General features: G+C 36.2%; 93 protein-coding genes, 5 tRNA genes and 2 pseudogenes (1 of these 100 running past the window's edge). 63 read left to right on the forward strand and 37 right to left on the reverse strand.

Annotated features, from left to right (window positions below; genetic code table 11):
* Nucleotides 1–15 precede the first annotated feature (15 nt).
* From WCP78_RS03490 to WCP78_RS03545, 12 genes are all read left to right on the forward strand, one after another.
* Nucleotides 16–91 (forward strand) — tRNA-Trp (locus WCP78_RS03490).
* A 205-nt stretch (nucleotides 92–296) separates the two neighbouring features.
* Nucleotides 297–509 carry a preprotein translocase subunit SecE gene (gene secE, locus WCP78_RS03495; protein ID WP_336279136.1) on the forward strand — a complete coding sequence of 71 codons (213 nt, stop codon included), beginning with the start codon at nucleotides 297–299 and terminating at the stop codon, nucleotides 507–509.
* 20 nt (nucleotides 510–529) lie between these two features.
* On the forward strand, nucleotides 530–1,060 hold the full coding sequence (gene nusG / locus WCP78_RS03500; protein WP_336279137.1) for a transcription termination/antitermination protein NusG: 531 nt from the start codon (nucleotides 530–532) through the stop codon (nucleotides 1,058–1,060).
* A 148-nt stretch (nucleotides 1,061–1,208) separates the two neighbouring features.
* On the forward strand, nucleotides 1,209–1,637 hold the full coding sequence (gene rplK, locus WCP78_RS03505) for a 50S ribosomal protein L11 (RefSeq protein ID WP_336279138.1): 429 nt from the start codon (nucleotides 1,209–1,211) through the stop codon (nucleotides 1,635–1,637).
* A 4-nt stretch (nucleotides 1,638–1,641) separates the two neighbouring features.
* Nucleotides 1,642–2,340, forward strand: a complete 699-nt coding sequence (gene rplA, locus WCP78_RS03510) for a 50S ribosomal protein L1 (protein ID WP_336279139.1) — start codon at nucleotides 1,642–1,644, stop codon at nucleotides 2,338–2,340.
* Between the two features lie 357 nt (nucleotides 2,341–2,697).
* Nucleotides 2,698–3,216: a 50S ribosomal protein L10 gene (gene rplJ, locus WCP78_RS03515; RefSeq protein WP_336279140.1), complete on the forward strand. Its 519-nt coding sequence runs from the start codon at nucleotides 2,698–2,700 to the stop codon at nucleotides 3,214–3,216.
* Between the two features lie 102 nt (nucleotides 3,217–3,318).
* The gene (gene rplL / locus WCP78_RS03520; RefSeq protein WP_336279141.1) at nucleotides 3,319–3,690 is read left to right on the forward strand and encodes a 50S ribosomal protein L7/L12; all 372 of its coding nucleotides are present in this window, start codon (nucleotides 3,319–3,321) and stop codon (nucleotides 3,688–3,690) included.
* A 282-nt stretch (nucleotides 3,691–3,972) separates the two neighbouring features.
* Nucleotides 3,973–8,124 (forward strand): DNA-directed RNA polymerase subunit beta, encoded by a 4,152-nt coding sequence (gene rpoB / locus WCP78_RS03525; protein WP_336279142.1) that lies wholly within the window; start codon nucleotides 3,973–3,975, stop codon nucleotides 8,122–8,124.
* 170 nt (nucleotides 8,125–8,294) lie between these two features.
* The gene (gene rpoC / locus WCP78_RS03530; protein WP_336279143.1) at nucleotides 8,295–12,509 is read left to right on the forward strand and encodes a DNA-directed RNA polymerase subunit beta'; all 4,215 of its coding nucleotides are present in this window, start codon (nucleotides 8,295–8,297) and stop codon (nucleotides 12,507–12,509) included.
* 383 nt (nucleotides 12,510–12,892) lie between these two features.
* Nucleotides 12,893–13,279 (forward strand): MerR family transcriptional regulator, encoded by a 387-nt coding sequence (locus tag WCP78_RS03535; protein WP_336279144.1) that lies wholly within the window; start codon nucleotides 12,893–12,895, stop codon nucleotides 13,277–13,279.
* 194 nt (nucleotides 13,280–13,473) lie between these two features.
* Nucleotides 13,474–14,163, forward strand: a complete 690-nt coding sequence (locus tag WCP78_RS03540) for a nitroreductase (protein ID WP_336279145.1) — start codon at nucleotides 13,474–13,476, stop codon at nucleotides 14,161–14,163.
* A 343-nt stretch (nucleotides 14,164–14,506) separates the two neighbouring features.
* Complete coding sequence (locus WCP78_RS03545; RefSeq protein WP_336279146.1) at nucleotides 14,507–15,904, forward strand: L-serine ammonia-lyase; 1,398 nt, start codon at nucleotides 14,507–14,509, stop codon at nucleotides 15,902–15,904.
* A gap of 445 nt (nucleotides 15,905–16,349) precedes the next feature.
* Here WCP78_RS03545 and WCP78_RS03550 read toward each other — a convergent pair whose 3' ends face one another.
* Nucleotides 16,350–16,628 carry a hypothetical protein gene (locus WCP78_RS03550; protein WP_336279147.1) on the reverse strand — a complete coding sequence of 93 codons (279 nt, stop codon included), beginning with the start codon at nucleotides 16,626–16,628 and terminating at the stop codon, nucleotides 16,350–16,352.
* A gap of 33 nt (nucleotides 16,629–16,661) precedes the next feature.
* Complete coding sequence (locus tag WCP78_RS03555) at nucleotides 16,662–18,002, reverse strand: SPOR domain-containing protein (protein WP_336279148.1); 1,341 nt, start codon at nucleotides 18,000–18,002, stop codon at nucleotides 16,662–16,664.
* 487 nt (nucleotides 18,003–18,489) lie between these two features.
* Between WCP78_RS03555 and WCP78_RS03560 the strand changes: the two are divergent.
* A pseudogene (locus WCP78_RS03560) lies at nucleotides 18,490–19,623 on the forward strand (Clp protease N-terminal domain-containing protein); the annotation flags it as partial.
* A gap of 697 nt (nucleotides 19,624–20,320) precedes the next feature.
* Here WCP78_RS03560 and WCP78_RS03565 read toward each other — a convergent pair.
* Together WCP78_RS03565 and WCP78_RS03570 are read right to left on the reverse strand one after the other, a co-directional pair.
* Complete coding sequence (locus WCP78_RS03565) at nucleotides 20,321–20,743, reverse strand: HIT family protein (RefSeq protein ID WP_336279149.1); 423 nt, start codon at nucleotides 20,741–20,743, stop codon at nucleotides 20,321–20,323.
* Nucleotides 20,744–20,886: 143 nt separating this feature from the next.
* Nucleotides 20,887–21,348, reverse strand: coding sequence for a RidA family protein (locus tag WCP78_RS03570; RefSeq protein WP_336279150.1), 462 nt, complete (start codon nucleotides 21,346–21,348; stop codon nucleotides 20,887–20,889).
* 152 nt (nucleotides 21,349–21,500) lie between these two features.
* Here WCP78_RS03570 and WCP78_RS03575 point away from each other — a divergent pair, with 152 nt between their 5' ends.
* The 13 genes from WCP78_RS03575 to lpxB all read left to right on the forward strand — a co-directional run bounded on the left by WCP78_RS03575 (nucleotide 21,501) and on the right by lpxB (nucleotide 35,537).
* Nucleotides 21,501–22,325 carry an EipB family protein gene (locus WCP78_RS03575; RefSeq protein ID WP_336279151.1) on the forward strand — a complete coding sequence of 275 codons (825 nt, stop codon included), beginning with the start codon at nucleotides 21,501–21,503 and terminating at the stop codon, nucleotides 22,323–22,325.
* 158 nt (nucleotides 22,326–22,483) lie between these two features.
* Nucleotides 22,484–23,257, forward strand: a complete 774-nt coding sequence (rpsB, locus tag WCP78_RS03580) for a 30S ribosomal protein S2 (protein ID WP_336279152.1) — start codon at nucleotides 22,484–22,486, stop codon at nucleotides 23,255–23,257.
* Between the two features lie 107 nt (nucleotides 23,258–23,364).
* Nucleotides 23,365–24,288 (forward strand): translation elongation factor Ts, encoded by a 924-nt coding sequence (gene tsf / locus WCP78_RS03585; RefSeq protein WP_336279153.1) that lies wholly within the window; start codon nucleotides 23,365–23,367, stop codon nucleotides 24,286–24,288.
* 149 nt (nucleotides 24,289–24,437) lie between these two features.
* Complete coding sequence (gene pyrH / locus WCP78_RS03590) at nucleotides 24,438–25,157, forward strand: UMP kinase (protein WP_336279154.1); 720 nt, start codon at nucleotides 24,438–24,440, stop codon at nucleotides 25,155–25,157.
* 37 nt (nucleotides 25,158–25,194) lie between these two features.
* On the forward strand, nucleotides 25,195–25,755 hold the full coding sequence (gene frr / locus WCP78_RS03595; RefSeq protein WP_336279155.1) for a ribosome recycling factor: 561 nt from the start codon (nucleotides 25,195–25,197) through the stop codon (nucleotides 25,753–25,755).
* A gap of 718 nt (nucleotides 25,756–26,473) precedes the next feature.
* Nucleotides 26,474–27,289 (forward strand): phosphatidate cytidylyltransferase, encoded by an 816-nt coding sequence (locus WCP78_RS03600; protein WP_336279156.1) that lies wholly within the window; start codon nucleotides 26,474–26,476, stop codon nucleotides 27,287–27,289.
* Between the two features lie 15 nt (nucleotides 27,290–27,304).
* Entirely contained in the window at nucleotides 27,305–28,453 is a 1,149-nt protein-coding gene (gene rseP, locus WCP78_RS03605) for an RIP metalloprotease RseP (protein ID WP_336279157.1), read from the forward strand.
* A gap of 213 nt (nucleotides 28,454–28,666) precedes the next feature.
* Nucleotides 28,667–31,060 (forward strand): outer membrane protein assembly factor BamA, encoded by a 2,394-nt coding sequence (gene bamA, locus WCP78_RS03610; protein ID WP_336279158.1) that lies wholly within the window; start codon nucleotides 28,667–28,669, stop codon nucleotides 31,058–31,060.
* 59 nt (nucleotides 31,061–31,119) lie between these two features.
* On the forward strand, nucleotides 31,120–32,166 hold the full coding sequence (gene lpxD / locus WCP78_RS03615; RefSeq protein ID WP_336279159.1) for a UDP-3-O-(3-hydroxymyristoyl)glucosamine N-acyltransferase: 1,047 nt from the start codon (nucleotides 31,120–31,122) through the stop codon (nucleotides 32,164–32,166).
* 1 nt (nucleotide 32,167) lies between these two features.
* The gene (gene fabZ / locus WCP78_RS03620) at nucleotides 32,168–32,647 is read left to right on the forward strand and encodes a 3-hydroxyacyl-ACP dehydratase FabZ (protein WP_336279160.1); all 480 of its coding nucleotides are present in this window, start codon (nucleotides 32,168–32,170) and stop codon (nucleotides 32,645–32,647) included.
* A 10-nt stretch (nucleotides 32,648–32,657) separates the two neighbouring features.
* Nucleotides 32,658–33,470: an acyl-ACP--UDP-N-acetylglucosamine O-acyltransferase gene (lpxA, locus tag WCP78_RS03625; protein ID WP_336279161.1), complete on the forward strand. Its 813-nt coding sequence runs from the start codon at nucleotides 32,658–32,660 to the stop codon at nucleotides 33,468–33,470.
* A 14-nt stretch (nucleotides 33,471–33,484) separates the two neighbouring features.
* A complete protein-coding gene (locus WCP78_RS03630; RefSeq protein ID WP_336279162.1) occupies nucleotides 33,485–34,357 on the forward strand; it encodes an LpxI family protein in 873 nt (290 codons plus the stop codon).
* The gene (gene lpxB, locus WCP78_RS03635; protein ID WP_336279163.1) at nucleotides 34,350–35,537 is read left to right on the forward strand and encodes a lipid-A-disaccharide synthase; all 1,188 of its coding nucleotides are present in this window, start codon (nucleotides 34,350–34,352) and stop codon (nucleotides 35,535–35,537) included. Before WCP78_RS03630 ends, lpxB begins: the two co-directional genes overlap by 8 nt.
* Before the next feature lie 21 nt (nucleotides 35,538–35,558).
* Here lpxB and WCP78_RS03640 read toward each other — a convergent pair whose 3' ends face one another.
* The 6 genes from WCP78_RS03640 to gltX (WCP78_RS03665) form a co-directional block, all read right to left on the reverse strand.
* Nucleotides 35,559–36,332 (reverse strand): amino acid ABC transporter ATP-binding protein, encoded by a 774-nt coding sequence (locus WCP78_RS03640; RefSeq protein ID WP_336279164.1) that lies wholly within the window; start codon nucleotides 36,330–36,332, stop codon nucleotides 35,559–35,561.
* 75 nt (nucleotides 36,333–36,407) lie between these two features.
* A complete protein-coding gene (locus tag WCP78_RS03645; protein ID WP_336279165.1) occupies nucleotides 36,408–37,115 on the reverse strand; it encodes an ABC transporter permease in 708 nt (235 codons plus the stop codon).
* Nucleotide 37,116: 1 nt separating this feature from the next.
* Nucleotides 37,117–37,836, reverse strand: a complete 720-nt coding sequence (locus WCP78_RS03650) for an ABC transporter permease (RefSeq protein WP_336279166.1) — start codon at nucleotides 37,834–37,836, stop codon at nucleotides 37,117–37,119.
* A 79-nt stretch (nucleotides 37,837–37,915) separates the two neighbouring features.
* Nucleotides 37,916–38,668: a transporter substrate-binding domain-containing protein gene (locus WCP78_RS03655; RefSeq protein WP_336279167.1), complete on the reverse strand. Its 753-nt coding sequence runs from the start codon at nucleotides 38,666–38,668 to the stop codon at nucleotides 37,916–37,918.
* Between the two features lie 971 nt (nucleotides 38,669–39,639).
* Nucleotides 39,640–40,935 (reverse strand): citrate synthase, encoded by a 1,296-nt coding sequence (gltA, locus tag WCP78_RS03660; protein WP_336279168.1) that lies wholly within the window; start codon nucleotides 40,933–40,935, stop codon nucleotides 39,640–39,642.
* Between the two features lie 263 nt (nucleotides 40,936–41,198).
* Nucleotides 41,199–42,626, reverse strand: coding sequence for a glutamate--tRNA ligase (gltX, locus tag WCP78_RS03665; RefSeq protein ID WP_336279169.1), 1,428 nt, complete (start codon nucleotides 42,624–42,626; stop codon nucleotides 41,199–41,201).
* Nucleotides 42,627–42,801: 175 nt separating this feature from the next.
* On the opposite strand from gltX (WCP78_RS03665), the pseudogene WCP78_RS03670 reads away from it, so the two are divergent.
* The 7 genes and pseudogenes from WCP78_RS03670 (at nucleotide 42,802) to gltX (WCP78_RS03700) (ending at nucleotide 52,889) form a co-directional block, all read left to right on the forward strand.
* Nucleotides 42,802–45,007, forward strand: a pseudogene (locus WCP78_RS03670) (ComEC/Rec2 family competence protein).
* 331 nt (nucleotides 45,008–45,338) lie between these two features.
* On the forward strand, nucleotides 45,339–46,043 hold the full coding sequence (gene rpiA / locus WCP78_RS03675) for a ribose-5-phosphate isomerase RpiA (protein WP_336279170.1): 705 nt from the start codon (nucleotides 45,339–45,341) through the stop codon (nucleotides 46,041–46,043).
* Nucleotides 46,044–46,132: 89 nt separating this feature from the next.
* On the forward strand, nucleotides 46,133–46,693 hold the full coding sequence (locus tag WCP78_RS03680; protein WP_336279171.1) for a DUF2059 domain-containing protein: 561 nt from the start codon (nucleotides 46,133–46,135) through the stop codon (nucleotides 46,691–46,693).
* A gap of 193 nt (nucleotides 46,694–46,886) precedes the next feature.
* Nucleotides 46,887–48,278, forward strand: coding sequence for a glutathione-disulfide reductase (gene gor, locus WCP78_RS03685; RefSeq protein WP_336279172.1), 1,392 nt, complete (start codon nucleotides 46,887–46,889; stop codon nucleotides 48,276–48,278).
* Between the two features lie 74 nt (nucleotides 48,279–48,352).
* The gene (locus WCP78_RS03690; protein WP_336279173.1) at nucleotides 48,353–49,732 is read left to right on the forward strand and encodes a class II 3-deoxy-7-phosphoheptulonate synthase; all 1,380 of its coding nucleotides are present in this window, start codon (nucleotides 48,353–48,355) and stop codon (nucleotides 49,730–49,732) included.
* Between the two features lie 96 nt (nucleotides 49,733–49,828).
* The gene (locus WCP78_RS03695) at nucleotides 49,829–51,490 is read left to right on the forward strand and encodes an NAD+ synthase (RefSeq protein ID WP_336279174.1); all 1,662 of its coding nucleotides are present in this window, start codon (nucleotides 49,829–49,831) and stop codon (nucleotides 51,488–51,490) included.
* 10 nt (nucleotides 51,491–51,500) lie between these two features.
* A complete protein-coding gene (gene gltX, locus WCP78_RS03700; protein ID WP_336279175.1) occupies nucleotides 51,501–52,889 on the forward strand; it encodes a glutamate--tRNA ligase in 1,389 nt (462 codons plus the stop codon).
* A 57-nt stretch (nucleotides 52,890–52,946) separates the two neighbouring features.
* On the opposite strand, the gene WCP78_RS03705 is transcribed toward gltX (WCP78_RS03700), so the two are convergent.
* Nucleotides 52,947–54,287: a DEAD/DEAH box helicase gene (locus WCP78_RS03705; RefSeq protein WP_336279176.1), complete on the reverse strand. Its 1,341-nt coding sequence runs from the start codon at nucleotides 54,285–54,287 to the stop codon at nucleotides 52,947–52,949.
* Between the two features lie 142 nt (nucleotides 54,288–54,429).
* Entirely contained in the window at nucleotides 54,430–55,203 is a 774-nt protein-coding gene (locus tag WCP78_RS03710) for an NAD kinase (protein WP_336279177.1), read from the reverse strand.
* A gap of 244 nt (nucleotides 55,204–55,447) precedes the next feature.
* Between WCP78_RS03710 and WCP78_RS03715 the strand changes: the two genes are divergently transcribed.
* The 3 genes from WCP78_RS03715 to WCP78_RS03725 all read left to right on the forward strand — a co-directional run bounded on the left by WCP78_RS03715 (nucleotide 55,448) and on the right by WCP78_RS03725 (nucleotide 60,088).
* Nucleotides 55,448–55,524 (forward strand) — tRNA-Arg (locus tag WCP78_RS03715).
* Between the two features lie 565 nt (nucleotides 55,525–56,089).
* Nucleotides 56,090–57,628: a histidine ammonia-lyase gene (gene hutH, locus WCP78_RS03720; protein ID WP_336279178.1), complete on the forward strand. Its 1,539-nt coding sequence runs from the start codon at nucleotides 56,090–56,092 to the stop codon at nucleotides 57,626–57,628.
* 1,083 nt (nucleotides 57,629–58,711) lie between these two features.
* Entirely contained in the window at nucleotides 58,712–60,088 is a 1,377-nt protein-coding gene (locus tag WCP78_RS03725; protein WP_336279179.1) for an amino acid permease, read from the forward strand.
* Nucleotides 60,089–60,661: 573 nt separating this feature from the next.
* On the opposite strand, the gene WCP78_RS03730 is transcribed toward WCP78_RS03725, so the two are convergent.
* The 3 genes from WCP78_RS03730 to WCP78_RS03740 all read right to left on the reverse strand — a co-directional run bounded on the left by WCP78_RS03730 (nucleotide 60,662) and on the right by WCP78_RS03740 (nucleotide 62,689).
* Nucleotides 60,662–60,736 (reverse strand) — tRNA-Val (locus WCP78_RS03730).
* A 99-nt stretch (nucleotides 60,737–60,835) separates the two neighbouring features.
* Nucleotides 60,836–61,198: a cell cycle two-component system response regulator CpdR gene (gene cpdR / locus WCP78_RS03735; RefSeq protein ID WP_004858948.1), complete on the reverse strand. Its 363-nt coding sequence runs from the start codon at nucleotides 61,196–61,198 to the stop codon at nucleotides 60,836–60,838.
* 573 nt (nucleotides 61,199–61,771) lie between these two features.
* Nucleotides 61,772–62,689 carry a serine aminopeptidase domain-containing protein gene (locus WCP78_RS03740; protein WP_336279180.1) on the reverse strand — a complete coding sequence of 306 codons (918 nt, stop codon included), beginning with the start codon at nucleotides 62,687–62,689 and terminating at the stop codon, nucleotides 61,772–61,774.
* Nucleotides 62,690–62,957: 268 nt separating this feature from the next.
* Here WCP78_RS03740 and WCP78_RS03745 point away from each other — a divergent pair, with 268 nt between their 5' ends.
* A complete protein-coding gene (locus tag WCP78_RS03745) occupies nucleotides 62,958–63,455 on the forward strand; it encodes an Hsp20 family protein (protein WP_336279181.1) in 498 nt (165 codons plus the stop codon).
* 205 nt (nucleotides 63,456–63,660) lie between these two features.
* On the opposite strand, the gene WCP78_RS03750 is transcribed toward WCP78_RS03745, so the two are convergent.
* Nucleotides 63,661–63,737, reverse strand: a tRNA-Pro gene (locus WCP78_RS03750).
* A 617-nt stretch (nucleotides 63,738–64,354) separates the two neighbouring features.
* Between WCP78_RS03750 and WCP78_RS03755 the strand changes: the two genes are divergently transcribed.
* Nucleotides 64,355–64,738, forward strand: coding sequence for an iron-sulfur cluster assembly accessory protein (locus WCP78_RS03755; protein ID WP_336279406.1), 384 nt, complete (start codon nucleotides 64,355–64,357; stop codon nucleotides 64,736–64,738).
* 821 nt (nucleotides 64,739–65,559) lie between these two features.
* Here WCP78_RS03755 and WCP78_RS03760 read toward each other — a convergent pair.
* The 7 genes from WCP78_RS03760 to WCP78_RS03790 form a co-directional block, all read right to left on the reverse strand.
* The gene (locus tag WCP78_RS03760; protein ID WP_336279182.1) at nucleotides 65,560–66,489 is read right to left on the reverse strand and encodes a lipid A biosynthesis lauroyl acyltransferase; all 930 of its coding nucleotides are present in this window, start codon (nucleotides 66,487–66,489) and stop codon (nucleotides 65,560–65,562) included.
* Between the two features lie 6 nt (nucleotides 66,490–66,495).
* On the reverse strand, nucleotides 66,496–67,524 hold the full coding sequence (locus WCP78_RS03765; protein WP_336279183.1) for a zinc-binding dehydrogenase: 1,029 nt from the start codon (nucleotides 67,522–67,524) through the stop codon (nucleotides 66,496–66,498).
* A 65-nt stretch (nucleotides 67,525–67,589) separates the two neighbouring features.
* The gene (locus WCP78_RS03770) at nucleotides 67,590–68,864 is read right to left on the reverse strand and encodes a beta-ketoacyl-ACP synthase (protein WP_336279184.1); all 1,275 of its coding nucleotides are present in this window, start codon (nucleotides 68,862–68,864) and stop codon (nucleotides 67,590–67,592) included.
* A 14-nt stretch (nucleotides 68,865–68,878) separates the two neighbouring features.
* Nucleotides 68,879–70,054: a beta-ketoacyl-ACP synthase gene (locus WCP78_RS03775; RefSeq protein ID WP_336279185.1), complete on the reverse strand. Its 1,176-nt coding sequence runs from the start codon at nucleotides 70,052–70,054 to the stop codon at nucleotides 68,879–68,881.
* A gap of 9 nt (nucleotides 70,055–70,063) precedes the next feature.
* A complete protein-coding gene (locus WCP78_RS03780; RefSeq protein ID WP_336279186.1) occupies nucleotides 70,064–70,348 on the reverse strand; it encodes an acyl carrier protein in 285 nt (94 codons plus the stop codon).
* Nucleotides 70,349–70,527: 179 nt separating this feature from the next.
* Entirely contained in the window at nucleotides 70,528–72,861 is a 2,334-nt protein-coding gene (locus WCP78_RS03785) for an NADP-dependent malic enzyme (protein WP_336279187.1), read from the reverse strand.
* Nucleotides 72,862–73,591: 730 nt separating this feature from the next.
* Nucleotides 73,592–78,148 carry a hypothetical protein gene (locus tag WCP78_RS03790; protein ID WP_336279188.1) on the reverse strand — a complete coding sequence of 1,519 codons (4,557 nt, stop codon included), beginning with the start codon at nucleotides 78,146–78,148 and terminating at the stop codon, nucleotides 73,592–73,594.
* Between the two features lie 704 nt (nucleotides 78,149–78,852).
* On the opposite strand from WCP78_RS03790, the gene hfq reads away from it, so the two are divergent.
* The 4 genes from hfq (at nucleotide 78,853) to WCP78_RS03810 (ending at nucleotide 83,584) form a co-directional block, all read left to right on the forward strand.
* On the forward strand, nucleotides 78,853–79,092 hold the full coding sequence (gene hfq / locus WCP78_RS03795; RefSeq protein ID WP_336279189.1) for an RNA chaperone Hfq: 240 nt from the start codon (nucleotides 78,853–78,855) through the stop codon (nucleotides 79,090–79,092).
* A 53-nt stretch (nucleotides 79,093–79,145) separates the two neighbouring features.
* Nucleotides 79,146–80,489, forward strand: a complete 1,344-nt coding sequence (gene hflX, locus WCP78_RS03800; protein WP_336279190.1) for a GTPase HflX — start codon at nucleotides 79,146–79,148, stop codon at nucleotides 80,487–80,489.
* A 112-nt stretch (nucleotides 80,490–80,601) separates the two neighbouring features.
* Nucleotides 80,602–82,362, forward strand: coding sequence for a hypothetical protein (locus WCP78_RS03805; RefSeq protein ID WP_336279407.1), 1,761 nt, complete (start codon nucleotides 80,602–80,604; stop codon nucleotides 82,360–82,362).
* 145 nt (nucleotides 82,363–82,507) lie between these two features.
* On the forward strand, nucleotides 82,508–83,584 hold the full coding sequence (locus tag WCP78_RS03810) for a COX15/CtaA family protein (protein WP_336279191.1): 1,077 nt from the start codon (nucleotides 82,508–82,510) through the stop codon (nucleotides 83,582–83,584).
* A gap of 19 nt (nucleotides 83,585–83,603) precedes the next feature.
* Here WCP78_RS03810 and argC read toward each other — a convergent pair whose 3' ends face one another.
* Nucleotides 83,604–84,539 carry an N-acetyl-gamma-glutamyl-phosphate reductase gene (gene argC, locus WCP78_RS03815; RefSeq protein ID WP_336279408.1) on the reverse strand — a complete coding sequence of 312 codons (936 nt, stop codon included), beginning with the start codon at nucleotides 84,537–84,539 and terminating at the stop codon, nucleotides 83,604–83,606.
* Between the two features lie 226 nt (nucleotides 84,540–84,765).
* Here argC and glyA point away from each other — a divergent pair, with 226 nt between their 5' ends.
* The 6 genes from glyA to nusB all read left to right on the forward strand — a co-directional run bounded on the left by glyA (nucleotide 84,766) and on the right by nusB (nucleotide 89,304).
* Entirely contained in the window at nucleotides 84,766–86,064 is a 1,299-nt protein-coding gene (gene glyA / locus WCP78_RS03820; RefSeq protein WP_336279192.1) for a serine hydroxymethyltransferase, read from the forward strand.
* 20 nt (nucleotides 86,065–86,084) lie between these two features.
* Nucleotides 86,085–86,567 (forward strand): transcriptional regulator NrdR, encoded by a 483-nt coding sequence (gene nrdR / locus WCP78_RS03825; RefSeq protein WP_336279193.1) that lies wholly within the window; start codon nucleotides 86,085–86,087, stop codon nucleotides 86,565–86,567.
* Complete coding sequence (gene ribD, locus WCP78_RS03830; RefSeq protein WP_336279194.1) at nucleotides 86,560–87,687, forward strand: bifunctional diaminohydroxyphosphoribosylaminopyrimidine deaminase/5-amino-6-(5-phosphoribosylamino)uracil reductase RibD; 1,128 nt, start codon at nucleotides 86,560–86,562, stop codon at nucleotides 87,685–87,687. Before nrdR ends, ribD begins: the two co-directional genes overlap by 8 nt.
* Nucleotides 87,669–88,286 carry a riboflavin synthase gene (locus tag WCP78_RS03835; RefSeq protein WP_336279195.1) on the forward strand — a complete coding sequence of 206 codons (618 nt, stop codon included), beginning with the start codon at nucleotides 87,669–87,671 and terminating at the stop codon, nucleotides 88,284–88,286. The genes ribD and WCP78_RS03835 overlap by 19 nt, the downstream gene beginning before the upstream one ends.
* 80 nt (nucleotides 88,287–88,366) lie before the next feature.
* The gene (locus tag WCP78_RS03840) at nucleotides 88,367–88,825 is read left to right on the forward strand and encodes a 6,7-dimethyl-8-ribityllumazine synthase (RefSeq protein WP_336279196.1); all 459 of its coding nucleotides are present in this window, start codon (nucleotides 88,367–88,369) and stop codon (nucleotides 88,823–88,825) included.
* A gap of 2 nt (nucleotides 88,826–88,827) precedes the next feature.
* Nucleotides 88,828–89,304: a transcription antitermination factor NusB gene (gene nusB / locus WCP78_RS03845; RefSeq protein WP_336279197.1), complete on the forward strand. Its 477-nt coding sequence runs from the start codon at nucleotides 88,828–88,830 to the stop codon at nucleotides 89,302–89,304.
* Nucleotides 89,305–89,345: 41 nt separating this feature from the next.
* Here nusB and WCP78_RS03850 read toward each other — a convergent pair whose 3' ends face one another.
* Nucleotides 89,346–89,831 carry an outer membrane protein assembly factor BamE gene (locus tag WCP78_RS03850; RefSeq protein ID WP_336279198.1) on the reverse strand — a complete coding sequence of 162 codons (486 nt, stop codon included), beginning with the start codon at nucleotides 89,829–89,831 and terminating at the stop codon, nucleotides 89,346–89,348.
* A gap of 229 nt (nucleotides 89,832–90,060) precedes the next feature.
* On the opposite strand from WCP78_RS03850, the gene WCP78_RS03855 reads away from it, so the two are divergent.
* The 5 genes from WCP78_RS03855 to WCP78_RS03875 all read left to right on the forward strand — a co-directional run bounded on the left by WCP78_RS03855 (nucleotide 90,061) and on the right by WCP78_RS03875 (nucleotide 93,962).
* On the forward strand, nucleotides 90,061–90,624 hold the full coding sequence (locus tag WCP78_RS03855; protein WP_336279199.1) for a DUF177 domain-containing protein: 564 nt from the start codon (nucleotides 90,061–90,063) through the stop codon (nucleotides 90,622–90,624).
* Nucleotides 90,625–90,771: 147 nt separating this feature from the next.
* Complete coding sequence (gene plsX, locus WCP78_RS03860; RefSeq protein ID WP_336279200.1) at nucleotides 90,772–91,842, forward strand: phosphate acyltransferase PlsX; 1,071 nt, start codon at nucleotides 90,772–90,774, stop codon at nucleotides 91,840–91,842.
* 49 nt (nucleotides 91,843–91,891) lie between these two features.
* The gene (locus WCP78_RS03865) at nucleotides 91,892–92,866 is read left to right on the forward strand and encodes a beta-ketoacyl-ACP synthase III (RefSeq protein WP_336279201.1); all 975 of its coding nucleotides are present in this window, start codon (nucleotides 91,892–91,894) and stop codon (nucleotides 92,864–92,866) included.
* A gap of 77 nt (nucleotides 92,867–92,943) precedes the next feature.
* Nucleotides 92,944–93,264, forward strand: coding sequence for an integration host factor subunit alpha (locus WCP78_RS03870; protein ID WP_336279202.1), 321 nt, complete (start codon nucleotides 92,944–92,946; stop codon nucleotides 93,262–93,264).
* A 194-nt stretch (nucleotides 93,265–93,458) separates the two neighbouring features.
* Nucleotides 93,459–93,962: a MerR family transcriptional regulator gene (locus tag WCP78_RS03875; RefSeq protein WP_336279203.1), complete on the forward strand. Its 504-nt coding sequence runs from the start codon at nucleotides 93,459–93,461 to the stop codon at nucleotides 93,960–93,962.
* 55 nt (nucleotides 93,963–94,017) lie between these two features.
* On the opposite strand, the gene thrS is transcribed toward WCP78_RS03875, so the two are convergent.
* The 3 genes from thrS to WCP78_RS03890 all read right to left on the reverse strand — a co-directional run bounded on the left by thrS (nucleotide 94,018) and on the right by WCP78_RS03890 (nucleotide 96,895).
* The gene (thrS, locus tag WCP78_RS03880; protein ID WP_336279204.1) at nucleotides 94,018–95,988 is read right to left on the reverse strand and encodes a threonine--tRNA ligase; all 1,971 of its coding nucleotides are present in this window, start codon (nucleotides 95,986–95,988) and stop codon (nucleotides 94,018–94,020) included.
* A gap of 124 nt (nucleotides 95,989–96,112) precedes the next feature.
* Nucleotides 96,113–96,466 (reverse strand): membrane protein insertion efficiency factor YidD, encoded by a 354-nt coding sequence (yidD, locus tag WCP78_RS03885; RefSeq protein WP_336279205.1) that lies wholly within the window; start codon nucleotides 96,464–96,466, stop codon nucleotides 96,113–96,115.
* The gene (locus WCP78_RS03890; RefSeq protein WP_336279206.1) at nucleotides 96,467–96,895 is read right to left on the reverse strand and encodes an iron-sulfur cluster assembly scaffold protein; all 429 of its coding nucleotides are present in this window, start codon (nucleotides 96,893–96,895) and stop codon (nucleotides 96,467–96,469) included.
* Nucleotides 96,896–97,017: 122 nt separating this feature from the next.
* On the opposite strand from WCP78_RS03890, the gene folE reads away from it, so the two are divergent.
* The 5 genes from folE (at nucleotide 97,018) to WCP78_RS03915 (ending at nucleotide 101,153) form a co-directional block, all read left to right on the forward strand.
* A complete protein-coding gene (gene folE / locus WCP78_RS03895; protein WP_336279207.1) occupies nucleotides 97,018–97,638 on the forward strand; it encodes a GTP cyclohydrolase I FolE in 621 nt (206 codons plus the stop codon).
* 128 nt (nucleotides 97,639–97,766) lie between these two features.
* Nucleotides 97,767–97,851: transfer RNA gene (locus WCP78_RS03900), tRNA-Leu, on the forward strand.
* A gap of 164 nt (nucleotides 97,852–98,015) precedes the next feature.
* Complete coding sequence (locus WCP78_RS03905; RefSeq protein ID WP_336279208.1) at nucleotides 98,016–99,200, forward strand: alpha/beta hydrolase; 1,185 nt, start codon at nucleotides 98,016–98,018, stop codon at nucleotides 99,198–99,200.
* A gap of 137 nt (nucleotides 99,201–99,337) precedes the next feature.
* Nucleotides 99,338–99,832 (forward strand): hypothetical protein, encoded by a 495-nt coding sequence (locus WCP78_RS03910; RefSeq protein WP_336279409.1) that lies wholly within the window; start codon nucleotides 99,338–99,340, stop codon nucleotides 99,830–99,832.
* Nucleotides 99,833–100,787: 955 nt separating this feature from the next.
* Nucleotides 100,788–101,153 carry a response regulator gene (locus tag WCP78_RS03915; protein WP_336279209.1) on the forward strand — a complete coding sequence of 122 codons (366 nt, stop codon included), beginning with the start codon at nucleotides 100,788–100,790 and terminating at the stop codon, nucleotides 101,151–101,153.
* 108 nt (nucleotides 101,154–101,261) lie between these two features.
* Here WCP78_RS03915 and rpsI read toward each other — a convergent pair whose 3' ends face one another.
* Both rpsI and rplM read right to left on the reverse strand, forming a co-directional pair.
* A complete protein-coding gene (rpsI, locus tag WCP78_RS03920) occupies nucleotides 101,262–101,747 on the reverse strand; it encodes a 30S ribosomal protein S9 (RefSeq protein WP_336279210.1) in 486 nt (161 codons plus the stop codon).
* Between the two features lie 2 nt (nucleotides 101,748–101,749).
* Nucleotides 101,750–102,214 (reverse strand): 50S ribosomal protein L13, encoded by a 465-nt coding sequence (gene rplM / locus WCP78_RS03925; protein WP_336279211.1) that lies wholly within the window; start codon nucleotides 102,212–102,214, stop codon nucleotides 101,750–101,752.
* A 293-nt stretch (nucleotides 102,215–102,507) separates the two neighbouring features.
* Between rplM and recJ the strand changes: the two genes are divergently transcribed.
* Nucleotides 102,508–104,295, forward strand: a complete 1,788-nt coding sequence (gene recJ, locus WCP78_RS03930) for a single-stranded-DNA-specific exonuclease RecJ (protein ID WP_336279212.1) — start codon at nucleotides 102,508–102,510, stop codon at nucleotides 104,293–104,295.
* Between the two features lie 20 nt (nucleotides 104,296–104,315).
* Here recJ and parE read toward each other — a convergent pair whose 3' ends face one another.
* Nucleotides 104,316–106,373 carry a DNA topoisomerase IV subunit B gene (gene parE / locus WCP78_RS03935; protein WP_336279213.1) on the reverse strand — a complete coding sequence of 686 codons (2,058 nt, stop codon included), beginning with the start codon at nucleotides 106,371–106,373 and terminating at the stop codon, nucleotides 104,316–104,318.
* Between the two features lie 85 nt (nucleotides 106,374–106,458).
* On the reverse strand, nucleotides 106,459–107,196 hold the full coding sequence (gene lipB / locus WCP78_RS03940; RefSeq protein ID WP_336279214.1) for a lipoyl(octanoyl) transferase LipB: 738 nt from the start codon (nucleotides 107,194–107,196) through the stop codon (nucleotides 106,459–106,461).
* A gap of 2,795 nt (nucleotides 107,197–109,991) precedes the next feature.
* Here lipB and WCP78_RS03945 point away from each other — a divergent pair.
* The gene (locus WCP78_RS03945) at nucleotides 109,992–110,930 is read left to right on the forward strand and encodes an outer membrane protein (protein ID WP_336279215.1); all 939 of its coding nucleotides are present in this window, start codon (nucleotides 109,992–109,994) and stop codon (nucleotides 110,928–110,930) included.
* Between the two features lie 766 nt (nucleotides 110,931–111,696).
* On the opposite strand, the gene WCP78_RS03950 is transcribed toward WCP78_RS03945, so the two are convergent.
* Complete coding sequence (locus WCP78_RS03950) at nucleotides 111,697–112,347, reverse strand: hypothetical protein (protein WP_336279216.1); 651 nt, start codon at nucleotides 112,345–112,347, stop codon at nucleotides 111,697–111,699.
* A 359-nt stretch (nucleotides 112,348–112,706) separates the two neighbouring features.
* Here WCP78_RS03950 and WCP78_RS03955 point away from each other — a divergent pair, with 359 nt between their 5' ends.
* The gene (locus tag WCP78_RS03955) at nucleotides 112,707–112,934 is read left to right on the forward strand and encodes a DEAD/DEAH box helicase family protein (RefSeq protein ID WP_336279217.1); all 228 of its coding nucleotides are present in this window, start codon (nucleotides 112,707–112,709) and stop codon (nucleotides 112,932–112,934) included.
* 61 nt (nucleotides 112,935–112,995) lie between these two features.
* Here the strand turns inward: WCP78_RS03955 and WCP78_RS03960 are convergent, their stop codons facing one another.
* The 3 genes from WCP78_RS03960 to WCP78_RS03970 form a co-directional block, all read right to left on the reverse strand.
* Nucleotides 112,996–113,208, reverse strand: a complete 213-nt coding sequence (locus WCP78_RS03960; RefSeq protein WP_336279218.1) for a hypothetical protein — start codon at nucleotides 113,206–113,208, stop codon at nucleotides 112,996–112,998.
* The gene (locus tag WCP78_RS03965; RefSeq protein ID WP_336279219.1) at nucleotides 113,201–113,581 is read right to left on the reverse strand and encodes a hypothetical protein; all 381 of its coding nucleotides are present in this window, start codon (nucleotides 113,579–113,581) and stop codon (nucleotides 113,201–113,203) included. The genes WCP78_RS03960 and WCP78_RS03965 overlap by 8 nt, the downstream gene beginning before the upstream one ends.
* A gap of 83 nt (nucleotides 113,582–113,664) precedes the next feature.
* Nucleotides 113,665–113,994 carry a head-tail joining protein gene (locus tag WCP78_RS03970; protein ID WP_336279220.1) on the reverse strand — a complete coding sequence of 110 codons (330 nt, stop codon included), beginning with the start codon at nucleotides 113,992–113,994 and terminating at the stop codon, nucleotides 113,665–113,667.
* A 141-nt stretch (nucleotides 113,995–114,135) separates the two neighbouring features.
* Between WCP78_RS03970 and WCP78_RS03975 the strand changes: the two genes are divergently transcribed.
* Nucleotides 114,136–114,399 (forward strand): hypothetical protein, encoded by a 264-nt coding sequence (locus tag WCP78_RS03975; RefSeq protein WP_336279221.1) that lies wholly within the window; start codon nucleotides 114,136–114,138, stop codon nucleotides 114,397–114,399.
* Nucleotides 114,399–114,824 carry a type II toxin-antitoxin system VapC family toxin gene (locus tag WCP78_RS03980; RefSeq protein ID WP_336279222.1) on the forward strand — a complete coding sequence of 142 codons (426 nt, stop codon included), beginning with the start codon at nucleotides 114,399–114,401 and terminating at the stop codon, nucleotides 114,822–114,824. The genes WCP78_RS03975 and WCP78_RS03980 overlap by 1 nt, the downstream gene beginning before the upstream one ends.
* 52 nt (nucleotides 114,825–114,876) lie before the next feature.
* Here WCP78_RS03980 and WCP78_RS03985 read toward each other — a convergent pair whose 3' ends face one another.
* Nucleotides 114,877–115,343, reverse strand: partial view of a major capsid protein gene (locus WCP78_RS03985; protein WP_336279223.1) — the end only. It continues 604 nt past the right edge of the window; the window shows 467 of its 1,071 coding nt (coding positions 605–1,071); the start codon falls outside the window, past its right edge — the gene reads right to left on this strand; the stop codon is at nucleotides 114,877–114,879.

A 115,343-nucleotide genomic window follows, 5' to 3' on the forward strand; every position in this document is an offset into this window, starting at 1 on the left:
ATGGTTTTCAAAATTAGGGGTATAGCTCAGTTGGTAGAGCGGCGGTCTCCAAAACCGCAGGTCGCGGGTTCAAGCCCTGCTGCCCCTGCCAAATGTGGAATAGAGGTATTTCAGTGAGAAGGTAGGTTTGCTGCCTTCTTTGCTTTTTTTTGTGTGGGGCTTGTTTTTTTATGTGTGAATCGTTATTGAATGTATTAGAAGGGTTGTGTGAGATTAGAAATTAGCTTTTGCGTTTCTATAATATTTGTTTTGTAGTATAAATCACAATAGGGTTTAAGAGAGATATAGTGTGACTGATGGCATTTAAAACCAATCCAATTACTTTTTTAAAGCAAGTGTATGCAGAAACAGCTAAAGTGAAGTGGCCTACACGCCGTGAGACGGTAATTTCCAGTGTTATGGTGTTGTTGGTGACTGCATTGGCTTCAGCTTTCTTTTTTATTGTGGATCAGGTTATGCATTTTAGTGTGTGGCAGGGTATTGATCTCCTGAAGTATCTTTTTAGTTGATAGTGTAAGGAAGTGTGATTGTGGTTGCTCATTGGTATATCGTCCAGGCGTATTCAAATTTTGAAAAGAAGGTAGCAGAGGCTATTAGCAAAGAAGCAAAGCAGAAAAAGCTTGATCATTTATTTGAAAAGATTTTTGTTCCAACCGAGCGTGTTGTTGAGATTCGTCGTGGTCGTAAGGTTGATACTGAGCGTAAATTTTTTCCTGGTTATGTTCTTCTTCGAGCTGAATTGACAGATGAGGTTTATCATCTTGTTAAAAATACTCCTAAAGTTACAGGCTTTTTGGGTTCGGATTCACGTCCTGTTCCCATTTCTGATCGGGAAGCCGAACAAATCCTTAAACAAGTTCAGGAAGGTGTTGAATCTCCAAAGTCCTCTGTGTTGTTTGAAGTTGGTGAGCAAGTTCGCGTTGCTGATGGACCTTTTATTTCGTTTAATGGTATTGTTCAAGAGGTTGAAGAAGAACGCTCGCGTCTTAAGGTTGAGGTGTTAATTTTTGGGCGTCCTACACCTGTTGATTTAGAATTTAGTCAAGTTGAAAAACTTTGACGAAGCTTGAAGTGATTTGGTTACTTTAAGTAATTGGTGGGAGGTGATGTTGGGCTTTTGTCGTCCTAATGATCCGAACCACGAAACTGCAGAAGATAACTGGCAAGGTGAGTTGTCAGTTTATCAGTTAAATTGAAGGCAGATTATTATGGCAAAAAAAAGTATAGGTCAGCTAAAATTGCAGGTTCCTGCAGGAGCAGCTACTCCGTCTCCACCGATTGGTCCTGCTCTCGGTCAGCGTGGCATTAACATTATGGAATTTTGTAAGGCGTTTAATGCGGCTACACAGGAAATGGAAAAAGGCTCGCCGATACCAGTAATTATTACTTATTATCAAGATAAATCTTTTACGTTTTCTTTAAAAACACCTCCTGTATCATTTTTCTTGAAGAAGGAAGCGAACTTAAAGTCTGGTTCAAAAGATCCTGGTAAGGTATCTGTTGGGAGCATTTCTCGTGATAAAATTCATTCAATTGCGGAAATTAAGATGAAGGATCTTAATGCAAATGACATTGAGGCAGCAATGCGTATGATTGAAGGTTCTGCTCGCTCTATGGGCTTAAAAGTGGTGGATTAATGTTATGGGAAAAATAGCAAAAAGGATAAAAAATATCCGTAAAGATATCGATTTTAATGAGCTTTATGCTTTAGCAGATGCTGTTTCTATGATTAAAGAGCGTGCGGTTGCTAAGTTTGATGAAACAATTGAGATTTCAATGAACTTGGGTGTTGATCCCCGTCATGCAGATCAAATGGTTAGGGGTGTTGCTCATTTGCCTAATGGATCTGGGAGAAACGTGCGTGTTGCGGTTTTTGCACGTGGAGACAAAGCAGAGGAAGCCAAAGCTGCTGGTGCGGATATTGTGGGAGCTGAAGATTTATTTGAAAGCGTTAATAGTGGGATAATCAATTTTGATCGTTGTATTGCAACTCCAGATATGATGCCGCTTGTTGGGCGTCTTGGTAAAATTCTTGGTCCACGAAGTTTGATGCCAAATCCCAAAGTTGGTACTGTGACACTTGATGTCTCTGGTGCTGTAAAGGCTTCTAAGGGCGGTGCCGTTGAGTTTCGAGTTGAGAAAGCCGGTATTGTTCATGCTGGTATCGGTAAAGCATCTTTTGGAGTTGAGAAGATAGTAGAAAATATTAAAGCTTTTGTCAGTGCTGTTGTTAAAGTTAAGCCGCAAGGTGCGAAAGGTGAGTATATTAAACGTGTTGCAGTTTCTTCAACGATGGGTGTTGGTATTAAAGTTGACCCTGCGACGATTCGTGTAGAATAGACATAGGCTAATGTATAGTTTTGTTTTTGGTATATGAGTTTCAAGTTTTATTTAAAGTGTTAGGTTTTTATTGGAATTTTTCTATCTAAGCTTTATTGAGCTTAGGTTACACCGAAAGAAATTTCGGAATATCCTGTCCGAGATTGTGGGCGATACGTTGAGTGTCTTAATCATAAAGCCTACATGAGACTGGGGTAAAAGCTATAGAGTTAGAAGACTTAAAGGGTTTGAGCCAAGGTTGCCTTTTGTCGCTGTGCGTAAAAAGGGGACAGGATCCTCATCGATAGTATGAAGTACATGCTATCAAAGGTAACCAACAGATTTGTTTTAATCAAATCTGTTATATGGAGAGAGACAGTGAATAAAGCGGAAAAACGCGAATTTGTTACATGGCTGAATGAGGCTTTTCAAAAGTCTGGTTCCGTTATTGTTGCGCATTATTCTGGTCTGACAGTTTCACAAATGAACGACCTTCGTTCAAGAATGGGTGAAGCTGGCGGTGCTATTAAAGTCGCCAAAAATCGTCTTGCTAAAATCGCTCTTCAAGGCACGGAATCTGAATCAATAATGGATCTGTTCACTGGGCAGACTCTTATTGCTTATTCGGAAGATCCAATTACAGCACCAAAAGTTGCTGTTGATTTTGCAAAAAGCAATGATCGATTTGTCATTCTTGGTGGTTCAATGGGTGCAACCAATTTAAGTGTGGATGCAGTGAAGTCTTTGGCTTCATTACCTTCATTGAATGAATTACGAGCTAAACTTGTGGGTATGGTTTCTACCCCTGCTACTCGTATTGCGCAGGTTGTTAATGCTCCTGCTGGTCAGATTGCGCGTGTTATTGGTGCGTATGCTCAGAAAGACGAGGCAGCTTAAGACTGTTTTGTGTTCATGTTGATGGAAGGGCTTTAATGCTATTCTATTTTTTATGAATAAGTTTTAAATGTGGTTCAAATTTTTTAATTAAAGGAATTTAAAATGGCTGATCTAACGAAAATCGTAGAAGATCTTTCTAGTTTAACTCTTTTGGAAGCGGCAGAGCTTTCTAAATTGTTAGAGGAAAAATGGGGAGTTTCTGCTGCAGCTCCTGTAGCAGTTGCTGCTGTTGGTGGCGCGGCTGCTCCAGCTGTTGAAGAAAAAACGGAATTTGATGTTGTTCTTGTTAATGGTGGTGCCCAGAAAATTAATGTCATTAAGGAAGTTCGTGCTCTTACTGGTCTTGGTCTTAAAGAGGCTAAAGATTTGGTTGAAGGAGCACCTAAACCTATTAAAGAGGGTGTTTCTAAAGACGAAGCAGAGAAAATTAAATCTCAACTTGAAGCTGCTGGTGCTAAAGTTGAGCTTAAATGAATTTAAGTTTATTGGCGAGCATTAATGTTCGCCATTTTCTTCTCTTTTTGAGAGGGAAGGAGATTCATAAAGCCCTTTTAAATGATTTCGTAGCTGTAGTGGGTGTTTGTTTTATTTAATATCTCATCTTTAAAGCTAAGTGGATGAATTAGTTAGTGTGAGCGGGGCAATATGGTGATGCTCATTATTGGGTATCAATTAAACTGATCTGCATATGCAGGTTAATGATGTAAGGCTTTCAAGGTTTAGTCTGCCTTGAAGAGTAAAGATCGAGGAGCGACGATGGCTCAGACTCTAGCGATGACGTCTCAATTCAATGGTCGTAAGCGCGTACGCAAATTTTTTGGTAAAATTCCTGAAGTGGCAGAGATGCCAAATCTTATTGAAGTTCAAAAAGCTTCATATGACCAGTTTCTAATGGTTAAGGAGCCAAAAGGTGGACGTCCAAATGAAGGCTTGCAGGCTGTTTTTAAATCTGTATTTCCTATTTCGGATTTTTCCGGTACGGCTATGCTCGAGTTTGTTGGTTATGAATTTGATTTACCAAAATTTGATGTTGAAGAATGCCGTCAGCGTGATTTAACTTACGCAGCGCCATTAAAGGTTATATTGCGTTTGATTGTTTTTGATGTTGATGAGGAAACCGGTTCAAAAGATATTAAAGATATTAAAGAGCAAGGCGTTTATATGGGCGATATGCCTTTAATGACTGCAAATGGTACTTTTATTGTTAATGGTACTGAGCGTGTTATTGTTTCTCAAATGCATCGTTCTCCAGGTGTCTTTTTTGATCATGATAAAGGAAAGTCGCATTCATCAGGAAAACTTCTTTTTGCTGCTCGTGTGATACCTTATCGTGGTTCTTGGCTTGATATTGAGTTTGATGCTAAGGATATCATTTATGCTCGTATTGATAGACGGCGTAAAATTCCAATTACGAGTTTTTTGATGGCATTGGGTATGGATGCATCAGACATTTTGTCGACTTTTTATAATAAAGTTACTTATGAACGAGATGGAGATGGATGGCGTATCCCTTATTCTGTTGAGCGCTTTAAAGGAATGACACTTGTTTCTGATCTGGTTGATGCAGATACTGGTGAAGTAGTTGCTGAAGTTGGTAAAAAGTTAACAGCTCGTGTTGCAAAGTCATTAGCTGAAAAAGGTCTGAAAGCAGTTAAAATCAGTGAATATGATTTATTAGGATCTTATTTAGCAGAAGATATAGTTAATTATCAGACAGGTGAAATTTATCTTGAAGCTGGTGATGAAATTGATGAGAAAACATTAAAGATTTTGTCTGATGTTAATGCTGACCAAATTGATATTCTTGATATTGATCACATGAATATCGGGGCATATATCCGCAATACTTTGAAGGTAGATAAAAATGAAAGTCGTCAAGATGCATTATTTGATATTTATCGTGTAATGCGTCCAGGTGAGCCGCCTACAATGGATACGGCAGAGGCTGTATTTCATTCATTATTCTTTGATCCAGAACGTTATGATCTTTCTGCTGTTGGGCGTGTTAAGATGAATTTGCGTATGGATCTTGATTGTCCGGACACAGTTCGTGTTTTGCGTCAAGAAGATATTCTTGCTGTTGTTAAAATGTTAGTTGAATTACGTGATGGACGTGGTGAAATTGATGATATTGATAATCTCGGTAATCGTCGTGTTCGATCGGTTGGAGAATTGATGGAAAATCAATATCGCATTGGTTTACTTCGGATGGAGCGTGCGATAAAAGAACGGATGTCATCGGTTGAGATTGACACGGTTATGCCGCAAGATTTGATTAACGCAAAACCAGCGGCGGCGGCGGTTCGTGAATTTTTTGGTTCTTCACAATTATCACAGTTTATGGATCAAACTAATCCATTATCAGAAATCACTCACAAGCGTCGGCTTTCTGCTCTTGGTCCAGGAGGTTTAACACGCGAACGTGCAGGTTTCGAAGTCCGTGATGTGCATCCTACACACTACGGTCGTATTTGTCCAATTGAAACACCGGAAGGTCCTAACATTGGTTTGATTAATTCTTTAGCGACGTTTGCGAGGGTTAATAAATATGGTTTCATTGAAAGTCCATATCGTAAAATTATTGATGGTAAAGTGACCACAGAAGTTGTTTATCTTTCTGCAATGGAAGAATCGAAACATTATGTAGCACAAGCTAATTCTTCATTAGATGCTGATGGGCGTTTTATTGAAGAGTTTGTTGTCTGCCGTCATGCTGGTGAAGTTTTGATGGCGCCGCGAGATTATGTTGATTTGATGGATGTTTCGCCTAAACAGTTAGTTTCAGTAGCTGCTGCTCTTATCCCGTTTTTGGAAAATGATGATGCGAATCGTGCGTTGATGGGATCAAATATGCAGCGTCAAGCTGTTCCACTTGTACGTGCCGAAGCACCGTTTGTTGGTACGGGTATGGAGTCAGTAGTTGCTCGCGATTCAGGAGCTGCTATCGGTGCAAAACGTGGGGGCATTGTCGATCAAGTTGATGCAACACGTATTGTTATTCGTGCAACAGAGGACTTGGATCCTTCAAAATCTGGTGTTGATATCTATCGTTTACAAAAATTTCAACGTTCTAATCAGTCCACTTGCATTAATCAGCGTCCTCTTGTGCATGTTGGAGATCGAATAGAGAAGGGTGATATAATTGCGGATGGTCCATCTACAGATCTTGGAGATTTAGCTCTTGGACGGAATGTTCTTGTGGCATTTATGCCTTGGAATGGTTATAATTACGAGGATTCCATTTTACTTTCCGAGCGCATTGTTGCTGATGATGTTTTTACTTCGATTCATATCGAGGAATTTGAAGTTGCTGCACGTGATACAAAGCTTGGACCAGAAGAGATTACTCGGGATATTCCCAACGTTGCGGAAGAGGCGTTAAGGAATCTTGACGAGGCTGGTATTATTTATATTGGTGCTGAGGTTCAACCTGGTGATATTTTGGTTGGAAAAATTACACCAAAAGGTGAAAGTCCCATGACGCCAGAAGAAAAACTTTTGCGTGCGATTTTTGGGGAAAAGGCTTCAGATGTTCGTGATACTTCTATGCGAATGCCCCCTGGAACTTTTGGAACTGTTGTTGAAGTTCGTGTTTTTAATCGCCATGGTGTGGGAAAAGATGAACGTGCGATGGCTATAGAACGTGAAGAAATTGAACGTTTGGCTAAAGACCGTGACGATGAGCAGTCGATTCTTGACCGCAATGTTTATGCGCGCCTTTCTGATATGTTGACAGGGAAGTTTGCTATAGAAGGTCCGAAAGGATTTTCAAAAGATAAGAAGCTTGATAGCGTAATTATGGATCATTACCCACGCTCACAATGGTGGCAATTTGCTGTTGAGGATGAAAAACTTCAGAATGAAATTGAAGCTTTACGTAAGCAATATGATGAATCGAAAGAAGCTTTACAACGTCGTTTTATGGATAAAGTTGAAAAGGTTCAAAGAGGCGATGAAATGCCTCCTGGTGTTATGAAAATGGTAAAAGTTTTTGTAGCAGTAAAGCGCAAAATTCAACCAGGCGATAAGATGGCAGGACGTCATGGCAATAAGGGTGTTGTGTCGCGTATCCTTCCAATAGAAGATATGCCGTTTCTTGAAGACGGAACACATGCTGATATCGTGTTGAATCCGCTCGGTGTTCCTAGTCGTATGAATGTTGGTCAAATTCTTGAAACGCATCTTGGTTGGGCTTGTGCTGGTATGGGCAAGAAAATTGGTGATTTAGTGGAGTTTTATCAAGAGACTGGGGATATACTTCCTCTACGTCAGCGTATAGAAAATTTTATTCCTGATAATGGCCGTAATGAACCAGTACGTCAGTATGATAATGATAGTCTTTACAAATTAGCGTTGCAGATGCAGAAAGGAGTTTCGATTGCAACACCTGTTTTTGATGGAGCTCATGAATCTGATATTAATATGATGTTGGAAGATGCAGGTTTGGATAGTTCAGGACAAGTTACGCTTTATGATGGTCGTACTGGAGAGGCTTTTGATCGTCCTGTGACAGTAGGTTACATTTATATGCTTAAATTGCATCACCTTGTTGATGATAAGATTCACGCTCGTTCGATAGGGCCTTATTCGCTTGTTACACAACAGCCATTAGGTGGTAAGGCACAATTTGGGGGGCAGCGTTTTGGTGAAATGGAGGTCTGGGCGCTTGAAGCATATGGAGCTGCATATACTTTGCAGGAGATGTTAACAGTTAAGTCGGATGATGTAGCTGGTCGAACAAAAGTCTATGAAGCAATTGTTCGTGGTGACGATACATTTGAAGCTGGTATTCCTGAAAGCTTTAATGTGTTGGTGAAAGAAATGCGTTCACTTGCTCTTAACGTAGAACTTGATGATGCCCGTGAGCTCATTGCACAACGAGCATTATCCGATACGGCAGAACAATAATTTCTGGGGCGCGCTAAATTGGCGTGTTCTTACTGTGCTGAGAGGCTAAATAAAAAATTTATTAAGATAGCGCAGATACAGTGTAAAAATGACAACAGGTTTTAAATTAAGATCTGTATAAAATTGATATTTATTTTAACAGGTTCTAAGAATCTTTGAAGGAGAACAGCATGAACCACGAGGTCATGAATCTTTTCAATCCTCAGGCGCCAGCGCAAACATTTGACTCTATTCGTATCTCAATTGCTAGTCCTGAGAAGATTCTGTCTTGGTCGTATGGTGAGATTAAGAAGCCTGAAACTATTAATTATCGGACTTTTAAACCAGAGCGTGATGGTCTTTTTTGTGCACGTATATTTGGCCCTATTAAAGATTATGAATGTTTATGCGGCAAATATAAGCGCATGAAATATAAAGGTATTATCTGTGAGAAATGTGGTGTAGAAGTTACTCTATCGCGCGTGCGCCGTGAGCGTATGGGGCATATTGAGCTTGCAGCACCAGTTGCTCATATTTGGTTTTTGAAGTCTTTACCAGGTCGTATTTCTACCCTTTTAGATTTGACTTTGAAGGATATTGAAAGGGTTCTTTATTTTGAAAATTATATTGTAACAGAACCAGGTTTGACATCTCTTAAACTTCACCAGCTTCTTTCTGAAGAAGAGTATATGCTCGCTGTTGACGAATTTGGAGAAGATCAGTTTACAGCTATGATTGGTGCTGAAGCTATTTATGAGCTTTTAGCTGGTATGGAATTAGAGAAAATCGCGAATGATTTACGTGTCGAGTTAGCTGAAACGACTTCGGAATTAAAGCAAAAAAAGTTAATTAAACGACTCAAGATTGTTGAAAATTTTCTTGAATCTGGCAATAAACCAGAGTGGATGATCATGAAAACAATTCCGGTCATTCCGCCTGATTTGCGTCCATTAGTTCCTCTCGATGGTGGTCGTTTTGCAACGTCAGATTTGAATGATCTTTATCGACGAGTTATAAACCGTAATAACAGATTAAAACGGTTAATTGAACTGCGTGCTCCCGGAATCATTGTTCGTAATGAGAAACGTATGGTTCAGGAGGCTGTGGATGCATTATTTGATAATGGTCGTCGTGGGCGTGTAATTACTGGAGCGAATAAGCGTCCATTAAAATCGCTTTCAGACATGTTAAAGGGTAAGCAAGGGCGGTTTCGTCAGAATTTATTAGGTAAGCGTGTCGATTATTCAGGTCGTTCTGTTATTGTTACAGGTCCTGGATTAAAGCTGCATCAATGTGGTCTTCCTAAAAAAATGGCTCTTGAATTATTTAAGCCATTTATTTATGCGCGGCTTGATGCAAAGGGATATTCATCAACTGTGAAGCAGGCAAAAAAACTCGTTGAGAAAGAACATCCAGAAGTTTGGGATATTTTGGATGAGGTTATCCGTGAGCATCCTGTTTTGCTAAATCGTGCGCCAACACTGCATCGTTTGGGCATTCAAGCTTTTGAGCCTATTCTGATTGAGGGAAAAGCTATACAACTCCATCCGTTAGTGTGTACTGCTTTTAATGCGGATTTTGATGGTGATCAGATGGCAGTTCACGTTCCGCTTTCTCTTGAAGCACAGCTAGAAGCTCGTGTTTTGATGATGTCAACCAATAATATTCTTCATCCAGCTAATGGTGCGCCAATAATTGTCCCCTCACAGGATATGGTTCTTGGTCTTTATTATCTTTCAATTGTTTTGGAAAAAGAGCCAGGTGAAGGGATGGCATTTGCAGATATAGGTGAGCTGCATCATGCTTTGGAAAATAAGGTAATAACTCTTCATACGAAAATTAAAGGTCGCTTTAACAATGTGGGGCAAGATGGGAAAGATGTTCCTAAGCTTTATGATACAACGCCTGGTCGTTTGATTATTGGTGAGCTTTTGCCTAGAAATCCAAATATTTCTTTTGATATTGTTAATCAGGAAATGACTAAAAAGAATATTTCAAAAATAATTGATCAAGTTTATAGGCATTGTGGGCAAAAAGAGACAGTTATTTTCTGTGACCGTATTATGCAGCTTGGTTTTTCTCACGCTTGTCGTGCTGGAATTTCATTTGGTAAAGACGATATGGTTATTCCCGATAGCAAGTCGCGTTTAGTTGCAGAGACAGAAGCCTTGGCTAAAGAATATGAACAGCAATATAATGATGGTTTGATTACACAGGGTGAAAAATACAACAAGGTTGTAGATGCTTGGGGTAAATGTACTGATCGTGTTGCGTATGAAATGATGAAGCGTATTCAGGCTGTTGAATTTGATCCTAAAACAGGTCGTCAGCGACAAATGAATTCAATTTATATGATGTCACATTCTGGTGCGCGTGGTTCTGCTAATCAGATGAAGCAGTTGGCAGGTATGCGTGGGTTGATGGCAAAACCGTCAGGTGAAATTATCGAAACGCCAATTATTTCAAATTTCAAGGAAGGTCTGACTGTTAATGAGTATTTCAATTCGACACATGGTGCGCGAAAAGGACTTGCTGATACTGCGTTAAAAACTGCTAATTCTGGTTATCTAACACGACGTCTTGTGGATGTTGCGCAGGATGCTATTATTTCGGCGGTTGATTGTGGTACTGTAAAGGGTCTTACTATTCAGCCAATTGTTGATGCAGGACAAATTGTTGCGTCACTTGGTCAAAGAATTCTTGGTCGTACAGCGCTTGTCGATATTTTGCATCCAATCTCTGGGGAAGTTATCCTTGAGGGTGGCGCGATGATTGAAGAGCCTGATGTTATTAAAATTGAAGAAGCTGGAATTCAGTCTGTTCAAATCCGCTCTGCTTTAACATGTGAAACGCGTCTTGGTGTTTGTGCTAAGTGTTATGGGCGCGATTTGGCGCGTGGGACACCAGTTAATCAAGGAGAGGCAGTTGGCGTTATCGCAGCTCAATCAATTGGGGAACCTGGAACTCAGCTTACGATGCGTACTTTCCATCTAGGTGGAACGGCTCAGGTTGTTGATTCATCTCATTTAGAAGCATCTTATGACGGTGTGATAGAGATTCGCAATCGTAATGTTGTTCGCAACTCTGAAGGACATCTGGTAGTTATGGGTCGCAATGTGGTTATAATTGTCAAGGATGAGACTGGGAAAGAGCGTATAGCACACCGTGTTAGTTATGGTGCACATATTTTTGTTGATGATGGTGATATTGTTAAATGTGGTCAGCGTATAGCGGAATGGGATCCTTATACACGTCCAATTCTAACTGAAGTTAATGGTTACGTGGGCTTTGAAGATATGGTTGATGGCTTATCAGTCACTGAAACGACTGATGAATCAACAGGTATTACAAAGCGCTTAGTCGTTGATTGGCGCGCTAATCCACGTGGTGCTGATTTAAAGCCAGCTATTATCATTCATGCAGATGAAAAGAGCAAAACTATAGCTAAATTACATAAAGGTGGGGAAGCTCGTTACATGATGTCAGTGGAAACCATTCTTTCTGTTGAGCCTGGTTCCTATGTTAAGGCAGGCGATGTTATTGCTCGATTACCAATGGAGAGTGCTAAGACGAAAGATATTACGGGTGGTTTGCCGCGTGTCGCTGAGCTTTTTGAAGCACGACGTCCAAAGGATCACGCTATCATTGCTGAAGTTGGTGGTACAATTCGGTTTGGTCGTGGTTACAAAAATAAGCGTCGTATTATTATTGAGCCGCATGATGAAACTCTAGAGCCAGTAGAATATTTAATTCCGAAAGGTAAGCTATTTCATTTTCAAGAAGGTGACCAGATTGAAAAAGGAGATTATATCCTTGATGGTAATCCAGCGCCTCATGATATTTTAGCGATTAAAGGTGTTGAAGCTCTGGCTTCTTATCTTGTTAATGAGATCCAAGAAGTTTATCGTTTGCAGGGTGTTTTAATCAATGACAAGCACATTGAGGTAATCGTTCGTCAAATGTTGCAAAAAGTCGAAATTACTGAATCTGGAGATTCTGGTTATATTCCAGGTGATAATGTTGATCGTATTGAGTTAGATGAAATCAACGATAATTTAAAAGCAGAAGGGAAGAGACCGGCATCTGGTAATCCTATCCTTCTTGGAATAACAAAAGCATCTCTTCAAACACCGTCGTTTATTTCTGCTGCATCATTTCAGGAAACAACTCGGGTACTGACTGAGGCAGCAGTTTCTGGGAAAATTGATACTTTGCAAGGGTTAAAGGAAAATGTGATTGTTGGTCGTCTCATTCCTGCAGGTACGGGCGGCACAATTGCTCAAATTCGTCGTATTGCTGCAGTTCGTGATGATTTGATTGTAGATGAGCGGTATAAGTCTAGTCATAATGAAATGGCTAAAGTTATGTTAACTAATATGGCTACAAATAACACAACTGCTGAATAACTTCAGTGCGTGCTAGAATAATATGAGAACGTCTATAATATAAATTTTAGGCGTTTTAGGGGGCGATCTCATGCAAATGACGAAAAAATTTGTTTTGCGCTCAAATTTAAAACGCACGAAATTAGTTAGTATAGGCCGATATGTTGTGGACGAAAGACTATATTGTATTGGGAAAAGTGAATTGTATTTAAAGCATCACAATAGAATGATAAAAAATCTTTTTTAGCAACTCAAAAACGCATTAATTTTTGCTACATAACACTTGTGTTATTGGAAAGATCTTTTATTTTTTAGTAAAAATAGAGAGCAAGATGGAAACTAAAATTTTTATGAAGGACATACACATTTTTGATAAAAATGTTCTATGAGAATAGAATGATAAAATGTATGGATATTATTCAATTAGTGAACTGACACGGGAATTTTCAATAACTGCTCGGACTTTGCGTTATTATGAAGAAGAGGGGCTTCTTACACCTTTTCGTCGCGGGAGCACACGGTTTTATACACAAGCAGATCGTTATAAATTAAAACAGATATTGCGAGCTAAAAGAGTGAATTTCTCTTTATCTGAGATATCTGATATGTTAATTGTGGTAGAAAAATTGCCTAGTGATGTAAAGAAGCTTAAAGAGTTAATTGCTGGGATTAATAAAAAGCGTGCACATTTACAACAAATGCAGCGTGATATTGATGTACTTTTGCATGATTTAGAGTGCATTGAGGAGACCTTCTTTGAAAATTTAGCAGAATTGGGAGTGAATCATTAAAAAATTATTCACTCAGTGATCGTCTTTCATTTCCAGGATGTACATCTACCTTAAAAAAACGCAATCAGGCGTTGGATGTAAACCTTTAAGGTAGATAAGCAATTTGAATGAGAAAAGCAGGATAAAGTTTTTTGGCGGCAGATTCTTTCATCAAGAAACAGTATTCAAATTTATATTTATATGAAAGATAAAAAATGACAAATTCGCCTGTTAGTATTTTTGAGTCTATTTTGTCAAGAAGGTCAATTAGAGCTTTTACTGATCAGCCAGTTCCACAAGAAACGGTTAAAGAGATTTTAGAATTTGCAGCACGTGCTCCCTCTGGAGCAAATCTTCAGCCATGGCAAGTGATTGTTCTTACAGGAGAAGTTTTACAGCAAGTAGGACATGAACTCTCAAAATTAGTATTATCTGGTGTAGAAGGGGAGCGTGAGCATCATTATTATCCACGTCAATGGCGCGAGCCTTATATTTCTCGACGTAGAAAAATAGGTTTAGATCTTTATAAAAGCCTTGGAATTAAAAAAGGTGAGCAAGAAAAAATGCTTCTCCAGAAAGCTCAAAACTTTTTCTTTTTTGGAGCACCTGTTGGTCTTTTATTCGTAATAGATGATGATATGGAAATGGGGAGTTGGCTTGATTTAGGTATGTTTATGCAAACTATTATGTTAGCAGCACGTGGATTTGGATTAGATACGTGTGCTCAAGCTGCTTTTGCTGATTATCATCAACAAATTCGTTCACTTTTATCAGTGCCTTTTGATAAAAAAATTATTTGTGGCATGGCGTTAGGGTATCGTGATGCAAGTGCCCCAGAAAATAATATCGAAACTGAACGCGAACCAATTGAAAGTTTTGTACGTTTTATTACTATGTCTTCATAGAATAATTTTGTATAATTAAATGTAAAATTAAAGATTTAATACATTATAAAAAATATTTCATGAAGAATTTATTGTTTTTGCTTAATTTTAATATTGCATATTAACAGTTATTTTACTACGTTTGACAAAGGAATATAGTGATTGTTTGGGGATTATTATAAATTTTTCAAAGGTTTGCTATGGAAAGCGTTGTAGAAAGAAAGTGTTGGATAGTTGCAAGACGGGCAACATTAGTGTTCATGATCGTTATTTTTTTAGCTTATCTCACAACTTAATTTTGAATGACATAGAAGAGTTATGGGAAATGTATACGCTAAATTTATATTCAGTTTCAAGGTGATCAGTGTTTTTGTCTGTTTTTGAACTTTTTAAAATTGGCATAGGTCCTTCAAGTTCACATACAATGGGGCCTATGACTGCTGCTAATATGTTTTTGCAAGAAATTATTGCAAAAAAAGTTTCTTTGTCATCTCATGTAAAGATTTCTCGTATACGTGTTTATCTTTATGGCTCATTGGCTTTTACCGGAGTTGGTCATGCCACAGATAGAGCAATTATATTAGGGCTTTTAGGAGAACAAGCATCAACTGTTGATCCTGATCGTGTGGGTTCACTTTTAGAAAAAGTTGAGCGCGAAAAAAAGGTACAACCAGAGGGTCATCCTGCTTATCTGTTTAATTCGCATAGTGATCTTATTTTTGAACGAAAAATAACTTTACCAGGACATACCAATGGACTTGCATTTGAGGGGCTTGACGCTGATGGAAATGTTATTTTGCGAAAAATTTATTATTCTATTGGGGGAGGATTTGTTGTAACAGAAGATGAATTGAGCCGTGTAAATAGTGATACAAAAGTAGAAGAGCCTGAGGTTCCATATCCTTTTGATTCTGCTAATAACATGTTGTTAATGGCAGAAAAATCGGGGCTATCAATTTCTGAAATGAAGCGCGTAAATGAAGAAACAAGGATGAAACGCTCTTCTCTTGATAGTGGGCTTGATAAAATTTTTTCTGCAATGAGCAGTTGCATTGATAGAGGTCTTACACAAGAAGGTGAGCTGCCGGGTGAATTGCGCGTTCGAAGGCGTGCTAAAGAACTACACGATAAACTTTTGGAAAATCGGAAAAAAAATAAAAGTCATCCGTTTTTGGCAAATGACTGGCTCTCTGTTTATGCTATGGCCGTAAATGAAGAAAACGCAGCCGGAGGTCGTGTTGTTACTGCGCCGACAAATGGTGCAGCTGGTGTTATCCCTGCAGTTTTACGTTATTATCTTCAATTCAATGATTGTTCAGATAGAGAAGGGATATATAATTTCTTGTTGACGGCAGCGGCTATTGGTGGTGTCATCAAACATAATGCTTCCATTTCTGGTGCAGAAGTTGGTTGTCAAGGTGAAGTTGGAACGGCATCTTCAATGGCTGCAGCAGGACTGACAGCAGCATTAGGTGGTACGCCAGCCCAAATTGAAAATGCTGCAGAAATTGCCCTTGAGCATCATTTAGGAATGACCTGTGACCCAGTTGCAGGTCTTGTACAAGTTCCTTGTATTGAGCGTAATGCAATAGGTGCTGTTAAGGCTGTAACTGCTTCTTCTCTGGCACTGCATGGCGATGGGAAGCATTTTGTTTCTCTTGATGCCTGTATAAAAACCATGCGTCAGACCGGACTTGATATGAGTGAACGCTATAAAGAAACGAGTAAAGCTGGCCTCGCAGTTAATGTAACATCTTGTTAAATATGCAGAGGTATGTGGTTTGATAAATTGTGTATAATCTTTATCAGTGAAATGATTGCATTTTGGAGCTGTTTTATGCTCAAAAAAACGTAAAAAATATTATACGATACTTTTGTATTGTTTGAGAAGATTTTTGGATTATTAAAAAGTTTTTTATTTATTATTTATGGCAATATTTAATTAGGCTGTCAAAAGCTGTGAGGTGTTCGTGTTGTATTCAAAAAATAATGAAGTGGGATCTTTAACACTTAATGAGTTATGTAGTAGAATACGTGTGGGAGCTATGCCAGGCAATTTGAAAAGGGTTTTTATTTAAAAGGTAAAGGTGCTCAAGTAATTAATTTAAAAACTTACAAAGCAATTTTGTAAAGGGAATTGAGATTGTAAGTGACACAGGGGTGTTTTTATTAACTGAATCACTTTTGTAACGGTTTTGTTTATGAAGTTAAACATTTGTTGCTCCTAAACGGATTTTAATAGGTATGTTACCAGTTTGGCTTACAACGCGTAAATGGATACGTACGGGAGGGGTGGCTAGACGACGGTTTCTAATTGTTTGACAAATAAGAAGATTAACAAGAGACTGAGTGTTTAGCGTAGCTGGAGTGTGCTTTAAGCCAGTAAGTTTTATCATAGCGTCATGAAGAGAACGTAATGATAAAAGAGATGACTGCTTCAAAAATTTTTCTTTTTCAGGGAATGAAGCAATAGCATCATGTGTCATGGCTCTGTCCTTAATGCAAAATCTACAAACTTTTTAATAGGCTACAACATAGCAGTTAAAATTTGCTTTCTTTAAAGCAGAACATGCACCAGACGCAGCTTTTTTTGACGAAAAGCCTATAAATCTAGCACGATAATAATGATATCCGCTTTTTTCAAATAGCTGCATGTGTGAAGATACATATTTCAAAGTTGAATAAGCTTTACTTTTTGCTTTTAAAAGCAAGTCTTTTGCTTGTTTTTGATCAGAAAGCGAACCAATTTGAATAGCCCATCCAGTATTTGTAGATAAAGATGCAGGTATGACTTTTGCTACTGTGGCTTTTTGAGGGTTAGGGATTGGTATAATTGCTTGATTTACAGCAGCTATTGCTGTGTCAAAATTTTTAGGTTGTTCTGCGAGTGCTGTCAACATAGTAGAAACTTCATCATCGAAATCAGTTGGATTCGCTTTAATGACTGGTATAGGAGTATTCACGCCAATAGGTAAATTGTAGTGTGTAGAAGCCATTAAATGTCCACCACTTTCCATTCGGCTTGCTTTTGGAAAGTACTGGCTTAGTAAGCTAGCCATATGTTCATCACGTGCAGCAGATGATTTTCCCCCCATGACGACAGCAACGATAGAACGTCCTCCGATACGCATTGATGTAGCTAAATTAGAACCTGACATTTGTGTGTAGCCTGTTTTAATTCCGTCGACTCCCCTCATTATTTTGACTAATTTATTATGGCTATTAATTGTATGTCCATGGAAAGTGAAACTTGTTATTTTAAATAATTTATATTGCTGTGGAAAATTTTTACGCAGAGCTAATGATAAGGTGGCCATATCCTTTGCTGTAGAATAATTGCGCACATCTGGGAGTCCAGAAGCATTTGCAAAATGAGTATTGATCATGCCAAGCTTGCGTGCTTTTGCTGTCATCATTCTAGCAAATTTCCTTTCATTACCACCAAGGTACTCGGCAACAGCAGTAGCAACATCATTTGCTGACTTTGTAATAAGTGCTTTGGCAGCCGCTTCTGCAGAAATTGTTTGACCTGCTTTAAATCCAATTTTTGTTGGTGGGCGCGCTGCTGCATGGCTTGAAATAGGGATTGGCGTATTTGGTGTTATACGGCGCGCACGCATAGCCTCAAAGAGTATGTATAATGTCATCATTTTTGTTAATGAAGCAGGATAACGTTTTAATGTTGCGTTTTTTTGAAATAAGGTTTTTCCTGTATATGCATCTATAACAATAGCTGCATATTTATCGGGATAGACCCCTTGAGGAGTAGCTAATGCCCAAGAATAAGAAAGAGCCAAAACAATAATAGAAATTGTTAGCTTTTGGTAATAACTCAAAATTTTTCTGCAATTAATATACACTTGCTGTATCCCATTTCTCTATTACTCTGGAATTCTGTCAAGGCTTTCCCCTTCGCTATAGTTTGGTGCAGTCTAAATGAAGGGTGTTACTAATTTATTTACAGAAATCTTGTTGATTTTCGTATTTAATCTCACATAACCATAAAGGAAAACATTTTTCTTGATACAAATGAATGTTGCAATAGTTATGAAAGAGTTTGAAATTAATAACAACACGCCCCACGAAAAACAACAGCGGCACAAAAATCAATAACAATTCATAATTATCATGTCCGATGAAAAGGGCAAAAATTGGAAAGTAAGCGAGCGTGATTCTATAAATGCCTGAGATTAAGCAAAAATCGCATTATATATTTGTTTATGAAGTGGTTGAAACAAAAGATATGCAGATTAGGGAATATGCAGACCTGATTAATATCCATTACAACGAGCAATGAAATGGAAGTAAGAGGATAAGCTATCTTTTACACCAAATCTTTAAAAATCTTTGCATCGTGCCTTAACAATTGCTGTTCCATCACAGCATGAATATGCGGTATTATTGTATCTCCTGTTTGCTTTGCCAGATGATGTTGGTGTAAGCTCGGTTGTTTAGGCTTGTCAGGTTAATTTAGAAGAACTGCGAAAGCGTTTAACTAATTATATCCAATCCGGATTGGATGTATAAATTAGAGCTGGTAAAGATACAAAACCGACAGCGTTTTTTCAGCACGTTATTCAACGTGCAGTGATACATGCTCAATTCTCCGGAAAAAATGAAGTATCAGGGGTAAATGGTTTCGTTGTAATTTTTTCGAGCATGAAAATCATGCAGCGTATTTTCTTCAAGAGATGGCATGACGCATTATGATGTTTTGAGTCTCATTTCGCTTGATGATGGATTATCTGTATTGTTTGAAGAGAAATTGGATCAGCAGATTTTGGTAATAGAGAAAGAGTAACGAGTACATTTGCTTCTTATTGTATTGATCTAAACTGGAAAGCGAGTAATAGAAAAATTTATTGATTGATTGGTTGTGATGTAGAAATTTCACGGATGATTCAGATTTTATGTAGAAGATCAAAAAATAATCCACTTTTGGGTAGGGAATTCTGGCGGTGGAAAAGTAGCTATAATTGAGGGGTTAGCTCAACGTATTATTGCTGAAAAGCACGATCGTAGTGATTTTGAAGAACAATTAAAACAGGTTATTAAAGGGTTTGAAGATATTTTGTTTATCGATGAAATTCACACATTGATTGGAGCATAAGCGGATCTCAGAGGGGAATATGGATACGGCAAACTTTTTAAAGCCTACAGTGTTCTCGAGAACTGTTTGATGTATTGGTTAGACGACTTATAGAGAATATCAAAAAATTTTTGAACAAGATCAAGCGATTTGAGCGCTGGTATCATCAATTAAATTGGTACGAAAGGGGGGTTACGTGGATCAAAGAAATTATAATAGGAGGCTATTTATTTTTAGGATCAACAGGTGTTGAGAAAACTAAGGTTGCAAAACAGCTTACATTTTCTTTATGGGTTGAATTATTACGCTTTGATATGTCGTAATATATGGAATGGCATACAATGGTGCGCTTAATAGACGTCCCTCTAGGTTTCATAGGACTTGATCAAGGAGTCTCTTTACAGATGCTATTGATCACAATTCTCACGCAGATTCGTTATTAGATAAGGTCGAGAAAGCTCATTCAGAGTTGTTTAATAAATATTATTACAGGTTTATGGATTATGATAAATTAACGGATCATAATGGCAAAAAAAAAATGATTTTCGTAATATTTTTTAATTATGACAACCAATGCTGTTTTTTCAAATATGGCAAAATCAGCTATTTGCTTTGGTAGAATATATTGTGATGGTGATGATATAGAATCTATAATAGATTTACATCGGAATTTCGTAATCAGCTAGATTCTATCATTCTGTTTGACCTTTATTTCAGCCAATAATCAGCCAAATCGTACAAAAATTCATTCCCCAACTAGAGGAGTAATTGGCCGATTGAGAAATTTATTTCGGACTAAGTCTTTCTGCAATTGTTTTTTTTATAAAGAAAGGGCACGATTCTCATATGGGTGCACACCCATTGAATCGCATCATATAAGAATACATTAAGAAATTGTCAGTTGATGAAATTTTATTCGGAAAGTTGTGTAATGGAGGCGTAGTTCACATACTAACACACAAATCAAACGAAAAAAAAGTTTTGAGTTAAAAAAACTCTCTCACACAACGCCTATTTATTCAGAAGATAACAACGCTAGATTTTTTTAAAAAGGTTGATAGGAAGAGAGCCCTAAAACTTAAGAGCGTTTTAAAGGGCAGCTCGGATTTTTTTTGCATTTTCTTCAAGTTCTTTTGTAGGCGTTATAACATTATTGTGAGGGGTAAGATCAATGCCTTCCATGCGTGGTATAATATGGAAATGAAGATGGTAAACAGTTTGCTCACTAGCTGCTTCATTGGATTGCATAATCGTTATGCCATCTGCCTGAAAAGCCTTTTTAACAGCAATGGCAATTTTTTGTACAGCTTTAATAACTGGAAATAACGTTTCAGTGTCTGCATCCAATAGGTTTCTAGAGCCTTTTCGAGGAATAACCAAGGTATGACCTGGTGCTTGTGGCATAATATCCATGAATGCAATGACATCATCATCTTCATAGACACGAACAGAGGGGATTTCATTACGAATCAATTTTGCAAAAATATTGTTACCGTCATAAATCTGTTCCATAAAAACGTTTCCTTTTTTGAGCTTTTAGTTAACCTTAATTATAAAATAAAAGGATGCAACAGTTTGTAGAATATCAGTTAAAGAGCGTATTATATTTAGTTTTATTTGAATAAGTGGAAGGTGCATCATCATTTATAAAAGATTTAGATCTCTATAATAGCTTCAACTTCTACTGGAACGTTCATAGGAAGAGTGGCAACACCAACGGCAGAACGAGCGTGTTTTCCAGATTCTCCAAGAATATTAACTAGGAGATCAGAAGCTCCATTAGCAACAAGAGGAATATCGGTAAAATCAGAATCAACCGCAACAAAAACGGTAATTTTTACCACCCGCTTTATTTTATTTAAATCACCAAAAGCTGCTTTTATTTGTGCAAGAATATTGATAGCACATATTTCAGCTGATTTTTTTGCTTGTTCGGTGCTAACGTTTGCACCAACTTTACCGACTGCAATCGGCTTTCCATCAAAGAGAGGAAGTTGCCCAGAGATAAAAACCTGGTTTCCACTTTGTGATGTTGTTACATAATTTGCAATGGGTTGCGTTGCTTTAGGCACAGTAATACCCAACTTTTCTAGATTTTTTTCAATAGAGTTGGTCATAATTTAAATCCCATATCTGTTCTATAATTCTATAATAGGTATATTGCATAAACTATTTTTCAGTTTAAGAAAATGCACGATTCATTAAAATGTTGACCTGTGTTGCCTTATTGTATGAATGGTGTGCAACAGGATGAGATTGGAAATTAGGAATGATTAGGTCATTATGTGTAATAATTTTATATGTTGTTTTTTTATGTTCTGCGAGAGCTGATGAGGATATTTTTGTCGCGCCTCATAGAGCGGTTTACGATTTTCAGCTTGATAGTACTTCTAATGAAATGGCAATTTTAGGAATGACTGGGCGGATGGTTTTTGAGCTCAAGGGTTCAGTATGCCAGGGTTACACCACGCGTTTCCGTTTTATTAGCCGCGTTCATATTGAAGACATGCCAGCGCGTCTAACTGATCAACAGACGACGAGCTATGAAACAGGTGATGGTCGTAAATTCCATTTTAGCGTTACAAATCAAGTTGGGCAAGATATTACGCATAATTCTGAGGGGTTGGCTGAACGTACTCAAAATGGAATTACAGTTAAACTGCAGAAACCAAAAGAAAAAGAGTATAAGCTTGCAATAGCCGAGTTTCCAATTATGCAGCTAAAGAGTATCATTCGGCATGCGAAAGAAGGTCATAATTTCTATAATACCACTGTATTTGATGGAACAGATAAGGCAGATAAAGTCATAAAGGAAAGTGTAATTATTGGAAAAATGAAGACGCAAATATCTGATGATGAAATGAAAAAAATAGGAAAATTGGGGGGAGGAGGATATTGGCCAGTTACAATTTCTTATTTTGATGATGTAGAGAATAAAGATGGTTTGCCTGTTTACCGTACCAGTTTTCTCTTACATGAAAATGGTATCATGCGCGATCTTCGTGTAGATTATGGAATTTTTGCAGTGCGTGCGAAATTAAATAGTCTTGAATTATTCGATGTTGGAAAGAATTTTGGTCAGTGTAAACATTAGATAATAGCAGAAAATAACTTGAAAAAGAATCAAATATTAGTATGGTTGCATCATTCCACACGCGGAGTTTGGGTGCTGAAAGAGCAAATCTAGCGAGCATCCTCCGGTAATAGGGTTTCTATTTTTTTCCGCGGAGGTTAAACCGGAAAGGATAAATTATGGCATTACCAGATTTTACTATGCACCAGCTCTTAGAAGCAGGTGTTCACTTTGGTCACCAGACTCATCGCTGGAATCCAAAGATGTCTCCATATATTTATGGGCAGCGCAATAATATCCATATTATTGATCTTGCCCAGACTGTTCCACTTTTGCATCAGGCACTTAAACTTGTTTCTGATACAGTTGCACGTGGTGGGCGTATTTTGTTTGTTGGAACCAAACGGCAGGCCGCTGATATTATTGCTGATGCAGCGAATCGTTCAGCACAATATTATGTCAATGCGCGTTGGCTTGGTGGTATGCTGACAAATTGGAAGACGATTTCTAATTCAATACACCGCCTGTGTAAGCTTGATAAAATTCTTGCTGCTGAAGCTCAGGGTTTCACTAAAAAGGAACGTTTAAATCTTGAACGTGATCGTGAAAAGCTTAACCGTGCGCTTGGTGGCATTAAAGATATGGGATCTGTTCCAGATCTTATATTCATCGTTGATACCAATAAAGAAAATATTGCTATTCAAGAGGCAAAGCGTCTTAATATTCCAGTTGTTGCTATTATTGATACCAACTGCGATCCTGATGATATTGACTATCCTATCCCAGGTAATGACGATGCTTCACGTGCTATTGCTCTTTATTGTGATCTTGTTGCTCGTGCAGTTCTTGATGGTATTGCTCGTCAGCAAGGTGCGATGGGTATTGATTTAGGAGCTCAAGCTGATGCGCCTGTGGAGCCTGTTTTAGAAAATGCGGTTCCAGTTTCTGAATAGTAATTTAAAACGCCTGTTAAGGTAGTTGTTTTTAAAAAAAAAGAGTGTGGGCGTGTGATATTTTTTGCACGCTTTCATTGTCACAGAAAACAAAGAGGCAAACAAATATGAGTATTACTGCTGCACAAGTAAAGGAACTTCGGGAATTATCTGGCGCTGGCATGATGGATTGCAAAGCAGCTTTAGCAGATACTAACGGTGATATGGAATCTGCGATTGATTGGCTTCGTAAAAAAGGGATAGCTAAAGCAGATAAAAAGGCCGGTCGTACAGCTGCTGAAGGACTAATAGGAGTGGTATCAAAGGATTTGAGTGCTGTTTTGGTTGAGGTTAACTCTGAAACAGATTTTGTTGCTCGCAACGGTGTATTTCAAGATATTGTACGTAATGTAGCAGTAGCTGCTTTAGACACTGAGGGTAGTGTTGAAGCTGTTTCAGCATCTTTTTACCCTGATTCTGAGAAGACTGTAGAAGTAACAATCAAAGATGCGGTTGGTACGATTGGTGAGAATATGACATTCCGTCGTTCTGCTAAGTTATCTGTTGATGAAGGTGTAGTTGCTACTTATATACACAATAGTGTAGCTGAGGGGCTGGGAAAACTTGGTGTTTTGGTTGCTATTCAAACTACGGGGGATAAGGAAGCTGCTGCTGCTTTTGGTCGGCAGGTTGCAATGCATATTGCTGCAACTAATCCGTTGGCTCTAACAGCGGAGGATGTTGATGCAGGTGCTGTTGAGCGTGAGAAAGCAATTTTTTCAGATCAGGCACGTCAGTCTGGCAAGCCTGAAAATATCATTGAAAAAATGGTGGAAGGGCGCATGCGTAAGTTTTATGAAGAAGTTGTTTTGTTATCTCAAGCTTTTGTTATGAACCCCGATATTACTGTAGAAGCAGCCTTAAAGGATGCTGAAAAGTCGATTGGTGCTCCAGCAAAAATTACAGGTTTTATTCGTTTTGCATTGGGTGATGGTGTGGAAAAACAGGAATCTGATTTTGCTGCGGAAGTTGCGGCAGCTGCAAAAGGTTAGCTATTTTTTATTGGCTATGAATTTAAATTTTTACTACTGGTGGTAAAAATTATTTGTAAAGAATATTGATTATTGAGAGGGCGTCACGTGATAAAGTGGTGCCCTTAGTAATATAGAAAGCAAAAAATGTGCTTTTGGGGAGATTATAAATGACATTAGCACTTCAGTATAAGCGTATTCTTTTAAAAGTTTCTGGTGAAGCTCTTATGGGAGGACAGAGTTTTGGAATTGATGTTTTAGTTGCAGATCGTATTGCTTCTGATATTGCTGAAGTGCGGATGATGGGTGTAGAAGTTGCTGTCGTGATAGGTGGGGGAAATATATTTCGTGGAGTTGCAGTTGCTTCGCATGGTGGGGATCGTGTGACTGGTGATCATATGGGAATGCTTGCAACTGCTATTAATTCTTTAGCGTTACGAACATCATTAACGAAATTAGGGATTGAAACAGTTGTATTGTCTGCAATTGCTATGCCACAAATTTGTGAAAGTTTTTCACAGCGTAAAGCGATGAATTATATGAATCAGGGAAAAGTTGTTATTTTCGCTGGCGGCACAGGTAATCCGTTTTTTACTACTGATTCTGCGGCTACTTTACGTGCAGCAGAAATTGGTGCAGATATTTTAGTGAAGGGAACTCAGGTAGACGGTATTTATTCTGCAGATCCCAAAATAGATCCTACCGCTAAGCGTTTTAATCAGTTAACACATGTTGAGATTTTGCAACAAGGGTTATCTATTATGGATACGACAGCAGTTACTTTAGCGCGCGAAAATAATGTACCGATTATTGTGTATTCTATACACGAAAAAGGCGGTTTAGCTAAGGTATTGACTGGAACGGGACAATTTACAATTGTATCGGAATGAATATAATCTTCCAGGCGTAATTAAAGGAGACAGAAATATGAGTGTTGCGTCAATTATAGATGATCTAAAGCGTCGCATGGATGGAGCTATTTCAGCATTTAAACATGAATTAGGTGGTTTACGGACTGGGCGAGCATCTTCTAGCTTATTAGAGCCATTGACAGTTGAGGCTTATGATTCTGTTGTTCCTATAAATCAGGTAGCGCATATCTCTGTTTTAGAACCGCGGATGCTTTCAGTTTCTGTATGGGATAAAGCTATGGTGGGAGCTGTGGAGCGTGCTATTCGCGATTCTGGACTTGGTTTAAATCCTATTACTGATGGTATGAATTTGCGTATTCCTTTACCTGAACTGAATGAAGAACGTCGTAAAGAACTTGTAAAAATTGCTCACCAATATGCAGAGCAAGCTCGTGTTTCTACTCGCCATGTTCGTCGGGATGGTATGGATAATTTAAAAAAGTTAGAAAAAGAAGGCGAAATTGGAAAAGATGAGGCACATAGCCTATCCGAAAAAGTTCAAAAAATTACGGATGAAACTATTGCTAATATTGATAAAATTTTAGCTATGAAGGAATCTGAAATTATGCATGTTTAAAATTATTTTGTTTTCAAGAAAAATATTATAATTGCGTTATGAGGTTATTCTTCTTGATAAGCATTTCTTAAGTAAAAATAAAAGTAGAATACAATATGTGAATTTTATGATATTGTGTGATATATGCAAGAGTTATGTGAAGTGTCTGTTATTTTAAGTTTTTATCTACGAATTGGATAAGGTTGAATAAAGGTTATTTAATGAATGATTAGAGTTTTTCAATGGAGCTCTGTTTTCTTGTATGATAGGCGTGTTTTACATTATAATGGTTGCTTAAATTCTACAGAGTGTACTTAGGTAAGGAGTGTGATATAAAGAGCAACAACGTCAATTCTTCAGTTGATTTCAGTTATGTAAGTTTAGTAGAATAAATGAAATGAGTTGTCTCTCTATCATATTGTAATTTTGGGGTATATTATTGAATTCGATAAAAATGCTCTAGTACAAAGAGATAAATATGCGTTATAGTTTTAACACTTGCACAGATTGTAAAAAGCAGTCTTTTAATTTTAGGGTTGGAGATATATTCAAAAGCGTATTTTGGAATTAATTTTAATTAGAGTTATTATAGCTGATTATTGATTTCACGAAGAGATTTTTAGTGTATCAGATTTTTAAGATAATACAAAAAGTTTTGTAAAATAAAAATGTGAAAATATTTCTTAGGAGATTTTTTGCGTGCACTTTTTGGTTTGTATTTTTAAATTTGGATGGTGTCTTGTCTAATCTTATTTCTCGTACTTTAACGGCTTTTGTTTTTGGCGCTATTGCTTTATTTTTAACATGGTTTGGGGGAACTTTATTTTTTTTATTTGTATGGCTAATAGGCGGTCTTATTCTGTATGAATGGATCAATATTACTAGAGAAAAGTGGAGTGTTTTACAAAAAATATTAGCAGGTATTTTTTATTTTATTTTTGGTTTTTTTTTGTTTTTGGACGTATCTGCCTCGTTGATTTTTTTTGTTGTGGTAATTATGGCAGCATTGTTAGCTGTGTGGTCGATTAAAAATATTGGTTGGGTTTTTTTCGGTTTTTTATATGTATCTTTTCCGGTTATAGCTTTATCCTTTTTACGAGGCCATGGAATGTTAGGGTTCTGGGTTGTTATTTTTTTATTTGCAATCGTATGGGGGACAGATATTGCTGGATATTTTAGCGGGCGTATTTTAGGTGGTTCTAAATTAGCACCGCGATTTTCTCCAAACAAAACATGGTCAGGGGCAATTGGTGGTACATTTGTTGGAGTTTCTTGTGGTATAGCGATTGCTTTTTGGTTTTTAAATGTAAATTTAGCAAATTTTTTTGTTCCCTCGCTTGCTCTTCTTTTATCGGTTGTTTCGCAAATAAGTGATTTGGGACAATCATGGTTGAAGAGACAGTTTTCTGTTAAAGATTCTAGTTCTTTATTACCTGGACATGGTGGATTTATGGATCGTATGGATGGGCTGGTAGGAGCTGCTTTTATTCTTTATTTAATTGGTTCTTTTATGTCTGATATGGATACACCTTTTAATCTTTTTTATATGATTTAACTAGGAGGAGATATCTTGGAGTTTTTAAGTCATATATTCGTTATGAGCGATTGGCTTGTAAGAGGTTTGAGCATTTTGTTCGTCACTATGATTATCATTTTTGTGCATGAAACAGGGCACTATCTCATTGGTCGTTGGTGTGGTATTAAGGCATCGGTTTTCTCGCTTGGTTTTGGGCCGCAAATAGCGGGTTACACAGATAAGCACGGTACACTATGGCGTTTAGCACTCATTCCTTTAGGGGGTTATGTGAGGTTTGTTGGGGATGAAGATGAAGGGGGTGTACACCAAACTCAGTCATCTTCGGCTATTCATGGTTCATTTTCGAGTGCGCACGCTTGGAAAAAAGCAGCAACGGTTTTCGCTGGCCCTTTATTCAATGCTCTTTTTACCGTTGTTATTTTGACGTTTTTCTTTTTTACTTACGGACGTGTAGCCGTTGAACCTGTTGTCGGTTCTTTGCTAAAAGATTCTCCTGCTGCTCAGGGGGGAGTGGTATTAGGTGACCGTTTTGTAGAAATGGATGGTCAAGAGGTTAGAAGTTTTGAAGATTTGATGGCTTATGTTACCTTTCATGGCGGAGATCCTATAGAATTCAAGATAAATCGCATGGGTCAAACATTTACTACGGTGATTACACCAAAAGTGATAGAGCGAGATGATGGGTTTGGTAATAGGGTTCGCAGTGGAATGATAGGAGTAGGTATTCCTGTTGATCCGGATAATCCTACGCGTTTGGATCCGGCTTATGAAAAACGTATTGATTATAATTTTTACGAGGCCATAAAAGAAGCTTCAGAGCGTACAATGTCTGTTGTCACGCAAACAGTTCTTTTTATTAGTCGTTTAATAGAAGGAAAAGAAGATCATTGTCGGTTAAGCGGTCCTTCCAAGACTGTGAAAATTGCTTGGCAGGTTAGTGAAACTGGTTTTATGTCTTTGTTGAATTTCACGGCTTTCCTTTCGATTGGTATTGGGCTTATTAATCTTTTTCCTATTCCACCTCTTGACGGTGGGCATTTATTATTTCATGTCATTGAAGCTCTTGTGGGTAGACCTATTTCAATTAAAATTCGAGAAGTTATTTTTTATTTCGGTTTTTTTGTGGTTTCCCTATTTATGATTTTCGCACTATTTAACGATTATTTTTGTTGGTTTAGCTAATAAATTATGGAAAACATTTTAGAAATTGAGTAATAGTAAAAAAAACATAAATTTAGAAGTCGTTTACCACATCCATAAAGTATTGTGGTGCTGTACTCTGTGATTAATAATTAAGAGGAGGTGGGAGGTCTCTCGCTATAAATTAAGAATTGTTATGGCAGTGAGCCTTTTGAGGTGTCGTGTCCAGGGAATAAGATAAGGTAAAAAAAGCCAATGACTACAAATTCAAAGTTTTTAAGTACTGTGTCTGTATGGGTATTAACTATGGGTGTGGTTGCTCCAACAACAGCCTTTATGTCTATTGCGATGGTTGGAGAGGTGCGGGCATCTGTGGTTAATTCTATTGAAGTTCGGGGAAATAAATTTGTAAGTGCTCAGGCAGTTCGAGACAATATAGACATAAAGGCTGGACAGAGTTTTTCTAATGGCGATATCGATGCCGCAGTGAAGCAGCTTTTTAAATTTGGTTTGTTTTATGATGTTAAAATAAATCAAGTAGGTGATAAGCTGGTTGTGCTGGTTAAAGAATATGAGGTGGTGAACCAAGTTTTATTTCAAGGAAATAAGTCCTTTAAAGACCCTGATCTTAAAAGATTCATTTCTTTAAAGCCAAATGAACCTTTTAATTCTAATAAACTTTCGTCTGATATAAATGTGATTCGTGAGGCTTATAAAACCATTGGCCGCAATAACGTGACTGTCACAGTTCAAACCATTAATCTTGGAAAAGGGCGCGTAAATGTAGTTTTTAACGTTGTTGAAGGCCGGAAGACGAAGATTAGTAATATCACATTTAAGGGGAATAATGCTTTTGGAAGCCGGCGTTTACGCGATGTGATTTCAACGAAGCCTTCAGGGTTATTTGCATTGTTGATGAGAGGTGATGTTTATAGTGAGGAGCGTTTAGCTGCAGATGAAGAAGCTTTACGCCGCTTTTATTATAATCGTGGTTACGCGGATTTTCGGGTTATTTCATCTAAAGCAGTTTTTGATGCTGCAAGTAATGCATATAAAATTGATTTCGTCCTTGATGAGGGAGTGCGCTATAAAATTAGTGATATTCAGATTGAGAGTGATATTGATGGAATTGATGTGAAATCTATAAAAAGAGCTCTTAAGACTTATTCGGGTGATATTTACAGTGCAGAAAATATTGAGCAGTCTGTCGCTATTATCAACAACAAGGTCGCTGACTTGGGGTATGCTTTTGCTAAAGTTGAGCCACGGGGAAATCGTGATTTGTCAAATCATACAATTTCTATCTCGTTTAATGTGGAGCAAGGTTCACGAGCTTATATTCAGCGCATTGAAATACGTGGAAATGAAAAGACACGTGATTATGTTATTCGCCGTGAGATTGATTTAAATGAAGGGGATGCTTTCAATCAGACCTTACTGCAGAGAGCAAAACGTCGATTAGAAGGTTTGGGATTTTTTAAGGCAGTTAATATTTCAATGGTTCCAACCGATCAATCTGACCAAGTTGTTGTGGTTATAGATGTGTTAGAAGCTCCGACAGGAGATCTTTCTTTTTCTGGGGGATATACAACGGGTGGTACAAGTCCTGGAATGTCTCTTGAGGTATCTGTCACTGAGCGCAACCTTGGAGGGCGTGGTCAGTATGTGCGTTTAGGTTTAGGTGCTGGGCAAGAAAAGTCTCGTAATTATAATTTATCATTTGTTGATCCCTATTTCTTGGGTTATCGTTTATCCACTGGTATTGATATTTTCCGTAATACTTATCGTGCTGATAAAGCGTATGATGTTCGCCAAACAGGTGGTTCTCTTCGGTTTGGGGTTCCTATTAGTGATCAGTTATCTGCTAATTTAGCCTATTCTTATGTGCAGGAAGAGTATGATTTTGGTGGGGATTACGACTTAACCAATGAAGCTGTTGTAAGAGAATTATATAATCGATACTCTGGTGCTATTGTTCAAGCTGCAAAGAATAGTCCTTGGAAACGTTCCTCAATTAGTTATGGTCTGACTTATAATTCTATTGATGATATGAGAAATCCGCATGATGGATTATATGTGCGTGTTCTTCAAGAATATGCTGGACTTGGTGGAAATGCAAAATTCTTAAAAACAACTGGTAAAGCGATGATGTATAAGACGCTTTCTGATCCAATGGATCTTGTCGGTTTACTTTCTTTTGGTGCCGGTTATATCCACGAGATAGGTCAAGAAGGTGTTCGTATTTTTGATATGTTTAAAAGCTCTGATCTCATTCGAGGTTTTAAATACAATGGGATAGGTCCACGTCAAGTTTCCAATAAAGGTGAAGTATATTTCTTGGGGGGTACGACATACATGAATGCAACTGCTGAATTGCAGTTTCCTATACCTGTTGTTCCTGAGGGTCTTGGGTTGCGTGGTGCATTATTTGCGGATATTGCAACGCTCTATGGCAATAATTATAAACCGGTTGTTCAAGGTGAAATGTTGGTTACAAATGTCAAAAGTGCATGGCGTACATCTGCAGGTGCTAGTTTGATGTGGGAATCGCCGTTTGGTCCACTGCGTTTTGATTATGCTTGGCCAATAACGAAGCAGGAAGGCGATCGTGTGCAGCAGTTTAACTTTGGTATTTCTACTAAGTTTTGATTTTAGTTTTCTCCAGAAGGAAAAATTTTGAAGAGAATGACTTAGGCTGGGAGAGTTGAATGGCGGGTACATTTTTCTTTGCGCCGTCCCGGCGGTTAACAGTTGCTAATGTTGCGGAGTTGACGGGTGCAAAACTTCTTAATCCAGAGTTTTCTAACACAGTTATAAATACTCTTTCTTCACTTGAAGGTGCTAAAGAAGGATCTCTTGTTTTTGTGGAGCATCGGAAGTTTTCCGATGCTTTATTGAAAAGTTCTGCTGTTGCAGTTTTTTGTACAAATGAAATTGTTTTTAAAGTTCCTGAATCTATGGCAATTTTGGTAACATCAACACCGCAGCGTGATTTTGCACAGATTGGTCGTATATTATTTCCTGCTTCTGTAAAACCAATGCCTTGGTTTGGTCAGAAAGAAATTTCTCCCTATGCGCATATTCACCCAAGCGTTAAGCTGGCACATGATGTGTGCGTTGAAGCAGGAGCTGTGATTGGTAAAAATGTTGAGATTGGGTCGGGAACTCTTATTTCGTCAACTGCTGTTATTGGTGAGAATTGCCGTATAGGGAGTGAGTGTTATATTGCCCCCAAGGTAACAGTGCAATATTCTATAATTGGTGATAGAGTTCAGCTTTATCCGGGTGCGTGCATTGGACAAGATGGTTTTGGTTATGTCGGTGGTGTTGATGGAATTGAAAAGATTCCACAACTTGGTCGTGTTATTATTCACGATGGTGTAGAAATTGGTGCAAATACAACAATAGATCGCGGAACATTTGAAGATACTGTCATTGGTGAAGGGAGTAAAATCGATAATTTAGTACAGATTGCTCACAATGTAAAAATTGGTCGCTACTGCCTTATTGCCGCTAAATGCGGAATTGCTGGAAGTACGTCTGTAGGCGATATGTCTCAACTTGGTGGGGGTGTTGGAGTCGCGGATCATATTATAATAGGGAAATGTGTTCAAATTGCTGCTGGTAGCGGTGTTATGAATGATATTCCAGATGGTGAAAAATGGGGAGGTAGCCCAGCGCGACCATTTAAACAGTGGTTTCGTGAAGTAGCGGCATTACGTAATATTGGCCGGGCTAAAAAGGAGAGACGCTAATATGATCGAGACTGGAGAAATTAGAAATTTAGAAGTTATGGATATTGAAAAATTGCTTTCAATATTACCACATCGGTATCCTTTTTTATTGATTGATCGTATAGTTGAAATCGATGGAGAACAAGAAGCTGTTGGTATTAAAAATATAACGATTAATGAGCCGCATTTTACGGGACATTTTCCTACAAAACCAGTTATGCCAGGAGTCTTAATTCTAGAAGCTATGGCACAAACAGTAGGAGCAATTTCGCTTTTAGGGGTAGGTAATAAGGAAGAAAGTTTAGTTTATCTTATGACGGTTGATAATGCTAAATTTCGTAAACCAGTTGTGCCTGGTGATCAGCTCAGAATTCATGTTAAACTTTTAAAGAAGCGCTCTAGCGTAAGACGTTTTTCATGTGTTGCAGAAGTAGAGAGTGTTCGTGTCGCTGAAGCAGAAATTGCTGCGATGATTAGTAAATCAGAAAAAATAATACAGTAAGGATTGTAAAATGTCCGGGATAAAAATCCATCCAACTGCTCTCGTTGAGAATGGAGCACAGCTTGGTGAGAATGTATTGGTCGGGCCGTTTTGTCATATTGGTTCAGAGGCGATTATTGGCGATGGATGCAGCTTGATGAGTCATGTTGTGATAATGGGAAAAACAACGTTAGGAGCAAACAGCAAAGTATTTTCACATGCAGTTTTAGGTGCAGAGCCGCAAAATAATAAACATAAAGGAGGCCATACAGCTCTTTCTATTGGTAAAAATTGTACGATTCGCGAAGGTGTAACGATGCATAGAGGATCCGACTCGAGTGTCGGCATAACAATTGTAGGTGATAATTGCCAATTTTTTTGTTATGCTCATGTCGCTCATGATTGCCATGTAGGAAATCATGTTACATTTGCAAATAATGTAATGATTGCCGGTCACGTTACCATTGGTGATTATGTGATTATTGGTGGGGGTTCCGCTGTTCATCAATTTGTTCGTGTTGGGCATCATGCGTTTATTGGTGGTGTATCTGCATTGGTTGGTGATCTTATTCCTTATGGTACAGCTGTTGGTGTTCAGGCAAGACTTGCCGGATTGAATATCATTGGTATGAAGCGTTCAGGACTTGAGCGTAAAGATATTCACGCGCTGCGTCACGCGGTTGCCATGATTTTTGATCGTAGTAAACCGTTTAAAGAGCGTGTAAACGATGTAGCTTCTTTTTATTCTACTTTTAAGTCTGTTCTTGACGTGGTTCATTTTATTCAAGAAGAAGGGAAACGCTTTTATTGTACACCAAAATTTGAAGACGACAGAGTAAAGTAAAATAGGAACTCAAGATGTCCGTCTCCGATGCTAGAAGTTTTCTTTCCGGGCGAACTGCTATCATAGCAGGGAATGGTGTTTTGCCCATAACTGTTGCTCAAGCACTTGAAAGACATGGGCAAAATCCTTTTCTTATTCTTTTGCGTGGTGAGGCGAATGCGGCGCTTTATCGCTATGAGCATTGCGAATTATCAATTGTGGAGTTAGCGCGGCTTATTAAGGTTTTAAAAGCCGCAGAAATTTGTAATATTGTTTTGGCAGGTGGTGTAAAAAAACGACCACTTCTTACGCAATTGCGACCCGATTGGACAACCTTTTTAGCACTGCCGAAGTTGCTTATGGCTCTAAGAAGTGGTGATGATGCGTTATTAAAAGCTTTTATAAGGATTGTTGAATCGTACGGTTTTTGTGTTATCGGTGCGCATGAGATAGTACCAGATTTATTAGCTCCGATAGAGTTTAAGTTAACGTTGAGGCGTGCCACTCAAAAAGAAAAAAGTGATATTTTATTAGCAGCCGAGGCTGCAAAACTTTTAGGTCGATTAGATATTGGGCAAGCGGCCGTGGCTATTGATGGAAGAGTGATTGCGGTGGAGGGCGCAGAGGGAACTGATAATATGCTATGGCGTATTTGTGAAATGCGAGAAAGAAAGCAAATTCCGTCTAAAGGTGGTGTTCTTGTTAAATGCGCAAAACCACAACAAGATCATCGAGTTGATTTGCCGTCAATTGGTCCTGGAACAATAATAAATATAGCAAAGAGCGGTCTGTATGGTGTTGCGGTGGAAGCAAATAAAAGTCTGATATTGTCAGCTAAGGCAACAGTAGAAAAAGCTAATAAACACTCACTATTTATAGAAACATTTGAAAATCTTGATCATGAATGATTTTTTTTTAAAAATTGCTGTTGTTGCAGGTGAAGAATCAGGAGACTTTCTTGGAGCAGATTTGATTTCTTGCTTATCTAAACAGATAGGGTGTAATATTCGTTTAATTGGCGTTGGTGGTAGGCATTTAAAGGCATTAGGTCTAAAAAGCATTTTTGATTCAAGTGATATTGCTTTAATAGGGTTAGGTGCAGTATTAAAAAAGCTGCCATCATTGTTATTGCGTATTCATAATTTATCAAAATTTATTGCACGAGAACAACCTGATTGTCTAATTATCATTGACAGTCCTGATTTTACTCATCGTGTTGCAAAAAAGGTGCGTATTTTAGCGCCTTCTATTCCTATTGTTAAATATGTTGCGCCAACCGTTTGGGCATGGCGCCCAGAGCGTGCTAAAGCTATGTGCAAGTTTGTTGACCATGTTTTAGCAATTTTTCCTTTTGAAGAAAAAGTTATGAAGGATTTTAAAGGACCTGCTACAACTTATGTTGGACATCGTCTTTTAACTTATTCTCCGCTTCTAACGATCCAATCAGAAAAAAGACGTTTATGTGGTAAACAAACGTCATCGCCGACACTGATTATTTTGCCAGGGTCACGTAATTTAGAGATTCGTTATTTAATGCCCATTTTTGGAGAAACCGTTAAAATTCTCGTACAGCGTATCCCTAATTTACGTATTATTTTGCCGACATTGCCACGTTTGGTAGATGAAGTTCACTGTTTTGTACAGGACTGGAAAAGCAAAGTTGAAATTGTTTCTGATGAGGATGCTAAATGGCGCGCTTTTGCGGATGCAGACGTTGCGCTTGCAGCGCTTGGGACGGTTTCTCTTGAGTTAGCATTGGCAAAAATCCCAATGGTTCTTTGCTATAAGCTTGACCGTTTCTCTAAATTATTTATTTTACCCAAAATGATGCTATGGAGTGCTGCGCTTCCAAATATTATTTCTGATAAACCTATTGTCCCGGAATATTTTAATGAATTTCTACGACCTGGTATGTTGGCAAGGCAAATAGAGGAGCTTTTGTATAATCCTTTATTAAGGCAGGCACAACTTGATTCTTTTGATACAATGGAACAAAAAATGAAGATTGATGTACCATCGGGGATCATTGCTGCCCAAACGATTATTACACTCCTCAAAAAAAATCCGAAATATTCAAAAATTTTTTAGATTAAACACTTATTGGTATGATTAATATTGATTTTTAGCAAGAAAATCACGGGCGCGCTGGCTTTTAGCATTAGAAAAAAATTCTTCAGATGCTGTATCTTCGATAATTTTTCCATTTTCTAAAAAAAGTATTCTCTCTGAAACTTTGCGGGCGAAACCCATTTCATGGGTAACGCAGAGCATTGTGATTCCTGTATTTGCTAATCGAGCCATAACGTCTAAAACTTCTCCAACACTTTCTGGATCAAGAGCTGACGTTGGCTCATCAAAAAGCATTACTTCTGGCTCCATACAAAGTGCACGGGCAATCGCAACACGCTGTTGTTGTCCTCCAGATAATTGTAACGGATATTTGTCACAGTGTTTTTCAATACCAACATGCGTAAGGTAACGAATTGCTCGTTCTTTTGCTTGCTGTTTGGAAAGTTTTTGAACTGTCATAGGTGCTAAAATACAGTTTTGCATAACTGTCATGTGAGGAAATAAATTAAAATGCTGAAAAACCATTCCTATTTTGCGTAAAACATTTTTTTGCTGATGTATAGGAGCAGTGTGAATATCAATATTATAGAGACAAATCGAACCTTTTTGTGCTTGTTCTAATTGATTAATACAACGAATCAGCGTTGACTTTCCTGATCCGGAAGGGCCACAAAGTACAATGCGTTCACCGATTCTGATATCTAAATTAATGTCATGAAGTACCTGAAAGGTTTTATACCATTTATTCAAATTTCGAATAGAGATAACTGGTTTTTTTGCGGGATGGATAGATTTATTATTCTCTAAATTCATCTTATTGTATTCTCTCATTGATGAATAAATTCATTAATTGAAATTTTTAGTTTGGTAAAATTTGTCATTAATTATCTACCGCAAATATCGGGTTAATCGATGTTCAATAAAAACGATAAAACGATGAATAAGCTCAACAGTGAAAAGATAGATAAAAGCAGCCCAAACGTAAACTTGGAAATCAAATGTACGCGAATAAGTTAGTTTAGCAATCCCCATTAAATCATAAACAGTGACGAGTGAGGCAATAGCGCTAGACTTAATCATTAAAATAACTTCATTTCCTAAAGGGCGTAACGCTACAACCATGGCTTGTGGAAGAATAATTTTAAAAAATGTTACAGAGCTGTTCAGTCCCAGAGCTTTTGATGCTTCACGTTGTCCAGTTGCTACTGACAGAAAGCTTCCCTTAAAGATTTCAGACTGGTAAGCAGCAGAATTAAGTGCAAAAATAAAAAGGCAGCAGTACCATGCGTTTTGGAAAAACCACCATAAGCCAACGCGTTGCCAGAAATCATTCATTGAACCAAGGCCATAATAAAAAAGGAATAATTGAGCCAATAAGGGTGAACCACGGAAAAAGTAGACATAAGAACGTGCAAAATACTGCAAAAACTTATTATTTGATAAACGCGCAAACGTAATCAAAATACCAAGGAAAAAACCAACAGAGCAAGCAATAAAAACGAGCTCAAGAGTAACAATTAATCCATCAACAAATTTTAGCCCATAACGATCTAAAAGAACAGGATTAAAAATAAAATGGAGCCATTCAGGAATCATTTTAGGTTAACACCTTTCGATATCCTGCTTGAGTACATATTTCCAGATAACGTAATAGAATAGAAAAAAACGCTGAAAATAATAAATAGAGTAAGCATGCTACAAGATAAAATAGCATTGGTTCATTGGTGGATGCTACTGCTAGATTAGTTTGCCGCATAAGGTCAACAAGAGAAATGGTTGAAACGAGAGATGTATCTTTAAGTAAAGTGAGCCAATTGTTAGAAAGACCTGGTAAAGCATGACGTATTAATTGAGGAAAAACAACACGAAAAAACGTAGTTGAGCGTGAAAGTCCTAACACTTTAGCTGCTTCATATTGACCTTTATCAAAGATGTTGAATGCCCCAAGCCAAACTTCACAAGAAAAAGCTGCGAGAACCATACTGAATGCAATAACACCAGAAAGAAAGGCGTTTATGCTAAACGTTATTTCAATAGAAAAATAATCAAAGATAGTTTGAATAATATTTTGTAAGCCATAATAAACCAAAAATAAGGTTAAAAGCTCTGGGAGTCCACGGAATACTGATGAAAAAAGTGTGGCTGTCACCTTAGCTATTTTTGTATTGGATCGAATCATCACTGCACCTAGAAGTCCTAAAGGGAGTCCCAAGAGTCCGCAGCATAGAGCTAATGACAATGTCATTCCCGCGCTATAAAGTATAACAACACCCCATCCACCATTGCTAAATGATAGCAATGCTAAATTTTCAATCATTCTAGAGCTCCTCATATAAAGATTTATAAATAGCCTTTTAAAATAAACAGTTTGTTGAATTTTAGTTTCATATTGATATTCAATGAGTATCTAATATGAAATATTTTCTCATAATGTTATCATAAGTTTTATCTTGGCGGATTTCCTGTATTGCTTCATTAAATTTATTTTTAAGGTCATCATTATTTTGGCGTAATCCAATCGCGATAGGAGATTTTGTTCCTGGAAGAGTCCCAAGAAATTGGCAACAATCTTTTCCTTCATTTTTGAGCCAGTTCAGCGCTTGCAGTTCGTCAAAGATGATTACATCAAGCCGATGACTTAAGAGATCGCGACTAACTTCTATTGCTGTAGGATAGAGCTTGATATTTACTCCTTCAGAGGCATAGTGATCTTCTGCATATGAAGCTTGCGTTGTATTAGATTGTACACCAAGATTTTTTCCTTTAAAGGCTCCTGCAGAAATTTCTTTAATTCCTGAATCCTTGGTAACAATAACGGCTAATGCTGTGTTATAGTAAGCATCTGTGAAGTCTATCTTTTGTAACCGCTCTTGTGTAGGAGCGAGTGAAGCAATGATTGCGTCGTATTTTTTTGCGAGAAGGCCAGGGATAATTCCATCGAAATCTTGAATAGTGATAGTGCACTCAACTTTCATTTTTTTACAAAGTGCATAAGCTATATCAATATCAAAACCATGGAGTTCATTATTTGAATCAATATAACTAAACGGAGGATAAGAACCTTCGCTTGCAATTTTTAGCGTTTTAGCATTAGTCAATTGGATCAAGAGTGTTGCACTTATTATAAAGGCTACAGCTAATAATCTCATTATGTTCTCCTATCGCATAATCGGAAAAATATTAGATCATCATGTGTTTTATAATCTGTAAAATCTTTTGAGAGCAATGTAAAAATTTTATTGTTGCCAATTTTGCTATCATGAATAAATTTTATTATCAAAAAATTATTTATCCTTATTAAATATAATTATGATAAACACAGTAAAGATAAATATCTTATTGATTATATTGAAATTTTCATAAAATAATTCATTTATGCCATTTTATTCATAAAAATCGAAAATTTTGAAAAACAGTTATTAAATGTAGGCTTAAAAAGCGCTTAGATATTACGAGGATAAAAAATATTGTTATCGTTATTCCTTAAAATGTCTATGTATTGAGTAATGTGCAAAATAAATATCAAGCAGTATTTCAATAAATGTTCTATTTCTTCATAAAAAAGTGGATTGCTAATGAAAGTTTTAGTAAAGAGTTTGCCATTTGATGATAATAGTCATACGAATGACCATGGGTTATTTTGTAGAAAAAAACCTTTTAATTTAATAAGAAGGTTGTCTTATTTTCTTTACTCATTGATACAGAAAAGTAAGAGGTTTTCAGCGTATAGCAGCGCTTTAATAATTCTTTTGCGATATTGCTTTAGGGGAACCGGAAAGTGACGGTTGCGTTATCATCTTTCATTTCCATAAGTGATAATGATTTTAAGTTTTTACAAGGAATGACAGATGATACATGCCTCATTTAGGCACAATCATAGATAAGATTTTTCGTATATTTAAAAACTCACCCTGCTGATCTGCAAAAGGGCAGTGCAGATCTATTTATTGAGCAGAGGCCACTGCTTAATTAAAGAATTTTCATTGTAACCGTTACGATGGTATATGGCTACAAAAATCTTTTAAAACAAAAATTATAAAAAGCCCTATGCCTTGTTATTTGATTAAGCACAACAAAACATTAGTTCAATTAAAGCCTTACGTGGTCGATTATTGTGTTTTTAATTTATACGTTGGTCTACAGGAATATATTGGCGTACATCATAGCCTGTATAAAGCTGGCGTGGTCGTCCAATTTTATGTGCAGGATCCTCAATCATTTCTTTCCATTGTGCGACCCAGCCTACACTGCGTGCTAATGCAAAAAGAACAGTAAACATTGTCGTTGGAAAACCTAAAGCTTTTAACGTAATTCCAGAATAAAAATCGACATTAGGATAAAGCTTTTTTTCAATAAAGTATTCGTCATGCAGGGCAATGTTTTCAAGTGCGACAGCGATATCAAGAAGCGGATCATCTTGGATGTTCAGCTCTTTTAAAACTTCGTGACAGGTCTGCTGCATAATCTTTGCACGTGGATCATAGTTTTTATAAACTCTGTGACCAAATCCCATAAGGCGGAAAGGATCATTTTTATCTTTTGCACGTGCAATAAATTCAGGAATTCTGTCAACAGAACCTATTTCTTGTAGCATCTTTAGACATGCTTCATTCGCTCCCCCATGAGCTGGCCCCCAAAGACATGCAACACCTGCTGCGATACATGCGAACGGATTAGCTCCAGATGATCCTGCAAGACGTACAGTAGACGTAGAAGCATTTTGTTCATGATCTGCATGAAGGGTAAAGATTCGATCCATAGCTCGAGCAAGCACGGGATTGATTTTATACTCTTCGCAAGGAACAGAAAAACACATATGAAGAAAATTTGCAGCGTAACTAAGATCATTACGGGGATAAACAAATGGTTGTCCGATACTATATTTATAAGCCATAGCTGCAAGAGTTGGAACTTTAGAAATGAGACGAATAGAGGCAACCATTTTCTGTTGAGGATCAGTTGAATCAATAGAGTCATGATAGAATGCAGACATAGCACCCAGACATGCGATCATGACGGCCATAGGATGAGAGTCTCGACGAAATCCGTGAAAAAAACGTGTAAACTGTTCATGCACCATTGTGTGCTTCATGACACAACGGTCAAAATCCCTTTTTTCTTGCTTTGTTGGCAATTCACCATAAAGTAACAGATAGCAGCTTTCAAGAAAGTCTCCCCTCTCAGCTAGTTGATCTATGGGATAACCTCGATAAAGCAATATTCCTTTATCGCCATCGATATAGGTGATTTTAGATTCACAAGAAGCGGTTGAAGTAAAACCAGGATCATAAGTAAAAGTATCTGTTTTTTTATATAGATCAGCAATTTCAATAACATCAGGACCAACAGTGCCTTTGCGCACGGACATCTCTACTTTTTTACCATTTACAGTAATGTGTGCCTTATTTTCAGACATTAAATACTCCTTTTAGATTCTCCGCCCCTAAAAATAAGAGCCTCTTCATTAACTTTCATTCAATATGGAGGTATATATTTGAAGATTTTTAAACTATATTTATAATAGATTTACTATAAAAACTGGTTTATGCAATATAAAAATATTTTTTAAATTTATTATTAAAAATATATATCTTAATTACTTAAATATATATCTTCCAATTTTCGTTTATACATCTACGATTTATAATTATTCATCTTACATACCTATATGCATACGAATTAGTATGCGCTTATATTAAGTTGATCATGGATACGGTGGAGAGATTCTTCCCTTTCTAATAAAACGAGGACATCAAAAACTCCTAGCGATGTTGTTCGTCCTGTAAGAGCTGCTCTCAATGGTTGGGCAATATCTCCAAATTTGAGATTTTGTGTTTGGGCATAATATCGAAGAGTTTCATCTAAGGTTTTTGTGTCCCAATTGGGACATGCTTTTAGTGCAAGATAGATATCTTTTAATATAGTTTGATTATTTTTATTTAAGAGTGCCTGTGCTTTTTCATTAAGAGATAATGGCCGCTGCATAAAAATGAAGGAAGCATTATCAATCAGTTCGCGTAAAGTTTTGGAACGTTGTTTTAAATTTGGTATAGCTGCTAGAAATTTAGCACGGCGTTGTTCATCAAGCTTTTCAATTATTTCCGATCCACCTTCAATATCTGGTAAAATGTCAAGAGTAGCATTAAAAAGATCTTTATCATTGCTCATGCGTATATAATATCCATTGATAGCATCGAGCTTTTTGAAATCAAAACGAGCTGCACCTTTATTAATATCATCAATATCAAACCAAGAAATCATATCTTCGATTGAAATTAGTTCATCATCTCCATGACTCCAACCCAGACGAACCAGGTAATTGCGTAAAGCATCGGGGAGATATCCCATTGTTCGATAGACGTCAACACCGGTTGCACCATGGCGTTTTGATAATTTTGCACCGTTTTCACCGTGAATAAGTGGAATATGTGCCATCACAGGAATATCCCACCCCATGGCGTGAAAGATGATTGCTTGGCGAGCTGCATTTGTAAGATGATCGTCACCGCGTATGATATGCGTTACTCCCATATCGTGGTCATCAACAACAACTGCATGCATATAAGTTGGAGAGCCATCAGAGCGCAAAATGATAAAGTCGTCTAGATCTTTATTAGGGAAACGAACATCACCTTGAACGCGGTCACGCAAAACTGTTTCTCCATCTTGTGGTGTTTTGATGCGAATAACAGGTTTAACATTTTTAGGAGCTTCAGAAATATCACGGTCACGCCAACGTCCATCATAACGTGGCGGACGACCTTCTATCCGAGCATTTTCACGCATTTCGGCCAATTCTTCAGGTGAAGCATAACAATAATAAGCTTTGCCGTCTTTTACTAATTTTTCAGCGACTTGGCGATGACGTTCTGCTCGTTCAAATTGTGAAATAGGATCGCCGTCATAAGTAATACCCATCCATTTCAAGCCATCTATGATGGCTTTGACAGCTATTTCGGTTGATCGTTCTCGATCTGTATCTTCAATGCGCAAAAGCATTTTTCCACCAGTGTGTTTTGCATAAAGCCAATTAAAAAGAGCAGTACGAGCACTCCCAATATGAAGGAATCCTGTAGGTGAGGGGGCAAAACGGGTAATAACAGACACGGATATCTTCCTTTAGATTAAGATATTACTTATAGCGCTTTTGTGGGACTTTATGGAAATGTTATGCTAACATAGGTGATATGGTGTAATAATTACATTGTCAAGTAAAGTGAAAGGTGCAAATATTACATTAAAATGAAATTATATATAACTTAAAGATAATTTACCAAAAGTAATTTTATTGAAAAAATTAAGCTTAATAGGGCAAAATATTTTATTGACTTTAAATGATACAGATGGGGCAAGCTGTCAGAAACAAAAATTTTTTTTTGAAAAAAGAAATAAGCTTTTTCTGGCAGTGGTTGGTGGAGTGTGTCAACAGAGAAATTTCCTTTGGAATTCTCTTTTTATTGATTTTAGTATTTTTTTCTACAGGTATCATTTTTTATTTCAGTTTAGATCAAGAACCAAGTTGGGAACAATTTGCGATATTGGTTGGTGTATTTCTCGTTCTGTTGTACTTTTTACGTCTACACAGAGGGATATGGCTTATCTTGGGATTCTTGTTCTGTATTATATTAGGCGCCTTGTCCGCAAAAATAGAAACGTGGCGTATGTCTACACCAATGTTGAGTAAAGATGTTTTTACTACATTAACAGGAAGAATTGTTTCTATTGATCCAATGAGGGGAAAGGGGTTTCGTTTAATTTTGGATGTTTTGAAAACGGAAAAGTTAACATTGAAACATATGCCTAATCGTGTTCGTTTATCGGTAAGGCATTTGCCACATGGATTAGCGATTGGCGATGATCTATATGGGAAAGTTAAACTTCTTCCATTGTCTGGTTCGGTGCGTCCAGGAAGTTATGACTTTAGTTTCCATAATTATTTTAAAGGGATTGGTGCCAGGGGAGTTTATTTGGGAAAACCAACCAAAGTATTTGTTTCTCAGCCCAATACAATATCGGATGTAGTTCTCCAAAAAATTGAAAATTTACGAACGAATATAGCTCGGAAAGTCAATATAGAGATTGGTGGAGAAAATGGCAGTATTGCGGCTGCTCTAATAACGGGACAGCGAGGTGGTATTTCAAATGATGTAAATAAAGCATTGCGTGTGGCTGGATTGGCACATATTTTATCAATATCAGGATTGCATATGGCATTGCTAAGCGGTATAACTCTTGCCGTTGTCCGAGGTTTTTTGGCATTTTTTCCAGTTTTTTCGTCCTATTATTCTGCTAAAAAACTCGCTGCTATTGTTGCATTAATAATCACAGCTTTTTACTTGATATTATCCGGTGCGGCGGTGTCTGCGCAAAGAAGTTTTGTGATGGTTGCTGTTATGTTAGTGGCTGTATTGTGTAATCGTTCTGCCATAACAATGCGTAATTTTGCTATTGCTGGTTTGATAGTTTTAGCTATTAGCCCACATGAAATATTTAGTCCTAGTTTTCAAATGTCTTTTTCTGCAACGGCAGGTTTAGTTGCTTTTTTTGATTGGTGGAGTGGAAAACTATCTCCTCGTATAAAGAAAATAACGCCATCTCATATCGGAGGTAAAATAGTTTATTTTTCCTTTTTATCAGTTATTACAACATGCGTATCTTCATTGGTAGCAGGAGCTGCGAGCGGAATTTATGCTGCTTATCATTTTTCCAATCTTGCATTTCTGAGTGTTGCTAGTAATGTTTTAGCTCTCCCTATTATATCATTATTGATCATGCCCTTTGGATTACTAGCGGTGCTCGCAATGTTTTTAGGTCTTGAGTGGTTTCCGTTACAAATTATGGGATTTGGTATTGGTCTTGTAACAAAAATCGCTTATTTTATAAGTGCTATTTTCCCCTCTTTTAATCCTGGATTTATGCCATTATCTGCATTGGTTTTATTTAGTGTGGGTTTGGTTGGAGTTACTTTTTGTAAAACAAGTATCAGGCTCTTTTTTATTCTTTTCTTTTTGGTTGGTCTTTATATTTGCTTAATGCACTCACCTGTACAATTGATTATTGCAGATAATACAAAGCTCGTGGGTATCATAGATGATGGAAAATTATATACGGATCGCTATTATACCCCTAAATTCACAACATTTATATGGAAAAAATCATTTAATGTGAATGATATTATTAAACCAGTAAAATATGGTCCTCCGTTTAATGAACAATTCATTTGTGATGATCATGTTTGTACATCCATATTAAAAAATGGATTAAAAGTTATCGTTCTGCGTGGAAAAACAGAACAATGTGTAAAGGCAGATATAGTAATTGAAGCATCTGCAGTGGACAATCAAACATGTGATCAAAAAACACAAATAATATTTACTCACCAACAATTATTATCACGAGGGAGCGTTATGATGACCAAAAATAAAAAAATTATTTGGTCTTCTACGGGGGTTAATAGACCATGGAATATGTATAAGCAGAGCTCGTAAAAGTCCTAAATTTATTGTAGTCTTATCAAAATGGATGGGTTCCAAACATTTATCAAAAAAATAGATACTTTTTTGATATTTAAAAAAATTAAATTTGCAAAAGTTATAATTAATGCACATTTTCGCTAATAAAAAATCAATTAAAAGCATTCATTGAATATAAAACAATGTAAACAACTTTTAAAAGAGACAAAATATTAATTATTTTATATTACAATGTACTTCTCAAACCAAAAATGGTGAATAAATTTATGGCTGAGTCAGGCAAGAAACTACTTTTATTATCAGTTTGTGATGGATGTTGCGGGTTGGTGAAAGGGTAAAGTGATTCATGGATGTTCAGCAGTTAAAAAAAATGGCAGCCGCTAAAGCGCTTGAATTTGTTCAAGATAATATGAAAATTGGTATAGGAACCGGTTCTACAGCAAATGAGTTTATTCGCCTCCTTGGTGAGCGTGTTGCAGATGGTTTGCGTGTAACGGGTGTTGCCACTTCATGGTATTCTGAGCAATTATGTCGCAAATTTGGTATCCCTACTGCTACTTTAGAGCAAATCTCTGAACTTGACCTCGATATTGATGGGGCAGATGAAATCGGTCCTGATATGACTTTAATTAAAGGTGGGGGCGGGGCATTGTTACGTGAAAAAATTGTAGCAGCAGCGTCTCGTACGATGCTTGTTATAGCTGATGAAACAAAGATAGTAAAAACGCTTGGTGCTTTTGCGTTACCAATTGAAGTCAATCCATTTGGTGTTCAAGTTACACGAAGAGCTATAAAAAAAGTTGCTGATGATTTGGGGCTTTCGGGGGAAATTGTATTGCGAATGAATGGAGAAAATCCTTTTGAAACCGATGGTGGTCATTTTATTCTTGATGCATTTTGGGGATGTATTTTGCAGCCAAAACTATTATCAGAGGCTCTTCTTGCAATTCCTGGTGTTGTTGAGCATGGCCTTTTTTTGGGGTTAGCTTCACGTGCAGTTATAGCGATGAAAAATGGCCAAATAAAAGTTTTAGAATCATTTGATTTTTAAGTGTCGATGTATCAACTTAATAAAAGGAGCTTTAAGGATTTTAAGTAGAGTAACAAATTTAAACAACTAATCATCAGGGTTATCATTAAATGAAAACAATATTTTCTTTTCAGCGTTTTGTAGCATGTTTTGGGGCAGTTGCCGTTTTGGTTGTAAATATTGGAATGGTTTATGCACATGATGTGAGCGATAAGCATTTAAATTCAGCTAAAAAGGCTATCAGTGCTATTCATGCAACTGATCAATTTGATAGCTTTTTACCAACCGCGGCACGTGATCTCAAAAATGAATTAATAGGTGACGATCCAAATTTAGCAACTGCTATTTCTGAGATTGTTGATAAGCAAGCTCTTGCTTTAGCCAAACGGCGTGCTAATTTAGAAAGAGAAATTGCTCAGGTGTATGCTAAGTATTTTACTCAAGAAGAACTTGATGCGATCACTGCGTTTTACAGTTCTGATACTGGTAAAAAGTTTTTAGTAGAAGTACCAAATATCGCGCGTGACGCTTATTCTACATTTGATATATGGCGTTCTGTTATTATGCAGGATCTCATAAAAAATGTAAAAAAGGAGATGTCTGAAGTACTTAATTTGGACAAGCCGATTACTCCACCTAAAGCATCCAGCTCTCCAGTGAAGAAAAAATAGCTTAATTGATATGTTTAATAATTAGGAACTTATTGTTTAGTTTGAAAAGCGGCGGTTTTCCGCCGTTTTTAATAAAAATGGATCTTTTTAATTATTACTTTATATAAAAATAATATTTGGGAACAGAAAAGGCTTTTATTCGATGATTAATGGCAATATCCTATTGTTGTAGATATATGAGAAGGAATAATTTGTGGGATCTTTTGACTTTGATTTGTTCGTTATTGGTAGTGGTTCTGGTGGAGTGCGTGCTGCGCGTCTTGCTGGGGCACTTGGTAAGAGGGTCGCTATAGCAGAAGAATATCGTATAGGGGGTACTTGTGTTATTCGTGGTTGTGTCCCTAAAAAGCTCTATGTTTATGCATCACAGTATGCACGAGAATTTCGTAAAAGTGTTGGTTTTGGTTGGGACTATGCTGATCCAATTTTTAGCTGGGAAAAATTAGTTTCTGCTAAGAATAAAGAAATATCAAGATTGGAAGAGCTTTATCGCAAAGGACTACAAAATAATAATGTTCATATTTATGAAAGCCGTGCTGTTTTTGTGGATGAGCACACATTAGAGCTTTGTACGACAGGTGAAAGAGTAAGAGCAGAAAAGATTTTAATCGCAACGGGAGCGAAAAGTGTACCAAACACTATAATGGAAGGTAGCAATTTGTGCCTCACTTCTAATGAAGTTTTTGATCTTAAGACATTACCAAAATCAATAGTAATCGTCGGTGGTGGGTATATCGGTGTTGAATTTGCTAATATTTTTCATGAATTAGGTGTAAAAACAACATTACTTCATCGCGGTGATTTAATTCTTCGTAACTTTGATTTTGATTTGCGACAATTGCTTAGCGATGCAATGATTGAAAAAGGGATTTCTATCATTTATGGGGCAAAAGTTTCTCAAATTCAAGCTACAGAAAGTCATTATGATGTTGTTTTATCAAGTGGGCAAAATATTAGGACTGATCAAGTTATGTTAGCTACAGGACGTGCGCCTAATACGACGTGTTTAGGACTTGAGCGGGCAGGAGTTAAGTTGAATGAATCTGGTGCAATTATTGTTGATGAAGTGATGAGAACAAGTGTGCCCCATATTTGGGCTGTTGGTGATGTAACAGGTCATGTTCAATTAACGCCTGTTGCTATTCATGATGCAATGTGTTTTGTTAAAACTGCGTTTGAAAATACCCCCACTATACCTGATTATGATTTAATTCCGACAGCAGTTTTTTCACAGCCAGAAATTGGAACGGTTGGTCTCTCAGAGGAAGATGCGGTACGCTGTTATGAGAGTCTTGAAATTTATCGTACGTCCTTCCGTCCTATGCATAACGTTTTTTCTAACAGTTCGGAAAAAATGTTTATGAAGCTAATTGTTGATGGTAAAAGTCGTATTGTTGTGGGTGCTCATATTTTAGGGGATGGTGCTGGTGAAATGGCGCAGATTATCGGGATATCTGTGAAAGGAAAGCTAACAAAAGATGTCTTTGACGAAACTATGGCGGTGCATCCAACGGTAGCTGAAGAATTAGTGACGATGTATAAGCCAAGTTACGTATATGAAAATGGAAAAAAAGTGGAAAATTGAACAGAAAGATCGCTATAAGAAATAGTACTTTTAAATATTATAAGTTGTGAGCTGAAATTCTTGGAGAGAGTACAATGGTAAAAGAATGGGCGCCTGACTCTTGGAGAGTAAAACCAATTAAACAAGTTCCAACTTATCCAGATAAATCTGTTTTAGAAGATGTTGAGCAGAAGTTGCGTAGCTATCCTCCTTTGGTATTTGCTGGTGAAGCACGCAATTTGAAAAATGAGCTAGCTGCAGTTGCAGAAGGACAGGCTTTTTTATTGCAAGGCGGAGATTGTGCAGAAAGTTTTGCCGAACATGAAGCTGATAATATTCGTGATTTTTTTCGCGTATTTTTGCAAATGGCAATTGTTTTAACTTTTGGAAGTTCTAAGCCAGTTGTTAAGGTTGGACGCATTGCGGGTCAATTTGCAAAGCCACGTTCTTTTGATATGGAAAGAAAAGACGGAACTGAGCTTCCTGTTTATCGGGGAGATATTATTAACGGTATAGAATTTAGCACGGATTCTCGTGTCCCTGATCCCAGACGTATGTCTATGGCTTATCGTCAGTCTGCAGCAACACTTAATTTATTGCGCGCTTTTTCACAAGGAGGGTATGCTAATTTGGAAAATGTTCATGCGTGGATGTTGAGTTTCATTTCTAACAGCCCACAGGGTGAACGTTATGAGTTATTAGCAAGACGTATTTCTGAAGCAATTAATTTTATGCGTTCTATAGGGATTACGCCTAAAACAAACTCTGTATTACGTGAAACATCTTTTTATACTAGCCATGAAGCACTTTTGCTTGGCTATGAAGAAGCTTTAACGCGGATTGATTCAACTTCTGGACATTGGTATGCGACGTCTGGTCATATGCTGTGGATTGGCGATCGTACGCGTCAGATTGATCATGCCCATATTGAATATTGTCGTGGTATTAAAAATCCTATTGGGTTAAAGTGTGGCCCTTCCATTGAGCCTAATGAGCTTTTAAGTCTGATTGATATTTTAAATCCTAGAAATGAACCAGGTCGGCTGACACTTATTGCTCGTTTTGGTTATGATAAAATTGAGAATCACCTTCCAAAACTCGTTCGTGCAATTAAACGCGAAAAACGTAAAGTTATATGGTCGTGTGACCCAATGCATGGTAATACGGTTACCATAAATGGCTATAAAACGCGTCCTTTTGATTATGTTTTAAAGGAAGTCGAAAAGTTTTTTTCAATACATCATGGAGAAGGAACTTATCCAGGCGGCATTCATATTGAAATGACGGGTCGTAACGTAACTGAATGTACAGGCGGTGCACACGCTATTTCTGTAGAAAATTTAGCTGATCGCTATCATACGCATTGTGATCCACGATTAAATGCAGATCAAGCGCTAGAGTTGGCGTTTCTTGTTGCTGAACTCCTTAAAAAAAATCGCGACACTGATCCCGTATCTATAGCTGTGAACGGCTAAACAGAAATTACATGATTTTGTGGAAATATGAAAAAATATTTTTCTGTATTTAAAATATCGAGTTACGGTCGCTAATTGATGAGATGATACAAGCTTATGAGAAATGACTTTCGGGTAGCTGTTGCCCAATTAAATCCTATTGTCGGTGATATTGAGGGAAATTTTTCTCTTGCGGTAATGGCGCATCAAAAAGCTAAAGAAGATGGCGCTGACCTTGTTCTATTTACTGAGCTTTTTATAAGTGCTTATTTGCCAGAAGATCTTGTTCTTAAACCTGCTTTTACAAAGGCATGTGAAGATTCTATTAAGGAGTTAGCAAAGGTAACGAAAGACGGGCCAGGAATTGTAATTGGTATTCCACTAAGGCATGATAATAACGTCTACAATGGTGCTTTGCTTCTTGATAATGGCAAGATAGTGGCTGAAACCTTGAAGTTTGATTTGCCTAATTATGGTGAATTTGATGAAAAGCGTGTATTCGCTCCAGGTTCGCGTCCTAAGCCTGTTGTCTATCGTGGGATAAAATTAGGTATAGTCATTTGTGAAGATATTTGGAACGATTCTTGTGTTTGTACAGATCTCCGCAATGAAGGAGCTGAAATTATTCTTGTCCTTAATGGATCTCCCTATTGTCGTAATAAAATGCTAAGACGTATAGAAGTTGTTCAAATGCAAGCAATTCAGTCTGGTATACCGATTATTTATGCTAACCAAGTTGGTGGCCAAGATGAATTAGTTTTTGATGGGGGATCTTTTGCATTAAATCAACAAGGCAAAATAGTATTTCAAATGAAACATTTTGAAAGCCATATCGCTTTAAGTCATTGGAAACGGGAATCCACAGGATGGCAGTGTATTTCTGGCTCAAATGAAAGTCTTCTTGACGGGTTAGCTGCCGATTACCAATCTTGTGTTTTAGGTTTAAGAGATTACGTTAATAAAAACCGCTTCAAGGATGTTGTGCTCGGTCTTTCAGGAGGAATTGATTCGGCACTTTGCGCAGTAATGGCGGTAGATGCTCTTGGAGCTGAGAGAGTTCGAACTGTAATGATGCCCTATCATTATACTTCACAAGAATCATTAAAAGATGCTAAAGATTGCGCTTATCTTTTAGGATGTCATTATGAAATAATACCGATTGTACAACCTGTCGAGGTACTTTTGGATACAATGAAGCCCGTCTTTTTAGAATTGCCGTCTGATGTTACAAAAGAAAATCTCCAAAGTCGTGTACGTGGACTTATTTTAATGGCTATTGCGAATAAATTTAGCTCTATGGTGGTAACAACAGGTAATAAATCGGAAATGGCTGTGGGATACGCAACACTTTATGGAGATATGAATGGAGGGTTTAATCCTATCAAAGATATTTATAAAATGCAGGTTTATGCATTAGCGGAGTGGCGCAATAAAAATTATTTACAAAATTGGAAAGGTCCGGAAGGGGTTGTAATTCCGCAAAACATTATAGAAAAAGTACCTTCTGCAGAGCTTCGAGAAAATCAGAAAGACGAAGATTCTCTACCTCCTTATCACATTCTAGATGATATTTTGCAATCTCTTATAGAAAATGACATGAGCGTTTCTGATATTGTTAAACGTGGGCATTTACGGGAAACGGTTGAGAAAGTTGAGAATCTTCTTTATTTAGCTGAATATAAAAGACGACAATCTGCGCTTGGCGTAAAAATCAGTTATAAGTATTTTGGACGTGATCGTCGTTATCCTGTTGTCAATCGTTTTCGTGATAAAAGTTGAGTATTATTTTATGATAAAAGTTCGTTTTGCCCCATCTCCAACAGGCTATATTCACGTTGGTAATGTTCGCATTGCATTATTCAATTGGCTCTATGCACGGGCGAATAATGGAACATTTATTTTGCGCTATGATGATACAGATATTGAACGTTCTAAACAAGAATATGCTGATGCAATTATGGTTGATCTTGAATGGCTTGGAATAAAACCAAATGAGATTTATTATCAGTCTAAACGGATGGATCGATATCATGAGGCTGTGGAACAGTTAAAAAAAATAGGTGTACTTTATCCCTGTTATGAAACTGCGGAAGAATTGGAACGGCGTCGCAAGATTCAGCTTTCACGCAAAAAGCCTCCTATTTATGATCGTTATGCATTAAAGTTGACACCAGAAGATAAAAAGGCACTTGAAGCTCAAGGTCGGAAGCCTTATTGGCGCTTTCTTTTACCTAACTTTGAAAATCATCCTTTGCAAACCAAGAGAACGGAAATTCATTGGGAAGATATGGTCAAGGGAAGGCAGGTGATTGATTTGGCTTCTCTTTCAGATCCTGTTTTAATTCGTGAAGATGGAAGCTATCTTTACACGTTGCCTTCTGTGGTTGATGATATAGACATGGGTATTACACACATTATTCGTGGTGATGACCATATTACTAATACAGCTGCTCAAATCGCTCTTTTTGAAGCTCTTAATGTAAAGCCACCGATTTTGGGTCATATTAATTTATTGACGACAGCATCAGGGAAAGGGCTTTCAAAACGTGATGGTGATCTTTCCATTCACTCTTTACGGGAAGAAGGGCTTGAATCTATGGCTGTTCAGTGTTTTGCTGTTTTGATTGGGACTTCACAAAGTGTGCACCCATATTCTAATCAGGAAGCTCTTTTAGAACATTTTGATCTTAAAGATACGTCAAGATCAATTGCAAAATTTAATGCTACTGATCTTTTTGCTTTGAATAGTCATTTTGTGCGTGACTTAACCTATGATGAAGTTAAAGAACGACTTGAAAATCTTTCGATTAATGGAGAAAAGGCAGAGTATTTTTGGAATGTGATAAGGGATAATATTGATAAAGTAAAGGATGCTGTTTTATGGTGGAAAATTATTCATGATGATCAAACTTTTGATACAGTTGCACTTGAAGATCGTGCATTTGTGCGTCAATCTGCTAACTTCTTGCCTGAGGGTATACTGAATAATGAAAGTTGGAAGATATGGACAATGGCATTAAAAGAAGAGACGGGGCGTAAAGGAAAAGCTTTGTTCATGCCATTGCGTCAGGCACTTACAGGAATGGATTACGGTCCTGAAATGGGAAAGCTTTTACAGCTTTTAGGGCGTGATAAAATAATAAAAAGATTGACTGTTCAAGAAGAAATAAATGACTGAACTTGAGGTGTCTTATTATTTTTCTTGCATTATAAAAAAGAGTCAAAAACTTTTAATTTAATTACGAGTTTTTATAAGCATGAAGGCTGGGATATCGTCGCCAAATCCGATGAAAGTGTGATTTTTATCTTTTAAGAAGGGCTTTTTAGTTTGCATAGCACGACTTTTTTTAGTCGTTTTCTGTGAAGGTTTTGTGGGCTTTGTTTTTAAAACAACATTATCTTCTTGATTATGATCATCAGTTACTAAAGTAGATAAATCCCCATCAAGCCATTCAATTTTTTCATTACTTATTTTTTCAATAGCGTTGATATAGTTTTGATCAGCTTTTGTGACAATTGTAAAAGCTTTTCCGCTACGGTTTGCGCGCCCTGTACGACCAATACGATGGATATAGTCTTCAGCATGTGTAGGAACATCATAATTGAAGACATGGCTAACATCTGGAATATCAAGTCCACGAGCAGCAACATCAGATGCGACTAGAAGTGTGAGTTTATTATCTTTGAAGTCAGCTAGCGTATTCATGCGTGAATATTGATCCATATCCCCATGAAGTGCGCCTACACTAAAATTATGTTTAACGAGAGATCTAAAAAGTTCAGAGATATCTCTTTTTCTGTTACAAAAAATAATAGCGTTTTTCAGTTCTTTGCCTTCATTGTGGATAAGATTTCGTAAAACAGCTCTTTTATCCCATGCTTTACTCGTAGATTTAACAAGCCGTTGTGTGATTGTCTTAGCTGTTGAAGATGCTTTTGTGACTTCAACAGATATAGGAGAATATAAAAATTGTTTTGCCAGTTTTGTAATTTCTGGAGCCATTGTTGCTGAAAAAAACAAAGTTTGGCGTGTAAAGGGAGTCAGTTTACAGATGCGCTCAATATCAGGAATAAACCCCATATCTAGCATACGATCAGCTTCATCAATAACGAGAATTTCAACACCCATTAGGAGCAATTTCCCGCGTTCAAAATGATCAAGAAGCCGCCCCGGCGTTGCTATGAGAACATCAGCGCCTCGTTCAAGTTTACGATCTTGTTGTTCAAAAGAAATACCACCAATTAAAAGTGCAACATTTAAGCGGTGATTTACTCCATATTTATCAAAATTTTCTTCAACTTGAGCTGCAAGTTCTCGTGTTGGCTCTAATATGAGAGTACGAGGCATTCGTGCTCTTGCACGGCCTTTTTCAAGTAATGTGAGCATAGGCAAAACGAAAGAGGCTGTTTTACCAGTTCCAGTTTGGGCAATTCCTAAAACATCTTTTTTTTGGAGCACATGAGGAATAGTTCCACTTTGAATAGGAGTTGGAACCGTATATCCGGCTAATTTTACTGCTTGAATAACCTTTGCGGAAAGGCCTAAATCATCAAAACTGTTTAAAGGTGATATCATTTCTTTGTCAATTGCGTTGCAACTTTAACCTAGCTACTCAACTCATTAACGAGATTAAGTATTTTATCTTACTAAAGATGGTTAAGACGCATTTACAAAAAAGTCAACTGTAACGGCTATATATATAAGTATAATACAATCATTAATAGCGAAACTGTTCTGATAAAATACGCTCATCCCACGAATGGTTAGAGTCAAAAAGAATAGAGACTGTTACTTCAGAGGCAGATGAAATGGTAACTGAATAGACGGACTTAACTTCAACGTTATCAGCCGCGGCATTTACGGGACGTTTATCAGGTTCCAACATATCAAAGTGTACTATTGCGGTATTTGGAAGTAATGCACCATGCCAGCGCCGAGGGCGAAAGGGACTAACAGGGGTAAGTGCCATGAGGGGAGCCATGAGGGGTAAAATCGGTCCTTGTGCTGATAGATTATATGCAGTAGATCCCGCCGGTGTCGCAACGAGGATACCATCACAACATAGTTGCTCCATGCGTACACTGTGATCAATGCTGATACGAATCTTAGCTGCTTGATAAGATTGGCGAAATAGCGATACTTCATTGATTGCAAGTGCTTCAATATAGTCTTGACATTCAGTTTTAGCAATCATACGCAGTGGATGGATTTCCTTTTTATGTGCGATAGCAATGCGGTTTGGCAATTTCCGTTCATGAAATTCATTCATAAGAAATCCTACAGAGCCTTGATTCATACCATAAATAGGTTTTCCAGTACTCATAACATTTCGAGCGGTCTGTAACATTGTTCCATCGCCACCGACTGCGACAACAACGTCAGTTTCCTCAAGGGGATAGTGACCATAAATAGAAATTAATTTATTGGTAGCCTTAATAGCTTCTTCGGTTTCAGCAGAGATAAAATGAAAGCGGTTTGGTACTATAGTCATTAAGAATTATCCTAATACTTATAATCTATTTCTTTATTTTACTTTTTTAGCATTTTAAAGCTGTAATAAAACTTTTTTTACAATAAGATAAAATATGACTGCAAGGCAGAATAATAAGCTTGTATAATTGCATAAAGCATAGCCATAATGTTTTTTATATTTTTTTAGAACGATAATTCATTCTTGAAGCTGAAAGCATGATCAGTTAAAAGGTTGCAAATTGATTTTTTTAATTTTGTTCTAAGCACCCGTAGCTCAGCTGGATAGAGCGCTGCCCTCCGAAGGCAGAGGTCACAGATTCGAATTCTGTCGGGTGCACCAAGCTTTGTAATTTTGTTTTGTATCATTTTTAGGATAATATTCTCCATAAGAGACGGATTTGTTTTTATTAAATGGGCTTTAGAGATTGAGCAACTAGAAGGTTTTAAGAGAAATGAAGCTTGTTGTACTTTACACTCTTTTCAGTTGATTATTTCAGATAGATTATTTTAAATATCTGAAGCAGACAGGGGAAGGAGCAATGAAAATTTATCAGATAAAGTCATTTTGTTTATCATTTCTGCAACGGGTAACTTTTTCCGATATTTTGCACTTTTCTATGAAATGGAGTGAATATCGCTTACGAGTGTAAGTGTAAGATGAGGTTTCATAAAAATTACCATAAAGTTATCAAGATAAATTCTTTATATTTTTATTGTGGGATGATGATAAAAAAGGGAAATGGTCATATTTCTGTTTTCTATTTGAAAATAAAAATTGGCAGAATTTATTTATCTAATAGGTACGAATTTATCTTACATAACAATGTTATAGAGCGTCTGTATCTTTTTTGTTTTATAAACAAATCTGTGAACTATTACGCTTTCAACAAACAAGAAAGAAGATTATGACTATTATATTAAATCCTGGCAGAGTAACGCTGAATGAACTTAAGTCTGTTTATTTTAATGGCGCAGTGAGCAAACTGCATAGTGATACGTATTCAGCTATCCAAAAAGGTGCAGATCGCATCGCTGAAATTGCTACGGGAAGTGAGCCTGTCTATGGTGTCAATACTGGTTTTGGAAAATTGGCATCGATTAAAATCGATGCAAACGATGTAACTGCTTTACAAAGAAATCTTATTTTATCACATTGTTGTGGTGTAGGAGCACCTTTAGCTGAAAATGTTGTGCGTTTAATGATGACTTTAAAGCTTATTTCATTAGGGCGAGGAGTTTCTGGTGTTCGTTTGGAACTAGTGCATTTATTAGAAAATATGCTTGCAAATGGAGTTATTCCTGTCATCCCTGAAAAAGGATCAGTTGGTGCATCAGGAGATCTTGCTCCACTTGCTCATATGGCCGCTGTTATGATGGGGGAAGGAGAAGCATTTTTTCAAAACATTCGCATGAGTGGAGCAGCTGCTTTAAAAAAAGCAGGATTATCTCCTATCACTTTGCAAGCAAAAGAAGGTCTGGCTCTTATTAATGGCACTCAAACATCGACAGCACTTGCTCTTGCAGGTCTTTTTCGAGGTTATCGAGCATTATGTGGTGGGCTTCTTTCTGGAGCATTGACAATAGATGCGGCTATGGGATCAACAGCGCCATTCCATCCTGATATCCATCTTTTACGTGGCCATTATGGGCAAATTGTAGTATCGCAGACATTGAAAAAGCTTGTCGATGGTTCAGAAATTCGGGCAGAACATTGTTATGGTGATGAGCGTGTACAAGATCCTTACTGTATACGTTGCCAACCACAGGTTATGGGTGCATGTTTGGACATTCTTATAGCGGCAGCAAAAACTCTTATTATTGAAGCAAATGCAGTTACAGATAATCCATTGATTTTAAGTGATGGTGATGTTGTCTCGGGCGGAAATTTTCATGCCGAACCTGTGGCATTTGCTGCTGATCAGATCGCCCTTGCTTTATGTGAAATAGGCTCGATTTCTCAAAGGCGCATTGCTCTTATGGTTGATCCAGCAATTTCTTATGGACTTCCAGCGTTTTTAGCAGAAAATGCTGGTCTTAATTCAGGTTTTATGATTGCTGAAGTAACAGCAGCTGCTTTAATGTCTGAAAATAAACAAATGGCACATCCTGCTTCAGTTGATTCAACGCCAACTTCAGCAAATCAGGAAGATCATGTTTCAATGGCTTGCCATGGTGCTCGTCGGTTATTGGCAATGAGTGAAAACCTTTTTACTATCGTTGCTATTGAAACACTTATCGCGGCACAAGGAATTGAGTATCGTGCTCCTTTAAAAACAAGCTCTTTATTGCAGTCTGTTATAGAGTATATACGCAAAAATATTGCTACTCTTAAGGAAGATCGCTACATGGCTTCCGATCTTCATAAAGGGCATGTACTCGTGAGTGAAGGGCACTTATTATCCATTTTGCCAGAAACAATTTTTCCACTATTAAAGTCCCAATAATATTTATTTTGAAGTTAAATGAGGGGGACAGAAATTTAAATTTTGGAATCCCCTCATAGCAAATTATTTTTTGGATTATATTGTGAGCTGATTTATCGTCATCAGTTTATGGGATGTAAATATTATTAATGGTTTTATATTGTTTTTTATCTAAATTTATAAATTACATATTGTAACTTTATGTAGTCAGAAATTTTATTATTTTAGATTCTTTATGAATTTTATAGTTATTTTTCATGTTTTTGAGTTTGAAAAATGGGGATACTGATATTCTCTGTTTGTGCAGCTTCAAGGGCATGACATATTATTTATTAACAGCGTTATTTTTTGCAAATTGTGGAGGTTAATGCAAATCTTTGGAAAGGTAGCCCTTAACGGCGGGATTCTTATGACCATGGTTACACAAAAAATATCCTTGTTCAAGGAACAAAGATAGTTGTAATGAATATTGTAGGTTAAAGTGCTAGGGATACAGACAAATCTGTTCTCGAACAAAATATCGAAAAGGCTATTTTTACTACAATGACTATTTTAGGAAAATTTGCTTTGCAAGTAGCTGAAGCTCTTAAAAATGAGCTGTAGCTGATATTGATCAAGCCTTTGACAATTAGTGAGATTTATTTTCTCGCTGACTAGTGTTTTCAATTAGCATTAAAAGATTGGTTCATATGCTATTGTTGTAATTTATGATTGTTTTGAGCTCTGTAGTGGTAATGGAAAGTTTTAAGGTAGCCAAAAATTTAATACATTCTCTCTCAAATTTCTCCGTACAAATTTTAAGCTCCTATTTCAAGAAGCTGAAAAGAAAATATGGGGGGATAATTCTGCATTAGATCGAATATTTTTCTGTAAAAAAATAGAGAATGTGAAAATGAATTAAACAACAATAATAAAAAATTTAGGCTATAAAAAAGCTGAATAATTCAAAATAAAAGTGTTTTTTCCTTGTATAGGATAGAGTATCTCTGTCCATTGGTTAGTGTTTTAAAAAAATATAAGTGAAAGAAGTATAAAGCTTTATTTATCATAAAGCTGGCGTTGTGTATGAGTTTAGTCAAAACATTTCAGTGAAGAAGGACAAAAATGGTAACAAATGAACTGAAACGAGGCATGAATAAGCGCCAAGTTATCTTTTTAGCTCTTGGCTCTGCTATTGGTACAGGTCTTTTTTACGGATCTGCGCAAGCAATTAAGCTTGCTGGCCCAAGTGTTTTGATTGCTTATTGTATTTCTGGTTTAGTTATTTTTATGGTTATGCGAGCTCTGGGTGAGATGATTATTCATAATCCATTACCTGGCTCTTTTGCTCGTTATGCTGCAAACTACATATCGCCATTGGCTGGTTTCTTAACGGGATGGACATATGTATTTGAAATGATTCTCGTTGGTTTAGCTGATATAACAGCTTTTGCAACTTATATGGGCTTTTGGTATCCTGATGTTGCTCCTTGGATATGGGCACTTAGCATTACATTAATTATTACCGGTATTAATTTGGCAGCAGTAGAAGTATATGGTGAATTAGAATTTTGGCTGTCTTTTATTAAAATTATTGCCATTATTGCTATGATCATTCTAGGCGTAGCAATTATCTTATTTGGTTGGGGGTCAAGTTCAGTTTCTTCTACTGTTAACATTCATAATTTGTGGAACAACGGTGGAGTTTTTCCTAATGGTTGGTTTGGCTTTTTAGCTTGCTTTAGTGTTGTTATCTTTGCTTTTGGTGGCGTAGAAATTATTGGAATGACTGTGATGGAGGTACAAAATCCTAATGATACTATTTCAAAGGCAATTAATTCTACTCCAGTTCGTATTTTGCTATTTTATATTATGACCTTAGCTATTTTGATGTCGCTCTATCCTTGGAATAAAATTGGCCTTATGGATAGTCCTTTTGTTTCAATTTTTGAAAATCTTGGAATTTCATTTGCAGCAAATATTCTGAACATTGTTGTTGTTACAGCAGCTATTTCAGCAATGAATGGTGGAATGTATGGTGCTTGTCGTATGATATATGGGCTATCCCAGGAAGGCTATGCTTTAAAGAAGTTTCAATATTTATCAAAAAACGGTATACCAATTTTTGTTATTTTAGTGATCTTTATTATCTTTCTCCTTGGTGTTCTCCTTAATTATTTCTACCATGAGGGACTTTTTTTTCTTATTGCAGCAATGGCAACATTTGCAACGGTTTTCGTTTGGATGATGATTCTGCTTTCTCAAATTTTTATGCGGTTTAAAATGTCTAAAGAAGAGCAACGCGATTTAAAGTTTCCAATTCCATTTTGGCCAATAGGATCAATTTTGTCTATTTTGTTTATGATTTTCATTTTTGTTTTATTGTGTTTTTTTGATGATACACGGCCAGTTTTAATTATAGGTATTAGTTGGATTACTGGGCTAGTGATTTGCTTTTACGTACTCAAATTTTCTCATTTAAAGAAAAGGCAGGGTACATAAAATACCAATAAAGTTCATTCAAGAATAAATGATTGATCATTTTATAAAAGTCTTAGCAATCTATTTTTATCACTTTTTTGGAAGCTATTTGTGTATCATTTATAATAGTAATAATGTTAAATTATGTAAAATAGAAACAAAAAATTAAAATATTATCTTGGTAGTTTACAATAATGATTAATAATATTTTGTGATATATAATATCATTATACTTTATTAAATAAAAATATAATAATTTAAATATTATATTATAAGTTTTTTATTTACAAATTTATAAATATTTTAGAAAAATTTATTAAGTTCTTTCTATATTTTATTTATTATTGATTTTTTATTAAGTAACAGGATAAATCAATAACAATAATAATTGTAATGGCATAATTTATAAATTAGTCTGGCTATTGATATATTCCAATAATACTTAGATAAATAAAAAATCGACTACTTTTATAGTAATTTTGTATGTATTTTATCGATGCAAGAGTCTGAAAATTTATTCTCGCATCTTTATGTTATTTCTTCTAATTTTTATTAAACCAATAAAATAAATTACTATGTATAATAAGAAAGGAATGGTGGGCGTGACAGGGATCGAACCTGTGACCCCTACGATGTCAACGTAGTGCTCTCCCGCTGAGCTACACGCCCATCCACTGATGTTGCATACACCATATAGCACCATAAACGTCAATGCCTAATTTAACTTTCTATTTAACTAAGCACTGATATTTTTGAAAAATATCTTTTTCAAGCAGCTATAAGTATTTTTTCTACCTCATTCACGAGTTCACGTAAGTGAAATGGTTTGGAAAGCACTTTTGCATCCGGAGGGGCATCACTATTTGAATTTAATGCAACTGCTGCAAAGCCCGTGATAAACATCACTCGTAGATCAGGGTCAATTTCAGTAGCGCGTCGTGCTAATTCAATCCCATCCATTTCCGGCATTACAATATCAGTAAGTAGAAGAGAAAATGGCTCTTCTTGCAAACGTTCATATGCGCTAGCACCATTATCAAAATCAGCTACTTCGTAGCCTGCACGTTCTAAAGCTTTTGCTAAAAAGCGGCGCATATCGTTATCATCTTCTGCGAGCAAGATTCTTTTCATGACTATGTTCCAATTGCTCCATTTTCAGAGTTTTTGCTACACCAATCTATACAATATAGAGTATTTATAAAAAAAGCGATAAAATGCTCATAATTAGAATGAATTGCAAAATGGTTAATTCTTGCGTATTTGTAGAGAATACAGGATATTAGTTTTAACTTAGTTAAATTCGAAATGTACGTGCTCTAAAAAATGGAAGGGGAGATGTAAATATTTTTAGATAGATTGATGGAAATTGGCACATGCTGTTTTACTTTTTTATGAGAATATTTACTTGAAGTATGATCAGCATGCTAAAATAAAAAGAGCATTATAGAAGTTCATGTTTTTTGAAAAATTATACGATAACTTATTGATTAAACATATTATTTTATTTATATGTTATAATCAATAATTAATTTATACTTATAATTAAAATTTATCATTTTAAAGTTATTATAATAGAGTTTATGAAGTTTATTGAAACAAGCTTTATATACATAAAGTTTGCTATTAAATAGAAAGTATAATTTTTCACTTTTAAAATTAAATAAGTTTTTAATGATATTGTTTATATAGACTTGTAAAGAGATGTTACATTATGGACTTATCATTAGGGATAAATGCATCAAATATAGCCCAAAATTGTTTTTTGTAATTCTCTTCGCGCATAACTGTGTCAAGTTCAGCACCCATAATTGTGATACTATCTGTCAAACGTGTGTGTTGGCACAATTGTCGCACTTCAATATTGTTCGCCATATTGTTTTGATTGGCAAGAATAAATAGTACTGGGATCTTTAACTGTTCATTTAGTATATTTTTTTTCATTATATCAATTGTGTTGAGTGCCGATGCCATCCACCGAGACGTTGGAGGGCAGATAAAAGGTGGAGAGGGTAGAGATGCTTTATTATTGCTCTTAAATTGCACATTTTTCTGTTTGAATTTTTTTCCTCCTTTAGCTGGTAAAAATCCAAGACCTATATCGGAAAGAAATTGTGTTAATTTATGTTGGAAGCCATTTGTTCTGTTCCCAAATGGAGCAAAAAGGGGTGAAACACAAAGTATTTTATTGAATTTCTCATTAATAATATCTAATCCGCTAAGAGCTATAAGCCCACCCATACCATAGGCTAACATAGAGTAGGGTGACGGATAATTAGGATAAATAACGTTTTGAAGAAATTCATTTAAGTCATTAATATCATTATTAATATCAAAATAATTATGTCGGCTCTTTTTCATTATATTGGGCTGTGATATTTCTCTACCAAACCAATCAAATATTGCTGTATGAAAACCGCGTTTAGAGATTTCATTCATTGGTAAGAAATATTCTTCTATAGCATTTGCATAGCTTTCGAGAATAACAATTGTTCCCCTAGACTTTTTTATTTCAGGATATGTTGTTGCAAAACGGATTTCGCGATTAGTAGCTATTTTAAAGTAACTGGTATGGATACTAAGAGGAGAAGAATCGCAATTCATAGGATAAACAGGTGTTTTCAATTTATATCCTTTATAGTGTATCTGGGCAATTTAATGAAAAGTGGGGATAGCAAGATATTCAATTAATGTCATGACGATGAATGGTTAAGAAACGATTTCATTGATTTTACGTGTTTTACGAATTTAAAAATAAAAGAGTTGAAATAGGAAAAAATGATTACCAAATAAATAGTGCGGTCGCCATGATGGGATCGCTTGTTCACGGGAAGTTTGCCATTTGGGAACTTTGTGAGTCAATAGAGAGTCGCTCTAAAGGAGGGCAAATATTATGCGTCAAGTAGATTTTTCACCGTTTTATCGTTCAACAGTAGGTTTTGATAGTCTTTTTAATTGGTTTGATTCCAGAACACAACCAGATGATGTCTCATCTTATCCTCCGTATAACATTGAACGTTTAACTGAGGATTCTTATAGGATTTCTATGGCTGTTGCTGGTTTTTCTCAGGATGAAATTGATATCGAAACACATTGCAATCAGCTAATTGTTAAAGGTGAAAGAGTGCCTGAAAGCGATAATGAGGAACGAGAATTTCTTTACCGAGGTATTGCTTCTCGTGCATTCGAACGGCGTTTTCATTTAGCTGATCACGTTAAGGTCATTGGAGCAGAACTTGGTGACGGTTTGCTACATATTCAGCTTAAAAGGGAAATGCCAGCTGAACTAAAACCTAGAAAGATAGTTGTACATGCGTCTCCATCTGCTGTAAAAAACGGTAAGGATCACATTATACATAATGTAAATTCAGAAGTTAAGCAAGCTGAATAATTATAAATTCTTTTTATAGATAAATGACGCGGGATGAAAGTCCCGCGTTTTCGTTCTTTTATTGAAAAGAAAGTTATTTTAATAATACGTCGATATAAAACTACACTGATGATACTGTGGCATATAAAAATTTTAGTGCATCACCTAATCGAATTATGATTTTGATTCAATTAGGTGATTCACTGTCTATTTTTAAGCACAGAAATGGTCGGAGCGGCGGGATTTGAACCCACGACCCCTTGACCCCCAGTCAAGTGCGCTACCAAGCTGCGCTACGCTCCGAGCTATGCAAAACGACTAAACGAGTGCTTATTTAAAGGCAAGCAAAAAATAAACATAGTAAAATCTGAAATATTTCTATTATTACAATGAGTTTATGAAAATCAAAGTAATGTTTTGTATATCAACATTTTTATTTATAAAAAGCGGAATTCTTAAACTATTAGCCTATTTTCAATTTTTATAGCTGTGATACGTGGATATTAAATTATTTCATTGGATTGCTAAGCAATGAGATAAAATTTTGATATGTTTATAAGAGTTAATTTTTTTGCTATTTAACTTTTCATGAAAGGGAATGTCCTTTTAGTATTTTTTGTTTATTATTAGAAATCTTAAAAGGTGAGTAATTTTATCTCACATAGTAAGTAATGGAGTACGGTGTTGAAGGGTTTTATCTGTTTTTATTGCTATGAAATGGGCTTTTACCCATTAATATGGCATATAAAATAGTAAAAAAATCTGAATAAAGATGCAGTCACAAATCTATTTTTAAAATATGATCTTTTTATTTCTACAAAAAATAATCAAAATATTTTATTATAATTTGCTGTTTCTTTTTAACACACCAGATAATAATTAGGTAACATTATAAAAATCTTGATAAAAAAGAGTAAATGATGGGTCGTTTTTCGATAATAAAGTTGACGGAAGTAGCAGTGGAGCGCGTTAAGGCTATTATGGATACAAAAAATGCGCGTGGTATCCTTCTTGGTATCAAGAAAGGTGGTTGTGCAGGTATGGAATATACAATTACTCTTGTAAAGGAAGAGATTCCAGATGCAGATGTTGTTGAAGTTAACGGTGCTCGAATTTTTATAGCACGTGATGCATTATTATTTTTATTAGGAACGCAGGTAGATTATGAAGTGACAACACTTCGATCCGGCTTTGTATTCAAAAATCCTAATCAAGTTTCAGCATGTGGATGCGGTGAGTCAGTAGAACTTCGCCCCGCTTCACAAAGAGAGTTAAACAAAACATATGAATCCAATTTATCTTAGTAAAATTATATTTCATCAATAGAGAATTTTCGTGCTTAATTAAATCTTAATATTTTTTATCTTGCTCTCTTAGTCTTGTTTAGAACATCTTTCATTTTATTTGAGGGAGCTTTTGAGAGTGATACACATCAATATTTTTTTCGATATAGGTGAAGTGATTTAGAAATTTTATATTTGTTTTTAAAAATACTCTCTGTTAGTTGATATTTAAGTGGTTTATAATGTTAAACAGGTAAAAAATTATCGAATTTTTTTTTATATTTTAAATTAAGATTATTATTCTGTATACCGTCTTTGAACTCATTGAGTTGTTTTTTGATTTTTACGCAAATTTTATGATTTTTATACCAATCAAAACCTATTTTAGCGGCTGCTTTTGTGAAATGCGTACTTTCTCGTTTTATAATTGAATCTATTTTATTTCTGCACCATTTTTTGTCAGTTAGTACATTATATTTTATGATATGTTTATATTTATTCTCTAAGGCTTCTTTTTTTCATTCCACAGTTTTAAAAACATAATGATAGCAAAGAATTATTTTAACAATAATTGGTCACGGTATCTTTCTCTTTAAAAATCTTTACTTCTTTCGCAATTTTAGCATGGTAAAAGACTTATAAAGAAGCTTATTAAGTTTTGTTTAAAATCCTATTCAACGGTATCCAGCAATATGTAAAATAAATTCCTTTTAGGAAGATAAAGGATAGTGTTTATTTACACTCTAAACAAACCATATAACAATTTCATAATAAGATCAGTGAAATCATTGATATTTTAAAATTCTAACCACATTATGCTTTTTATAAATGATCATAATATGCTAGCTGTCCCAACGTCTGTGCAACCACATCCACTGATCAGGATACTCACGTACCCAAGCTTCAACAATATCATTTAATTTCTGCGTAGAAGCAGCTATATCGATTTCATTTTTTTCATTAAGTGGAAGCTCTAGACGCTCATATAGTTCTAAACGATGACGTCCTCCAGACAAACGAATACAGCGCGCTGGGTAAATATCACAATTATATTGTCGAGCAAGCTTTATAATTAAGGGGTTTGTTTTAAGTGGCCTTTTAAAAAATGTTCCCCAAATACCACGACGAAACTTTTGGTCAACAAGTGCACCAACGTTTTTACCCTCGGCTAATTTAGCTGCTAATACCCAAGCTGAACCAGCCTTGGATGGAACAAGATGTCCCATAGAAGTTTGCCGAGCTTTAAGAACTTGTTTTGCAATATAAGGGTTATTGGGTGGTCTAAACAATACTGTAACATTAAGCCCAAAACTTTGTGCGCATATAGGAAGAAGTTCAAAATTTCCAGTGTGAGCTGTAAAAAAAATATGCGGTTTTTTTTCATTTCTTAATCGCTTGAATATTTCAGCACCGCTGACTTCAATAAGGCCTGGTTGGTCGGCATTAGGATCAAAGTCGAAAATTTTGTCAAGAAAAACATATTCGGCTAGAAGCCGTCCTATATTTTTCCACATTCCTATTGCGATTTTATGAAGTTCTGGCTCTGTTTTTTCTGGGTACGCAGCTCGAAGATTGGCAAGAGTAATTTGGTGACGATGCAAAAGAGGACCAAATGTTTTTGTTACCCAAGAAAAAAAAGAAATTCCAACTCTAGCAGGAAAACATTTTAGAATAAATAAACAACCAATTAGCAGATGTGCCCACAACCAATAAAATGAATTTTTAGCTATAACTTTAATACGATAGATAAAATTTTTAATATAAAACTTCATAATGATTTAATCAATTCTTAGAATAATTTTACCAAAAATATCACGGCTTTCCATTCGTTTTAAAGCTGTATCAATTTCATCGAATCCGATAATTGTATCAATAACGGGGTGTACGACTTTTTCTGCCATTTTTTGCATGGCGTTTTGCATATTTTCTATACGACAGCCAAATGAACCAAATATTTTAAGTTGCTGCTGAAACAATTGCATTAAATTTATAGGTGTAGAAACACCAGAGGTAGAACCACAAGTGACCAGACGCGCTCCTCGTTTCATACATAACATAGAACCACTCCATGTATCGACACCCACATGTTCAAAAACAACATCAACACCTTTTTTGTGAGTTAATTTGCGAACAACACCTTCAAAACGATCTTTGCGGTAATTAATAACATGATCTGCCCCAAGAGAGTGTGCTTTTTTGACTTTGTCATCGGAGCCTACAGTGGTAATTACGGTACATCCCATATGTTTTGCCAGTTGGATAGCAGCTGAGCCAATACCAGAACCACCGGCATGTATCAAAATTGTTTCTCCCATTTGTAATTTTGCATTATCAAAAAGCATATGTTCTACAGTGCCAAAAGTAATGGGAGCAACAGCTGCTTGTAGTTCATCACATTTATGAGGAGCTGGAACCAATAGACGTGCTGGCAAATTGACAAACTCACATGCAAATCCATCAAGATGAAAACCATAAACCCCCTTTACGTCGCTGCAAAGGTTGTCACGCCCTTCATTGCAAGCTTTACACAGCCCACAGGTCTGTGCACCATAAATAGAGACAATCTGCTTCAGTTGTAAATTGTGAACATCTCTCCCTAATTGAACAACCTCACCAGAGGCTTCTGCACCAATTATGATTGGCATTTTTCTTTTCGCAAAAGCCATGCCCCGCCATCCCCATACATCAATATGGTTAAGAGCAACAGCCTTTATACGCACTGTGACTTCATCAGGTTTTGGTGGTGGAGGTGGAGCAACATTGGTGATTTCAAGTTGGCGCTCATCTAATAATTGCAGTGCACGCATTCCCATTCCTTTTAAAATATATTGCTGTCATGTTAAGTACGGATAAAGTTTGATTATTAAAAGGATTATCCTTTATATGCTGTAATCACAAGACTAGTATTTTGACCGCCAAATCCAAATGAACTCGATAAAACTGTGTTGACACAGGCTTTACGGCTATAGTTAGGAACAACATCTAAAGGGATCGTAGGATCAGGATGATTATAATTGATTGTAGGGGGGATAATCCCCGATTGAATGGTTAAAAGTGAAAAGACAGCTTCTATGGCGCCTGCAGCAGTTAACGTGTGTCCAATCATTGATTTGTTAGAAGAAACTGGAATATTTTTTAAAATATCCCCAAAAACTGTTGATAATGCGAGGTATTCCATTTTTTCATTTTCAGGTGTTGAAGTTCCGTGCGCATTAATATAGTCAACCTCATTGATGGTTATTTTAGCATCATTTAAAGCTTTGCGAACAGATTCAATTGCTGGTGATGCATCAGGTTTTGAACGCGTACGATGAAAATCATCTGCTGTTTCTCCACAGCCTGCTAAGATTCCCAAAATGGTTGCATCACGATCTAATGCGCTTTGAAGGTTTTCAAGGACAAGAGCACCTGATCCTTCTGCCATAACAAAGCCATCTCGGTCACGGCTAAATGGTTTTGCTGCTTTTTCTGCGGGATCATTTTGAGTTGAAAGAGCAGATAATAAGGAAAAACGGATAAGAGATTCTGCCGATACTGAACCATCTGTAGCGATGGTGAGAGCACGATTTGTTTCTCCTCGTCTAATAGCTTCAACACCTAATTGAATCGCTGTTGCGCCAGACGCGCAAGCAGTTGAAAGTGTAACAGGGAGTCCTTTTGTTCCAAATTTTTTCTGAAGCTTTTCTGCAATTGCACCAAATTGCGTGGTTTCAAATAACGTACTATGGGGTTTGTTACTGCAGACGTCAAGAAGATTCTTATAAGAAGGTTCACCATTTAAAGCTCCATCTTGATCAAGAGTAAAACGTGCTTTCCATTCAAGCTCAACAGGAGGAGCCGCCAAAAATAATGGTCCATTAAAATTTGTTTTATCAAGCGCCGCTTGATCTAAAGCTTCTTCTGCTGCGAGCTCTGCTAGCTTTTCAGAAAGAATTGAAGCACCAAGCGTACTTTCTTTAAGAAAGTCAACTGTTCCAGCAATACGCGTATTTAATCCTTCAACAGGAAAGCGCGTTATTTCATGAATACCGCTAACACCACTTATTAATTTTTGCCAATTTTCATGCTTACCTTGTCCCAGTGATGTTACAACTCCTGCTCCAGTTATTGCTACAAGTGGATATCCAAAATGATCGTTATATTTCACTGTAAAAATTTCCCTTAAGCAGCAGTTAAGTGTACTATACCCTCAGCCCTTTTAATACCAATGGCAGTAGCGAATGCTTCATCTATTTCTTTAGAAAAAGGTTTTTCATGGACACTTAAGGCTGGAAAACTGCATTTTTTACTAACAGAAATAGCGGAAAGCGCAAGCGCTAAAGGAAATTGCGCTTCCCGCATATAACCAAATAATGTTGTAATACCGCGATAAAACATGTCTGCATCATCAAGAGCGCTTCGTTCTGCTTCTGTTACTCCATGAAAGCCAGAAGCAGCTGAGATGGTCAAGGCAGATTTAGCCTTTATTTTTTTCAACATGGTAGAAATTGATTTTTTAAGCGGAATTTTTGTTCTATCTGTTTGATCTGTAATGATTTTGCTAATTTTAGCGTAAACACGCGCGTTACGTTTTTTTGCGTGTTCCTCACTTTCAAGAACTAAAAAAACACCACCAGAGCCAGTTATAACACCACCACCTAGGCAGTTTTCCCGATCCCACACTGGCCTCCATCCACTGCGGGTTAAAAGACGTCCAAGTTCGTGTGCCAACAACATATCATAGCCTTGTGCATTGTAGGAGCTTCCCACCAATACATGTGTACTCTGTCCTGATCTAATACGAGCTGCAGCAATTTGAATAGCAGAAAGTCCGCTGCCTTCTTCTCCCATGAAAGTACGGGAAGACCCGGTTACTTTATGAACAATCGAAATATTTCCAGCTAAAAGATTTGAAAGTTGTGCAAGAAATAAGGTTGGACGAAGATCGGTTGAAAGAGCAGAATTTAATATGGAATCATGATCAGCTACTGAGCGTGCTTTAGAAAGAATTTGTGTATCAACATCAATATCACGTTCTCCCCCACCTGCTGCAACAATCATATCCATTGTAGATGTTAATTGCTCATTATTTTTCATTCCTGCATCATCAAGAGCAAGACCAGCGGCATAAACACCAAGACGCTGCCATGTTCCCATCTGCCGTTGATCACTTCGTTTGGGAATCTGCACATTCCAGTCTATTTCAGATAATTTATGAACAGTATAGGGAGAAAAAGTTATACAATCAAGATTTGGCGTGATTGCAGGGTCATTTAAAACATTCCAATGACAATCAACTCCTTCACCCAAAGAGCTTATAAGACCTATCCCAGTAATGAATACAGCTTGATCATACATAATAAAAAATTAATCAGCTTGTTTTAAGGCAATGAGTTCATCAATTTTTGCACAAAGATTCTTTAGAACAAAGTATTCTTCGGTTGCAACTGAGCCTTCATTAATATCTTGAGTCCATTGCTCTAGTGGAATTTTAATTCCAAAGGCTTTATCAATTGCAAAAACAATATCAAGAAAATCAAGGCTATCAATTCCCAAATCATCAATCGTATGGCTTTCAGATGTGATCATGTTGCGATCAATTTCGCTGATTTCTGCGATAATATCAGCAACTTTATCAAACGTAGAGGACAATGTATAATTCCTTATCTTTATTAATTATGGTTATAAATTTAAAATACACCTTGATATTATTCTTTTAGCCTTTTTTCCCTTAAAAAAAAAGACTTAATATGGAATATAGTTGTATTTTAAATGTGACAAATATTAGTTTACATTATGGGATAATCCGCTTTAAAATTTTTAAAGCAGATTTATTTACTTTTATTTTCTTTAATTGCAATTTTTTTTCTATTTGCAGCAAGTACTGCAAGAGCTGTCATATTGACAATGCCCCGAGAAGTTACGGAAGGCGTTAATATATGCACGGGATGTGCGGCTCCAATCAAGATAGGACCGACATGAAGCGCATTAGTTAGATCTTTAATAAGGTTAAGTGCAATATTAGCAGCATCGAGTGTTGGAAAGACGAGTAAGTTAGCTTCACCTTTTAGGCGTGAATTAGGAAAAACACGATTACGAAAAGTTTCAGAAAGAGCAGCATCACCATGCATTTCTCCATCAGCTTCCAAATCTGGATATAATTTGGCGAGAATTTCAGTTGCACGACGCATTTTTTGTGCACTTTTCGTGTTTTTTGAGCCAAAGTTTGAATGTGATAATAATGCTGCTTTTGGTGTTATACCAAATGCTTTAATTTCTTGCGCTGCTAAGACTGTCATTTCTGCTATTTCTTCTGCAGAAGGATCTTCATTAACGTAAGTATCTGTGAAAAAAAGAGTCCGGTGTGGAGAAATAAGCAAACTAACAGAAGAAAAATGACTAATCTTAGGATCGAGGCCAATAATTTGTTCAATCAGTTCAAAATGACGCTCATAACGCCCTTCTAAGCCGCAAATCATTGCATCAGCTTCTTTACGCATTATTGCAAGGGCCGCAATAGCTGTCGTTGAAGTTCTCACGATTGTTTTTGCTACGTCAGGTGAAACGCCATGTCTTCCTGTATAATGAAGAAATAAATTAACATAATCACGAAAACGTGGATCATTTTCTGGATTTGTAAGTTCGAAATCTACACCAGGGCGAATTCTTAAACCGAAGCGTTTTAATCTTGCTTCTACTACATGTGGACGACCAATGAGGAGAGGAACTGCTGTTTGTTCTTCAATAACAACTTGTGCTGCACGAAGTACGCGTTCATCTTCACCATTTGCATAAATTACACGTTTGCGTTTTGCTGTTTTTGCTACTGCAAAAATGGGTTTCATCGTTAAACCAGAGCGGAACACAAATCTAGTAAGGGTATCGTAATATGCCTCCATATCTTTAATAGGCCTAATTGCTACACCAGTTTCCATTGCTGCTTTAGCAACAGCAGGAGCGATCCTTAGTATTAAGCGTGGATCAAAGGGGGAGGGGATAAGGTGCTCTGGTCCAAAATTGGATGGTTCTTTTGAGTATGCACGTGCAGCAATATCTGAAGATTCTTCACGGGCAAGAGCGGAAATGGCATAAACTGCGGCCATTTTCATTTCTTCATTGATTGCAGTAGCACTGACGTCTAATGCACCTCGAAAGATATAAGGAAAACAAAGAACATTATTAACCTGATTCGGGTAATCAGAGCGTCCTGTGCAGATCATCGCATCTGGTCGCACAGAACGCGCTTCTTCTGGCATAATCTCCGGTATTGGATTAGCAAGCGCTAAAATTAATGGATTTGGAGCCATTTTTTTTAAATACTCAGGTTTTAAAACACCGCCTGCTGAAACACCTAAAAAGATATCCGCATTATCAATAATATCGGATAAAGTTCGTGCATCAGTTTTTTGTGCGTAAGTGATTTTCCAACGATCCATAAGCACTTTACGCCCTTCATAAACAACTCCCTCTAAATCACTAAGCCAAATATTTTCAGCTTTTGCTCCAAGACGAACCAAAAGATTAATGCAAGCTAAAGCCGCAGCTCCTGCACCTGAGGTAACTATTTTTGCATTTTCAATTTTTTTCCCAGCAAGATTTAACGCATTTAGTACAGCTGCAGAAACAATAATGGCCGTTCCATGTTGATCATCATGGAAAACTGGAATATTCATCTTAGCGCGAAGTTGTTCTTCAATTTCGAAACATTCAGGAGCCTTAATATCTTCAAGGTTAATACCACCAAATGTAGGTTCTAAGGCAGATATAGTTTCTACCATTTTCTCAATATTTTGTGCGTCAATTTCAATATCAAAAACATCAATATTCGCAAATTTTTTGAATAAAACAGCTTTCCCTTCCATGACCGGCTTTGAGGCAAGCGGACCAATATTTCCTAATCCAAGAACAGCGCTACCATTTGATATAACAGCTACTAAATTGGCACGAGACGTATATTGGGCGGCAAGATTGGGATTTTTATGAATTTCAAGACATGGTGTAGCAACACCCGGGGAATAAGCAAGAGCTAAGTCACGCTGATTATCGAGAGGTGTTGTTGCTTGGATTTCTAATTTTCCGGGTTTGGGATGCTGATGATAAAAAAGTGCTGCACTCTCAAATTCAGTTTTTTGTGAACTGAAATTATTCTTTTGTTCTGTAGACATTTTTACGAAATCCAAGTTAGTATACGTTTATTAAGGTAATGTGTCATCTATGGTGATGTTTTATTTATTGATAGATTATGGTTATTTAAAATACAAAAATGTACATGCATTAAAAAAGCTTCCTAGAATATAGAAATAGTTTTACGACCATTCTATTTATACTATCTAATAATATATTTATACCAGAACTATTATTTTATTTATTTAGCACAAATTTTTAAAAATCAGTCAATATTAAAATTTTACTGATAACTATCTTGTCAAACAATTATTTTGTATGATTATGAACAATGGTATGAAAAGATAATTATATTTAATTACTTATAATATATATTAATTGTAAAGATAGTTTTAGTTATTATTTTATACAATAAATTCTTTATAATTAAATATAGAATAAAATTAGTATTAGTAAAATGAAGAATGTATTTATATAGGGGAATTAAGTTAATTTTATTTACAATCAATAAAGTGAATCTTTATATTTTGATATGAAATAGAATAAAAGTAGCGCATAGAGAGCAACACTTCTTACATAAACTAACATATTATTTGATGATTGACCATTATTATTTTAAATATGATTACTTAATAATATAAATACTCGATTTATTCAATCTCAAGATACACTATACATAGACATAGTTACCTTGAACTATGTTGATAATTTTAATGATGAATACAAACGAATAAAGTGGAAAATGATCTCTTTTCCACTTTATGTATTATTTTACTGAATGCGTCCACTGGCATGAGCAAGCATGGTATAAACTTTTCCAGTATCTGATGTTAGATATTTTCGAACTGAGCGGGAATCTCCAGAGTTACGAGATACGTCGCGTAATAATTTTTCAAAATCTGCAATATATTGATTGACTGAGTGCTTAAAATTGACATCATTTATATAATTTTTCTTAATTGTTTCAAATATTGCTTTCCCATTTAAAGTATAAAGACGTTCTGGAATAATATTTATTTGTTCACGTCGATAATGATTCCACAAATCAACAATGGCATTATGATTAATGGCTCGCAATATACCAGTTGCCAATGAATTAAGAGATCCATTGGTAGGCTGAGGTTTTGTTTTTAGTGGAGAAAAAACAGGCTCAGCACTTGTTTCTTCATGCAGCCCTTCTTCATAAGAGGCTCTTTTCAGAAGGTTTGAAACCCACTTATTTTGTCTTTTTTTGCCTTGTTCCTGTTGAAAAATTGGCTTAGGTGGCACTATCTTTTTTATAGGCTCAGGAGAGGTGCTGCGATCCTTACTAGGTATTGATTCCGTAGAGGTGTTTGAAATTAATTGATCTTTTTCAATCTTTTTACCATCTTGTTGTATAACATTTGTTAAATCTTGTAATGCTGTAATTTGTTCATTTAAAGCAGAGCGAATTGTTTGGGTTGTTTCTTTTGTTTTTTCTGGCAGTCTTTGCACACTGTCATTAATATCGCTACTAATTTTTGAGATTTCTGAACGAATTTCATCAGCCGAACGACGTATATTTTCTGCTGCTCCTGAAAAGCGTGTTGAAGCTTCGTTAATAAGTTGATTAAGAGACTGTTGAAGCGAATATGTAGAATTACGCGCGTGTTCGTCGGTACGTTCAAATGCTGAATTAAGAACATTTTCATAATGTTCAATTAATTGGTGGATTTCTCCTGACTTTGAAACAAGAGCACTGCTTAAAGCGGAAAGAGCATTATATTTTTCTTCAAGTGTTATATTAAGCGTATTTTCAGACTGTTCAAGGATATGAATAGTTTTAGAAAGTGTGTCAACATGTTTCCCAAAATTGCTTGTTATATGACTGATTTGTTCAAATGTATTTTGTGAAAATCCTTGCAAAATATCAATGTTGTTATTAATTTTCTGACCTGAAGCCGATAAATGCTCTATTACTTGATTAGTCTTGCGGAAAAAGTTGTTCGTAGTCTCACTAAACTGACCGTCGATATTTTGAACTGCTGATATCAAAACATTACTATTTTCATGAATATTATAAATTGAGCGATTCAGTTGTTCAAGAACAGATGAGACATTATTAATAAGGTCTTCCTTTATAGCTGTAACAGTTTGAACAGTTTCAGAACTGGTTTGTGTCAGGGTATTCACTAAAGATTCATTCTGCACATAAAATCTTTGTTCAGCATCTTGTGTTGAGATAGAAAGTTGCTCACTAACATGCTGTGTTAAATTGCTAATTGATTCTGTTGTGTTTTTTGCAGCTTGATTTAAATGACTTGTCAATTCTGTAAGTTTTTCAATATGCCCTGAAAGGTGAGTAGCTGTCTGATTTTGGGCTTCTTCTAAACGATTGCTTACATCAGAAAGTTGATATCCTAGGTTATTTTTAAAATTTTGCATAGAATGATGAAGAACATTACAGCGTTCATTGAGTACTTGCTCAATCGCCGTTGTTGAAGTATGAACTGTTTCATTTAATAATGTTTGTGCATTATGGCTTGCTACAGTGAAAGCTTCCACAGTCTGAGCCATTTGCTTAGACAAAACAGAAGAAACTTTTTCACTAGTATCATAAACTGTTTGTTTAACATTGGACACAATACGATTGCCAGATTCTGCAATAATATTTTCTGCTTTTGCCGCAACGTTAGAAACAGATGAGATTAACTGCTCTCCCGTAGAAGAAAGAGTATCAGAGGCTTTTATAATTTTATTATGTAAATTTCCTGTGATTGTATTAACGGAATCCTCCAATGTTAAGCGTATATTATCGACACTGGTTGATAATGCTTGCTGAACTGCCTGGCTTTGTTCATTATTAAAAGTGATAGATTTTTGTAATGTATCAGAGCGTTCTTCGAGAACAGATTTTTGCATCTCGATGGTTTCACATACTTGCCCAAATTTTTGGGATATCGTATCTTCTAGCATGGCTGCACATTCGAAAATTTTGCGTGCTCGAATTTCTAAATTTTCGTCAAATGATCCCATATGGGTCTCAAGAGCTTCAAAGAATATACTATTGGATTGAGAGAGAGTCTGCTTGATAAATTCAGCATGATTTTCAATATTTTTGATATGGCTTTGAACAGTTTCAGTAATGCTCGTATTATTGGCAAGAATTGCTTTTTCAACAAAATTTATCTGTTTCTTTAAGGCTACATCAACACTTATATCGCTTTTTTCAATGAGATCATGGATTGTTTGCATTCGTTGTTCGAGGGTACGTGTTTGATCCGCAAGAACTTCGTTAAGAGAAAAACTATTAATGGCTAAAGAATCGCGTAAAGCATCAGCACGTATATCAATATTTCTAGCTTGTGCATTTAAAGCGTCTGTAGTGACATTGCAGCTTTGTGCAACGACTTCTTGAAGTTTTTCTGCACACCGAACTATATTTGTAACATGTTTTTCAGTATGTTGGTCAACTGTTTGAGCATTGTTAATCAAAACATTTTCAATATTTGAAGTGTTTTGAATCAAAGAATCAATCTGATCTTTAAATATACCAGCGATTTTATTCTTTTCTTCATCGAGCATGTTCGCCATTATATCTCTTTGATCTGAAAGCTGTAATTTAAAATCGTTTGATCGATCGTGTATTATATCAACTATTATATTATCGATATTTTGAATTTCTTCTCTGATAGTTTCTTTACTTTTGTTGATTGCAGAAAGGATATTGTTGTGTCCGCTTGTAAATACATCGGCAATACCAGCTGCTCTTTCTTTGAGGCTTACATCAATTTGTGAAGCACGAGCCTCTAAAGAATCACTAATCTTTTCAGCACTTTCTTCTAGAGCGTGGCTACGAGCAATGAAAGATTCAATTATAGAATCACTGTGTTTTTTAAGAGAAAGATCAACAGTCGCCAAACGATTTTCAAAAGCTTCGATAGCTTCTGAAGTTATGTTATCAAATTTTAATGAGAGTTTACCTGCTTGCTCGTCAAGCTGCACAATTTTCTCATCAAAACCTTGTAAAGATTGATTATTACGATCAATAATGGTTTCATCTAGTACTCTGAATTTTTTATCAACATTGTCTAGAGCTTGATCTGTTGCAGCCTGTATGTGCGTTGCAATTTGAGCAATATGCGTTTCAGCTTTAGCGGTTGTGTCATTAAATATTTTCTCTATTCGTTTTTCATTATTATCGAAACGTTCTGAGAAATTATCAAAGTTTTTTCCTAATTCATGGAAAAATTCTGTATTTCTTTGCTGAATCTGGGTTGTAGTTTCGTTAAATTTTTCAAGGAGCTGATTTGTTACGCCATCACCTGCATAAGAGAGCTTTGTGATAAAGTCTTCCCCTTGTTTTTGTAAAGTTTGGGAAAGAGTTTGTGCAAGTTTTTCAACATTGGTTACAACGTTAGAAGTAACTAAACCAAATTCATCATTAAGCTGTTCTTGTGTTCCCTTAATGACCGACTGAACGCGATCGGCATGGTTTAAGATAGCAATACGTTCATTGCTCAATTCCTTTATTAATGCGTGAATGCGCGATTCATTTTCGGCGTAAGCTTGTTCTAGATTATGAACTTCTCCTTGTATGATAGCTTCAAGTTCAACAGCACGTCCAAGGGTACGTTCAATTCCCTTGTTCATTGCAGCAACTTCCTCACGAATAGTTTTCCCTATAGCAACAGCTTGTTTTTCAGATATATGCTGTGGCTCACTGAGGCGTTGTGCTGCATTTGCCATGAGGATAGCAATATTATGCAATTCACTAGAGCGTTTTGTTAATTGAGCAAATCCCCAAGACATAAGAGTAGGAATAGCTGTTGCTGCTGCTACCGCCAATCCAGTAGGAGATGTAAAAAAAGCAGAGATATCCGATAAAGAGGTTAGACCAGCAGGTGCTAATTTATGAGCAATAAAAACACCTCCCATTGTCCATAAAGCACTGAGTGCTGTTGTGCTCCAATAGAGCCGAGAAAAAGATTTCCGCTTTAGTAAGCTTAAAGGAGCTGTTGCATCATCATTTGCAGGAAAAGGTTGTGCAGATAACAATGTATCATGCACGGTTCCACCTGAAAGTTCATGGGAAGGTTTCTGAGAAAAAAGCTGCTCAACAACTGATTCGTCAATAACAGCGTTATCATGAACAGTAGAGGGGAGAGCTGAAGAGCTGTTTTCAGAAAAAAATTCTTCTTCTGCTGTTGTGATTTTTTGAACCAAATCATCCACATTAACAACATTCTTAGAATCATTTGATGATACTACATCAGTCGTTGTGTTATTAAAATCAAAGTCCATAGCTTTTGTTAAAGCTTCTTCAACTTCAATTTCAAATGTCTGTGATTTGGTTCTGCGTGCCATACTCGCCTCGTACTCTACAAACGGAAAAGGATATGTCTTCCTTTAGATATTTCCGCATACTAACCGTTAATTATTTAGAAAGGAATATGTTCAAGGTAAATTTTTCAAAACTTATCAAGATAAAGTTAACGCGCATTTTTTTCTTTATGCAAAAATGATAAAAAATAAAATAAAAACAATATAGTAAGCTATTTTATCAAAATAAAAATGCTGTTTACAACTGCAGTTGATTGCAGATAAGAAACTTAAATATACCTGATTACAGAGATATTATGGAAAATTTTAGTTGTACACGGCATTATAAAACCTCTTTCGTGTGCAAGTCATTTATGCACAATCTTTATCATTTCTTGTATCAGTTAAACCGATGAATCATATCTTAATCCCATCAATCTTTATGAGAGTAATTAAAGAAATTTTCTATTTGTTCTCCCTTAAAATATTAATATTTTTTTCTATTTAAAAATGTATTGTGCATGCTTTATACTAATATCTTTGGCAATATAAAGACCGATAGTGAGCTTTTCATATTTGGTAATTGATCTTATCATTGCAATGCTCATTGCTTCAAATAACGACTTTTTTCTTAATATTAGAAGGTATTTTTCTAAATTTTAGTGCTACTACGTTGACAATTTGGTATTTTTCAGTCGATATGCATGCACGAATATTTTATGCAATTCGAAAAAAAAGGTGCAAGAATAATGGCAGAACGACCGCAACACCTGCAAGATGTATTTTTGAATACACTTCGCAAGCAAAAAATTTCCCTTACAATTTTTCTTGTGAATGGTGTAAAGTTGACAGGTATCGTTACGTCATTTGACAACTTTTGTGTCCTTTTGCGTCGTGATGGACACGTGCAGTTGGTCTATAAACACGCCATCTCTACGATCATGCCTGGACAACCCGTACAAATGTTTGAAAGTGAAGACCAAGAATAAAAACCACCTTATGATATATCTATTACTCTTTTTAAGGTACTATGTCAATTACCATGATAGATGAAAATGGGAAAGAACAGGAGAGTTTTTTACAGGTCAAAGAACGAGTGCGTGCTGTTGTTTTGGTGCCGATTTACCATGAAAACAAAAGTGAAAAGATTTTACACAAGTGCTCAGTCTCTTCTCGGGTTCAAGAAGCATTAGGTCTGGTACGTGCTATAAGATTAGAAGTTGTTCATTATGAAATAGTTAATATTGTTACGCCGCGTCCTGCAACGTTATTTGGAACAGGAAAGGTGGACACGCTGGCTCATTATGTTTATGAACATCATGTTGGACTTGTGGTTGTCGATGCTTTTTTAACTCCAATACAACAACGTAATTTGGAAAAACTCTGGAACTGTAAAGTTATCGATAGAACAGCTTTGATTCTTGAAATTTTTGGGGATCGTGCGCAAACAAAAGAAGGGGTTTTGCAGGTTGAATTAGCGCATTTATCTTACCAAAAAAGTAGGCTTGTTCGTAGTTGGACGCACTTGGAAAGGCAACGTGGAGGTCGCGGTTTTTTAGGGGGACCTGGTGAAACTCAGATTGAAGCCGATAGGCGTATTTTACAAGATAAAATTCTTCATATTCGCCGCGAGTTGGAAACAGTTGTTAAAACTCGTGCTCTCCATAGAGCGAAAAGAAAAAAAACATCTCATCCTGTTGTTGCTTTGGTAGGCTATACTAATACGGGAAAGTCAACTCTTTTTAACCGTTTAAGCGGTGCTAATGTATTAACAAAGGATATGTTATTCGCAACGCTTGATCCAACTTTACGCAAAGTCATTCTTCCTCACGGAAAAACTATTCTTTTATCTGATACAGTAGGTTTTATTTCTAATTTACCAACACATTTGATCGCAGCTTTTAAAGCAACCCTTGAGGAAGTAGTTGAAGCCGATTTAATTCTTCATGTGAGGGATATATCAGATCTTGATCATCGTGCTCATGCTCAAAATGTTTTAGAAGTGCTTTCAAGTCTTGGTATAGATATTAATGACACCGAGCGTATTATGGAAGTTTGGAATAAGATCGACAAACTTGACGAGTATACATTAAATATTTTGCAAACAAGTTCAAAAACACTATTAAATCCTACTTTAACGGTATCAGCACTTACTAGAAAAGGGTTGAACCAACTATTAATAGAAATTGAAAGGCGAATTTTTGGAGAAACGCAAAGCGTTGAATATATTTTAAAACCTGATGAAATGTCGCTTATTAATTGGTTTTACAAAAACTCTAGTGAAGTTATTCAGAAAGGCCATGAAGATGGCTCTATTACCGTTAAAGCAGTGCTTACTTCTGAAGCGAAAAAACAATTAGAACATATTAAACAAAATATAAATTAAAGATTCTTTAAAAATATTTTTCTTATTTCAAAACAATATGATTAAAAATTAATAGTATAGTTACCACTTTTTTTTAATAAAAGTGTAAAGTATTTTGTTGGTTGAAATAAAGATGAATTTAAAATTCGATAAGAACCTTTTGGTACGTGTAGTATTGCGAAGTATTTGTATTGTTTTTACATTAGCAATATTATGTACAATTTTGATTTGTTCATATTATTTTATTCAGCCACGAGCTTATCGAGCAACTTTAACATTTTCGATATCTGATTCTATGGGAAAATCGTTGCCAATTTGTGAACAAAACAACGATGTTGCATTTCTAGCTTTACAGCCCATAGTTTTAAATTATTCAAGATTTCAGAATTTTTTCTCAGACGGTTTCTATAAAAAAGATACCCATGAAAATATCCATTTATTCCGTAATGGTAATTTAATCAATCTGACATTTGAAGCTTCAACTGCTGAAGCTGCTCAATACGGATTAAAAACCTGGTTTTCTGCATTTTCAGAGATAATTATCAAACAGAACCAAAAAACATCATTACCAAAACAACAACTTTACCAACAATATGATAATACCGTTGCACTAAATAATATAGTGCAAGAGTTTAGGTCATCGATTGATTCTTTCATTCGACACAATGCAAAACAAACAGAGCTTAATGACCTTTATGTACAGCTAACTGAAGCAACTTTAAAGCGTATCCATTTAATGAGTCAGAACTCAACTATTCAAAGGATGCAGGAAAATGGGCAGTCTTTATTGTCGTTATCATTTATTGCAAATAATTCAGCAATTGTTGCATTAGAATCAAAACGTGATCTTTTAGAAACACAGAAAGCGCATATGGCTGCACAATTGGGTTGGGATCACCCTCAAATCAAAGCGATGATTGCAGAATCAGAAGAGCTTTCTCATCAATTGGAAAATAAAACTTTGCAAATAGCCAATCAAATTCATTTAGATGAGATTATTGCAAGGGATTTTGAGGAAAATTTAAGAAAAAAAATTAGTCTTTTTGGAAAGGATCAAACTCAATCCTTGAGTAAAATATTTAATCAGTTAGAAAGTAAAATAAAAAAGATCACTACACAGAATAAAGTCGTAAGTGAATTTTCTCCATTACAGAATGTAAATATACATGTGATTATTCCAGCAACAATAGTACCAGTTTCCCTTATGACGCTTTACGGAAAAAGTATTGTAGCTAGTATGCTTGGTCTAATGATTCTTTTAGGAGGCTTTTTACTATTCAAACAATGTTTTAAAACAAAAAACAATCAACTCAAAAAGGCGGACTTAAAAACAAGTCGAAATGTTTTTTTATCTGAGAAAGTAAAAGAACTCGAAACTTTTATTACAATGGAAGAGTTATCTGATTTTTTGAAGCGGCGTGCTTCAACAGTTATCTCGATAATTGGATCAGAGGCTGCACGCACAGCGGCAAAATTATCCCTTCATCTTACAAAAGAACATAAAACAATTTTGTTAGTGGATATTTCTGGTCAACAAATAAAGAAGGTGATTGGTCCACATCGAGGGTTGAGTGATATTTTGACAGGAAATGCGCAGCTCCAGGATGTTATCTACCGTGATTATGATACGGGAGTTGATATCCTTCCTCAAGGGTTAACAAGTCCGGCTTATGCGCAAAATTTTTCAAATAATATTCCCAACATACTACAAGAATTTAAAAAAGAGTACAATTTTATCATTTTAGAAATAGCGAGTGAACCTCAATATGGATTTGAACAATTCGCAGAGCTAACAGATTATTATATCTGCAATGCTGCTCTTAATGAACAAAATTGGATAATGAACATGATAAGCAAATTCCCTAAAACTATTTACCGAGTCGTTGCATCTTAAAAATTGCAAAGTATGAAATGCTCATTGCATGTGATAGATAACATGATTATCATTTGCTAAATGATATTGTTGATTGAAATAGATAAGATTGAATGTTTAAATTCAGAGATTATTTGTAGTTGAAGGTAGATGTGGGGGATCGAAGATGACAGTAAAAAGATTAAATAATCTTGTTTCGATACCGTTGCAAAAAAGATATCGGAAACAGATTCAGGTATGGCTTGATTCTATTTTATTTCTGTGTTTAGCCATTGTTTTAGTGGGGGGAGCTACTCGTCTAACGGGATCAGGGCTATCGATAACGGAATGGAAGCCAATTCACGGTGTTATTCCACCTATGGGTGTAGATCAATGGCAAGAAGAGTTTTTGAAATACCAACAGATAGCACAATATAAACTACTTAATCACGATATGACATTAAGTGCATTTAAAGAAATTTTTTGGTGGGAGTGGGGGCATCGGATTCTTGGACGCATAGTTGGTCTTGTGGCTTTTTTAGGTTTAATTTGGTTTTGGGCAACAAAACGTATTGAAAAAAATATTTTGCTTCAACTCATTATTGTGCCAGTTCTTATCGCCATTCAAGGTGTTATTGGTTGGTGGATGGTGGCTTCAGGTATTGGAGAGAGTAATCTGACAAGTGTGAGTCAGTATCGTTTAGCATTTCATCTTATCACAGCGTGCTTTGTTATCATTTTTGTTACTTATTTATCTCGAGGATTTGCAGAATATTCAGAAAAACCAGCAAATAAAATAATTCAACATTTTTCTGGTTGGCTTGTTATTTTTATTTTGGTTGAGATTTACCTGGGTGCTTTAGTTGCAGGGCTTCATGCGGGTAGAGTTTATAATACATGGCCATTTATGGATGGTCAAATCATCCCTGATGGATTATTAAATCATAATCCCATTTGGCTGAATTTATTTGAAAATCCGTTGACAGTTCAGTTTATTCACCGTTTTTTTGCATATTTTTTATTCATTATAGTTGTTATTCACGCTTTGTATGTGCAAAAGAGTGTTCCACACTCAACACATGCACGTCGTGCATTTTTAATGTGCGCTCTGATAGTTGCTCAGGCATTTTTGGGAATTATTACATTATTAAATGAAGTTCCAATAATCCTTGGATTGATTCATCAAAGTGTTGCGCTAGCGATACTATGTTTTTCTGTTGCTCATTGGCGGGCAACAAAAGGAGCATATCCTGTTATTGAATGAGAGTTTTTTATCAGAAAAGTTAGCTATTTAAAAGCATTAAATCGAGATTTTGAACAGCAGCAGCAGCAGCGCCTTTTCCCAAATTATCTAATACAGCACATAAATTAAAAATATTTTCGCCTTCATTTCCAAAAACAAACAGCTTCATACCATCTTTATGTGCTAAGCATTCTGGATTGAGTTTAGTGAGGGTGTCAGTTTCTTCTTGTGATGCAATTGATATAGTATTTTGTTCACTATAATGGTTGTTAAAAATTTCACGCAGATCAGAGAGATTAGCTGATTTTGTAAATAAATGACGATGCAATGGAAGACTTACAATCATTCCTTGAGGGAAATATCCTACACTTGGTACAAAAACTGGTGTTTGATTGATTTGTCCATATACTTTAATTTCTGGCACATGTTTATGCTTGAGATTAAGGCTATACATAAAATAATTAGGCAAAAGATCATCTTGGTTATATTGATTTTCCATTTGTGAAATCAATTTTTTACCACCGCCAGTGTAGCCAGATATTGCATTAATTGATATCGGATAGTAAGCATCTAGAAGGCCAGCTTCACGGAGTGGTCGAATTAGGCTAATAGCTCCAGTAGGGTAGCATCCAGGGTTAGCTACGTAGTGTGCCTCTTGGATACGTTTTTTTTGTCCTGCAGTCATTTCAGGAAAACCATAAACCCAGTTTGGAGCAATACGATGCGCTGTTGAGCTGTCAATAATTCTAGTTTTTGTATTATTTTTTACCCAATTAACTGTTTGACGTGCAACATCATCTGGAAGACACAAAATAGCAATGTCGGTTTGGGTAAGGTAGTCTTGCCGGATATTAATATTATGCTTGTCTGTATGAGGAATAGAAAGTAATTCTAAATCTGCGCGTTTTGCTAATCGTTTTTGTATCTGTAGTCCAGTCGTTCCATGCTCACCGTCAATAAAAACTTTGGTTACCATCATATTTGCCTTAAATCAATTTCTTCTGCCATACTCAGCTTATTACATAATAAAGCTTGTTACATAATAAATTAGTTTAAATTATTGAATGTATTTCATGATTATAGATCGTTTTATTTTTAAAATAGAACACTATGCAGTGTATTAATAATTAAAGTGTTTTGTCTGTATGGTTTATTGTGTTATCACTTGCTGGTTTTGTTTTTGAAATGTTAGGACATGTTTTATGACTAAGCAAGAAAATGACGCAAAAAAGCACTTTTTTAATGATAATTTACAAACTATTGATGTTGCAGTCTTTGATGCGATCAAGAATGAGTTAGATCGTCAAAAACATGAAATTGAGCTAATTGCATCAGAAAATATTGTTTCAAGAGCGGTTCTTGAAGCTCAAGGGTCAATTTTAACCAATAAATATGCTGAGGGTTATCGAGGAAATCGCTATTATGGTGGTTGCCATTTTATTGATGAAATTGAAGGACTAGCAATTGAAAGAGCTGCAAAATTGTTTGGTGCTTCCTTTGTGAATGTTCAACCTCATTCAGGGAGTCAAATGAATCAGGCTGTATTTTTGGCTTTGCTTCAGCCTGGAGATACATTCATGGGTCTGGATCTAAATGCTGGTGGTCATCTCACACATGGATCTCATGTTAATATGTCAGGGAAGTGGTTTAATGTCGTCTCTTATGGTGTGCGTCAAGAAGATCTTCTTATTGATATAGATGCAGTGGAAAGCCTTGCAAAAAAACATCGACCAAAGCTTATTATTGCTGGTGGGACAGCTTATTCGCGTATATGGGATTGGAAACGGTTTCGTGAAATTGCAGATGAAGTTGGCGCGTATTTGATGGTTGATATGTCACATATTGCAGGCTTAGTTGCCGGTGGTGCACATCCTTCTCCTGTTCCACATGCACACATTGTAACAACAACAACCCATAAGTCATTGCGTGGTCCTCGTGGTGGTATGATCTTAACGAATGATGAAAATTTAGCCAAAAAGGTTAATTCGGCAGTTTTTCCAGGTTTGCAAGGGGGACCTTTGATGCATGTGATTGCTGGTAAGGCAGTAGCCTTGGGGGAAGCTTTACAGCCTTCATTTAAAGAGTATATTGCTAATGTTGTTGCTAATGCTAAGACTTTAGCAAAGAGATTACAGAGTAATGGTTTTAATATTGTATCTGGTGGTACAGATAATCACTTATTATTAGTTGATTTACGTCCTAAAAACTTAAAGGGAAAATTTTCAGAGTTAGCTTTGGGGAGAGCCGGTATGATCTGTAACAAAAATGGCATTCCTTTTGATCCAGAAAAGCCATTTATAACCTCAGGTATTCGTTTGGGTACACCTGCTACAACGACGCGTGGTTTTGCAGAAAATGAATTTATCCAAGTTGCTGATTTTATTTCAGAGGTTTTGGAAGGTCTCAGGTTAGCAAAGAGTGATGAGGATAACAGTGCGGTTGAAATGGCTGTTAAGAAAAAAGTAAAAGATATAACTGATAATTTCCCTCTTTACACTTAGTTAAATTAAGGACATAAGATATGCGTTGTCCTTATTGTCAATGCGAGGATACACAAGTTAAGGATTCTCGTCCTGCAGAGGAGGGGGCAGTTATTCGTCGTAGGCGTGTGTGTTCGGTTTGTGGTGGCCGTTTTACGACATTTGAACGTGTTCAGTTGCGTGAACTCCTGGTGTTTAAAAAGAGTGGTCGGTGTGAGCCATTTGATCGTAATAAATTAATGCGATCAGTCGATGTAGCTGTGCGCAAACGCAATATTGATCCAGAGTATATTGAACGAGCAATTTCTGGCATTGTGCGTCAGCTCGAAAGTTTAGGTGAGCCTGAAATTTCTTCAGAAAAAATTGGATGTCTTGTAATGGAGTCTCTGAAAAATATTGATGATATTGCTTATATTCGTTTTGCTTCCGTTTATCGGGATTTCCGTAATGCAAGCGATTTTCATGATATTATAGATGAGTTGTCAGAAGGCGTAACGGATACAGAATCTTGTTTCCATGAGTAAAAAAATGCAAGATGAGCGGTTTATGGCTGCAGCTATCCGTTTAGCAGAGCGTCATGTAGGTCTTACTGGCGACAATCCTTCTGTTGGTACGTTAATTGTGCGGAATGATAGTGGTGCCAATGCATCTATAGTTGGTTATGGTATAACAGCTGTTCATGGGAGACCTCATGCTGAAGTACAAGCTTTACGTATGGCTGGCTCATTAGCGCATGGTGCTACGGCTTATGTTACTTTGGAGCCTTGTTCACATTATGGAGAAACTTCCCCGTGTGTAAATGCTTTAATAAGTTCAGGTATTTCAAGAGTTGTTATTGCTCTTACGGATTTAGATAAGCGTGTTGATGGTCGTGGGATTGCTCTTTTGCGTGCTTCTGGAATTGAAGTTGTTGAAGGAGTTCTGGCTGAAAAAGCTTTTGAAGCGTTGTGTACTCATTTATGCATCAGAAAATTACAACGGTGTGCGGTCACTTTAAAAATGGCAATTTCTACAGATAATGGTGTGGGAAAAAAGGGGCAAGGTGGGGTCAAAATTAGTGGAACGATTTCTCACGCACACACTCATATTTTACGCTCTCAAAATAATGCTATTGTTGTTGGTGTCGGCACTATATTAGCAGATGATCCACAACTAAATTGCCGTTTACCAGGGTTGGAGATGCGTTCTCCTGTACGTGTTATTTTGGATAAAGATTTATGTATTCCGCTTGATTCACAAGTTGTCAAAACCGCAGCAACAATTCCTACATGGATTATTTGTGATGAAAGCTTTTCAAAAACAAGTAAAAAAATAGCATTGGAAAAGTATGGTGTGTCTGTATATTTTGTCGAAATGGGTGATAGTTGTATGCAGCCTCTTGCTATTTTACAGCTTCTTTATAAAAAAGGAATCAATAGTATTTTACTTGAAGGGGGAGTCAAAACAGGGGAACAATTTTTAAATGCTGGTTGTGTAGATCATTTAGTGTGTTTTTATGCTCCTATTATTTTAGGCGAAGGCCGTATTGAAGCTCCACGTTTTGAAAAATATCTTTCCGACTTTCACAAGGTTGAAACCAGAATGTTTGGGAGTGATCATTTTTGTAAATGGAGGCATAAAGCATTATGTTCACCGGAATTGTAACAGATATAGGTTGTGTTGAAAAGGTTAAGTCTTTAAAACAAGGGGTGCGTTTAAATATTTCTACTCACTATGATATTGAAAGTTTAGAAATTGGTGCATCAATTGCGTGTTCAGGGATTTGTTTGACAATTGTTGAACGAGCTCCAAAAGAATCAGCTAATACGTGGTTTGCTGTAGAGGCATGGGAAGAGGCACTACGTTTAACTAATCTTGCTCAGTGGACAACAGGGACTTTTATTAACTTAGAACGTTCGTTACGGTTTGGTGCAGAGGTGGGTGGACACTTAGTTTCTGGCCATATTGATGGTTTAGCTGAAGTTATTGAGAAAAAAAGTGAAGGTGATGCAGTTCGCTTTTTCTTACAAATTCCAACGCGATTTACACCTTTTATTGTTAACAAGGGTTCTATTGCACTTAATGGTACATCTTTGACTATTAATTGTGTTAAGGATAATATTTTTGACGTTCTTATTATTCGTCATACACTTGACATGACGACTTGGGGGCAGGCGAAAATTGGGGATCAGGTTAATTTAGAAATTGACCAGCTTGCCCGTTATGTTGCTAAGCTTTCTGGTTTTAAGATGAAAGCCGAATAAGCTGAAAATTTATCATAGTTTTCAGGGTCTTATGCTTTGTAATTTCAACTACTTTATTTAATTTTTTGTGAGATTCCGTTATGATAAAAGAAATGCGTAGACAGCCACATGTATTGATTGTTGAAGCCCGTTTTTATAATGAAATTTCCGATGCGCTTCTTGAAGGTGCTGTAAGTGCTTTACAAAAATCGGGGTCAAGCTATGATATTGTGACAGTTCCAGGAGCATTAGAGATACCAGGAACAATAGCTCTTGCTGAAAATAATAGTAAGGCATCATACGATGGTTATATAGCGCTTGGTTGTATTATTAGGGGGGAAACATATCATTTTGAAATTGTTGCTAATAATTCTTGTCGAGCATTGATGGATTTAACTGTTTATAAACACTTAGCGATTGGAAATGGTATTTTAACCGTTGAAGATGAAAGTCAAGCGTGGGTGCGTGCAAAAAAGGACGAAAAAAATAAAGGTGGTTTTGCTGCTGAAGCTGCTTTATGTATGATTTCTCTGAAAAAGAGATTTGGAGATAATCATTAAGTATGGCTGATATAAAAGGAAAATATTCTCCGCGTGCAGCCAATAAACGTGGCGCAGCGAGACTCGCTGCAGTACAAGCACTCTATCAAATGGATATAGTTGGTACTGGTGTTATGGAAACAGCTGCTGAGTATGAAACGTATCGTTTAGGAAAAAGTATTGATGGAAACCAGTATCTTGATGCTGATTTTCAATGGTTTTTTGCTATCATATCTGGTGTTGTACAAGATCAAAAACAGCTTGATCCTATGCTTCATCAACAGCTTTCCTCAGAGTGGTCGCTTTCACGTCTTGATTCTATATTACGAGCAATTTTGCGTGCAGGTTTATGGGAATTAATTAATCGTCGGGATGTCCCTGTTGCTGTTGTTGTAAATGAATATGTTGATATAGCAAAAGCGTTTTTTGAAAACGATGAACCAAAGCTTGTTAATGCAGTTCTTGATAGTATGGCGAAAGAAGTTCGTCTCCAAAAATAACTATATAATCCCGATATTTTCGGGATTATTTTTAGGGGGATTTAGTTATGAGGTAAATTCACGGAACCTTTGATCATTTGGAGCAAAAAAGGTTGTTCTTTGGTCGCGGTTGGTGTCGTTTGTGCAATAAAATCAAATATTTTACCGTCTTGTAAACCATAGTTAGCTATTTTAGTAACCTGATCATTTTTATTAAAGTAAATGGCTAGAACTTTGCGATCTATAATTTTAGTTTTCATAAACTGCATCCCACGGTATCGAGTTTGTGAGATATAATAGAAGATATCATTATCATATTTAGTCTTTAGGGAAGGGGTTCCTAAAGCGAGGATAACTTGCTCTTGACTGGAACCAACAGAAATAGAATCAAGAGCGCTTTGATCAAGAACATAGCCCTCTTTATAGATCTGGCTTGATCCTGAAGAATCAATTAAATGACAACCAGCAATTGTTACTGCGCTTATTATTAGCAGCCCGATAGATAATTTATACTTGGTGAATCTCACTATGTGGGGTAATTGGAACAACGATACCTCCCTTAAATTTATATGACAAATCGTAATTTAATTATATGACAAGGAGTTAACTTCAAGCTTTTTTCTAATTTTAGACTAATCTACCATAGCTTACATTGAGTTTCCTTGTTATAAGCTAAATATGCCATACAGAGTTTCTCTAGAAAAGAAAAAAGTGAATAACAATGTAATCTGACTCAAAGTGCGGTACGTTGTACCTTCTCATACTCAGGAGCTGTTAATGAATGTTCAAAATGTTTCTCAAATGACATTTGCTTTGGCTTATCCGATATCAGTTCGTTCATTACCTGCTAAAGGTATAAAGGTTCATATTTGTGCAGATCAACAAGAGTGTGCACATTTGGCTAAGAATCACGGTTTAATTGAGGTAAAATTTTGTGATGGAGAATTTAATATTTTACCGTCAAAAGAGCGTGGAGTACGTGTTAAAGGTTTATTGCGAGCTTGTATTGTACAATCATGTGTTATCACATTAGAACCGTTAGAAAATATCCTACATGAGAATATTGATGTTATTTTTGTTCCTGAAGATTCAAATCTGGCTAAACCAAAAATATCAGAAGATACAAATGAATTATTTTTAGATGCTGATGGAATGGATCCACCAGAGGTTTTTTATGGAGATAAAATCAATATTGGTGCAGTGATGGAGGAGTTTTTTGAGTTGTCTATTGACCATTATCCGCGCAAGGCAGGCGTAGACATAAGTGTAATTCAAAATTCAGATGAGGTTGAGCAAAAAGCATCGCCATTTTCTATTTTGAAAAATTGGAAGTCGCTGTAAATAAATAAAAAAATTATCTATTGTGCCCTAGCGTAAAACAGTATTTTCTGCGAAGCTATTTTTTATGATACGTTTCGGGGGGTTGTTTGGAGGCAAAAAATTGCAACATAAACTTAATATGAATTAAAAGATGTAGGATATGCAGGTGTGATTAGAATTTCTGTGGATGTAATGGGCGGTGATTATGGTCCAGAGGTGGCTATTGCGGGAGCAGCAATTGTACAAAAATATTTGCCGAATGTTTATTTTCTGTTTTATGGGATAGATGAGGCTGTTAGGCCTGTTTTAAAAAAATATTCTTGTTTGGATTCTGTATCACGCTTCTATCCTACAGAAAGCTATACACGTATGGATGAGAAGCCTAGCCAAGCGCTTCGTATTGGGCGTGGTAAATCATCAATGTGGTATGCGATTGAAGCTGTTAAAAATGGTGAAGCCGATGCTTGTATTTCTGCCGGTAATACTGGTGCGCTTATGGCAATGTCCTATTTTTGTTTAAAAATGATGGCAGAGGCCGAACGCCCTGGAATTGCTGGTATTTGGCCAACGCTTCGAAATGAAAGTATTGTTTTAGATATTGGTGCAACCATTGGTGCATCTGCTAGTCAGTTAGTTGATTTAGCGGTGATGGGGGCAGGCATGTTTCGCGCCTTGTACCACACTGAAAAACCAAGTGTTGGGCTTTTAAATGTAGGTGTTGAAGAGGTTAAAGGACTTTATGCAATTAAAGAGGCTGGAATGATATTGCGTAAAGTGCAATTAGAAGGATTAGAATATAAAGGTTTTGTTGAAGGTGATGACATTGGAAAGGGAACAGTAGATGTTGTTGTAACAGAGGGATTTTCTGGTAACATTGCTTTAAAAACTGCAGAGGGAACTGCAAGACAGATAGCGGAAATCTTAAACACAGCCATACGTAGTTCTCTTTTTTCATGTCTTGGTTATTTTTTATCACGGAATGCTTTTCGTACGCTGAAACATAAAATGGATCCTGATAAAGTGAATGGGGGAGTACTTTTAGGTTTGAATGGTGTTGTCATAAAAAGCCATGGTGGCGCGAGTGCTAGTGGTTTTGCTTCTGCTATTCGCGTTGGTTATGAGATGGTTAATAATGAACTTTTACAAAAAATAACTGCTGATTTGCGGCGGTTTCATGAAAATAAAGCGATACTTTTTGATAAAGATGATGAAGCAATAACGAATGAGGGTACAATATGATCAGTATTTATAATGCAAGTGAAAAAAGTCAGGAAAAGGTTATGACCGAATGATTCGATCAGTTGTGTGTGGTGTGGGAAGTGCCTTACCCAAAAAAAGCTTGTCGAATGATGAGATTGCAAAATTTGTTGATACTTCCGATTCGTGGATTGTGCAACGTACAGGAATACATCAACGTTATATCGCTAATGAAAATGAAACAACTGTTTCCTTAGGGATTGAAGCTGCGCAAGCTGCTCTTATAAATGCTGGTTTAACAATCCAAGATATTGATTGTATTATTTTAGCAACTTCAACGCCAAATCGTACTTTTCCTGCTTCTGCTGTCGAAATTCAGGATGCTTTGGGGATGAAGCATGGGTTTGCCTTTGATCTTCAAGCTGTTTGTTCTGGTTTTATTTTTGCTTTAACAACGGGAGATGCATATTTGCGTTGCGGGGCAGCCAAAAGGATTTTAGTTATTGGATCTGAAACTTTTTCTCGAATTTTAGATTGGAAAGATCGCACGACATGTGTTTTGTTTGGTGATGGTGCAGGTGCAGCTATTTTAGAAGCTCAGGAAGTGGAAAATGATTTTACTTTTAGCTGTGGCATATTGTCTGCAAAATTACGTTCTAACGGTGCGTATGTGAATAAGCTGTACGTTGATGGTGGTCCTTCGACAACGCAAACAACGGGTTATTTACGCATGGAAGGACGAGAAGTTTTTAAATATGCAGTTGGCATGATAACTGATGTGGTTGATGATTGTTTTGCGTCTGTTGGTATGGATTCTTCGCAATTAGATTGGTTTGTACCTCACCAAGCTAATAAGCGCATTATTGAAGCATCCGCTAAGAAATTAGGAATTTCTATGGATAAAGTTGTTATTACTATTGATCAACACGGCAATACATCCGCAGCATCAGTTCCATTGGCTTTAACGACAGCTATTTGCGATGGAAGGATTAAAAAAGGAGATCTTGTTATGTTGGAGGCTATGGGAGGTGGGTTTACATGGGGGGCAATTCTTATTCGTTGGTAGGCTATAGTCGCTTGACCATATCTGAATAAAACGTATAAATCACTTTATAATTTTAAATATTAGAATAGGTGGTTATAATGACAAGTAAGACAGTAACGCGTGCAGATTTGGCGAGCGTGGTTTGTAGAAAAATAGGCTTGTCACACAGTGAATCAGCAGCTTTAGTTGAGTTAGTTTTGGATGAAATTTGCAATTCGCTTATAAGAGGTGAAGCGGTTAAATTATCTTCTTTTGCAACGTTCCAAGTTCGCAGTAAAAATGAACGAGTTGGACGAAATCCAAAAACTGGTGTAGAAGCATCTATTCCACCGCGGCGTGTTGTGACATTTAAGGCTGCGAATGTGCTTAAACAAAGAATTCTAGATTCACATCGTGCAAGAAAAAATAGTGCCACATAAATGAGGATTATTACGGTTTATAGTGTTTGTTCAGAAATTTGTATAAAGTAAATGTTACGACTCTGTTGTACGTAGGAAATTTTTAATTTAAATGTGGTATTGAGTATAGCTTATTTAAAGTAATCTTATTGAAATATTAAAAGTAAATCAATAAGTATAAAGCCGTTTATATAATTTAGATAAGGTATTTGAAAATGGATAAAAGCTCCGATGCTTTTCGCACAATTAGCGAAGTAGCCGAGTTATTGGGGCTGCCGCAGCATGTATTGAGATTCTGGGAAACACGTTTTACACAAATTAAACCAATGAAGCGTGGGGGTGGAAGGCGTTATTATCGTCCAGCCGATGTTGATTTACTCAACGGTATCAAACAGCTACTGTATGATCAAGGTTATACTATAAAGGGTGTACAGCGTCTTTTAAAGGAAAACGGTATCGCTTTTATTGTTGCATTTGGTAATGGTGATCTTGACGCTATGAATGTAGTAATGGAAAAGAAACATGCGGGACAAACACCTGAACCCATCCGTAATAAACCTAAAAAGTCTTCTTTTGGGCTTTTAAGTTTCATGAAAAATGAGGGAGATGCATCTGTCGGTGCCGTTAATGCTTATAAAAATAAGACTGATAAAGAATTGTTACAGGAAACACTATTTGAATTAATTGAATGCAAACGCGTTCTTGATAGAGCACGATAGAAATAATGGGTTTTTCCCATAATTTATTTTCATCTTTTGGCACATTTTAGGAAGTTTACATTAAACGACGCAAATCTGGTGGTGTGGCTTCATCTGAAAGCTGTTTAATGACTTCCTCTATAGATAAAGAGATCTGATCTGTACTTCCTAAGCGGCGCATGCTGACGCTGTTTGTTTCAGATTCACGTTTACCGCATACCAAAATTACAGGGACTTTTTGTAAAGAATGTTCACGTATTTTGTAATTAATTTTTTCATTACGAAGATCTGATGTTGCTGAAAGCCCAATAGCTTTAAGTCTTGCCGTAATCTTTTTTGCATATTCATTTGCTTCTGATGTAATTGTTGCAACAGCAACTTGTTCAGGTGCAAGCCAAAGTGGCATGTGCCCAGCAAAATTTTCAATTAATATACCAAGAAAACGTTCCATTGAACCAAAAATAGCACGATGAATCATGACAGGTTGATGTTTTTCTGAGTCTTTTCCAATATAGAATGCACCAAAGCGTTCGGGAAGATTAAAGTCTACTTGTGTTGTTCCACATTGCCATTCACGACCGATAGCATCTTTTAGCGTATATTCAAACTTTGGTCCATAAAATGCGCCTTCACCGGGAAGGATACTTGTCTTAATTTGTCCTGCAAATTTTGTCTCAATGGTTTTAAGAACTGATGCCATGATATTTTCTGCATGATCCCATAATGCATCAGATCCGACGCGTTTTTGTGGGCGTGTTGAAAGTTTAAGGGTAATCTCTTTAAAACCAAAATCAGCGTAAGTTGATAAAATCAGATCATTGATTTTAAGACATTCATCAGCCAATTGCTCATTGGTGCAAAAAACATGCGCATCATCTTGTGTGAAGCTACGCACGCGCATAAGACCGTGTAAAGAGCCTGAAGGTTCATAGCGATGAACAAGACCAAATTCAGCGAGTCTAATAGGTAAATCGCGATAAGATTTTAAACCATGTTTAAAAATTTGTACATGACCAGGGCAATTCATTGGTTTAAGAGCATAAAGATAATTATCATCCCAATCATCAGCTGCGGGAATTACTTTAAACATATTTTCTTTGTACCATTCCCAATGACCAGAAGCCTCCCAAAGTGATTTATCGAGGACTTGAGGCGCGTTAACTTCAGCGTATTGATGATCATCGAGGCGTCTACGCATATAGCTGATCAAATTTTGGAACATTTTCCAGCCTTTGTTGTGCCAAAAAATCATTCCTGGTCCTTCTTCTTGAAAATGGAATAAATCCATTTCACGTCCTAGTCGACGATGATCGCGTTTTTCAACTTCTTCTAGCATATATAAATAAGCTTTTAGATCATTTTCGTTGGCAAATGCTGTACCATAAATTCTTGTTAACATCGGATTATTTGCATCGCCACGCCAATAAGCTCCTGCGACTTTCATCAATTTAAAGGCATTACCAATTTGTCCTGTCGATTGCATGTGCGGACCACGGCAAAGATCAAACCAATCACCTTGATAATAGATTTTCAAATCTTGATTCTCAGGTATATCATCTATAAGCTCAACCTTATAAAACTCGTTTTTTTCAGAGAATATTCTTTTGGCTTTTTCACGAGACCAAATTTCTTTTCTGAAAGGTTTATTCCGGTTAATAATTTCACGCATTTTCTTTTCAATAATGGCGAGATCATCGAGTGTAAAAGGTTGTTGGCGTGCAAAATCATAATAAAAGCCATTTTCAATGACAGGGCCGATTGTAACTTGTGTTTCAGGAAAGAGCTCTTGCACCGCTTCAGCTAAGACATGCGCACAATCATGGCGTATTAATTCAAGAGCGCGTGGATCTTCACGAGTGATGATTTCTATCTTCCCAGACTGTTCTAATGGATCTGATAAGTCTCGCATAGTTCCGTTGAAGCTATAAGCAACTGCTTTTTTGGCAAGTGATTTAGAAATGGATGTGGCCAATTCTAAACCAGTCATTTCTGCGGGATAATCACGTTTTGAACCATCGGGAAAAACAAGAGAAACAGAAGAAGACATAAGACACCCCTTTGATTCAGTTCCGCTAACGATTGCGGATGATCTACAAAAACTTAACAGTATGATATAATTATAAAGCAAATAGGCTCATTTTCTTATCAATAAGCATAAAAAAAGAAAAGAATTATTTATTATGTTTAGTAGAAATTTTCCAATAGCGCCAAGGCTTATAAAAGCAGTAAAATTTTCCAAGTAAAGTAGGCACTGGATCAAAACCATGTGTTCCAAATGGACCACAACGTATAATACGAAAAAGTCCCATCCATGCACCAGTCCATAATCCATGACGTGCTATTGCTTCATAGGCATATTCTGAACACGTTGGTGCATGGCGACATTGATTTCCTATAAGGCTTGATAAGGTTATTTGATAGAAACGTATTAATGAGATACCAAGTAACCGTCCAGGTGTTTTTTTCCATGACCCTGTGTAATTGCGGGTTTGTTTCTTTTTTTTCTGAGAATGTGGTTCAAACATTTATTTTTCTTCAATTTGTTGAATACAATCTATAACGGCATCAAAGCTAAGCATTGTTGATGCATGGCGCACTTTATAGTCTTTAATAGGCTGCAAACAAGAAAATGCTTCAAATGGAGCTGGAGGAGGGGGGCCGTTTTTTGTCAGCATATAATAGATCATTTCGCGTAACATTTTAAGATTTTGCGTTGTTTGGCCGATGATATGATTTGCTAAAAGCGAAGCTGAAGCTTGTCCCAGCGCACAAGCATGTACTTCATGGGCAAAATCTGTAATGATATAATTTTCTACTTTTAAATCCACAGTAACGGTTGAGCCGCAAAGACGCGCATATTTTTTTGATGTTGCATCTGGATGATAAAGACGCCCAATTTTGCTAATATGCGCAGCATATTCAAGCACTTTATCATTATAGATACCATCAATCATAAGCTATAGCCTAAAATTTTAAAAACGTGATTGTTTAAGCTTTTAATTCTATTATATAGAGATTATACAAAATAAAATAAATATAACAAATATTTTGTATATAGTAAGCTCGGAGTTTTTTAATGCATGATATTAAAGGAGGTTCCACAACCCTGTGTTTATCTGAAGAGGGGCGCCCTAATCTTGAAGAAGTCGAAGCAGCAATCCACACGTTGCTATTATGGATGGGGGAAGATCCAAATCGAGAAGGGCTTTTAGATACTCCAAAGCGTGCAGCGAAAGCGTATCAAGAGCTTTTTACTGGTTACCGCGAATCAGCGGAAGAGGTTTTGAATACGGTTTTTGAAGAAGTTTCAGGATACAATGAATCGGTAATATTGAAGGATATCGCTTTTTATTCACATTGCGAACATCATATGATCCCAATCGTTGGTAAAGCTCATGTTGCTTATCTTCCTGATACAAAGGTTGTTGGTCTTTCAAAAATTGCACGTGTTGTAGATATTTTTTCCCGTCGTTTACAGACACAAGAAGCTATGACGGCTCAAATAGCTAATGCTTTAGAGAAATATCTAAAACCTCGTGGTGTTGCTGTATTAATTGAGGCTGAGCATATGTGTATGGCTATGAGAGGAATAAAGAAACAAGGAGCGACAACGATTACAACAAATTTTCATGGCTGTTATGAGAAAGATCAAACTGCACAAGCGAATTTTATTATGATGGTTCGTAAATCACCATAAGGGTACTTAGTATATGTTAGCAGTTCTAAAATAAATTATGGATGAGCGAAAAGGGACTTGTACCACGCGTTGTGATTTGTTAGATTGAAAGAAATAGTTTTTTATATAAGAATTTATATAAGCAGCGTGTGGTCGTGGCGGAATTGGTAGACGCGCAGCGTTGAGGTCGCTGTGGGGCAACCCGTGGAAGTTCGAGTCTTCTCGACCGCACCATGAGTGCGGTATAAATTTGAATTAGGGGAGGGGTTGTGTATAGTTACGGGTTTTTTGCGTATTTTTTTAGTGCGTTTCAGTAACTTTATTTCAGGTCTTGGAATTGTCTTTTGTTTCCGTGATCCTAAGTGTTAGTTCTTTTCAACAAGATTGAGTATTCTTCCGTGAAAAGTACAATATTTTTAAAGTATTTAACGTTTTTCATTTGCTTTATTTTATTAACCGCGTGCACTAGATCACGTGCTGTGCTCTGGCATGGCGTACATGCGACACCATCTATGGTTGCAGTGCAAAGGGAAGTCGAAGGTCCACCAATTCCTCCAAAAGCTGTCGTTCCAGTATATGTTGCGACAAGTCGTAGGATGCAAAATAATTATTCTCAGCCTTATGGAGCAGAGCGGTCGAGTAAAGTGCACTATAATCGGGTTGATGTAGGAATCCCTCAACAGCATGTTAAAGGTGTGGTTGAAACAAACGCTTATAAACCTACTAATGATAAGTATTTTGCAGCAGTGGCATTGCAAAAATATGATAATAAAGAGCAATTCAAGGAGCAATTAAATGCTGCTTTAGCTAAAAAGCCAAAAGGAAGAAGAGAAATTTTTCTTTTTATTCATGGCTATAATAACAATTTTGCAGACGGTACGTTTCGTACAGCTCAGTTGACCTATGATTATTCCTTAAATGTTGTTACTGTGCATTATTCATGGCCCTCTGCTGGATCAATACCTCTTTATATTTATGATCGTGATAGCGCCAATTTTGCACGTGATGGATTGATAGAACTTTTGACACTTATTAGCGAAACTAATGCTGATCAGATTTCTGTTATTGCACATTCTATGGGCAATTTTGTTACGATGGAAGCATTTAGAACTTTAGCATTACAAGGAAAGTATAGGCCAATTCAACGTATTACGAGTTTTTTAATGGCCGCACCGGACATTGACCTTGATGTATTTGAGCGTCAGCTTAATGATATTAAGCAATTACCTCGGCCAACAGCTATTTTGGTATCTCGTGCAGATAAGGCACTGGCTGTTTCAGGACGTCTTACAGGTGGACATCCTCGTGTAGGAGATGGTTCAGATATTGAAATGTTGCGTAAAAATGGAATAGCTGTTTTTGATTTTTCTAATATCGATGGTGGAGCACATAATGTATTTGCATCTTCACCAACGTTGATGGCTCTTTCTAAAGAAGGTTCTTTGGCCTCTACGATTATGCAGGGTACAGAACTATCGCCTAGTCAGGCTATCCTTGCTGATAGTAGTAGTGTTTTGGAGAAAACAACGCATCTTATACTCTATGCACCTATGCGTCTTTTATCACCATTAACTGGAAATTAAATGTGAAGGGAGTACAGTGGATCATCTAATATAATTAAGGACAATATTTTATTTTAGTATTTTCTTTAGAATGATTCTATAAAATATAAAAGAAATAGTGGAATAAATGTAAAAACTTGTCATTAGGTGATTTTATGATGGTTGCGCAAAAACACTATGCCAGTACGCCTACATTAGTGGATTATTTGTCTCATTCTGCAATGAAGTTATTAGATATTCATGCCATGCTTTTGAAGGCAAAAAAAGATAATATAGGGGGAGAACCAAATTTATTGCGGAAAATTGATTCTACTAAAAAGCAGTTGGATGAGATAAGCCATGCTCTTATTTTAGAATATCGCAAACGTCAAGAAAATGAGCGTTTCTTAAAACAGATTTTAATATCAATTTCCAATCAGCTTTTTTCCCTTAATAATGACTTCAAAGAAACTGGACGTCTTTTTTTTCAAGAGATTAGAATGATTCAATCTCAGATGCAGTGTTTTTACAAAGTCAGAGAGAGGCAACATTTATTGAATAATCAAGATTCTTCATTTTCTCCGTCAAAAATTGATGAAGTCATTCAACGGCTACAAAAAGCGCGGGAAAAGCTTGTTATCGAAAGCCCACATCTTTTTGAAAAAGAATACTAAGCAAAAGCGATAGTTTGTCATTGTCTATCTTTTTTTATGTAGATTAAAAAGTTATTATTTGGCTCTAATTATATTGTAAATAGAGGTAAACGGATAAATGGATTTATACTGTACCATGAGTGCAGCAATAAATTAAAAAAGATTATGGATATGAATAAACAAAAATAAAAAGAAGAGTTCAAAGTAAGGTTAAAACAAATGAATATTATGTTTTGATTTCATGCAGATTGCTTGAAACAAAGTTGCAGGTGATAAGACGCTATCATTTAATATGAACAAGGTATTTTGTCTTTACTTTATTAGGCATTGCTCAATCTACAGGGGCACCATAACGGCTTTTAGCTTTATTTTACAGTGAAAAAATCAGTAAAACTTTAGAAAAGTATTAAACAGATTCATTTTTATGTACAGTGATTTTAGTTTTTAAAATGATAAAAACACACAATTCAATTACAATTTCTGAGTGGAAATTTATTGTGCATAAGTAGAAGAAAAGCTTAGTTATAGTTTTTAGCAGTGCTAAAAACTGCAAGAAAAATATAATTAATAGAGTTTATGGTTGTCCTCTCTTCAAATAATGAATCTTAAGGTTATTTGAAAAAATAGAATTATTATTTTCCAAGTTGAACAGAATTATAAATCGCGAATGTATGCCGAAAAAAATGATTCTTAAGTGGAGTATGTTTAGTATAAGAGAAACAATAATATTAATGACACATTTGTTATTTGTATTGTATCATGTAAAAATAAGATGCTTCTGTGATAAAGGTTTTCCAATTATCAAAAAAATATTCTTAGCCACGAATAACCTTCTTAAGCATTATAGCCCGCTGTTTTAAGAGCTTTTGTTGACGAACCTTAGTTTATTCATAGTTTACATTTTTTCTATTATTTTGTTTTAACTAGGCGGGGGATGTATTTAAGCTTCTTGTATAAGAAAAGTGGAGTTATACTGATGTTAAAAAAAGTCATGATTGTGGAAGATAATGAACTTAATATGAAATTATTCCGTGATCTTGTCGAGGCTAGCGGTTATGAAACCGTTGAAACACGTAATGGTCTTGTTGCATTAGATTTAGCTCGTTCATCAATGCCTTCTCTTATTCTTATGGATATTCAATTGCCTGAGGTATCGGGAATAGATGTCATTAAACAGCTCAAAAAGGATAAAGAACTTCAATCTATTCCTGTTGTAGCCGTAACAGCTTTTGCTATGAAAGGAGATGAAGAAAAAATTCGCGCAAGCGGATGTGAAGAATATATGTCAAAGCCTATCTCAGTTCCTCACTTTATTAAAATGGTAAAGCGTTTTTTAGACTAAAACTTTATCACTTTATTAAATGGAAATGAAAGTTGGGTTGTTACAATTATCTTAATATTAAAAAAGCTCCGCTGAAACGGAGCTCTATGCGATGTGTAAAAGTTATAATTATCGCTTTGAAAACTGGAAAGAACGACGAGCCTTCGCCTTACCATATTTTTTACGTTCAACAACACGACTATCACGCGTAAGAAAGCCATCTTTTTTCAAAATTGTGCGGAGTTCAGGTTCATAATAGGTCAAAGCTTTGGAAATACCATGGCGTACTGCGCCCGCTTGTCCTGAGAGACCACCTCCTGCAACGGTTGCAACAATATCAAACTGTGTATCCCTTTTTGTTGCAACTATTGGTTGGCGAAGAATCATCCTAAGAACGGGACGAGCAAAATACTTATCATATTCTTTATTATTGATTGTGATTTTTCCAGAGCCTGGTTTTATCCAGACGCGAGCAACAGCATCTTTACGTTTCCCTGTTGCATAGGCGCGCCCTTGCGCATCAAGTTTCTGCACATGAACAGGAGCGATATCTTCATTAACTTTCGTAATATTTGTTACTGTGTTAAGTTCAGAAAGAGAATTAATTTCAGCCATAATTAAGCAATCCTTTTGTTTTTGCGGTTTAGAACACCAACGTCAAGAGCTTCGGGCTGCTGCGCCGCATGCGGGTGTTGATTTCCAGCATAAACACGTAGATTCTTTAACTGACGGCGACCAAGTGGCCCACGAGGAATCATGCGTTCCACAGCTTTTTCAACAACACGTTCTGGGAAACGGCTTTCAAGAATTTGACGAGCTGTGCGCTCTTTAATTCCACCAATATAGCCAGTATGCCAATAATACTTTTTATCTGTATATTTTTTGCCAGTGAGAGCTATTTTTTCTGCATTGATTACAATAACATTGTCACCATCATCAACATGGGGAGTAAATGTGACTTTATGTTTTCCACGCAGACGATTCGCAACGAATGTGGCAAGGCGACCTAAAACAATGTTCTCTGCGTCAATAATAACCCATTTTTTCACCACTTCAGTTGGCTTTTGTGAAAAAGTTGCCATAGAAGTATCCTTTATTGTGACCCTCAAGAGGGTATTTTTTGTTTCTTTTTTGCGTTGAAATTATCATTATAGCAAAATATTTAACGCACACTGCGTCTCCTGATATAATGTCTTTTGATTTGCGTCAAGAGAAAATAAAAACTTATAAAACAATACTTTACAAGTAAGGTATTATAATACCTCATATTTTGTTAACTTACTTCTGTTTAAAAGTTAAGATAGATACTGGAAGAAAATGATTTATTTTAAACTCGTAATTGTATTTTATTTATTTTCATTGTAGACAAATAAAAATGGAGCAATCTCGTTATTTTCTGAATGTTGAATCTTCTGCGTGTGGTCAGGCATGGGTGGATGCTCTTGATGTTCAAGGGGCGATTAATGCTCGTACGATTTCCCAAAAACTTGGTTTTCCAGATCAGTTAGCCAGAATTCTTGTTGCAAGAAATGTGGACGAATCTGATGCTATTACATTCATTAATCCAACATTGCGTGATTTAATGCCTGATCCAAAAAGTTTTAGGGATATGCAATGTGCAGCGGAACGCATTGTCAAAGCTATTATGAATAAGGAAAAAATTGCGGTTTTCGGTGATTACGACGTTGATGGTGCTTGTTCATCAGCCATTATAGCACGATTTTTGCATTGTTTGGGTATAGAGGTAAAAATTTATATTCCTGATCGTATTGTTGAAGGATATGGCCCAAATGAACAAGCAATGATGATGTTAGTACAAGAAGGAGCTCGTTTAATTATTACTGTTGATTGTGGTGCGAATAGTCCTGATGCAGTAAAAGCAGGAAGGCTTGCAGGTGCTGATGTTGTGGTTTTAGATCATCATCAAATGACAGAGATTCATCAAGAGGCTGTTGCTCTTGTCAACCCTAATCGCCCTGATGACTTTTCTGGGCAAGGGCATTTATGTGCTGCTGGTGTCGTATTCATTACATTAGCATGGGTTAATCATTTATTGCGGAAAGAAGAAAAATATAGAGAAAATCTTCCTGATCTTTTAAGTATGCTCGATCTTGTTGCATTGGCTACCATATGTGATGTGGTACCACTACAAGGTGTTAATCGTGCTTTTGTAGTCAAAGGGCTTCAGGTCGCTCGTTCCATGTATAATCCTGGGATAGCCGCTTTAACAAAAGTAGCACGTATAGGTGAACCGCTTAACAGTTTTCACTTAGGTTTTTTGTTAGGCCCTAGAATTAATGCGGGCGGACGTATTGGGGATCAAGCATTAGGAGCACGTTTACTTAGCTGTAATGATAAAGATGAATCCAATAAAATAGCAGAACAATTGGATCGGTTGAACCAAGAACGTCAAAAAATGGAAGAGGTTCAATTAACTCAAGCAGAGGTCTACATTGATGATCTTTATGAAGGGCAGGAAGCACCATCGTCTCTTGTGATCGCTCATAAAGAATGGCATCCTGGAATTGTTGGTATTCTTGCATCCCGCTTAAAAGAGCGCTTTTTTTGTCCTGTTTTTGCAATTGCTTTGAAAGCAGATGGAAGCGGTACAGGATCAGGTCGGTCAATTAGTGGAATAGATTTAGGAGCACTTGTTCGTGAAGCAGTCACATTAAATTTATTAGAAAATGGTGGGGGACATAGTATGGCAGCTGGTATCACGATTCAATCAACCAAAATAGAAGTTTTTCGAGATTGGCTAGAGAAAAAAGTCTCTTTAGTGGTTTCTCAGTTACGTGCTAAAAAATCCCTCAGTATAGACTGTTGTCTTTCTGCTTTTGGTGCTAACAAAGAGCTATTCGATTTGGTCGAAAAAGCAGGACCATTTGGTTCAGGGAATACTACTCCTGTTTTTGCTTTCCCTTCTCATCAATTGGTTAGTTTGTGTGAGGTTGGGAGAGGGCATCTTCGCCTCGTTATCTCTAATATTGAGGGAGAAAAATTACAAGGAATAGCTTTTCGTGCGGTAGGAACACCACTGGGGTATTTTCTTTCTCAAAATATTGGTAAAATGATCCATTTAGCCGGCAGTCTTAGTTTGAATTATTGGAACGGCACTGTTACTCCACAATTACGAGTTATTGATGCTGCTGCAGTAGTTTGAGGGAAAAATTTTTTTAAAATTTAGATACTAAGATTAGAAGCAAAAGTAGAATTTTCTTGTATAAACCGAAATCGTGCTTCTGGTTTGCTACCCATTAAACTTTCTACTGTGTCTTTAGTTTCTTGTATTTTTACTGCATCAATAGAAACGCGTAAAAGCGTACGTTTTTGAGGATGCATAGTTGTTTCTTTAAGCTGTTCAGCACGCATCTCACCAAGGCCTTTAAAACGTCCAATTTCAATCTTAGTTTTTCCAGTAAATACAGTTTTTAATAATTCGTCTTTATGAGCATCATCACGTGCGTAAGCGACCTTTCCTCCTTGTGATATTCTATAAAGGGGAGGCACAGCGAGGTATAAGTGTCCTTGACGAATAAGGTCAGGCATCTCTTGAAAAAAGAAAGTAATGAGAAGTGAAGCAATGTGAGCACCATCAACATCTGCATCCGTCATGATAATAACACGCTCATATCTGAGATTTTCTTCACGATATTTAGAGCGCGTTCCACATCCAAGAGCGAGTACAAGATCGCCAATTGTTTGACTCAAGCTCATTTTTTCGCGTGCGGCACTTGCTACATTTAAAATTTTTCCACGAAGCGGTAAAATTGCTTGGTTTTCCCTATTTCGTGCTTGTTTAGCAGAACCACCAGCAGAGTCACCTTCCACAATAAATAATTCAGCGCCTGCAGCTGAGTTTTGACTACAGTCTGCTAGCTTACCAGGCAAACGTAATTTACGCACAGCAGTTTTTCGATTTACTTCTCTATCTTGGCGTCGCTTAACGCGTTCTTCAGCTCGTTCAATAACCCAATCAAGAAGTTTTGTTGCTTCTTGTGGAGAGTTTGTTAGCCAATGATCAAAAGGATCACGTATTGCATTTTCAACGATACGTTGTGCTTCTGTTGTCGCTAGTCTGTCTTTAGTTTGTCCAACAAATTCGGGTTCCCTTATAAAGATTGAAAGTATTGCGGCTGTTGAAATCATAACATCATCTGATGTAATGATAGCGGCACGCTTGTTTCCTATTAACTCAGCATAGGATTTTAATCCGCGTAAAAGAGCTTGCCTCAGCCCTATTTCATGTGTTCCACCTTCTCTAGTAGGAATAGTATTGCAATAAGATTGTATACAAGAATCTCCACTATGCCAGGCTACTGCCCATTCAACTGAGCCATGACCGCTGCGTTGTTTTGTTTTTCCAGAAAAAATTTCTGATGTTATTCGATATTCATTTTTTAATGATGATAATAAATAATCTTTAAGTCCATCTGGAAAATGAAAAACAGCCTTTTCCGGAATATTTTTTGTGTTTTCAAGTATGATAGGATCGCAACTCCAGCGAATCTTTACTCCACCAAAAAGATAAGCTTTGGAACGCGCCATTTTATAAATCTTTTCTGGATCAAAAGCTGCTTTTTCACCAAAAATTTCACTATCAGGATGAAAACGAATTCTTGTCCCGCGGCGATTATAAACATCACCTAGATTTTCTAATTCAGATTGAGGAATGCCACGCGAGAATCTTTGCCGGTAAAGTTTGCGATCTCGCGCAATTTCAACTTCTACATCGTCGGAAAGGGCATTGACGACAGATATTCCTACCCCATGCAATCCTCCTGAAGTTTGATAAGCTTTTCCATCAAATTTTCCACCTGAATGGAGTTGTGTCATTATGACTTCAAGAGTAGATTTTTCAGGCATTTGAGGATGATTTTCAACAGGAATACCGCGACCATTATCGGTAACTGTCAAATATCCGTTTCTATCTAATGATACATCAATTAAGTCTGCATAACCGGCGACGGCCTCATCCATTGCGTTATCAATAACTTCTGCAAATAAGTGGTGAAGTGCTTTACTATCTGTTCCACCGATATACATTCCAGGCCGTAAACGAACGGGCTCTAAACCTTCAAGAACCCGAATAGATGAGGCATTATAGTCATCTTTTTGCATATTTTCTTTTGAAGTCATTGCTTCTTTGCTTACTGGAACTTGTAGATTTTTTTCTTTTGTTGTTATCCTAGATTGAGCATTATTTAAAATACTAAAAAGATCTTTATTATTATCGTTCATGGCATTTGGATTATCTACCTGATTAAAATAAACTCTCTAATTAAAATAGACTCTATGCCCGTTTTTTATTGAAAAATCAATGCATTTAGGAAACATCAATTGTTGATCCAAAAATTTCTTCAAATGTTTGTTTCAAAGCAATATCAATATCATGCATTGTTACAGAAATACCTAAATCACGAAGGCTGGTTACACCATAATTAGTAATTCCACAGGGAACAATTCCTAAATAGTGTGTTAAATTAGGATTGATATTAATGGAAATCCCGTGGAAGCTCACCCACTTGCGTACACGTATTCCAATAGCAGCGATTTTATCCTCAGAAAAAAGGTTATCTTGTTTTTCTGGGCAATCGGATCGTCTAACCCAGACACCAACTCGATCTTCACGACGTTCTCCTATAATATTAAATTTTGCAAGCACCTGTATGACCCATTCTTCTAGTGCGCTAATAAAAGCACGAATATCTTGTTTGCGGCGCTTAAGATCAAGCATAACATAAACAATACGCTGTCCTGGCCCATGATATGTAAATTCACCACCCCGACTCGTTTCATAAACAGGAAATAAGCTAGGTGCTAAAAGGTCTTTTTTGTTCGCACTTGTTCCTGCTGTATAAAGGGAAGGATGTTCAAGAAGCCAAACTTGTTCACGCGCTGTTTTTTCTAGAATTTTTTTTACACGCTCTTGCATATAATGGAGTGCATCAGGGTATTTGATTAAATCATCACTTATTTTCCATTCAACCGGTGGGCTGTTGTGAGTTGTTTTAAAGTGATGGGGTAAGTGATCACGACTAATCTGTTTTAATTCAAATGTCATTAGCAATATTTATGTTAGTGTTTTAGTTTTTATTGTAACTGATAGAAGAGCTGTAAAGTCAAATCATAATATTATTTATTAAAATTGAGATAATGTAGCAACAAATTTCATTGTAAAAAAATTTATTACTCAACTATTTTCGTGCACTTGGAAGTGATTTGTTAGTGTTAGATGGCAACCAAAGATTAAAGCCGCTCAATTCCTTTTGCTGAGAAGGGTTTTGAGGGAAGATACTGACGATCAATGAAAAGTATCTGTCGTACTTATCGCTATAAAAAAGCCAACAAGTGTGCAACAAAAATTACCTTAGAAGAAGCAGAATAAGAAAACAATAGCCATTATATGTAGCTATATACATTGCGGGAGGATAATTCTATCATAATCATATTAGAGTTAGAAGAGGAAAGGCTTTTGAGTGATTTTTAGAAAAGAAAAATGTAAGCTCTTCAAATATCTTAAAAAAACATTTAAAAGTTTTTTTGTAGTTTGAACTATGTTTTTGTAAATAATTTTTTCTTAGTATTTTAGCCAAACTAGGTCGCTGGAACATAACCTTAGCGGAGCTTACAAAAACTTACAAAATACCCTCTTCCAGTGTCACCACATTTGAAAAAAACTCAATGAGAAAACTGAACATGATATTGTCGATTTTATAGGTTTTCCTGTTGAACAGTTTTTTCAACAGCTATCCAAAAGCAGCAGTCACATTTTCAAAGCAGTGATATATTCAAATACAGATCTATAGTGCATTCTTACATTACTTAAAAGCATCGTCTTGAATTTGATGATAGAAACGCATGTATCAAACGCATTTCTCATAATCCGTAGATTAAATATATTTTTCAATTTAAGTTTACACAAATATTGTTTTTTAGAATTTACCTAGGTACCAGTTTTTTTAAGAAAGTTCATCTAATAAATATCACAGAGACATCTTAGCAGCATTAGCATTTGAAGTAAAAATGACATCTATATGGTGATCAGAAACTATTTCCAAGCCCATCACGCGTTCAATCAATAATTTTGATAAGTCTCAATTTTCTACTCTAGATAAAGTAAAACACAGAAAATAACTTTGAATAAAAGATTAATAAATATCCTCTAAAGGTGCAGATATCCCTAAAGGATTAGCCAAACGTATCGGCAGTGATATTCTGTTCAATTTCGTAAAGCTGAGTATGAATTTTTTCTCAATTCTATAATCTAAAGTATTTCTTTTCGTAGTAAAATATATTCGCTTTGGTGTAAAGTAAATATACTTATAGTGTAAAGCTAAGAAATTTTCTTAAATTGAAAAGGTAAAATTCTCATCCATTTGAAGGGTTTTATAGCATATTATAACATAAAAAATTTATAAAAATGTCTCGGATAGTATCTATTAAAACACCCTTTATGAAAGTTTAAAAGGTTTTAGGAGTTTATATTTTAGCCAAAACAAATATTTTAATGGTGACCATTAGGATAAAAATAAGAAAAATTTTATGCACAATAAGCTAATAATCATTCAAGACTAGAATAAAGAGTTAATGATCTGTATAAGAATTTTTTCTTTGAAAGCTTCTAATTAGCTCCTTCGTTTTTACCGCCTGATAATTAATAAAACATAAGTGTCTTTTGTTCATAAACCCGACTCTTCCGCACATTGATTAATAGGCTCTTTGAGTCGTTTTCCTTTTACTTTAGTTCATTTCTGAAATTCAGCTAGCACTATTTATAATTATCCTTTAAGCTTTTTAAGCGGTGTAAAATTTGGAATATCTTATTATATCTACATTATAACAATAAGAATACTAAACCGTTTGTCATAAAATTTATACAAACGGCTTTCTCTATTCTCCGCTTATATTGACGCAAACCTCTTAAAAGTATGGTTTGGGCTTGTATCCATTATAATCATACCCTTAACAACCGCTAGCTTACTAGCTGTTTCTATATATCCATAACTAAAATAGCTCAAATAACCAGTATCTTGATAAGTACGTAATCACAAACTTTTCCTATTGTTTAGTGAAAATAAGTAAGCCCTCTTTGGAATTTTTATTGTGTGATAAATTAATTTTTGCATCTTTAAAGATAGAGAATATAAAAAAATCATAGTTAAGATTAAGCCACTTTCTTAATAAGCTTTTTTAGAATAGGAGCTAATCTCCCCATAAAGGATCAACATTTTAAAGGAATTATAAATTCAAAAGTCTGTAAGAACTTCTGAAAGTTTAGAGATATGCAGGATTTTTTTCTCAAGATCTAACATTATAAAGCGTTTTTACTTCACTCACAGCATTAAGTTACCGTATGTTTAGCACGAGATGTATCGCTGATAGCCAAATCATATTTACAGACTTAATAATTAAATCTGTATGCAGAAGATTAGATCCTTCTCATTCATTCGTTTTGGATATGTTGTATCTATAATAAAAGCTTAAATGATGTATATATACGACAATTATAATTTAATTGAATTTATTGTATAGCATGTTTTTTATTATTTTATTGTCAATTAGATTTGGAAAGTAAGTTATTATACATTTAAGTTTATTAAATTAAAATAAGAATTATAAGTATAAAAAGTTATTTAATTTATTGAAAAAGATAAAATTAAATACAACATGTTTTTATAAATAATCACTTTTAAAGTACTTTTTATAACTTAAGTTTCATAAACAATCAAAAATTGTTTGCTAATATAAAATTTTGATATATCATAAAGTATATGTGCGATTTTGCAGCATAAAATTTTGCAGTGTTTTGCGTAATGTTTTTATTATGTTTGAACAATAGCATTGGGGTATGATTTTATGATTACAAAATATTTAATAGGGGCATCCATCTTCACTATTATATCAGCTTCTCTAGCACAGGCAGCAGATGGTATGATCTCTCAAAAGTCTGAACAGATTGTTTCACCAAGTATTTCTTCTTCTACCTTTTCTTGGGAAGGTTTTTATCTTGGAGGACAAATAAATAGCTTTTCGAGTAAACTCTCTGCAACTGCTCGTGACAATGATGTTCCTCTCTTGCCGTATGAAGATACTCAGGCTATAAAATGGGTTCCGGTTGAGAAAAAATATTTGCCTAAACTTTCTGGTTTTGTAGCTGGTGTTTTTGCAGGCGCTAATATAGATCTTGGTCAAGGTTTTATATTGGGTGTTGATACGGACGTGCTTTTATCTGAGCGAAAGGGAACAAAAATTTTTGTCACTTCTGTTGCTTCTGTCATGGGCAATAATGAACCAGATCCAAGTGGCGTTAAAAATGATAACGATAAGGACGAAAAACTCAATGATATAGCAAAGAGTATTATTAAAAACTCACTGATAGGTGAAAATAGTAGAGGTTCTCGATCTATTGTGAGAAGTCCTAAAAAAGTGGAAGAGGATCATATAACTTTTGATCATACTTTTAAGCAAAAGTGGACTGGTGCTACGCGAATGCGTATTGGCTATCCTTTTGGTTATATTATGCCTTATATCTCTGGGGGTGTCACGTATGGGGGCTTCCAAGATATTTTATCAGTATCGATTGCAGGAGCGGAGTCCTCTAATACTAAATCGAATGATACAAAGACAGTGATTGGTTATACTCTTGGTGGAGGTATCGATTTGGCAATCACGGATAATGTTATTGCTCGTGCAGAATATCGTTATTCAGATTTTGGTAAAAAGAAATTTGGAAACACGATTGAGCTTGATTATAAAGTTAACGATTTTCGTGTTGGCGTGGCTTATAAATTTTAATTTTTACAGCAAATTTTTAAGAGGTTCCATTTTTGATGGAGCCTTTGTTTTTCCTTCTTAATTTTATATTATATAGAAGCGTGTTATGTGCTATTTTAAAGAATAAGCATACGTGATAGGTCATTTGTTTTAGCGATAAAATTTGCAAAAAGATAAATATATCAAGGGGATGACTTTGTGGCTCATCAAAGTGACATCTTGGACTAGGGGCATTGGTTTTTTTTATATTATATAAACCAAAAGGCTCCGTAAAATGGAATTAAAATTTTTATGATACTGTAATCTTTAAAAGAAGCAAGACTCAAGGCTTAGAATTAAGAAATTGATTAACTCGCGAAAGAAAAAAGGAAAAATTGTAACGTACTAGTACTGATGTTTTTTTTTTACGAGAAATTACTCTAAGTGCTTTTGAAGAGAAAAAAAGAGAGAGTTAAAAAATAAAAAAGCACTAAAACAGCTAGCACCTTTTGCGTTTCATATTTTTCTTAAGCTCGGATGCAGTGCACAGTTGGTACCATGGATGCCACGAGCCTAAAATGGGAAATATTGTTGCAGTCGCACAAACCCTTGGTTTGGAAATTATCTTACAAAAAGAACAAAAAGAAAAAATTTTTCTAAAATAACTTAACTATTACCTAAAATTAGATATTGATTTGATAGCTTAGTAAATCAACCATTCAGATATAGCCATCTTTATAAACTTTCCAACAATCTCGCTTAGGTGCCCCGTAGGGTGCCGTAGTGCTTTGCTAAAAGGCTTCGCATATTAAAAAAGTGCCAGAGCCCTTGTTGGGGCATAAGCAATCACCTCTTGATCAGTAAGGAGTTCATTATTACCATGACTCAAATTATATTTTCCTGCAATTGTGCTTTCTACCACTTTGCGCAACAATATTTTTCCATTTGCCAACCAGAGAAGGTGAACATGGCCAACTATTGCATCGTGATTGATGGGTTGCCGCTCATCAAAGACTGCAACTGCGCCGTCAAGCACCGACAAAGCACTATTAGTTGTTTCATAGCGCAGTGCAAAGGTGCCGCTAGCTGGTTTAATGTCAACAGTGGTCGTTTCATAAGAATAGTCCGTTGGATAAAAGACAACTTGCATGCGATCGTCAATTGTTCCTCTTATTTGCAGTGGAGCAGTATCACTTTCATCAATGGCGATTAAAAAGTCTTTTTGTTCGCCACCAACATTTTGGATAAGTTCTCGAAGTGGAACATGGATAGTGGAAGCTAATTTCTGTAAAGATTGAAGCGAGAAAGGGCGGAGCCCACTTAAAAAATGATACATATAAGTGCGATTTTGTACACCAATTCTACGACCAAGTTCGCTGATATTTTCAATACCAACGTCAATCATTTTATCTTCAATCCATTTACGATTAATGTTGTGTCGCACAACAGCTTTTGTCATAGAATCATCCTTTCAAGTTTATAGAAAATGTATTCATTTTTATAAATTTGTCAACATATTGCGCATTATTTAGTCACTATTTCAATCATAAGATTATCATGATGTAATCATTTTAGAGTAATAGAAAGTATAAATTAAAGAAAGGTAATTACATAATGGAGAATAAAAATTGATAATTCTAGTATTTTTTTGTTAAGATATTTATTAAAATATAATCAAATAAGTTGCTGTATTTGGTATATTGTTTAATTTATGGATAAATTATATAAAATTTTTATTATTTTATAATCTTTATGTAGAGTTATGAAAATTCATTGATATGCAACTCATAAAGATGTGTACGGAGAAGGAGCCATTTTATGGCATTTTATTTACGTCCTTATCAAATAGAATGTATTAACGCTTTACGGGAGGCATTGCGAAAACATCAATCTGTTTTGCTTCGTTTGCCAACAGGTGGTGGAAAAACTGCTTTGTCAGCATTTATGGCGGGTACTGTAGCTAGCCGTGGTGGTCGAGTGGTATTTGGTGTTCATAGGCGAGAGCTTATACGTCAAACAACTGAAACCTTTGATAGCGTAGCTTGAGTTTTAGCAGTTGGAATGGCTCCAACGATAACTGCTTGTGTTAAATCACCAGATGGTGAAGCTAGTAATACTTGCTCACCGATATCACGCCCACTCCAATTTGCGTTTTGCCAGCACGCACTTGGCAGTCCGGTAACCAATTAGTTAAAAGTGCACCTGACTGAACACGGTAGCGACCGCTTTTGTAATCAACTTCGCTAATGTGGCCGATAACAATTTGCCCAGAAACACGTCGCTCTAAATCAGTTATTTGCGCTGCCGTTTTTTCAAACATTTATTTCCCTTGCATCACTAGGGTCGTATTCAGTCAAATAATCAAACTCAAAGTTTAAATCTACGGCATAAATCGGAAGTTCTCCCTGCATGCTAAAGCTAAATTCTGTTGATACAAATTTGCTTGCAGAAACCAATCCACTAAGACGGGGATTCTTATAAAAAGCTTGTTCTACGATCATCGCTAATTTATCAGCGACATCATCCCCTGCATGTTCAGCAACGCGGCATTCAATTGTAATTGTCGTGGTACGATTGCGTCCGCCATTATCAAGTGTATATTGCTCATCCATACGTTCACTATCACTACGTACTAATATACAAGGTAATACCTTTTCGTGTACTGGTGCAGTCCGATTGCAAAAAATTTGCACGTCCGTTAGTGAATCTTCAGCCTTTAGCATCTCAACAATATAGTGACGTAACTTTGTACGATGATGGACTTTATCATTTAATGTCATAGGCGATAACTTTCTTTGTTAAGAGTTACTTTAATGAGGTCTGAGGTGGACTGGAAAATATCAGTAACGCTATAGGTTACTCCTTCAATCACAATATGGTCACCAAACATGGGCTGATGACCGCCAATATCACTCACGCGAATGTCAAGTGCTTTTATTTGAATATTGGTTAGCGTGTTGCCGCTAGAGTTATCCAAATAATGGCTGATTTTTAAAACGGCGCAGATATTTCGCGCTATTCCATCATCTTTTCTGATATAGGTGACAGGCTGACCGAATGTATTCACTATAGTTTTATTCATGGTTTTGACAGCGTCATCCCACATTACTGTTCCTTTGCGATAACCTCTTAAAAAGGAACTGTATAACAAACATGCCTAAATCACAGCAGACAAGTGTCATGGGTTGAATAATATTAAAATATAGCTATTATAATATTATTAGAATAATATTATCTGGAGTAGACAATGCCAAAGGCTTTATATATCCCTGATGAGACGGTAAGAAAGCTAGCTGACGAAGTGAAAAAACAATTTCATTTTAAAAGTTATCGTGAAGCTGCTGAAGTTGCTTTTCGCAAGCTTTTAGATGAAAAAAAAGAGCAAGAAACACCTGCACAAATTGTTGCTCGTTTACAAAACTGTACGAAAGAATTTTTAAGCGATGATTATCGCCTTTTATCTGAAGCAGAAAAAAAGCAATTTTTTGATGATTTAAGTGGGGGAATTTAGTGTTATTTGTTGAGCCATCGGCTATTTTAGCTATTTTATTAAATGAGCCTGAGGCTGAGTTATTTTTTCTCAAAATCATCCATAGTGAAGCGCTATATTGTTCTGCTATCGGCAAATTTGAAGTTGTGGCAGGGTTATGCCGAATAAAAGCGGGTTTGGGTAAACCAGTATCACGTCAAAAAAGTGATGAAGCTGTAAAAATAGTTGATGATTTTTTTGACTCTTTCAATATATCATTATTACCATTAGACGAAAATGTAGCGATGAATGCTATTTCGGCTTATCAAACTTATGGCAAAGGAACAGGGCATAAAGCTAACTTAAATATGGGTGATTGCTTTAGTTATGCTTGTTGTAAAGTGCTTGATGCAGCTTTGCTCTTTAAAGGAAATGATTTTATTCATACTGATGTAAAATGCGCATAAACCCTTATCCTTCTCGCCCTTTGTTATGACGAGAAGGGTGGTGTTCATCTTATTATTTTTTAGCCACAGATACGCCTTTCATCAACATTTCTGGGCGTAAGCAAATAAATAATGGGTAAGAAAAAACCTCAGGCTGTACCCAAAATTCACGATCAAGATCATGTATCATTGTGGAATAAAGGCTCAGACCAATTTCGTTAACATGAGACCAGCTTTCACCAGGTGCAAAAATTTTCTGAAATACGCCGTCTACATTAACAGGCACAAAGTGCGCTTCATTGGGTTTAACCCCTAAAGCTAGTTTTGTTCCCTCTTTTGCTGTTTCATCATAATCATCAATAGAGTGATAATTATAGAAGAAAATGCCTCCGTAATAAAAATAAGCAAAACTATCAGTGCCTACAGGACTTTCTGTAGCTACACAAAATGCTCTATTAAGATTTTGAACTTGTGTTGTATTAAGATAAGTTTCGCGAACCATTTTATGACTTGTTAATTTATCAAAGAATTTATCTCCAC

Origin of the sequence: Bartonella occidentalis (genome assembly GCF_037070875.1) — a bacterium.
Lineage (GTDB): Bacteria > Pseudomonadota > Alphaproteobacteria > Rhizobiales > Rhizobiaceae > Bartonella.

Bases quoted from the DNA above. Each gene is read 5' to 3' on its own strand.
- WCP78_RS03690 (WP_336279173.1), top strand. From the start codon at position 48,353: ATGGTAAAAGAATGGGCGCCTGACTCTTGGAGAGTAAAACCAATTAAA.
- WCP78_RS03745 (WP_336279181.1), top strand. From the start codon at position 62,958: ATGCGTCAAGTAGATTTTTCACCGTTTTATCGTTCAACAGTAGGTTTT.
- WCP78_RS03710 (WP_336279177.1), bottom strand. From the start codon at position 55,203: ATGACTATAGTACCAAACCGCTTTCATTTTATCTCTGCTGAAACCGAA.
- WCP78_RS03910 (WP_336279409.1), top strand. From the start codon at position 99,338: ATGGTTGCGCAAAAACACTATGCCAGTACGCCTACATTAGTGGATTAT.
- rplA (WP_336279139.1), top strand. From the start codon at position 1,642: ATGGGAAAAATAGCAAAAAGGATAAAAAATATCCGTAAAGATATCGAT.
- glyA (WP_336279192.1), top strand. From the start codon at position 84,766: ATGACTAAGCAAGAAAATGACGCAAAAAAGCACTTTTTTAATGATAAT.
- WCP78_RS03805 (WP_336279407.1), top strand. From the start codon at position 80,602: ATGAATTTAAAATTCGATAAGAACCTTTTGGTACGTGTAGTATTGCGA.
- WCP78_RS03945 (WP_336279215.1), top strand. From the start codon at position 109,992: ATGATTACAAAATATTTAATAGGGGCATCCATCTTCACTATTATATCA.
- WCP78_RS03550 (WP_336279147.1), bottom strand. From the start codon at position 16,628: ATGACACATGATGCTATTGCTTCATTCCCTGAAAAAGAAAAATTTTTG.
- gltA (WP_336279168.1), bottom strand. From the start codon at position 40,935: ATGTCTGAAAATAAGGCACACATTACTGTAAATGGTAAAAAAGTAGAG.
- WCP78_RS03630 (WP_336279162.1), top strand. From the start codon at position 33,485: ATGTCCGTCTCCGATGCTAGAAGTTTTCTTTCCGGGCGAACTGCTATC.
- gltX (WP_336279175.1), top strand. From the start codon at position 51,501: ATGATAAAAGTTCGTTTTGCCCCATCTCCAACAGGCTATATTCACGTT.
- WCP78_RS03570 (WP_336279150.1), bottom strand. From the start codon at position 21,348: ATGACCAACTCTATTGAAAAAAATCTAGAAAAGTTGGGTATTACTGTG.
- WCP78_RS03535 (WP_336279144.1), top strand. From the start codon at position 12,893: ATGTATGGATATTATTCAATTAGTGAACTGACACGGGAATTTTCAATA.
- WCP78_RS03890 (WP_336279206.1), bottom strand. From the start codon at position 96,895: ATGATTGATGGTATCTATAATGATAAAGTGCTTGAATATGCTGCGCAT.
- nusB (WP_336279197.1), top strand. From the start codon at position 88,828: ATGGCTGATATAAAAGGAAAATATTCTCCGCGTGCAGCCAATAAACGT.
- WCP78_RS03760 (WP_336279182.1), bottom strand. From the start codon at position 66,489: ATGAAGTTTTATATTAAAAATTTTATCTATCGTATTAAAGTTATAGCT.
- frr (WP_336279155.1), top strand. From the start codon at position 25,195: ATGAGTGTTGCGTCAATTATAGATGATCTAAAGCGTCGCATGGATGGA.
- WCP78_RS03725 (WP_336279179.1), top strand. From the start codon at position 58,712: ATGGTAACAAATGAACTGAAACGAGGCATGAATAAGCGCCAAGTTATC.
- WCP78_RS03695 (WP_336279174.1), top strand. From the start codon at position 49,829: ATGAGAAATGACTTTCGGGTAGCTGTTGCCCAATTAAATCCTATTGTC.
- WCP78_RS03810 (WP_336279191.1), top strand. From the start codon at position 82,508: ATGACAGTAAAAAGATTAAATAATCTTGTTTCGATACCGTTGCAAAAA.
- WCP78_RS03970 (WP_336279220.1), bottom strand. From the start codon at position 113,994: ATGTGGGATGACGCTGTCAAAACCATGAATAAAACTATAGTGAATACA.
- WCP78_RS03655 (WP_336279167.1), bottom strand. From the start codon at position 38,668: ATGAGATTATTAGCTGTAGCCTTTATAATAAGTGCAACACTCTTGATC.
- WCP78_RS03870 (WP_336279202.1), top strand. From the start codon at position 92,944: ATGACAAGTAAGACAGTAACGCGTGCAGATTTGGCGAGCGTGGTTTGT.
- nrdR (WP_336279193.1), top strand. From the start codon at position 86,085: ATGCGTTGTCCTTATTGTCAATGCGAGGATACACAAGTTAAGGATTCT.
- tsf (WP_336279153.1), top strand. From the start codon at position 23,365: ATGAGTATTACTGCTGCACAAGTAAAGGAACTTCGGGAATTATCTGGC.
- WCP78_RS03540 (WP_336279145.1), top strand. From the start codon at position 13,474: ATGACAAATTCGCCTGTTAGTATTTTTGAGTCTATTTTGTCAAGAAGG.
- rpsI (WP_336279210.1), bottom strand. From the start codon at position 101,747: ATGGCTGAAATTAATTCTCTTTCTGAACTTAACACAGTAACAAATATT.
- rplM (WP_336279211.1), bottom strand. From the start codon at position 102,214: ATGGCAACTTTTTCACAAAAGCCAACTGAAGTGGTGAAAAAATGGGTT.
- bamA (WP_336279158.1), top strand. From the start codon at position 28,667: ATGACTACAAATTCAAAGTTTTTAAGTACTGTGTCTGTATGGGTATTA.
- lipB (WP_336279214.1), bottom strand. From the start codon at position 107,196: ATGACATTTGAATTAAAACAGATTAGTCGTGATCACTTACCCCATCAC.
- hutH (WP_336279178.1), top strand. From the start codon at position 56,090: ATGACTATTATATTAAATCCTGGCAGAGTAACGCTGAATGAACTTAAG.
- rpoB (WP_336279142.1), top strand. From the start codon at position 3,973: ATGGCTCAGACTCTAGCGATGACGTCTCAATTCAATGGTCGTAAGCGC.
- recJ (WP_336279212.1), top strand. From the start codon at position 102,508: ATGGAGCAATCTCGTTATTTTCTGAATGTTGAATCTTCTGCGTGTGGT.
- hfq (WP_336279189.1), top strand. From the start codon at position 78,853: ATGGCAGAACGACCGCAACACCTGCAAGATGTATTTTTGAATACACTT.
- WCP78_RS03765 (WP_336279183.1), bottom strand. From the start codon at position 67,524: ATGCGTGCACTGCAATTATTAGATGAGCGCCAACTTGAAATCACCAAT.
- WCP78_RS03955 (WP_336279217.1), top strand. From the start codon at position 112,707: ATGGCATTTTATTTACGTCCTTATCAAATAGAATGTATTAACGCTTTA.
- WCP78_RS03755 (WP_336279406.1), top strand. From the start codon at position 64,355: ATGGGTCGTTTTTCGATAATAAAGTTGACGGAAGTAGCAGTGGAGCGC.
- WCP78_RS03835 (WP_336279195.1), top strand. From the start codon at position 87,669: ATGTTCACCGGAATTGTAACAGATATAGGTTGTGTTGAAAAGGTTAAG.
- WCP78_RS03575 (WP_336279151.1), top strand. From the start codon at position 21,501: ATGATTAGGTCATTATGTGTAATAATTTTATATGTTGTTTTTTTATGT.
- rpiA (WP_336279170.1), top strand. From the start codon at position 45,339: ATGGATGTTCAGCAGTTAAAAAAAATGGCAGCCGCTAAAGCGCTTGAA.
- WCP78_RS03790 (WP_336279188.1), bottom strand. From the start codon at position 78,148: ATGGCACGCAGAACCAAATCACAGACATTTGAAATTGAAGTTGAAGAA.
- cpdR (WP_004858948.1), bottom strand. From the start codon at position 61,198: ATGAAAAGAATCTTGCTCGCAGAAGATGATAACGATATGCGCCGCTTT.
- lpxD (WP_336279159.1), top strand. From the start codon at position 31,120: ATGGCGGGTACATTTTTCTTTGCGCCGTCCCGGCGGTTAACAGTTGCT.
- hflX (WP_336279190.1), top strand. From the start codon at position 79,146: ATGATAGATGAAAATGGGAAAGAACAGGAGAGTTTTTTACAGGTCAAA.
- WCP78_RS03875 (WP_336279203.1), top strand. From the start codon at position 93,459: ATGGATAAAAGCTCCGATGCTTTTCGCACAATTAGCGAAGTAGCCGAG.
- parE (WP_336279213.1), bottom strand. From the start codon at position 106,373: ATGAACGATAATAATAAAGATCTTTTTAGTATTTTAAATAATGCTCAA.
- WCP78_RS03915 (WP_336279209.1), top strand. From the start codon at position 100,788: ATGTTAAAAAAAGTCATGATTGTGGAAGATAATGAACTTAATATGAAA.
- WCP78_RS03840 (WP_336279196.1), top strand. From the start codon at position 88,367: ATGATAAAAGAAATGCGTAGACAGCCACATGTATTGATTGTTGAAGCC.
- ribD (WP_336279194.1), top strand. From the start codon at position 86,560: ATGAGTAAAAAAATGCAAGATGAGCGGTTTATGGCTGCAGCTATCCGT.
- WCP78_RS03960 (WP_336279218.1), bottom strand. From the start codon at position 113,208: ATGTTTGAAAAAACGGCAGCGCAAATAACTGATTTAGAGCGACGTGTT.
- folE (WP_336279207.1), top strand. From the start codon at position 97,018: ATGCATGATATTAAAGGAGGTTCCACAACCCTGTGTTTATCTGAAGAG.
- WCP78_RS03865 (WP_336279201.1), top strand. From the start codon at position 91,892: ATGATTCGATCAGTTGTGTGTGGTGTGGGAAGTGCCTTACCCAAAAAA.
- rplL (WP_336279141.1), top strand. From the start codon at position 3,319: ATGGCTGATCTAACGAAAATCGTAGAAGATCTTTCTAGTTTAACTCTT.
- WCP78_RS03650 (WP_336279166.1), bottom strand. From the start codon at position 37,836: ATGATTGAAAATTTAGCATTGCTATCATTTAGCAATGGTGGATGGGGT.
- WCP78_RS03785 (WP_336279187.1), bottom strand. From the start codon at position 72,861: ATGTCTACAGAACAAAAGAATAATTTCAGTTCACAAAAAACTGAATTT.
- rplK (WP_336279138.1), top strand. From the start codon at position 1,209: ATGGCAAAAAAAAGTATAGGTCAGCTAAAATTGCAGGTTCCTGCAGGA.
- WCP78_RS03705 (WP_336279176.1), bottom strand. From the start codon at position 54,287: ATGATATCACCTTTAAACAGTTTTGATGATTTAGGCCTTTCCGCAAAG.
- thrS (WP_336279204.1), bottom strand. From the start codon at position 95,988: ATGTCTTCTTCTGTTTCTCTTGTTTTTCCCGATGGTTCAAAACGTGAT.
- lpxA (WP_336279161.1), top strand. From the start codon at position 32,658: ATGTCCGGGATAAAAATCCATCCAACTGCTCTCGTTGAGAATGGAGCA.
- WCP78_RS03775 (WP_336279185.1), bottom strand. From the start codon at position 70,054: ATGTATGATCAAGCTGTATTCATTACTGGGATAGGTCTTATAAGCTCT.
- pyrH (WP_336279154.1), top strand. From the start codon at position 24,438: ATGACATTAGCACTTCAGTATAAGCGTATTCTTTTAAAAGTTTCTGGT.
- WCP78_RS03565 (WP_336279149.1), bottom strand. From the start codon at position 20,743: ATGGAACAGATTTATGACGGTAACAATATTTTTGCAAAATTGATTCGT.
- secE (WP_336279136.1), top strand. From the start codon at position 297: ATGGCATTTAAAACCAATCCAATTACTTTTTTAAAGCAAGTGTATGCA.
- fabZ (WP_336279160.1), top strand. From the start codon at position 32,168: ATGATCGAGACTGGAGAAATTAGAAATTTAGAAGTTATGGATATTGAA.
- WCP78_RS03975 (WP_336279221.1), top strand. From the start codon at position 114,136: ATGCCAAAGGCTTTATATATCCCTGATGAGACGGTAAGAAAGCTAGCT.
- WCP78_RS03950 (WP_336279216.1), bottom strand. From the start codon at position 112,347: ATGACAAAAGCTGTTGTGCGACACAACATTAATCGTAAATGGATTGAA.
- WCP78_RS03640 (WP_336279164.1), bottom strand. From the start codon at position 36,332: ATGAATTTAGAGAATAATAAATCTATCCATCCCGCAAAAAAACCAGTT.
- argC (WP_336279408.1), bottom strand. From the start codon at position 84,539: ATGGTAACCAAAGTTTTTATTGACGGTGAGCATGGAACGACTGGACTA.
- WCP78_RS03680 (WP_336279171.1), top strand. From the start codon at position 46,133: ATGAAAACAATATTTTCTTTTCAGCGTTTTGTAGCATGTTTTGGGGCA.
- WCP78_RS03855 (WP_336279199.1), top strand. From the start codon at position 90,061: ATGAATGTTCAAAATGTTTCTCAAATGACATTTGCTTTGGCTTATCCG.
- WCP78_RS03645 (WP_336279165.1), bottom strand. From the start codon at position 37,115: ATGATTCCTGAATGGCTCCATTTTATTTTTAATCCTGTTCTTTTAGAT.
- rpoC (WP_336279143.1), top strand. From the start codon at position 8,295: ATGAACCACGAGGTCATGAATCTTTTCAATCCTCAGGCGCCAGCGCAA.
- lpxB (WP_336279163.1), top strand. From the start codon at position 34,350: ATGAATGATTTTTTTTTAAAAATTGCTGTTGTTGCAGGTGAAGAATCA.
- rpsB (WP_336279152.1), top strand. From the start codon at position 22,484: ATGGCATTACCAGATTTTACTATGCACCAGCTCTTAGAAGCAGGTGTT.
- yidD (WP_336279205.1), bottom strand. From the start codon at position 96,466: ATGTTTGAACCACATTCTCAGAAAAAAAAGAAACAAACCCGCAATTAC.